Source organism: Pseudomonas sp. ADAK21 (assembly GCF_012935735.1).
Taxonomy (GTDB): Bacteria; Pseudomonadota; Gammaproteobacteria; order Pseudomonadales; family Pseudomonadaceae; genus Aquipseudomonas; species Aquipseudomonas proteolytica.
The window spans coordinates 4,127,886-4,242,223 of the sequence record NZ_CP052857.1 but is presented as its reverse complement, the minus strand read 5'-3'; the positions used below and the strand labels follow the sequence as shown (position 1 = coordinate 4,242,223).

Sequence of the window (114,338 nt, the reverse complement as noted above, 5' to 3'; positions counted from 1 at the left end):
TCCAGGCTGCTGAAGCTATAGGCACTGGCTTGGCGCAACACCGGCGCATCCATCAACTGATCCGGCGCGGGCCGGGCAACCGCGAGCGGGGCAATCAGCAGCAGCGCCAGGCTAATCCAGCGCCCCATCAAAAGGACGCCGTCAGGCTGGTGTACAAGGTGCGGCCGGACTGGTTATAGGTCGCGGCACCCGCCCCTTCGATATTGGCCACGCCCTGGGCATTGCCTTCGCGCCACAGGCGTTTGTCGAACAGGTTGTCGACGCCGGCTGTCAGGCTCAGGTTCTTGCTCAAAGCGTACGTGCCGCTGACGCCGGCAATGGCATAGGGCGATAATTGGTTGTTGCCCGAACCCGTCACGCGATCGCCGTGGTAATCGTATTTTTTCGGGGTTTGCTTGCCGTACCAGGCCACGCTCATTTGCAGGGACAGGGCATCGCTGGCCTGCCAGTCGAGCATCGAGTTCAAGGTGTACTTGGGTGCGACAGACAGCACATCGCCGGTCTGCTTGTTTTTCGATTGCAGCATGTAGGTGAAGTTGTTGGTCCAGTTCAACTGCTCGGTCAACGGCAGGGCCAGGGTGCCTTCCAGCCCTTCGACCAAGGCCTTGGGCACGTTTTCCCACTGGAAAATGCTTGCGTTGGCCGTGGTGCCGGTACCACCGCTGGCGTTGCCGACCGGGGTCAGGCCCGACTCGATTTTGTTTTTGTAGTCGTTACGGAAGTACGTCAGGCCGGCGACCACCCCCTCGTTGCGGTACTCGATCCCCAGTTCCTTGTTGACGCTGGTTTCGGCGTCCAGTTCGGCATTGCCTTGCAGGTAGCAACTGGTGGTCTGCCCGTAGCAACCCTGGCCATTGCTGTACAGCAAGTAGTTGGGGTTGAGCTGGTAGAGGTTGGGCGCCTTGTAGGAGCGGGCGATCCCGGCTTTCAGGGTCAGGGTGTCGGTGAGCACCTGGGACAGGTTCAGCGATGGGCTCCAGTTGTCGCCCACGACGTCGTGGTGGTCCATGCGCAGGCCGGGGGTCAGGCGCGTGCCGGGGCGCAGCTCAATGTTGTCTTCAACGAACACCGAGAAAATCCGCGCCGAGGACGAACTGCTGCGGTTGCTCCCGGCCAGCCCCGGCACGCTGCCGCCGGCGGTGGTGGTTTGCACGTTGGAGCTGGGGTCATCCAGTTGCTGCTCGACCCACTCGGTGCCCACGGTCAGTACCTGGTCCACCCCGGCATGCAAGGGCAGGCTGAGTTCGCCGTGGGCGGTCAGGTCGCGCAAGACGCTGGTATTGAAGTTGCTGCTGGAGAAGATCCCTTCGGTGCCGCCCGCCAAGCCCTCACTGATCCGGCTGTTGCGGGTCTTTTCGTATTGCAGGTAGGCCAGGCTGGTGCCCAGGTCCCAGTCGCCGCGATGGGTCACGGCGTAGGTCTCGCGGTACATCACGTTGGTCTCGTGGCCGAGCAGTTTTTTCACATTGGCGTTGCTGTTGGTGTTCTGGGTGTCACCGGTGTAGATGTTGCCCTGGCGGCTGAAGCCGGCTTCCAGGTCCAGGGTTTGCTCAGGCGTCATCTGCCAGCTCAACAGGCCGTTGACGTCCTTGTTGCGCACCCCTTCGCGCCCCGCCGGCAAGGTGCCGATCTGGTTACCGGTACGTTTGGATTCATGGCCGCTGTTGATGTCGGCGTCGTCGGCATTGGTTTTCGCCACGTTGCCGTATACCCGGTAGCTGAGGGTGTCGGTCAGCGGGCCGTTCAGGCCGAAGTTCATGCGCTGGGTCTCGCCTTCGGCGCTGTGCTGGGCGAAGTTGTGGTAGATGGTCGCCGAACCGTGGGTCTCGGTACCGGGTTGTTTGGTGATGATGTTCACCACGCCACCGGCGGCACCGTTGCCGTAACGGGCGGCAGCCGGGCCACGGATGACCTCGATGCGCTCGACCTGGTCGGCCGGCACCCAGTTGCTGTCGCCACGGCTGTCACGCTCGCCGCGCCAGCCATAGCGCACGGAGTTGCGGCTGCCCACCGGCTTGCCATCGACCAGGATCAGGGTGTTTTCCGGGCCCATGCCACGGATATCGATCTGCCGGTTGTTGCCGCGCTGGCCACTGCTGGAATTGCCTGTGAGGTTGACGCCGGGCATGGTGCGGATGATGTCCGACAGGTCATTGGCCGGTGGGCGCTTCTTGATGTCTTCGGCGGTGATGATCGACACACCGGGCGCCTGCTTGATCTCTTCCTGCGCCGTGCCCAGTACGGTCTGGGTTTGCAGTTCAAGACGCGCGGGCGTCTCGGGCTCGGCGGCAAAGCTGCTGGCGGGCAGCAGGCTGCACATACTCAGGGCTAGCAGGGACAGGGGCGGCAGACGGTGCATGGGAAGATCTCCGGAACGTCAAGCCCACCGATAGCGGTAGGCCAGCAAAGATCGCAGATGATAATCAGATGCAATTGCGAGTAAAGAACATTAACTTTCTAAACATTTGCCGCCGCCACCCGCAGGTGCATGCGCAAACCTTGCGTGCCATGGCTGGCCCACAACTGGCCGCCCTGCAGTTCGATAGCCCGCCGGGCAATGCTCAAGCCCAGGCCAAAGCCGGTACCGGGCGCACCGTCCAGGCGCAGGTAGGGTTCAAAAATCCGCTCCAGGTCGGCTTCGGCAACACCGGGGCCGTGGTCTTCGACGGTCAGCAGCCACGTATCGCCTTCACGCACGCCGCTCAAGCGGATCACACCGCCTGGGGGTGAATGGCGGATTGCATTGCGCAGGATGTTTTCCAGGGCCTGGGCGAAGCTGTTGAGGTGGACCCTGACTTCGCACGCACCGTCCACCTCGCACACCAGCGCCTGCAATGGCCAGTCGGTCTCGAAATGCGCGTCCTGCACCAGCGCTTCCCACACCGAGGCCACCCGCACATCCTCGGCCCCCAGGCGCGGCTTTTCGGTATCCAGCCAGGCCAGGTTGAGGGAGTCATCCACCAGGCGCCGCATCTCCTCGACTTCCCGCGTCAGCCGTTGCTCCAACTGTTGGCGCGCCAGGCCGCTTTCGCTGGCGATTTTCAAGCGGGCCAAGGGCGTGCGGATTTCATGGGACAAGGTGCGCAATAGCTGGCGCTGCTGCTGCAGGCTCTGGCGCAGGCGCTCGGCCATATGCTCGTAGGCGCGCGCCAACTCACCCAGTTCATCACCGCGCCGGGTCACGGAACTGCTGGCCAGTGGCGCCAGGTCACCGGCACTCAGGGCGTTCGCGCGCTCGCGCAACTCGTTCAACGGCACCACCAAGTGGCGATACAGCAGCAAGCCCAGGCCCAAGGCCAACACGACCGGTACCACACCGTGGGTAAACAGGTGCGTCCATGGCGTGAGCCCCGGTGGCAGCAGGCGCTCGGGCAGTTGCATCACCAAGCGGCCGCGCTCCGGGTGTTGCGGGAAGGCGATGCTGACATAGGGCAGTTCATCCTCCAGGCGCTTGCTCATGGGCCAACTGGGCTTGCGCATAAAGGTCAGGTGGCTGACCTCGGCCGCCGTCAGCGCTTGTGTGCCGAGGCTTTGCAGAAACGGGTCGAGCACGCCCACCCAAGTGTGCTCACGCTGTTGCAGGGCCTGGCGCCACCGTTCCACGGCCTTGGCGTCGCCGGTGGCCACCACCTCTTCGGCCTGGGCGGCATAGGCGGTCAGGGCCGCGCGGTCAGGCTCTTCAAGAAAGTATGTGCTGCGCTCCACCTGCAAGCCCCAGCCCCAGACCAACCAGACCAGCAGCAAGCAGAAACACACTTGCAACAGTGCCATTTTCCATAGCAGTGGATGCCGGCGCTGCATCAGCCCAAGCCTTCGCACAGCAGCACATAGCCCTGGTGACGCACCGCCTCGATGCGCACGCCCTGCAGGTTGATCGCCGCCAGCTTGCGCCGCACATTGCACACATGCACATCCAGGCCACGATCGAGCCGCGTATAGGCGCGGTGCAATACATGCTGGTACAGGAACGCTTTGGACAGGGGTTCGCCGGCATGCTCATGCAGCGTGCACAGCAAGCGGAATTCCGAACCCGTCAGCCCGGCTGGGCAGCCGTTGAACATTACATCCCGGGCGTCTATATCCAGATCCAGCAATGCTGGCCTGAAGGCCCGAGTGCCGCGATCAAGGGCCACCCGCCGCAGTAGGGCGTCGATCCGCACATCCAGCTCGGCGAGGCTGAAAGGCTTGGGCAGATAGTCGTCCGCGCCCTGGCTGAATCCGGTAATGCGATCCTGCTCGGCGCCCAGGGCCGACATCAGAATCACCGGCGTGCCCCGCTCGCTGCGCAAGCGCGCCAGCACCTTCAGACCGTTTTCGTTGGGCAGCATGATATCCAGCAGGATCAGTTCGACTGCCGGGTCCAGGGCCATGCTCAAGCCCTGATCACCGCAATGCGCACTGCTCATGGCAAATCCACGGCGGCTCAGGTGGGTACAAAGATGGGTGCACAGCTCGACGTCATCCTCGATGACCAGGATGCGCGCGGAAGAAGATGTCATAGGCAGTGGATGATAACTGTTCACAATTAGGCCAGTTTCTCACCCGGAGAAACATTGCGCAACGAATGGTGCGTGTTGTGCTGTTCGAGCGCCGATTATCAATATTTTGAAGAAACTGAATGCATCGAACCTGGGCTTTTTCAGTTAAACACCAGCAATCAAGCTATCTCCTCGTTAGATCACCTCACCGGATACAGGAGAAGCATCATGTCCAAAACCACCGTCAGCCAGTTCATGCAAACCCTCCATCAACGTCTCACTGAGTTATGGGATACCTGCGCCCGCGCAGGGGGCACACGCTCATGACCCGCTTGTTGTTGGGCGCTGCCATGCTGGCACTGCTGGCCGGTTGCACCACCGTCAAACAGCCTGAACTGGACGTCGCCGTGCAAAGTTCCGGGCAGATCTGGAATGCCGTGGCGCACTACAACGGTCGAACATTTCTCTCGGGGCCCCGCTGGACCGGGACCCAGGGGCCGCAACTGACTGCAATTGACCAGAACGGCCAGCACAGCGCCTACCCGAGTGCGGCCTGGAACAGCTGGGCGCCCGGGCAGGAGGCTGGCAACGTCTTCGTGAATATCAATGCCCTGCGCCTGGAAGGCGACAAACTGTGGGTAGTGGACACCGGCGCGCCCGAGTTCGGCGGCAACCCCGTCAGCCAAGGTGCGAAGCTGGTGTGTATCGACCTGCCTACCAACCAAGTGGTTCGAACCTACTTCTTCGGGCCGGATATCGCCATGGCTGGCAGCTACGTGGATGACGTCCGTTTCAGCGCGGGCATGGCCTTCCTTACCGATGCGGGAAACGCCGGGATTATTGTCGTGGATCTGCAAACCGGCGCTGCCCGCCGCGTACTGAACCAGCACGCCTCAGTCGTCGCCCGACCTGACCGGGACCTGATCCTCAGCAACCAAGTGGTCAAGGCCCCCAACGGCGCCCCCCTACGCGTCAACGCCGACCCGCTGGAAGTCAGCATCGATGGCGTCTGGCTGTATTACGGCCCGCTGCAAGGCCCGTGGTTCAAGGTGCGTATCCAAGACCTTGCCAACCAGGCCCTGAGCCCGCAACAACTGGCCGCACGGGTGGAATTCTTTGCCGATATCCCGGCAACCGGCGGGTCGGTCATGGATGCACAGGGCAACCTGTACTTTTCCGACCTGGCGCACGACGCCATTCGCGTACGCCGCACTGATGGGCAGATCGAAACCCTGATCCAGGACAAGCGCTTGCATTGGGTTGATGCGCCCTTCCTGGATAAGGACGGCACACTGTGGCTGCCCACACCCCAAATGGACCGGGTAGGGTTATTCAACAACGGCCAATCCCTGGTGCAGTGGCCGATGAGGGTTTATCACTTGTCGACCCATCGCTGATCAGCGTCCATGCGAATTGCTTAGCGCTTTCACATCCCTTTCACAGTCGGGCGCATAGGGTAGTCCCAGCTCCTAGTGAAAACCTTTAAGCCCGCACTCCCCATCGCGGGCTTTTCTTTGTCTGGAATTCGGCAGGCCGTGAGGCGGCGCGGCCCGTCAGCACGGGAGCCTGCCCAGCGAAATCGCCTCGGTGATCGCATTCCTGTGCAGCCACGGCGCGAGCTTCATGACCGGGGAAGTGCTGCATCATCGCGGGGTGAGTAACCCATCAGCCTGCAGCGGCGATCGCCAGGGCCAGTTGTGCGTCAGTCATCAGCGCAGGCTTGTAGGTCGAGCGGTAATACCTGCACGCCTGCTCGAACTGCGCACCACGGATCTGGCCATCGGAACCAATGAACGCCAGCGCGTCACTTTTGGATGATTTGAAAAGCTCTGGAATATAGGACGTGCCTGCGGTGGCTGCCGAGGTGATTACGAAGGGGGCTACCGAAGTGATCATGAGCGCCCCCTGGAACGGATTATTGTTCTCGGCGGCCACAGCCAGATTGCCAATCGACACCATGAGGGTGATTGCTAGAGGTTTACAGAAATCCACTGTTGATCGCTTCCTTGCCTTCAGATGCGCGCCACGATAACAGAGTTGGGGGGGTGTGCTGCTCCGCTCCTGTTATGCGCGCCGGCCATAAAGAACGAAGTTGGAGGGCGCTGTTTGGGGTCGCTTATCATCACCACTAGCTTCCCTCGGGCCATTGCGCCGATGGTATCCCGGACAGGTATTTGAGATGCCTCATCAAAGATAACGAGATCGAATGGCGTAAATTTTGGTTCTGTCATCGTGCAGGAGCTGAGTAGCCCCAGCCAGAGAATTGCTGAAATTCTAATACCGGCCGACTTTGGGGGCGGCATGAGCGGTCAGGCGTGAAGAACGGTGACGAGCGGCTCGTAGTGCTGAACAGCGTGGCCAGGTCGATCATCGAAAAGCAGCGCGGTATCAGCAAGGAATGGGGTTTCCCATACAACGGCACCGCGATGCACCGAATGAACGACTCGGCCTGGAAGAAGGCTCGGGTGAGAGCGGCGAAACTCTGGCAGAAGGAAAGCCTTCGCCCCGCTCACCCTGGGTATGCATCCATCAGGATCCATGACCTTAAACACACGTTCGGCCGGCGGCTACGCGCAGCAGGTGTAACCTAGGAAGATCGCAAGACCCTTCTGGGGCACAAGAACGGCAGCATCACCAGTCACTACTCAGGCGCTGAGCTTGGGCATCTGATCGAAGCTGCGAATATGGTATCAGCAACCGATTCTCGCGGACCGGTCCTGACAATTTTGAAGAGGAAGCAGGCGTGAGAAAACGACAAGTCACGCAAAAGTCACGCGCATGAAAAAGGCCAATGCTGTGAACATTGGCCTAAGTCATTGAAAAATATGGTCGGGACGGAGTGATTCGAACACTCGACCCCTAGCACCCCATGCTGGCGGGAGTCCTGAAAAGCCTTTAATAGCAGCATCTTACGTTAGCGCCCACTGCAATCGACGCCTAACGATGCCGAACGACGATTCACGAATCCCCGCAAAACTCCCTACAGGCTTTCTGGCAGAAAGTCCCTGCGCCCCGGCATCCTGCCGACCGAACAAAATCAAATCTCCCGGCACCACCACGACTGCGCATACAGCACACCATCAACTAGCTCAACTCCGCTCATCGTGAACGCATTGGTGGCCATCCCTGACATGAATGCATCCAGAAGCTCAGGCAGAGGATCGGCCTCAAGCGGCATTCCGACGTGAACCCGGGCAACGGTGCTTGTGCGGTTCATGGCCTCGCACATCTCGCTGTTGACCCTGAGGTCGCCACGGACTGGCACGGATCCCCGTATCTCTGGCCATGGCCGCGCTAATCCGCGTTCTCTCATAGGGCTGACAAGGAAGTGCATGGCTCTCTCGATACTGGTTATGGATACAGCATCGTAAAAGGTTTTTTCAGTATTTCAACGTCGCGCTGATGGGCGGCTAGCTGCCAATTCCACCAATTGGAAGTACACGCGCAAATCCCGGAGTCTTACCGACCGAATAGAATCCATATAAATGACTCCAAGACAGGCGCGCGTTCTGACTTGCTATCCTCGAGGTCGCCGATACCTACGGATTGTAGGTGCCTAAGCAAGCTCGAAATAGGACCATCAGGACAGAAAGATTCCCCTTAACGCTACTGATTTTTGTTGGTACTTCACCTTTTGGATATCGCCTGACGGTAGCCAGTTCAATGCATCGATAGCCGAGCTTAGGTGCCCTATAAGATAGATAAGCCAACAACTCATAGGTTGAAAAAACATCACGAAACGGAGCCACTCTCGGGTCCAGCAAAAGCTTGCGACTGTATGCACGGAATCCTTGGGTGGTGTCCGTCCATTTAAAGCCAGAAGAAAGGCTCAACATCGGAGCATGGATGAGCCGAATGGCGAGATCTCGTGAAATTGGTGTGTTCTCAGCAATGCCACCATCAACGAATCGTGAGGCCTGTACAAAATCTACGCCCTGTTTCAGTGCCTCAATAAAGCGTGGTATGGCTTCAGGATCATCCTTATCGTTACCATCGATTGTGACGACGCCTTCGTATCCTTGGTCGAGTACAAAGGCGTATGCGCATCGAAGCTGAGCGCTGAGCTTGCCTGGGCCGGTCTTGACCAGAAGCCCGCGAACCCCAACATTCTGCAGCGCATGCGACTCAAGCGAGCCGTCCGTGGTCCCGCCATCGACAATAATAATGTCCGCGAAATCTGCGATATTGAGCGCCGCCATGCGGGCTAGCAGGCTCTTAATTCTCTCACCCTCATTGATTACAGGGATTACCACGCACCAAGGGTGCTGACGGCCGAGCCAGAGCTTATTGTCAAAAGATGGCACTTGCCATGTCTTGCGCGCTTCAGGAGAAATACTAAAAGATGTCATCATGTTTACCATCAAGCGACGCGGGCAGTGATTAACCCTACGCCGACGACTACCAGTAAGATCCCTACCCCTGTTGTCCAGTGGAAGGGTTCGCGAAAAAAAACCACCGAAAACAAGGCGACTGTTGCCACCGCTCCGGCGGTCAGAACTGGGTGCGCCACGTTCAGAGGTAGACGCGCCAAAGCCGCGGCATAAAGTAGAAATGCAGCACCATAAAGTGCCAGCCCCAACCAGAACGGCCAGTTAATTAAAGCAGCCATAGGGTCGTTAAGAGAGGGGAATTTACGCGGCGGCATCATGGCCATCTTCACCAATACACTGGCGGATGCATTGGACAAAATTCCAAGAATTAGGATCAGCCACTTCATGCTCATGCGCCCGCTCCGACATCAGCCAGGAGGTAATGCTTTGTCGCTACAAGAAGGGCTCGTTCAATTGACGCTGCATGCGCCTCCTCCTTGGTCGCGGCCATCTCTATAGTTACGACATGAGACGGAAGGTACTTTGCCAGCGCTAACGCCATATACCCGTGGCCTGTACCGCCATCACCCAGCGGCAACAAATCTGGCTCGCTGGCATGGACATGCCCGATCAAGTCGGCATATTCATTCAGCACCACCATAGGATCTTCGCCATTAATCGTGAGCGCACCGGTATCTAGCTGCATTCGGATAGATGGATGAGCAATGTGCTTCACCACGATTGCAGTTTCAGCACTGGTAGTCATGAAATTAGAACCGTAGCAGCTTGGGTTTGGTTCGAGGCAGATGGTTACACCAGACGCCTGAGCGATATCCCCCAACTTCCTGAAAAAAGGAATCGCCACGCCTAAAGCCTCTTGGTCATCCAATCCGCTGCGATCACGATTTTTGGGGGAGCCAAAGACCACGCGTGTCGCACCCAGCCCAGCACCGATGCGGCATACCGCAGCTAAATGCGCTATTAGGGCTGACTGACTTTCGGCGGTTCCAAAAACATTTAAACCCGAGGTGCCAAACAGTAGGGCCTGCATCCCGGTGATTTCAATGCCACGTACCGACCACCAACCTTTTACAAGAGCAATTTCTTCATCGGTAGCCTTAGAAGGGTCCGGGAAATATTTGCCTGGCGCGATATCAATGGCATCCACAGAAAAACGCTGCAGAAGATTTGCGATCTCCTCGTCTTCTGAGGTGTCCCAGGAAATGTTGGAAATAGCTAATCTCATGTACTGGCTCCAGCATCAGCTTTGATCGTGAGCGGTTCAGATTGCGCGTAGGATCTGACGGCCAGGACAGTATCCCGACAGCTATATTGATAGCGGCCATTCGAGCCAAAAACCTGGGCGTGCTTGGTCTGCATATCGTAAGCAGCAGCAGAGCCTGCCAGTATATTATTGAAATTCCTGCCAAATCCAAGCTCTGAAATCTCTGAAACTTTAATAGGCTCGGCCGTAAAGTGAACAAGTTTTAAGCCGGCGGCCAGCGCGAGTTTTATGTCGAACCAAAGATTTACCATTGGATAAAACTGGAAGACCCCGCGACTATCAATGGCGTCAAGGTTATTCATGTTTAGGAAATCGAATATGACGTTCTTGCGCAGACCAGGACCTACTAGCCCAGGCAATCGAATAATCAAGTGATCCGCAAAGTTGGCCTCTACAAAGCGCTCCAGAAGACGCCGATGCAGCCCATATGCATGAAGTCCAGATTCGTCTACAGCAGTGTCTTCATCGACTGACTGCGCGTCCTTGAATACGTCAACAGTGCTAATGAGGACGAAGTTTCTACATTTTACCGTCTTAAGATGCTCAATCAAATCTTGTATTTTCTTCAGATCCGCTTCCGGATCTTGGTTAGCTATCCACTTTTGAGCAGGGGCACCGGCACATACAACGGTATCGAAAGTAAGATTATCAATCTCACCAATATTTGTAGAGCGAAAGCACGCCGAAAACTCATTCTGCTTAAGCAGCGTACTACCAACAAATCCAGTAAATCCAATAAGCGCCAAACTCATACATCACCCGTCAAATTATATAACTATTTAATAATAAGAATTTTGTTTGGGCTTCCGGCGACAACAGGATCTAGCATCCCACCAGACAAATAAACATTAATATACTTCTGCGAATATTCAACTCTATCTACAACTCTCGTCGAACCATCAGCAAACAATAGTCGCCCTCCTACATTGAGCGATGCCATATTTACCAATGTATTCTGAACAAAAAACGCACCAACGCGCCTATTCACACCATTAACCCAGTTATTATCTGTAATGCTGTACGGTTGAACTTCTCGAACCAGGCTAACATCTGAAACGTCTAGGTTCCTCTCCCAGATTCTCCGCCCAGAATTAAACTGTCCAACACGAATTCTTGCGACCTTATAGGTTGGCATGCCCACAACCGCCAGACAAAACTCTGAGCCACGATACGTCTCTTTATCAGTCCAGTTAAAGTCAGAATTATCGAACCCTAATCGCTTTCCGTTTGGCAAAAGATCCGAAGATCGTGATGGAACTATATGGAAAAAATAACGAGCACTCCTAGACACCTCGCAATCTTTAGAAACGAACACTGCGTTTTTCCCATTAAACCCAATCCGCAACCCATCATTATCCATTGGCAGAAAATAGGTTTCTTTAACATAGGAAATAGCTGCTTCTTTTGCTCTTGAGTCAAAATAATACCAAGCAGATAAAAACCCCACAAAAACAATAATCGATGAGAGGACTGCCCTCCTAAAATCTCTTATTGACCAAGTAAACAGTTCGGATATCAGAGAGCCGACATATGCAAATGCCAAAATCAAAAAAGGCAGATACCAAAGAACGCTATTCATATGCGTATGAACATATGAATGCCCCTTAGCCAAAATGTGCCAGGATATAGGGGCCAATATCGAAACCCAAAGACTAGCCAGTAACGCAAGACTTTTTCTTTGATCCGCACTCTTACTTATAAGTCTTTTATTTTTAATGCAGACTTGAAGAAGGGAAATAACAAGCAACAAAACAATAACACTGCCAAACGTAACATTAAGCCCAACACCAAACATACTACCAAAATCAAACGCAACAGCATTAAAGTATTTTGAAATTACTTCAAAGTACCCGCTTTCAAGTGAAGCTCTATAGGATTCCGGCACGCTCAATGGGTCGCCGTTTGTTCTTTTCAACACAATTAGCTTAAGGATTTCAAGGCCGCTTGAGATTGATCCTTGCTCGGCACCAAGCTTGATTATATATGTTATAAGCGCAGCAAAAAAAGCTCCTACACCGGCTACAGATATACTTATTAGCCTCCGGACAAAGTATGAAATACCGCATTGGTTTTTTATAGAGAAATAAACTAACGGTATAACAGAGGAAACAAGGACTGTTGATATGTACTCAAATCCAGCCAACGACTTTGCATAAACACTAAAAAAAATACATATAAATAATGCTCGACCTATATCACGGCCTTGCTCTTCTATCTTAAGAAGAACTCCTGAAACAACAAAAGGCAACAAAACCAAATAAAAAACCCAATACAAGTTGTCTCCAAAAACAACAAGCCATTGAGACACAGACAACACAACTACCGTAAATACCGACGAAAACAAACCAAATTCTAGACACACTATAATGGCAAATACCGAAATTACTGCGGCAACAGACATTGAGTTAAAAAGCCGCAAAGCATTAAGACGCGATGCTCCGCTTTCGACGCCTATAGCCCTTAGAGCCTTGTCAGCCCCAATGTAGAATATACCTTGAACGCCAGCGCTAGAGGTGTACGGGCGAAACTCCCCGACTGGCTCGCTCCCCCTTAAATAGTTTTCATAACTATTCGTTGGAAAAGTCCCGAGATACCCACCTTCAGAAAGAAAACCATATTTTTGTGTTTTATTAATAGCGCCTACAACTAGGGCCTCAGAATCCAACTGATGACTCAGAAAGAAGCGCTCTCCAGCCGCCCCGAAAAAATTATACTGGAAGCTTGCTGTAAGCATAAACATAGAAAAAATAAATAAAGCTAATAGCTTACCTTTCCCCGAAATAAATACCATCTAAAGCCTCCAGCACATCATAAATATTATCAATTTTCCCGCCCAAAACCGAAAAACATCCTGACAACTCGGGGTGACGCTCGAATAATATCGGCCTGCCATCATCGCTTTCGTTCTTAACCAGTACGGTTTTTACCTCGAATAACGAATCAATATGTTTGGCGTCAAAAACTGCTGGAATATACCGACCAACATCACGAACCATCCTATCAACCCGGCTCTCCTGATGGTAATTACTGAGCTTTTCGTATGGGTCAATACCGTGCTTGTCATTCCAGTGCATATGTGGCGTATAACGAACGTGGGACAGCGTGTGCAGTCCGCGCGCTGGAAATGGCATCATTGAAAAGAATGGGCCGTCCATCACGGTAATTCCCAATCCTGCAAGTGGTGCGGGCATCTGCATCAATGCCATTTCGGTAATTTCTTGCTTTAGTCCGGTACTCACACCAGGGAACTCACCCTTGAACTGGTTTAGTCCACTATAGGTGCAGTTGAACACATAGCGAGTTGAAATGAGCTCCTGTTGCCCCTGCATATTCTCAGCTAAGACCTGCAAGGGCCCCTGCACACCTTTTGAAATCGATGTGACCCGGGTTTCGTAGCGGACCTGCACCCCGCTTTCCTTAAGCTCGCGTACTGCCCAGCTTGCAAGCTGTGTTGTATCGAACGCATATTCCTCCACCAAGAAAACATCTTCGATCAAGCGCGGCTCAAACAAAGCTCGCAAGGCCGGACTCGCAGGCTTTATGGCAGCGCCAATTTCCCGACAAAACCGTTCGAACTGCTTGGCTGTGACCTTTGAGTTTCTTCGGGCAATAGCATAGATTTTGGTGAAGTCTTGCTTCACTGCCTGCGGCCAGTCTCTTGCAAACTTAGGCAGGTTCACCTGACTGCGATATGCGGTCGTGAAGCTGCGCGGATAGTGATATCCGTTGTGAACTCGCGCTTGGTTATTGTAGGAGGCGCGCAGCATCAGAGCCGGCTCACGCTCAATCAACAGTATTCGTTTAAGTCCGCGCTGTTTAGCCAGATACACGGCAATAGCCGCGCCGTAAAATCCGCCGCCAATAATTACGGCATCTTGGCTAGGCTGATCCGGACCAAAGCCATGCATCAGGATGCTGGCTCAATGGAAGATGATCTCGCCTTTACTTTATCTGACGCGACCTCCTCGATATTTAGCTTTTCAAGTCGGGTCATCCGGGCGCTGGTGAACTCTTGACCGACATGATAAAGCGGGCCCTCATTAGACAGGCTAGCCATATTCAGTATGTATTCACCCAAGACCAATAAAACAAGCGAGATCAGAAAGAACATGCCAGATTGCTGCAGTGAAACGCTGATCCATCCAGGCGCGACATCGGTTTTTAACAGCCCGACCGCCAGCACATAAACGCAGTACACCAGGTTTGCCATCGCGCCAAATAGGGAGAGCGAGGTCACTAGCCGCATCGGTGCTCGTGTGGTCGAGACCAGCAATCGCATGCCTCTATCAATACTCTCGCCTAATCGCTTGGGCCTTGAGGCCTGCGGCGCAGCGCTGTAATTCAGGTAAGCCCTGGCAAATCCACCTGTAGCGGGAAGATGGCGGTAGGTCATCGCCGGCTGAGGGTGCTGGAGAATAAAATTAATCACTCGCTTGCTCAGAAGTCGGTATTGAGGCGCTTCCTTGGCTAGGTGGACGCCATTGAACCGATTATACAGGCTGTGGAAAACGGCATTTGCCCCTCGATAGGCCAGGCTCTGGGCTGGTTTTTGGGCGTTCGTAGCAAACACGACGTCAGCACCACTTACCGCCTGATCGAGCATCTCAGGTACAAAGCGAATGTCATCTGCAAGCGGATCTATAACAGCAACGAAGTCACCTAGAGCGTTCTCCAGCCCGACCCAGGAGGCCGTATCTGCATCCACCTCTTTTGTCAGTGCATAAACCTGCAAGTTGGCCAGGCCAGCCTCTCCGGTTAGGCGTTTTAGCGCCGCAATGCTCTCGTCTTCTGAGGCGTTATCCACCACAATCAGCTCATAGTCGCTTACGATGGAAGCAATCACGGCCTCCGCATCGAGCAGGATTTTTTCAATACCTTCAGCCTGATTGCGCACTACAAATACGACAGACAAAAAACATGGGAAAAAGGCCATTTATACCCTCTCAAATGGGACGGCCTGGAAACTTAATCGCGCGCAAGCAGAACAAATCAGCGCTTGCTTCACAAGAAAGGAACCGACGTTAAAGGTTGATTGGCTCGCAGAAAAATGAACTCTAGACCGACAGCTAGAGGAAGAGCTACGTAAAAACAATCACAAAAACTCATCCATGAGGCCTGGCTAGGTACCAGAAAAGCGGATCCAAAAAAGCCAATTATGGCGCTATCAGAGCGCCAGTGCGCTTTCATCGGCTTGCAAAGTACTACATTCCTCTACATTGTAAAAGAGCAAGACCGGTTACGGAATTTTCGCTCCTGCTCTCTTCCCCAGCTAATCGCCAAGCCCATCATAAGCTCGCTCGCACGTCACTCCCCTTGCTCGGCTTTGATCAGCAGTTGAAGCCAGTTCTGCCGCTCTTTGGTCAGCGCGCTTGAGCACGTCGGCAAACACCATGACGGCTCGGGTAGCTGCCTGGCTTGCGGCGGCAGTGCAGGAATGACCGCCGACCTGACTGGCTGCGAATCGACCGGCAGTTGCGTCGGCTGCGTCCCGCAAGCTGCGATCATCGCGAGAAGCGGCAGCATCAGCATATGCTTGGTCAATGACTTTCTGGCCATCCTGGATCACCTTGTTGATTGTCTGTTGACGGGACTGCTCTTTGGCTCGCTCGATTGATTCGTTGAGGGCCGTCGCTGCGGCGTCATTGGCGTCTCGATCGCTCCACTTTGCCTGCCACTTGGCATCGGTGACCGACTGGCCGTGGCCGTATGCCATGAACAGGCCTATCAGGACGATAGCCACCGCTGCTATAAAAGGTAGGATTCGCAACCAGATCGGCTTCATGCAATGGCACCACCTGCAGACTTGTATCGCGCCGCCAAATCCTCGAGGCTATGTTCGCGCTGACCATACCCAGCCCCTGGCAGGCTCGCCCATATGTTGCGGCACTTAACAATCGCAACTTCGAAGCGTCCAGCATGCACATCAGGCAGCGCCCTGCACTCCTTGACGTGTTGCAGCGCCAGGCGGTCCTGGCTGATCGGGCCAAAGTCTGGAAGATTCAACAGGGCCCGATAGTGCGGCCAGTCCTTCAGCATCTGCTGATACCGGCCCGACGCATTCGACGTAAGGCCGCGGCTGTTGATAACCTTTGACTTCCGGCCATCCTCGAAGGGGTGCCTGACATAACTGCTGAACAGTTCAAGCCTGCAGTCGACACCGGTCACGATAACGTTGTAGCCGTCGTCAGATTTTGTAAGGTAATCACTGCCAAGCTCCGACCAGGCTAGAGCATCGAGAAAGGCGCATGCATTTTTACTACCCGCTTGGATCTCTGAAATTCGCGGCATTGGTAAATCTCCATAAGTGAAAACGCCGGCTTGATGGCCGGCGTTCCGTAAGGTGGTGTGTCACACGTGCCAAATTACAAGGTAGGTAAATGAGGGACATCCTGACCTTTAATTAGGCAGACACTAATCCAAATGACTTCCATGTTCCTGGGGATCCCGATACCACGCAGGTCCAGCCTATCGCGGCGCCACTGATAGGTGTTTTATTCCAAATAATTGATCCCTGAATGTAGGTGCCGGTAACTGGAATAGCGTTCCCCCAGGATACTCTCGGGGCAGGCCCTGTTGCATATGGCAAATCACCGTATATGGTCGAAGTAGCTAAAACATTAAGAGGGCCAGAAGCGGTATTAAGTCCGGGCGACAAAGCGCCAACATACACAGAGGCTTGAATATTAATACCCCAGCGCGCCTTGTTTGCCGGCGTGTAACCCTGCGCGCCCTGCGATGTCGATACGACCTTTAGAAAAGAACCACTTCCAGTAACCAGAACCCCATCGTAGGTGTTGTCGGCAAACTGACCAGCATCAGACACATGCACGTTTCCAAGAATAGCTCCGACAACTCCCTGCTGAATGCCGTGTCCACCGCACCCGTTAATGTCCACGTACCCATATGTAAGGCGCATCAGGCCGGAAGCGATGATCCCACTGTTATCCATAGTGGTGTTAATGGCGTCAGTCGCGTAATACGAGAAATGTTTTATGCTTACCACCCTTACTTGCGCAGGATTACCATGGCCGGCAGCGTTGATGTTAAGCCCGGTACCCCTTGCGCGTACCATCTGCACATCAATATCAAGCCCTGATGCAAAACCGGAAAACATCGTTACAGAGTCATCACATACCCCGGCAACAGAGACGTCGCGAACGTTGTAAGATGGCGGCATGTCTATCACAGCAGAATCAGTTCCAGTTTTACCCATGGAATGGAAGCGGCAAGTTGGTGAGAAAATAAACCCCCTATTCTCCCACCCCCCAGTGTTTACAATCTTTAGTGCGTGCTTACAGTTAGAAAAAATAGTTGAGTCGTACTCGATATTCGTGCCATTGGCCTGGGTCGCTGCTCGCAAGTACAGAAAGCCACAGTTTTGGACTTTCGCATCAATATCTTTTTGGGATGAGCCGACGAAGCTGATTCCGGTTTGGTCTGTGTCTTCTCCTTTTTCAGAAGATGATGAAAGGCCTTTAAATACCAGCCCAGAAAAAAAAGAGGTCGGCTTTGAAACAGAGATAATTGGTCCGGTTGAATTTATTCCGTTAATAACCGCTCCCCCTCCATAAGCTTGCCCACCACTCCCATCCAAGCCAATCAGGGCATGGCCAAAACGATCCATATTCACATTCCCAACATTGAATGCTAGAGGCGGAGCGACAACCGTGACGTTATTTGTTAGGGCCATCTGAAACGCTGTCGTATGGTCCATGGTCGGGGATCCAGACAGCACATCTGCAACCTCTGCCTCTGTCATGTAGTCAAGAACGTTGGCTTGAATATTGCGCTGGAGAACGCGCTCAACATTCGTACTTTGCGAAGTAGGAAAGCGCTTTAGCCCAACTACTGACGAATCAACCAAGTAAGGCGTGCCGTTGCCAAGATCCTGCCGCAAGACAGCCTCGGTGTTGACTAGACTAAAATTGTCCTGCTCAAGCGCCCAGTTACCGGTAGATGTATAGGGGATTGTCGTCTCTGCAGAGAGTCGGTACGCCATTCCATCACGGACCGTGTACTGACTGCGACTGGTGAAGGTGAGGCCTGGACCGTAATCACCAATCCAGATGAATGCCGAAGCCGCTAGAAATTGATCGAAAGAAGCCTGACGCCCTTCCTGGGCATTGTTGAAGTCGACCTCCATACCTTTCCAGGTCCGGCGCTGGAGGCCGAGGCGGTCAGGCACGAAAGGCTCCTGGCCATTCACGTATTTGTCCGCGATCCCGGCGTTATCGTATAGGTCGCACGGGTCGGTAGACGGGACAGGGTTCATCGTGTCGTATGGCATTCTTTTCTCCGGGCACAAAAAAAACCGCTCGATGGCGGGTTTGTGTGGGGTGTGATTATTTAATCGGGTGCTGTCGCGTCGTCGTACAGATAGACCCTGTCGTCATAGTTGAAGCCCTGGACGGATACGCTCTCGCTGCCCTTGGGCGTGGCTTTGCTGATCAGTACGCGGTGACACTCTCGGCTGACCGGCCCAAACAACAGGTGCGGGGGCTCCCTGTCCCAGCTGGTGTCTGGAACGAAATCAATCGTCGGAATGCTCAGGTAGTACTCGTTGATTCGGGTTGCCTTCCATGGCCCACTGAGCGTTCCATCTAGTCGGCGGATGCCAACGGAATGATCGGATACCGGGTCCCATATGAATGGTTCTGAGCTTTCAAGGATGTAACCTCCCGGACTTGCTTGAATGCCCAGCAGTAGCGCGCTCTGCCCCCTGCCTGGCGTGTCATCCGATACGCCGGCAAGCCCCATGTAGTCGCTGTTGTTGCCGTCTAGCTCCGTCTCAAAGGAGTAGGCCCACCGCCGGTAGCGCGTCTCACTTGCCCTGCGCATTCCAAGGCGATACGCCCTGTCCCGCTCACTGGTGCCCAGCGCTTCAACGGTTTCGACTTTTAGCCCTAGCTGCCCTGGGAGGCGGCACTTCACCGTTTCGGTCTGGCGAGTTACCCGATCCTTGTATTTGACGTCGACACCATCATGTTCAGCCCCCGGGTCTGGAGACTTAAAGCTGATCTTCAGCGGGCCTTTCATGTTCTGCGCTGAATAACCCTGCGTCCCGGCTGGGAAGTACTCCGCATCAAACCCCTCGCGCTTCTGGTCTCGAACAGGTCGAAGCCTTCCCCTGCTGATAGCAAACTCTGCAAATCCAGGGGCAAGCGCCGTATTGAGCGCCTCCTTCACTGTCATGAACGACTCGACGGAAAGGTTGAAGGTGTCGCCCCTGGACTTGCAGATTGAGTCGAAGGCCACCAGCTCGTCAGTATCAATGTCAGCATCCTGATAGCCGGGAGCCTTGGCTATGTAATTGAAGGCCGGGGCGATATCCCTCGTCACCCTGTTATCTGATGTCCAGGCGCCTCCAACCAAAATCGGCAATTTCCGCGTGGCCACGACAGAAACCTTGTTCTCGCTTTGGCTTGATATTTTCCCTCCTCCGGCCGCCGATATCGCAACCGTGGTCCAGTCCGGATAGCTCAAAGGGCTTGGCAGTAGCGTACGCGCGTCGTACCACTGGATATTGTCTTGTACGCTGGTGTCCGTTGACTTCGCGCCTATTCGACGCATCCTCCCCTCTGGCCGGTATGTACTTGGAAGGGTTATGTCGCGTGTAATCCCAATCTGGTCAAGGGTCGCGTAAACCACATGTTCCGCGAATGAAGTCCATGCGCCGCCGGTAGACATATCCCGATATTGAAACTCGTAAGTCACCCCGTAAGGGTACAATGCGCCCTTCTTGTTTACTCCAGCAAGACCGCTTGGAAACATAACGGTGATCGAGATCTTAGATGCCTTCTCTCCGGGTGGGCAGAGAGCAAAGGGGCCTGCCCAATCTCCCTCGAGGTTAGAATTATCTAGCCTAAGAATGGCTGAATTGCTCTCGATGAAGTCGAGAGTGATCCGCTCATCAGCGCACTTGTGATGTTTGTCGAGATGCTGCTGAACGCCCCAGAGAAGATTGATTGAGTCTGCCCTGCAATGTTCATGGCCTGCGTGCCAAAGTTCTGCATGGCCGCCGTCCACCCGTTGATAGGGTTGAGCATCGCCTGGTCCATCTGCGCCCAACCCGCTTGCACCGCCTCAATCTGGAGAGGAAGGTACTCGTTGGTCAGGTCGATCTGGGCCTGCAGGTCCTGGCGCTGTTTCTCAGTCGTGGCGTTCGCCAGTTCGGTTCGAAGCTCAAGGATTCGGTCGTTCGTTTGCTGCTCAAGCTGCACGCGTTGCTGAAGGCGCTGTGACTGCTGGTCGCCCATGCCGACGCCTGCAGCTTCCAGGCTGTACTGCGTGCGCTGGGTGCTGAGCTGCTTCTCAAGCTGCGCCCGGTATTGCTCGGCCTGGGTAAGACCTTGGGCGCCCTTGATAGCCGCGGCGTAGTTCGTCGAGGCCTGAGCCAGCGCCTTGACGACTCCCTAACTCGCACAGGCAATACAGCCAAGCAAAATGCTGCGGCTTTGCGTGGTGTTCCTGCTCAGTTCACGGACATCTTCACGTCTATTGCCGCTGGACAGCCAATCACCATGGTTGCCCTTCAGCAGGGCGGACAGCTAAAGGATATGTTTGGCGGCATTGCGCCCGCTGCTCGAGCCTTGGGCGGATATGTCGCCGGACTGGTTAACCCATTCACCTTGGCAGCCGCCGCTGCGGCAGCGCTCACGGTTGCCTATTACCAAGGCTCCGAGGAGTCGGAGCGCTTCGGCCGGATCCTCATCGAGAACGGAAACGCCGCCGGCACCAGCGCGAACCAACTTTCCGACCTGGCGAACCAAGTAGCCAGCACCGGCACCACTGTAGGTGCCGCCGCTGAAGTGCTTACCAAGCTGGCCGCCGCCGGTAACCCGCTGACCTCCATGTACGCCGAGATCACCCAGGCATCCCTGGCATGGTCGAAGCAGACAGGGCGCGACGTTACCGAGGTGGTGCAGTCGTTCAACGACATCGCAAAGAGCCCGGTCGAGGCAATCAAGAAGCTCGATGCTGAGCTGAACATCCTCACGGCCTCGCAATACGCGAACATCGTTTCCCTGCAAGAGCAGGGCGACACAATGGGCGCTGCAAAGCTGGCCGCTGGCATTTACGCCGAGGAAATCAGCACGCGTTCGGGTGAGATCGAGCGGAACCTTGGGTCGCTTGAGGGGGCGTGGAAGTCGGTCGCCTCGTTCGCCAAGGGCGCCTGGGACGCGATGCTTGATGTCGGGCGCGATAAATCGCTTGAGCAGCAGTTGGCCGATGTCGAGAACAAGATCGCTGAGGCTGGCAAGGGCATTAAGCAAGGCGGGCGCGCAGCGTTTGGCCTTGGCCTAAATATCCAGAACGCTATCCAGCCACGGCCGCTTCTCTGCGTCTCGCCACTTCCTGTGGCACAGGTTCAAGATCCGAACAATACGCTGTAACGCGATGTTGACAGTCCGGTTCGATACTCCTGGCTTTACCTTCCCTGTTTCGCTTGTCGTCGACTTCTGCCGGTCTCGCTTGAATGCGGCCAGGGTTCCGTCATCTATGTGGGTGATTGGTAGATCCCCAATGTACGGGTCCAACTGCTCAATGTGCGAGGCGGACAGACCGATTGATGCCTGATCCTTGAACTCAACCAGGAACCTGGTGGCCGCCTCACGCCAGGTTCTCACCTGCCGCACTCCGTAAACCTTTTCCTGCCTGAGCTTTTCCAGTCTATGAATCAGGTACTGCTCGGCTTCTTCCCTCTCGCTTGCTCCAGTGCTTTCTTGAAGTCGGCAACCTCTGACGACTTTGTCGATGTGCCAAATCCCGTTCCTCTCGTAGAGGCCCGACATTGTTTTTCGCGCCATTGTTTTTCTCCCAGGCGCCCACTGCGGGGCGGATTGTTGTCCTGATTGGTCTGTTTTTCAATTGCCATCCGCTCGATATAGGCGTCTGCCCACTGGTCAAGCTCATGCCTGTCGAAGGCAACGCCCTGTGCCGATGATCTCAATGCTGGAGGAGTCGAAGTCGAGCAGGAAGCCCTACCCGATGTCCTGGGCGGAGCAGTCGATGCTGTTCTCGGAGATTCCGGATCACCTGTTGAGGATGTCACTCTACAAGGTGAACACCGGGTGCAGGGAACAGGAAGTCTGCAAGCTTCAGTGGGATTGGGAGATTAGGGTTCCGGAATTGGGAGCGAGCGTATTCCTGATCCCTGCTGATTTTGGCGGGAGAAATGAAAAGTCAGGCGTGAAGAACGGCGACGAGAGACTAGTGGTGCTGAACAAGGTGGCGATGTCGGTCATTGATGGGCAGCGCGGCCTTAACTCAAAGTACGTCTTCCCCTATGGGCAGCCGGACGAGCGTGGTCCTACCCCGATGCATCGGATGAATGACACAGCATGGAAGAAGGCCAGGGTGAGAGCCGCGGCGAAATGGGAGCTGGAGCATAAGTCGCCGGCACACCCTGGGTTCAGGTCAATCCGGGTTCACGACCTCAAGCACACCTTTGGGAGAAGGCTACGTGCAGCAGGGGTGACACTTGAAGATCGGAAGGCGCTCTTGGGGCACAAGAATGGAAGCGTTACCAGCCACTATTCTACCGCAGAGCTTGAGCAGTTGATCACGGAGGCAAACAAAGTGTCAGCGACTGATTCGCGCGGACCGGCACTGACAATCTTGAGGAGGAAAACGGGATGAACCCCCGCAAAAGTCCCTACGCATGAAAAAGCCCAACTCGCTAAAGTTGGGCTAAGTCATTGAAAAATATGGTCGGGACGGAGTGATTCGAACACTCGACCCCTAGCACCCCATGCTAGTGCGCTACCGGACTGCGCTACGCCCCGACTAGGCGTGAAACTGGGTTCGCTTCGTAACGAAGCGATCAGGAATATACCGCAAGCATTTGAAATGTGGAAGTATTTTAAAGGCTTGTTTCACTTCTTCAAAACAACCAGCACATCTTCGAGTTCGGAGATCATCTGGCGGATCAGTTGCTTGTATTGGGTGGTGTCGTCTTTGGCTTCATCACCGGACATACGCTGGCGTGCGCCGCTGATGGTGAACCCCTGATCGTACAGCAACGCACGGATCTGTCGGATCATCAGCACATCCTGGCGCTGATAATACCGACGGTTCCCTGTGCGTTTGACGGGGTTGAGTTGAGGAAACTCCTGCTCCCAATAGCGCAGTACGTGCGGTTTTACCGCACATAGCTCGCTGACTTCACCGATGGTGAAGTAGCGTTTGCCTGGGATGACGGGTAGCTCGTCGTTATGACTTGGTTCCAGCATAAGCCTCAACTCGGGCCTTCAACTTCTGCCCTGGACGAAAGGTGACCACACGGCGAGCCGTGATCGGGATTTCTTCTCCCGTTTTTGGATTGCGGCCAGGCCGCTGGCGTTTGTCCCGCAGGTCAAAATTGCCGAAACCGGACAATTTGACCTGTTCGTTGTCTTCCAGAGCGTGCCTGATTTCTTCAAAAAACAGCTCGACCAATTCCTTGGCCTCGCGCTTGTTCAGACCCAACTCTTCGTACAGACGTTCCGCCATCTCAGCTTTCGTCAAAGCCCCCATACGTCACTTCCTTAACGTGGCGTTCAACCTTTGTTCGAGCGAGGTGAGGATATTTTGCGTCGTGGTATTCACCTCATCGTCATTAAGAGTGCGCGATGGATGCTGCCAGGTCAAGCCAACTGCAAGGCTTTTTCTATGCGGATCAATGCCTTTACCCTGATAGACGTCAAATAGCCTGAGGTCCGTCAGCCATTCGCCTGCATTTTCTCGGATTACTTCCAGCACAGCGCTGGCCGCTACATCACGATCTGCCACCAGGGCCAGGTCACGACGTACTTCCGGGAAACGCGACAGCTCGCTGAATTTAGGCATCTTGCCTGCAGCGACTTCAGCCAATACCAACTCGAAGACGAAGACCGGACGGTCGAGACCGAGGGTTTTCGACAGCTCAGGGTGGATAGCACCAACGAAACCAACCAGGCGGCCTTCGCGCTCGATACGCGCAGTCTGGCCCGGATGCAACGCTGGGTGGCTGCCGGGAACAAACGCGAAGGCATCCAGCGCACCAGCGAAGCCCAGCACCGCTTCCACGTCGGCCTTGACGTCAAAGAAGTCCACTGGGTCGCGACCCTGCGCCCAACCTTCCGGCAGTCGGCTGCCGCAGACTACACCGGCCAGCATTGGCTCTTGCTTCAGGCCATCCAATTGGCCGACAAAGCGCAGGCCGCTTTCAAACATACGTACGCGGTCCTGCTGGCGGTTCAGGTTGTGGGAAAGTGCTTTCACCAGGCCCGGCCACAGGGACGAGCGCATGGCCGCCATGTCGTTGGAGATCGGGTTGGCCAGCAACAATGGCTCGACACCCGGGTTGAACAGTTCGAATTGCTTGGGATCGATGAAGCTGTAGGTCACGGCTTCCTGATAACCACGGGCGACCAGCAGACGGCGTAGCTCTGGCAGATGCGCACGAGCTTCAGCCTTGGGTTGCGGGGCCAGCCGCGCTTGCGGATAACGAACCGGCAGGCGGTTGTAGCCGTATAGACGGGCCAGCTCTTCGATCAGGTCGACTTCAAGGCTGATATCGAAGCGATGGCTTGGCACTGCTACACGCCACTGCCCTGCCCCATCAGCGCTGATGCCCAGGCCAAGGCCGGTCAGCAGGCGGACGATTTCCGCGTCTTCAATCACCAGGCCGAGCATTTGCTCAACGCGCTGGGCGCGCAGCGTCACCGGTGCAATCGACGGCAAGTGCTGCTCGCTGACGGTCTCAGTGACCGGTCCGGCTTCACCACCAGTGATTTCCAGCAGCAGGCCAGTGGCGCGCTCCATGGCTTCACGGGCCAGTTGCCAGTCCACGCCACGCTCGTAGCGGTGCGAGGCATCGGTGTGCAGGCCGTAGGAACGAGCCTTGCCTGCCACGGCGATCTGGTCAAAGAAAGCGCTTTCCAGGAACACATCACGGGTCGTCGCGGATACGCCACTGTGCTCACCACCCATCACACCGGCAATGGCCAGGGCGCGTGAGTGATCAGCGATCACCAGGGTATCGCTGCGCAGGGTGACTTCCTGACCATCGAGCAAGACCAGCTTTTCGCCTTCCTCGGCCATACGCACACGAATCCCACCGTTGATTTCGGCAAGGTCGAAGGCGTGTAGCGGCTGACCCAACTCCAGCATCACGTAGTTGGTGATGTCGACGGCGGCATCGATGCTGCGTACATCGGCGCGACGCAGGCGCTCGACCATCCACAGGGGGGTCGGCTTGGACAGGTCGACATTGCGGATCACACGCCCCAGGTAGCGCGGGCACGCGGTTGGCGCCAGCACTTCGATCGAGCGCACTTCATCGTGCACCGCAGGCACAGCAGCAACCACTGGACGGGTGACCGGCGCGTTGTACAACGCGCCCACTTCACGGGCCAGGCCTGCCAGGGACAGGCAGTCGCCACGGTTCGGGGTCAGGTCGACTTCGATGCTGGCGTCTTCCAGGTCCAGGTAGACACGAATGTCCTGGCCTACTGGCGCATCGGTCGGCAGTTCCATCAAGCCATCATTGCCTTCGCCAACCTGCAACTCCGCCTGGGAGCACAGCATGCCGTTGGACTCGACACCACGCAGCTTGGCTTTCTTGATCTTGAAGTCACCGGGCAGTTCGGCACCGATCATCGCGAACGGAATCTTCAGGCCCGGGCGCACATTTGACGCTCCGCACACGACCTGGAAGGTTTGCGCGCCATTGCTGACCTGGCACACACGCAGCTTGTCGGCGTCCGGGTGCTGCTCGGTGCTCAGCACCTCGCCCACTACCACACCACTGAAAACACCGGCGGCCGGTGTAACGCTATCGACCTCAAGACCGGCCATCGACAGACGAGCAACCAGCTCATCGCGATTTACCTGCGGGCTTACCCAGCCACGCAGCCATTGTTCACTGAATTTCATCCTGCTCTCCTAAAGGTTCGTTACGACTAGCGAAATTGCGCGAGAAACCGCAAGTCGTTGTCGAAGAACAGGCGCAAGTCGTTCACGCCGTAACGCAGCATGGCCAGACGCTCGACGCCCATACCGAAGGCAAAGCCCGAGAATTCTTCCGGGTCGATCCCGGACATGCGCAGCACGTTGGGGTGAACCATGCCGCAGCCCATGACTTCCAGCCAGCCGGTCTGCTTGCAGACGCGGCAGCCTTTACCGCTGCACATCACGCACTCCATGTCGACTTCAGCGGAAGGCTCGGTGAACGGGAAGTACGACGGGCGGAAACGTACCGCCAGCTCTTTTTCGAAGAACACCCGCAGGAATTCTTCGATGGTGCCTTTGAGGTCGGCGAAATTGATATCGCGATCAACCAGCAGGCCTTCGACCTGGTGGAACATCGGCGAGTGGGTGATATCGGAGTCGCTACGGTACACACGGCCTGGGCAGACGATGCGGATCGGCGGCTGCTGCGATTCCATGGTGCGGACCTGTACCGGCGAGGTATGGGTGCGCAACAACATGTTCGCATTGAAATAGAAGGTGTCGTGCATCGACCGGGCCGGGTGATGGCCTGGGATGTTGAGCGCCTCGAAGTTGTGATAGTCGTCTTCGACCTCAGGGCCTTCGGCAATGCCGTAGCCGATGTGGGTAAAAAACTGCTCGATACGTTCCAGAGTCCGGGTAACCGGATGCAGACCGCCAGAGGTCTGGCCGCGGCCAGGCAGGGTCACGTCAATGGACTCGGCGGCGAGCTTGGCCGCAAGATCGGCCTCCTCGAACAACGCCTTGCGCGCATTGAGAACCTCTGTAACACGCTCCTTGGCAACGTTGATCAGCGCGCCGACTTGCGGGCGCTCTTCTGCCGGCAGATTGCCCAGGGTCTTCATCACCTGAGTCAATTCACCCTTTTTGCCAAGGTAGTGAACCCGGATTTGCTCCAGGGCATTGATATCTTCAGCGCTTTGCACAGCTTCAAGAGCTTGAGCAACCAGCGCGTCCAGGTTTTCCATGTACAGACTCCAGATACAAAATAGGGGAAGAGCTTGAAGGCTCTTCCCCTATTTATGACGTTTACCACCTTGAACTACGGAGTAGCCCAGGGTGACTGTCGGGGGTACTTAAGCCAAGGTGGCTTTAGCTTTCTCGACAATCGCAGCAAACACCGCTTTTTCGTTCACGGCCAGTTCAGCCAGAACCTTACGGTCGATTTCGATGGACGCTTTTTTCAGGCCAGCGATGAAACGGCTGTAGGACAGACCGTTAACACGAGCACCAGCGTTGATACGAGCGATCCACAGAGCGCGGAACTGACGTTTTTTCTGACGACGGTCACGGTAGGCGTATTGGCCTGCCTTGATTACCGCTTGCTTGGCAACACGGAATACGCGTGAACGCGCGCCGTAGTAGCCTTTAGCGAGTTTCAGAATTTTTTTGTGACGCTTACGGGCAATGACGCCACGCTTTACACGAGCCATGAGTTACTTCCTCTATTCTTGATCCAAAATTAACGAAGGCGCAGCATGCGCTCGACTTTTGCCACGTCAGACGGATGCAGCAAGCTGCTACCGCGCAGTTGACGCTTACGCTTGGTCGACATTTTGGTCAGGATGTGGCTCTTGAAAGCGTGCTTGTGCTTGATACCGTTAGCAGTTTTCAGAAACCGCTTAGCAGCACCACTTTTAGTCTTCATCTTTGGCATGTTCGGATACTCCGCATTCAGTTGATAAACATAATCAGAAGGCCTGCCGTGCCCTATTGATTACTTCTTCTTTTTCGGGGCGATGACCATGATCAGCTGGCGTCCTTCCATCTTAGGATGCTGTTCGACGGAACCGTACTCCAGCAGGTCAGCTTCAACCCGCTTGAGGAGTTCCATACCCAGCTCCTGGTGGGCCATCTCACGGCCGCGGAATCGCAAGGATACCTTGGCCCTGTCCCCATCACTCAGGAAACGTACCAGGTTGCGCAGTTTTACCTGGTAATCCCCTTCCTCCGTCCCTGGACGAAACTTGATTTCTTTAACCTGGATCTGCTTCTGGTTTTTCTTGGCTGCGGCAATCTGCTTCTTCTTTTCGAAGATCGATTTGCCGTAGTCCATCAGCTTGCAGACAGGCGGTACAGCATCGGCGGAAATTTCCACCAAATCGAGCTTGGCTTCTTCAGCCTTAAGAAGCGCGTCTTCAATTGACACAATCCCAAGCTGCTCACCCTCAGCCCCAATTAACCGAACCTCGCGTGCCGAGATATTCTCGTTGATCGGGGCTTTCGGTGCAGCTCGTTTATCTTGTCTCATTTCACGCTTAATAATAATTACTCCGAATCTGGGCGACCACGCCGGGAAACCGCTTGCGCGAGGAACTCAGCGAACTGGGCGACGGGCATCGAGCCCAGGTCAGCACCTTCACGAGTACGCACAGCGACAGTCTGCATCTCGACTTCCCGATCTCCGATAACCAAAAGATAGGGAACCTTGAGCAAAGTATGCTCGCGGATTTTAAAGCCGATCTTTTCATTTCTCAAGTCGGACTTGGCACGAAATCCGCTTTCGTTGAGTGTTTTTTCCACTTCAGCGGCAAAATCGGCCTGTTTATCAGTGATATTCATGATCACTGCCTGGGTCGGAGCCAGCCACGCAGGGAACGCGCCCTCGTAGTGCTCGATCAGGATCCCGACGAACCGCTCGAACGAGCCGAGGATCGCCCGGTGCAGCATAACCGGGTGTTTACGGCTGTTGTCTTCGGAGACGTATTCGGCTCCCAGACGGATCGGCAGGTTAAAATCGAGCTGCAAGGTACCACATTGCCAGACACGGCCAAGGCAATCTTTCAGCGAGAACTCGATCTTAGGCCCGTAGAAGGCGCCTTCGCCCGGCTGCAGATCGTACGCAAGGCCCGCACTGTCTAGCGCTGCGGCCAGTGCAGCTTCGGCGCGATCCCACAATTCGTCGGAGCCAACGCGTTTTTCCGGACGAGTGGACAGCTTCATTTCCACTTCGGTAAAGCCGAAATCGCGATAAACGTCCATGGTCAGCTTGATGAAAGCGGCGGATTCGGCCTGCATCTGCTCTTCGGTGCAGAAGATGTGGGCGTCATCCTGGGTGAAGCCGCGCACGCGCATGATGCCGTGCAGCGCACCCGATGGCTCGTTACGGTGGCAGGCACCGAACTCGGCCAGGCGCATCGGCAACTCACGGTAGCTCTTCAGGCCCTGGTTGAACACCTGTACGTGGCACGGGCAGTTCATCGGCTTGATGGCGTAGTCGCGGTTTTCCGACTGGGTGGTGAACATGTTGTCGGCATAGTTGGCCCAGTGCCCGGATTTCTCCCACAGGCTGCGATCGACGACCTGTGGAGTCTTGATCTCCAGGTAGCCGTTTTCGCGCTGAACCTTGCGCATGTACTGCTCAAGCACTTGGTACAGGGTCCAGCCGTTTGGGTGCCAGAACACCATGCCCGGCGCTTCTTCCTGGAGGTGAAACAGGTTCAGGCGCTTACCGATTTTGCGGTGGTCGCGTTTTTCGGCTTCTTCGATGCGCTGGATATAGGCGGCCAACTGCTTCTTGTCAGCCCAGGCGGTGCCGTAGATGCGCTGCAATTGCTCGTTCTTCGCGTCCCCGCGCCAGTAGGCACCGGACAGCTTGGTCAACTTGAACGACTTGAGGAAGCGCGTGTTCGGCACGTGCGGGCCACGGCACATGTCGACATATTCTTCGTGGTAATACAGGCCCATGGCCTGCTCGTCCGGCATGTCTTCCACCAGACGCAGCTTGTAGTCCTCGCCACGGGCGGTGAACACGTCGATCACTTCGGCGCGCGGCGTGACTTTCTTGATGACGTCGTAATCTTTCTCGATCAGTGCATGCATGCGCTGTTCGATGGCCGCCAGGTCGTCCGGAGTGAAAGGACGCTCGTAGGCGATGTCGTAATAGAAGCCTTCGTCGATGACCGGGCCGATCACCATCTTCGCGGTTGGATACAGCTGCTTGACCGCATGGCCAATCAAGTGCGCGCAAGAGTGGCGAATGATCTCCAGCCCCTCTTGATCCTTGGGCGTGATGATTTGCAGGCTGGCATCGGTGGTGATCAGGTCGCTGGCGTCAACCAGCTTGCCGTCGACCTTGCCGGCTACGGTGGCCTTGGCCAGGCCTGCACCGATGGATGCGGCGACCTCGGCTACGGAAACCGAATGATCGAATGAACGTTGACTGCCGTCGGGAAGAGTAATAGTTGGCATGGCGCCTCCTCTCCTAGTGGTGACCCCTACCAAAGGTCACGTGGGTTGGGATGAGCCAGTACAAGATCCAACACCAGGCCGCTCATTGCTGAACGCCTGCCTTACAGCGGCAGGAGCCTTTCGGCCAACCGATAATCGAACCAGAGTGACTGGAGTTAAACAAAAAGGAACCTGGCAAGAAAAAGCCAGGCGGTGGATGCTAGCACAGATGAACGGTCATGGCGCGCCCCTGCAGCCTGGTAGCGACAAACCCCAGACTTTTGCAGCCAAAAGTGAACTTGGGCTGTACGACAGGCCTCAAACACACTGAAAATCGCCGTCCGTCCTATCGACTCAAGGAGCATCTCACCATGCGCAGCACCTCGATCTTCGCCCTTGCCGCTTCCCTGGCCCTGTTCTCCATTGGCGCTCAAGCCGCCGCCCCCTCCAACTGGCCCGCTGGTGCCCGCGATAGCTTCGTACAGGACTGCAGCGCCGCCGCCAGCCAGAACGTTGATGCCAAAACCGCCAAAGCCCATTGCGAATGCGGCGCAGACAAAATCAACGCGGAATTGAGCACGGCGGAAATCAAGGAACTGATGACTAACCAGAACGCCAGCGCGGAGCTAAAAAACAAAGCAGTCGCGGCTATTTCGTCCTGCAAGGTCGTGAAGAAAAAGTAAGCGTGGCGAGAAATCAGCCCACCAAAATGGCCTGAAAACCCTCTGAAAACTGCTATTTCGCACAATTTACACAGCTTTTACGGCTTTTTTTACTAGCTGATATTTCGTGCTCAAGCCCCGTAAACCGGGGCTTACAGCCAGCCATGGCACTGAAGAAGACGCGATTGATTAGCAAACAGTGCCTTGGGGGGGCTCCCAAGCCGAACATTTCGACTATGATAGCCCAGTGTGCCCAGTTGGCCTGAGCAGCACAGCACTACTGAAAATATATGTTTCTTGGAGATACACCATGTCTAATCGCCAAACCGGCACCGTTAAATGGTTCAACGATGAAAAAGGCTTCGGCTTCATCACTCCTCAAGGTGGCGGTGACGACCTGTTCGTACACTTCAAAGCTATCGAAAGCGACGGTTTCAAAAGCCTGAAAGAAGGCCAAACCGTTTCCTTCGTGGCTGAGAAAGGCCAAAAGGGTATGCAAGCTGCACAGGTTCGCGCAGAGTAATCTCTACGCCAATCAAAAAAACCCCGTCCATGTGACGGGGTTTTTTATGGGTGATGCAAAAGCGTTTTTAGCCGCAATTGACGCGGGTGATCACCAGGTTGTCATCGGTATTGAGGTTCAGGCGATCGGAGCGGTATTCGAGGGTGATCATATCGTTGGGCTTGAGAATGCGTGCATTCTGCGCACCCGCACGGGTACGGGCCTGCTCCAGCAATTGCGGCGAAGCTTTCTGGCCGACCGCAAACTCTGCAGCCTTCGATTCGCAGCGTGTATGAACAGGCTCAGCCGCAGCCGTGTCTTTGGCCGGCTCAGAGGTACCCGCAGTGCTGCAGCCCGCCAGGACGGCTGCCGCCAACAAGGTACCGAATGATGCGAGCTTCCAAGGCATGAAGCCTCCTTTGATAAAAAATGGACAGAGATCGTGCGACCGTGATTTGGCCAATTGGTTTCAGAATTGTCACAATTGGCCGTAAGCGAGTCTGCCTGACTCAGCGCCACGGCCTGATGAATCAATCGTCACCAGATATGAACAAGTGTCAGTAGATGTCGATGTAGTCAAAGGGCGGGTTTGGCCAGTTCTGTTTCAGCGCGTTATAAATCTGCGTCACCCACACCTCATCACTGGCCGCCACCCTGCCCACGTAGCCCGACCCTGCAGCCCATGTTTCCAGGCGGAACAACAGCCCGTTGACCTCCATCCCTCCCACCACGCAGGAGGAGATATAGGCAATACCGGCCTTGGTCACACGCAATTGGGTGTGCTGGTCGTCGCTGGCACTGGCAATCATTTGGCGAACGGCTTCCAATGTAAGGCTCTTGGGGTTGGTCAAATCGATGTGCACGTGGCTTGTCCTGACAATTAAACAGGGCACCAGTGTCGCACAGCGCTCACCTCATGCCTAAGTAGCAGTGCCAAACGCGGCGCAAAATGGTTAACTCTGCGCGCCAGTCCAGCCTTTGCGAACCGCGAGAACCCGATGACCATCGTTACCATCAATGCCGATATCAAAGCCAAGTGGCCTCAAGGGCAAAGCTCCTACAGCCCAGGCAGCCCGGAAGAATTGGCAATCATCGGCATCGACCTGCTGGTCAAGGAACTGGGCACCCAGGCCGCACAGGCCTTTATCGGCCAGATATTCGAGAAATACCCGGCCGACCATATGGGGGTCGAAGACCCGCTACGCGAATAGCAACCAACCGGCAGGTGCCTTACTCAAGGCGCGCCAGGCGTTCGGTGAGCAGGTCGAAAAAGCCCTGGGCATCACCGTTTTCAACCCAGAACACATTCTTGTCGTGCTTGAGGCCGTCGTACCAGTCGACGATGGTCTGGCCAAACGTCGGGCCTTCGCGGCTATCGATCACCATATTGGCCTGACGTCCGGTGAACAGTTCGGGCTTGAGCAGGTAGCCGATCACGGTCGCGTCGTGCACCGGGCCGCCCGTCATACCGTAGTGCTCCATATCGCCCTTGACGTATTCATTGAGAATATCGCCTACCACCTTGCTGGCGTTGTTGTTCAGGTCGGCGATCTTCTTCAGGCGCGCCTCGCTGGTCAGTATCTTGTGGGTCACGTCCAGCGGCAGATAGGTCAGTTTGACGCCACTTTTAAGGACAATTTCAGCCGCCAGCGGATCGGCAAACAGATTGAATTCGGCCACCGGGGTAATGTTGCCGCCATTGAAGTGCGCGCCGCCCATGACCACCACTTCCTTGATGCCCTGGGTGATTTCCGGCGCCTGGGTCAGCGCCAGAGCCAGGTTGGTCTGCGGGCCGAGCATGGCGATGGTGATGCTATGGGGCTTGGCGGTGCTCAGGGTGCTGATCAAGTAGTCGACCGCATTGCCGTCGGCCAGGCCTTTTTTCGGCTCGTGCACGGTCACACCAGAAATGCCTTCCTTGCCGTGAATATTCTCGGCATAGATCGGCGTGCGCAGCAGCGGCTGCGGCGCGCCGGCATACACAGGGATCTCCTCGCGCCCTGCCCACTCACGGGCGAGTCGCGCATTGCGCGAGGTCTTGTCCAGGCGCACATTGCCGGCCACCGTGGTCAACGCACGAATGTTCAGCTCCTGTGGCGAGGCCATCGCAAACAGCAATGCCACTACATCGTCGGCGCCCGGATCGGTATCAATGATCAGGTCGATTTTTTCCGCCGCCTGGGCGCTTGCAGCAGTTAGCACGGACAAAAGCAGCACACTCCGAAACAGGTGTCGCAGGGTTGAGATTCTATGTTGCATGACGCACTCCTTGTCATTGTGGGAAATGCTAGAAAGTCACGCCAGACACCAGCGCGATATTACAGTAGGGCTGGCACTCGCCAGTACGCACCACCGCGCGCGCCTTGTGGCTGAGCTGCTTGAACGCTTCATGACTGAGCAGGCGGCGCTCACCCAGGTCGTGCGGGTCCAGCGCGTTGAGATCAGCCAGCGCCGGCGGCTGCTTGTGCAGGATTTCCTCAGCCAACACGTGGCTTTCAACCTGCATCTCCGTGAGCACAATGCGCAGGGTGCTGATGAAATCGGGAATGCCCTGGGTCAGCGCCAGATCGATCAACTCCACCCCCGGAGGCACCGGCAGGCCGGCATCGCCGATCACCAGGATGTCGCCATGGCCGAGGGAGGCAATCAACCGCGACAGGGCAATGTTGAGCAATGGAGTCTTTTTCATGGGCGAGCAAAGCCTTGAACGTCATGCAATGTGGGAATGGAGGGTTGCGCCCCGGCACGGGTGACCGACAGAGCCGCCGCGACCTGGCCAAAACGTATGGCCTCTGCCTCGTCCTGCCCGTTGGCCAGTGCTGCGGCAAAGCCGCCGACAAAGGTATCGCCCGCCGCAGTGGTATCCACCGCCTGGACCTTGGGCGCCGGCAGATGCTCGAAACCCTGGCCATCGGCGAACAGCGCGCCTTGCGAGCCCAGGGTCACAATCACCTTGCCCGCACCGGCATTTAGCAGATGCGTAGCCGCGACCTTGGCCGCGTCCAGCGAATCCACCGGCACACCGCTCAAGGCCGATGCTTCGCTTTCGTTGGGGATCAGGTAGTCGATCGCCGCGTACCAGTCTGCCGGCAACGGCCCGCTGGCGGGCGCGGGGTTGAGGATCACCGTCTTGCCCAGTGCGCGAGCGCGCTTGAGGGCATACCCCACAGTGTCCATGGGCACTTCGAGCTGGCAGACAATCACCTCGGCCGCCTGCAGCACAGCGTCGAACGCCAGCAGCGACGCGGGTGTCAGTTGGCCGTTGCTGCCAGCCACAATCACGATCGCATTCTGACTGCTGTCATCCACCACAATCAGCGCAACACCGCTGGAGCCCTCTACCTCGTTGACGGCCTGGCAGTCGATCCCCTCCACCAACAACGCGTCACGCAACTGGGCGCCATAGGCATCGCTGCCCACGCAGCCGATCATCGCAACCTCAGCCCCCAGACGCGCCGCAGCGACCGCCTGATTGGCGCCCTTACCACCTGGCACGGTGGCAAATGACTGGCCGACCAGGGTTTCACCGCCGCGAGGCAGCCGGCTGGCGCGGGTCACCAGGTCCATGTTCAGGCTGCCTACTACCACTACTTTTGCTGGCATACATCAATACTCATCAATTCGTTCAGCGGTTTGAGGCAAACACGCCAGCCAACGGCGCCGTTGACTCACGCAAGACAATGCTCGGCGTGACAATGCGTTGGTCAGCCGGCAATTGCGGTGTCGCAATCCGTCGCAATAACAACTCCGCCGCCATCTCCCCCAATTGCAGGATCGACTGGCCCACAGTAGTCAACGCGGGGTAGACATAGCGGCTCATTTGAATGTCATCAAAACCAATCACCGACAGCTCGGCGGGCACCCGCAGGTTGCGTTCGGCGGCCGCACGCAGCACACCGAAGCCGATCATATCGTTGCCGGCGAATATCGCGCTGGGCGGATTATCCGCCAGCAACTGCACCGCCGCCGCATAGCCACCGGTACTGGTGAAATCACTTTCCAATACGCGGCTGGCAGGAACCGCCACACCGGCCTCCTGCAACGCCCGCTGGTAGCCGGCCAGGCGCATCTGCGCGACACGCGTGTGCGCCGGTCCGCCGATACAGGCGATATCCCGGTGCCCCAGCTCCAGCAAATGCCGGGTCGCCAGGTACGCGCCCTGCTCATGATCGATGCGCACCAGATCCACATCGACGCCCTCCAGGCCCCGGTCGACAATGACCATGGGCGTGCGTACCGCCTTGAGGCCAGTCGCCAGGCCACTGTCATCGCCACCAACCGAGGTAACGATCAGGCCATCGACGCGCTTCTCCAGCAGCACCCGCAAATAGTTGCGCTGTTTATCGGCGTTATCATCGGAATTGCACAGGATCACGCAGTAGCCATTGCGCTCGCAGTAATCCTCGATGCCCCTGGCCAGCTCCGCGAAATACGGGTTCAGGCTGTTGGGCACCAACAGGCCGATGGTCGCGGTGGTCTTGGCCTTCAGCGAACGGGCGACTGCGCTGGGTACATAGTCCAGCTGCTTGATCGCTGCTTCGACCTTGAGCCGCACGGGCTCGCTGACCGGGCGCGTCCTGTTCACCACATGGGAAACCGTGGTGTAGGAAATGCCCGCAAGCGCCGCCACATCCTTGATGGTTGCCATGTCTCAACCCCGCCGGCTTGCGCGTTGGCTGCGGTAGGTGTCCAGCACCACGGCAATCACGATAACGGCGCCGGTAATGATGCGCTTGGTCGGCTCGGTCGCGCCGATCTGCGCCAGGCCGGCTGCCAATACAGAAATGATCAACACCCCAAAGAACGTGCTGATCACCGAACCACGCCCGCCCATCAGGCTGGTGCCACCGATCACCACTGCGGCAATCACCTGCAGCTCCAGGCCGGAGCCGGCATTCGGGTCGGCCGCTTCCAGGCGGGAAATCTGGAACAGTGCCGCCACACCGGCCAACAGCCCCATCAGGCTGAACACCAGGATCTTGTAGGGTTTTGGATTGATCCCCGCCAGACGCACAGCTTCTTCATTGGTGCCGATACCAATCAGGTAGCGACCGAACACTGTGCGCGTCAGCACCGCCTGGGCAACGATAATCACCAGCAAGGCAATGATGAATGATGGCGAGATACCAAATGCCACCGGGTTAGACAGCCAGGCGAAGGAGTCGCCGATATAGGCGGTGCGCGAGCCTGTCATCTGGTAGGCCGCGCCACGGGCCATTTCCAGCACGCCGAGGGACACGATGAACGACGGAATACGCCAGGCCACGGTGATGGAACCGGTGATGGTCCCGGCCAGGGCCGCACAGCCCATGCCGAGCAACGCCGCCGGGACTACGCTCCAGCCCCAGCCGAGGATCGCCACGCTGACCGCAGATGCTGCCAGGGCCAGCACCGAACCCACCGACAGGTCGATGCCGCCGATGATCAGGATGAACGTCATGCCGACCGCCAGCACCATCAGGTCGGGAATCTGGTTGGCGATGGTGCTGAAGGTGTCATAGGACCAAAAGTGGCTGCTCAGGGCCGAGAACAGCGCAATCATCGCCATCAAGGCACCTGCCAGGCCCAGGTAAGTGCCCAGGCCGTAGAAATTGCCGCCGGCTTTTGCGGTTGGAGTTGCTGTTTTCATGGGGTTGTCCTGGGCGCTGCTTCGTTGAGCAACGCATCACGTTTCTGATAGCCGGCAAACGCGGCGGCAAGCAATTCGTCCTGGGTCCAGCTGTCACGCGCGAAGGTTTCGATCAAGCGTCCGGCAGACAGCACGCCGATGCGGTCGCAGATCAGCATCAGCTCGCGCAAGTCGCTGGACACCACCACCAGCGCCTTGCCCTGACGGGTCAAGTCGCCAAGCAGCGCATAGATATCAAATTTGGCGCCGACGTCGATGCCACGGGTCGGCTCGTCGAACAGCATCACCGCGCAATCGCGCTCAAGCCAGCGGCCGATCACCACCTTTTGCTGATTGCCGCCCGACAGCTCGGACACCAATTGCGCGGGGCTGGAGCTGCGGATGCGCATGGCGTCGATCTGCCGCTTGGCCAGCGCCGCTTCATCACGCCCATTGACCAGGCCGGCGCTGGACACCTTGGCCATATTGCCCAGGGCCGTGTTGGCGCTGATGGACTGGCTGAGCAACAGGCCCTCGCCCTTGCGATCCTCGGTGATCAGCGCAATGCCGTGCCCTACCGCATCCACCGGCGAGCGAATGCTCACCACCCGGGCCGGCGAGCCGAGGGCCACCGTGCCACTGTCGGCCAGGTCGGCACCAAAGATCAGGCGCAGCAACTCCGTGCGACCGGCACCGATCAGTCCGGAGATGCCGTAGATCTCACCGGCGCGCACCTCAAAGGACACATCCCGGACCTTGTCCGAACGGGTCAGGCCCGTGACCGTCAAGGCAGGCGCGCCAATGGTGCGCGGGCCGAGGTCGATGTGCTCGCCCAACTCGCGACCGACCATCAGCGTGACCAGTTGCTCGCTGTTGTAGTTGGCCATTGGCTCGACACACACCAGTTGGCCGTCACGCAGCACCGCAATGCGCTGTGCCACGCGGGCCAGCTCTTCCAGGCGATGGGAAATGTAGATAATTGCCACGCCCCGAGCCTGCAGGCGGGTGATTTGCTCAAACAGCATCTCGACTTCACGGGCGGTAAGCATTGCCGTCGGTTCGTCGAGGATCAGCACATGGCAGTCGCCGATCAGGTTGCGGGCGATCTCGACCATCTGCTGATGACCGATGCCCAGGCTGCCAACCAGGGTGTCCGGGTCGATGGCATCCAGCCCCACGTGTGCCATGGCCTCGATCGCGGCCTTGCGCAGTTGCTTGCGGCTGATCCAGCCACCACGACTGGGCAGGTTATCGAGGAACAGGTTTTCGGCTACGGTCAGGGTCGGCAGCAGGTTGAGCTCCTGCATCACCATGCGGATCCCCTGCTTTTCCGCCTGGGTGCGGCTGGCCGGGGCATAGTCCTGGCCGTTGAACTGCATCTGCCCGGTGGTGGGTGTAACCAGGCCACCGATGATCTTCGACAGGGTGCTTTTGCCCGCGCCATTCTCACCGGTCAGTGCCAACACCTCGCCGCGATTGAGCGTCAGGGTGATGTCAGACAAGACAGGCTGGGCATAGGTCTTACCGATACCGCTGACCGAGAGGACAGTGGTCGGTGCGGAAGATGACATAGGAAAATCTCCAGGCGCCCGCTCGACGTGAACGGGCGCTGTAGTGCGCAGCCAGGGATTATTGCTTGAGGACGAGTTCTACCGGCGTTTCGATCACGCCATCCACGGACTCGACTTTTTCACCCTTGACCAGCTTCAGCGCGTTCTGGATACCAAACACTGCTTGCTGCGCAGCCGCCTGGTCGGCGGTGGCCAGGATGCGGCCGTCCTTGAGCATCGGTTTGATCGCGGCGATATTGTCGTAGCCAACCACCTGGACCTTGCCGGCCTTGCCTGCCGCACGTACCGCAGAAACGGCACCCAGGGCCATATTGTCATTACCGGCCAGCAGCGCCTTGAGGTCTGGGTGTTCGCTCAACATGGCAGCCGCGACCTTGTTGCCCTGGTCGATCTCCCAGTTACCGGACTGCACGGAGACAATCTTCATACCCGCCCCATCCATCGCATCCTTGAAGCCGGCGGTGCGTTGCTGGGCGTTGGTGGTGGTCGGCACACCTTCGATAATCCCGACCTTGTCACCGCTCGCCAGTTGCTTGGCCAGGTACTCGCCGACCAGGCGCGAACCCTTGCGGTTATCCGGGCCTACGAAGGGAACCTCGAGGTTTTTGCTTTTCAGCACTTCAGGGTCGAGGCGGTTATCGATGTTGACCACCTTGATCCCGGCATCGGAGGCTTTCTTCAGTACGTTGACCAGGGCCTTGGAGTCGGCGGGCGCGATGACGATTGCGTTGACTTTCGCGAGGATCATCTGGTTGACGATATCAATCTGGGCCGAGGTGTCGGTTTCGTTCTTGATCCCGTTGGTGATCATGTCGAAATCGGCGGCATGGGCTTTCTGATAGTCCTTGGCACCGTCTTGCATGGTGACGAAAAACTCATTGGCCAGGGACTTCATCACCAGGCCGACCTTGGGTTTGGCGGCGCTGTCATCAGCGAATGCAGAGGAAAGAGGCAGGGCAGCGGATGCAGCAGCCAGGACAGTGGCAGCAAGCAAACGTCCAGCGAATGGCAGCTTCATGGGTTCACTCCGATCTTATGATTATTTTGAGCAACGCCTGCAGCTTCACCTCACTCACGGAGTGCTCGTGAAACATCTCGCAAACGTTTGCGCTAAACAAACTATGCGAATAAGGCTGAATTTTGTCAACGAAAGAAACGGGCTTTTTCCGTGCACGCTCTACTTCCTGCCCTACAGCCCAACCCCCGCGTGCCTAAACATCCGGGCTAGGCGATCGTTCTCTAAAACGACAGACCTGCGGCCGCATTTCAGAAGCGTCTTGCTGATTTTTCCGGAATGATTTTCGGACAACCGAACGCCGAAGCCGCCAGCGTTCGGAAATTCGGACGCGAGCTGAAGCCAAAAAATCACACAACGTTAAAAAATTGTTTTAAATCAGCAGGTTAAAAACAATCCTCAAACAAAATCTCGCTGGTACAAATCCTGCTCTTAATCAGCACCTTGTGGTGCTCAGCGCAGCCCGGGGTGTTCTGGATGAACCTGCACATGCACTCATCAAAACTAGAGAGAAAAATAATGAAATCTGCACTCAAGAACTTTGTTCCGGGCGCCTTAGCCCTGCTGCTGCTCTTCCCGGTTGCCGCCCAGGCCAAGGAAGTTGAATCCAAGACCAAGCTGTCCAACGTGGTGGTACTGGCCACTGGCGGCACCATCGCCGGCGCTGGCGCCAGCGCGGCCAACAGCGCCACCTACCAGGCGGCCAAGGTCGGTATCGAACAATTGATCGCCGGCATTCCCGAGCTCAGCCAGATCGCCAACGTGCGTGGCGAGCAAGTGATGCAGATTGCTTCCGAGAGCATCACCAACGAAAACCTGCTGCAACTGGGTCGTCGTGTCGCCGAACTTGCCGACAGCAAGGACGTGGACGGCATCGTGATCACCCACGGCACCGACACCCTCGAAGAAACCGCCTACTTCCTCAACCTGGTGGAAAAGACCGACAAGCCAATCGTCGTCGTGGGCTCCATGCGCCCGGGCACTGCCATGTCCGCCGACGGTATGCTGAACCTGTACAACGCCGTGGCCGTAGCCGGCAGCAAGGACGCACGCGGTAAAGGCGTACTGGTGACCATGAACGACGAGATCCAGTCGGGTCGCGACGTGAGCAAGATGATCAACATCAAGACTGAGGCCTTCAAAAGCGCCTGGGGCCCACTGGGCATGGTTGTAGAGGGCAAGTCCTACTGGTTCCGCCAGCCAGCCAAGCGTCACACCATGGGCTCGGAGTTCGATATCAAGAACATCAAGAGCCTGCCGGATGTTGAAATTGCCTACGGCTATGGCAACGTCAGCGACACCGCCTACAAAGCCCTGGCCCAGGCTGGCGCCAAAGCCATCATCCATGCCGGCACCGGCAATGGCTCGGTACCGGCCAAGGTAGTGCCTGCCCTGCAGGAACTGCGTAAGGAAGGCGTACAGATCATTCGCTCTTCCCACGTCAATGCCGGCGGTTTCGTTCTGCGCAACGCCGAACAGCCTGACGACAAGTACGACTGGGTCGTGGCCCATGACCTGAACCCGCAGAAAGCCCGCATCCTGGCTATGGTCGCCCTGACCAAGACCCAGGACAGCAAGGAACTGCAGCGCATCTTCTGGGAATACTGAGTCCACTCGGTAACCGATACGCCGCTATCGCTGTAGGCGCAGGCTTACCAGCGATAGCGGTCTACCTGATGTTGCATCATTGACTGACATCCCCCTATCGCCGGTAAGCCGGCCCCTATAAAAAACATTCCTGCCTTTCATAAATTTGCCGCCACACAGACTTCTTGGATTTTAAGCAGTTGCGAATTTTCTCACAGTTAAATACTGTATGTTCGTACAGCTAACTAAGGACTCCTCCGTGGCCAAGCCCTCCGCTGCAACACCAACACCTCCCGACGCCTACCAACGCCTGGCGATCCGCGTGCAAAAAATCATCAACTCCACCAACGCCCAAAAAAACAAAGCCGCGTTGATTTTTCGCCTGCCCGAGGAACCAGAGGACGAATGGGCACGACTACTGGAGGAAATCGCAGAAAACGACAACGTCACCCTCGCCTATCGCGATGATGGTGGGGTGCAGATTTTCTGGGTCGTGCCGAAGGAAGATTGAGTCAATGAGTGTCCGTTTTATCGCCCTGTTATGTATTTTTTTTGCCACCGCCGCCCACGCCCAAGCCCCACGCACCTTCAGTGAAGCCAAGAAAATCGCCTGGAAACTCTACGCTCCGCAATCCACGGAGTTTTATTGCGGCTGCAAATACACGGGTAACCGGGTAGACCTGAAAGCCTGCGGCTACATCCCACGTAAAAACGCGAACCGGGCCGCGCGCATCGAGTGGGAGCATATTGTCCCCGCATGGCAGATCGGGCATCAACGCCAGTGCTGGCAAGACGGCGGACGCAAAAACTGCACGCGTACCGATACTGTCTTCAAGCGCGCGGAAGCCGACCTGCACAACCTGGTACCGAGCATCGGCGAGGTCAATGGCGATCGCAACAACTTCAGCTTTGGCTGGTTGCCAGTGCAGAGCGGGCAATACGGTTCATGCCTGACTCAAGTGGACTTCAAGGCCAAGAAGGTCATGCCCAGGCCATCTATCCGCGGCATGATTGCCCGGACTTACTTTTACATGAGTAAACAATACGGTCTGCGCCTGTCGAAACAGGACCGCCAGTTGTATGAAGCCTGGAACCGGACCTATCCCGTGCAGCCTTGGGAGCGCCAGCGCAATCAAACCGTGGCATGCGTGATGGGGCGCGGCAACGAGTTCGTCGGCCCGGTGAACCTCAAGGCCTGCGGATAAACGCGAGCGGGATCCGCCGATCCCGCCAACCCCCTTGTTACTGGCGGGCCTTGTGCTCGATCACCTGCGACTCAGCGTCGGTCTTCTTCTTTTTCACCAGCCTTTCCTGCAACTGGACCTGGCGAGCCTCGGCCTCGGCCTTGCTGGCGAATGGTCCCAACAGCACCAGGTCCTTGCCGTCTTCCTTGGCCAGATAGAAAGTAAAGCCGTTTTCCAGCAACCAGGCGGTCAGGTCGGTCAGCGCCTGCAGTTTGTTGTCGGGCGAGCGCACCAGGATATCCCACTGCACAGCGGCAACCGCAGGCGCCTGGGCTTTGGCGGCTTCAGCTTTGTCTCGGGGGGTGTCGAGATTGGGCCCTTCACCGCATCCGGCCAACGCCAATACCACAATTGCCATCGCTACTTTACGCACTGCCCTGCCCCTTTAATGATCAAAGAGGCAACTTTATCATTCGCTGCCTATTCTGGCCGTCATAAACGTTGGCTTAAACATTGCGAAGGATGTTTCCCAGACCTGTATGATGGCGCCATGGGAATTAATGCCGCCTCCATGCGTCCTAAAAGAGGCAGCCACAGGGAAGCGCTTCACAGTAAGCTACACGCAACCGACATCCGCCCTGTTAGAACATGCGTCCTTCAAAGCAATCAAGGAGAAGTCCATGCTGATACTCACCCGCAAAGTCGGTGAAAGCATAAATATCGGTGATGACATTACGATCACCATTCTGGGCGTTAGCGGCCAGCAAGTAAGAATCGGCATCAATGCTCCCAAAGATGTTGCCGTGCATCGCGAAGAGATTTACCAGCGCATCCAGGCAGGCCTGACTGCACCGGACAAACGCGAAACACCTTGAAGCCCTCCCAGTAGCCAGCCCGCTCGTCCCCTGTAACGGCTGGCGAAAGCCTCTTGGCCTGTCTACGGTATTCCGTGATCAGCGCAGCATTCGCGCCAGGCCCAGCCACTTGCCATCCCCTCCCCCGGCTCACCCGCGGAACTTGCGGGCCGTTTAACAGACAAACCCCTCCAGGAACGTTACAAAACCTTACAGTGCCCTCGGAGCGCGTTAATGAGGCGATCCCGCAAAGAGCCCTATACCCGTAAATCCTGGATAATCGCCCTGGTGATTGCCCTGGCTTTCGTAGCGATCGGGTATGGCCTCAGGTTTTATATGGAAGGCACTACCACCGTCCAGGATGCCAATTCATGGCCTGACCTGGCGTTGTTTCTCGGTGGCTATCTGTTCTGCTTCTGCCTCAAGCCCATCCAGGCTGCGATCCAGCGAAAACTCAGTCGTCGAGGATTTCGCCAGGCCCGGCAGAAAACCCCCTCTTGAAACAGCGATTGGATCCCATGCTTAAATCAGGAGGAACTATCCACTTCGGTAGCACCCATACCCATACATCCCATAAAAAACGTTATCGATATGGACATAGAACATAACGCCAAGAACCTATTGTTCTTGATCGCACAACTCTCGGCAGATCATCCAAAGTCTTCCGCGCAATTGCACGGCAAGCCCGATGACGTCCTCGCGGGCCTGCGTCAACTTCATCTGCTGCACCTGATCACGGGCACCATTACCCACGGGAGCATCAAAGATCCATTGGGCTACCAGTGGGCTAGCGCTGAAAACATCCTGCTGACCAAGCGTGGCGAGGCGTTCAAGCCGGTGTAGAAGGCCGCAAGCGCAGTGAACCGGCGGCGTCGCACTGGACATGTACGCGGTCATAACTCGCAATCGTCGGATGATCCGTCACCATTGGCTCCCCATGCGCCGAGGTCACCACTAGGACGTCCGCACCCGCCGCCTCACCGGCGCGGATCCCCACCGGGGCATCCTCGAACACCAGGCATTCACCTATCGGCACCCCCAGACGCTGGGCGCCCAACAGGTAACAGGCCGGATCCGGCTTGCCGCTGTCCACATCCTCAGCCGTAATCATGACAGCCGGCGGCACCAGGCCTGCCGCGTGCATACGGCGCAGGGCAAGGGCCTTGGGCGCAGACGTGACCACGGCCCAGCGGTGGGCAGGCAAACTCTGCAAAAATGCCACAGCGCCTGGGATTGCCAGCACGCCCTCCACATCCTCGATCTCTGCCTCGGTAATCCCTCGCGCCTCAGCCTGCGCGTCCACCCCCGGCAACGCCTGGCGGTTGATCGTATCAATGGCCCGAACACCGTGGATGGTCCCCAGAAACGCCTCGACATCCAGCCCGTGGCGTCGCGCCCAGGCAGCCCAGACCCGCTCTGCGGCAGCCATGGAGTTGAGTAGGGTACCGTCCATATCAAACAGAAATGCACGGTACGGACGATCAAATACAGCCGATTCTTTGACGGACACTGCCGGGCTCCCTCTTATGCTCGCTGCCCATTATCGGGCCCTGATGCAATCTACGGATCGGCCCAGGCCTTGTAAACGAAGGATGACGCCAGGCCGTCAGCAAACCTGACCGCCGCTCTCCGGGATATCTTGCGGCGTATTCCACGCGGCCAGAACCGCGACCCTAAGCCCTTCGACTGTAGCCCCCAGTGCCATTGAGGGCTGAGGCCCGGCCCCCTGCCCTGGCAGAAAAGGAACATGGATAAACCCACTGCGCACGCCAGACCCCGCCAAGGCATGCTGCAAGCTGTAGAACACTTGGTTACACACAAAGGTGCCCGCCGTGTGCGAGACCGAAGCGGCGATGCCAGCGTCGCGCACCGCCTTGACCATGGCCTTGACCGGCAAGGTACTGAAATAGGCCGCAGGCCCTTCAGGGATCACCGCCGTATCGACAGGCTGAGCCCCAAGGTTGTCCGGGATCCGCGCATCGTTGAGGTTGATCGCCACTCGCTCGATAGAAATATCACTGCGCCCTGGCCCCAGGCCGGTGGCAATTACCAGTTGCGGTTGATGCTCGGCCAGCAACTGGTTCAAACAGATAACGGCAGTGGCAAAGGCACAGGGCAATTGGCGGGCGATGATGGTGACGCCTTCCTGCAATTGCACCCCGTCCAGTTGACGCACAGCTTCCCAGGACGGGTTGATCAGGTCTTGATCGAACGGCTCAAACCCCGTCAGTAGCACAGTCCCCATCACCACCTCACATCAACACATAAAGAAGGACGATGTTGACCAGCAACATCATCAACGCCGTGGGCATCTGCGCCTTGATCACCGCGTTTTTGTCAGGCAATTCCAGCAGCGCCGCGGGCACAATATTGAAGTTCGCCGCCATCGGCGTCATCAACGTACCGCAGTACCCGGAAAACATGCCAATGGCCGCCATTACCGCCGGGTTGCCACCATAAATCCCCACCAGTACCGGCACACCAACACCGCCGGTCATCACCGGGAAGGCGGCAAAACCGTTGCCCATGATCACCGTGAACAGTGCCATGCCCAACACATAGACCATCACCGCCACCAGCTTGTAATCCAGGTTGATATAGGTGGTGGTGACGTGAGCCACGGCCGTCCCTACGCCAGCCTCGTTAAACAACAAGCCGAGCATCGCCAGCATCTGCGGCAAGACCATGGCCCAGCCCAGGGCTTCGGTCAGGCGTCGCGACTCTCGCAAGGCCTGCACCGGCGTGTCGCGGGTCAGCCAGCAGGCCAGGCCCAGGGCGATCAGGCAACCGAGGCCGAGGGATACGAACGTGGTGTTTTTCGGGTCCAGCAGTGGCACGCCGCCAATCTCGACGTTCTTGAGCAGCACAGAGCCGATTACGGTGGTCAACGGAATGGCCAGGGCCGGAATAAACAGTTTATGACCCAGCCGGCCGGCACTGGCACGGGAGGCTTTGTCATGCAGCTCGACATGGGCACCACGCCCCACCCCGCCGAGCCCGGCGATCAACGCCATCAGCACCACGCCGACGCCCACGACCACCGACGGCAAGTGCTCGCCCACCAGGAACGGAATGGCGAACAGCAGCCAGAACAAAGCACTTGACCAGCGTTTGGGGTGGGTGCGGTCAGCCAGGATCATGCCCGCGGTAATCAGCAACAAAACCCCGGCGAGCCAATACAGATATTGGATGGAAATGATCATTGCGCGGCCTCCGGCTGAACGCTGGCGGGCGCGGTGGTTGTCAGTTCGCGGGTCAATCTTCGGTCAAAGCGGTGCAAACGTATCGCGTGCACAATGAACGCACAAATCGCCGTGGGGATGCCCCAGACCGCAATATGCAGCGGTTCGACATCAATGCCAGAGCCCAGCAGGAAGGTGTGCATCAAGGCAATCGCACCAAAGGCCACGAAGATGTCTTCACCAAAAAACAGCCCCACGTTGTCCGTGGCGGCGCACATCGCCAGGACCTTGTGGCGCACCTTGTCCGGCAGCTTGCCAAAGCGTTTCTCGGCCGCGCCTTCCGCCATGGGCGCCAGCAAAGGGCGCACCATTTGCGGATGCCCGCCAAGACTGGTCAGGCCCATGGCCGCTGTGGATTCGCGAACAAACAGATAAATGATCAACAGACGCCCGACGGTGGCGCGCTCGAAGCGCGCAATCCAGTTCTGCGCGTGCAGGCGCAGGCCATGGCGCTCCAGCAAGCCGATGACGGCCAGGGGCAGCAACAGGATCAGCTGCAAGGCGCGGGTCTGCAGGAAGCCATCGCCCATGGTGGCGAGGATTTTTTCCAAGGGGAAGTGCGCGGCAAATCCGGTGGCAATCGCCGCCGCCGTCACCACCAGCAACGGATTGAAGCGCAACACGAAGCCGACCACGATGACGAGCACGCCAATCAGCGGCCAAAGGTTCACAACAGTTTGCATGGCGTTGAGTCCTTGATTGCGTGCTGCGACGCCTGCCTCGCTGATAAGCAATGGCGGGGAGCCCGACGCGGATTTTTATTATTGACCGGGTAGGTCGAGGGTCATTGGCGGGCATCTTTGCTGCTTGGAGCGGAGGGTGTCCAACAAGAAAAATTGTTGCTGCAAACCAATAAAGTTTGTGAGGGGATGGCAGGCAATTACAGGCATGCCACGATTTGCGTGGTTCAAATCGTGGCATACCCTGCCGGGTGAACCTGCGTGATCAGGGCTGCCAAGCTCTGGACGCAGCTGCGGCCTTGAATTTGGCGCTGTTTTGCAGTGTGGCTGGTGGCTCGGAATCACCAAAAATAGCTTTAAGCCAGTGCCCATCGGTAGGGTTGGGGAAGAGAACAAACTTGCGACCGAACTCTTGCTTGTCTTCAGTCATCAGCGCCATGCGCTGCTGCACATCGGACACGTAGTACTTGCGCTTGAAGTCATTGAGGTTGTCGCCCAACATCACGACCACTTCATAGTCCTTGGCAATTTCCAGCTGCCTGGGCTCTTTATTGGATGTGTCGCGGTAAACCGTTAGGTGCTTTTCATCCGCAAAGGGAAGCTTGCTATTGCGCAGGTTTGCCAAGGCGTATTCATAGGTTTTGTCGCCCTGATCACGGCTCGTGACGTAAAAAACATCTACCCCTTTTGATTGCGCATAATTCAAAAACTCCACTGCGCCGGGCGTGGCCACCGGGCCGTTTTCAGCCACCCATTTATCCCAGGCGGCATCATCGAAGAACTCTTTGCCCGAATTGATCATGTAGCCCCAGTAGCTGTTGCTGCTCAAGACGGTGTCGTCGATGTCGCTGATAATCGCCAACGGCCGATCGCCGGCTTTGTGCGCTTGCAGGGCACTGTCCAGGCGCATCTTGGCAATATTGAAACCTTGATAGTAAAGCGCCTCGAACTCGGCAGCCGTCTGCCTCCAGGCGACGGCTGAAGTCAGATCATTGGAAACAACACTTGTGACTTGCCCTGACCATACCGGCGCACACTGAAGCATCAATAACGAGAAGAGAATGGGAGCGGCGAAGATCTTGTTGTTTTTCTCTACTTTCATTTTCAAACCCATAATTAAGGTCCAGACAGCCTCAGAAGGCACTGCAAGGGTGTTGTTCTATAACACCCTGCAGGTCGGCTCAATATGAGTGTCGCGATCGTGGATCAATCAGGCGCAACTCCCGCATTTACCAGCGGTGTGTAACTTGCGGTCAACACCGTGCCTGGCGCCGGCATGTGGCTGGTATTGTTGACTGTGGAGCAGGCAGTACTGCGATTGAACAGGTTCTGAATGCCCATGCTGACCTGATCATTTTCACTGAGTTGGTATTGGCTGATCATATCGACGGTGGTGTAGCTGTCGACCTTGCGTCGTCCAAAGCTGGCAACGCCAACTAGGCGATAATCAGCGCCATCGAAATAGGTGGCCTGCACGCGGTTGCTCCAGGCTTCGCTCGGCTCGAGCTCAAGGTAGGCGGTCAGTTTGAGCGGTGGGATGCGGTAGCCAGTCACGACCTTCAGGCTGCTCCCGGCCCTTCATCCAGGTAAAGCTGCCGCCGGCGCCCCAGCGCTCATTGAGCTTATGTTGCAACTGCGCAAAGCCACCGAGGCTGCGCGTTGTCAGGTCGGGGTTGAAGTAGCGCCCCACAACAGTTCTGTATTGCCTTGATTCCCCAGCGGCGTGCGAAGCGTGACCCCGCTGCCGAACACTTCACTGTTCCTTATCGTGAGCGTGGGGATTCCATATACTGCCGAGAAATATGGCGCCGGGACCAATCAAGCACCCCCAATAACCATTTAGGCCTGGATAGAGAAGCGGCCCGAATGCCGCAGTGGCAAGAAAAGTGACCCCAGCCCATAACCGCTTACGCGGGGTGAACCACTCGCGGAACGCTTCAAGCTTTTTACCGGCCATTGCCACCTCCTTGTTTGATAAGCAGCAAAGCATATCACCCACTTAAACGAATCACGCCAGCCGGCGAGGCAGGCGCACGCTGGGAGGTAAGCCATGAGCGCTTTCGCAGTGTTTGGTATGAACTTCGCGGTCGCCAACGCAGAGGCCGGCAAGAGAGCAACAAAAAAGGGCCCACCTTTCGGTGAGCCCTTCTAGACCGCCCAGCAGAGCGGATTTTGTTTGGTAGGCGCGATTGGACTCGAACCAACGACCCCCACCATGTCAAGGTGGTGCTCTAACCAACTGAGCTACGTGCCTGCTGTGAGGCGGCATTCTACGGAATTCCCGAGGGGTGTCAACACCTTTTTTGAAGCTAAGCCTATGAATATGCGAATTTTTTATTTTTCATTAGCCGCGCGGCTTTTTCCGGGTGGCTGGCAGGGTATTTTCAACTGAGGTAGGATCGGCGCACTCGTAAAAAATATAAAACAGAGGTTCCAGTATGGCGAACACCCCCTACCCCCAGTCGTATTACGCAGCGTCCGCCAATGCGGTTCCTCCCCGGCCAGCGCTGCAAGGTGAAGTCGAAACCGATGTGTGCGTGATCGGCGCCGGCTATACCGGGTTGTCGAGCGCGCTGTTCCTGCTGGAGAACGGCTTTCGTGTGACGGTACTGGAAGCCGCCAAGGTAGGTTTCGGTGCATCTGGGCGCAACGGTGGCCAGATCGTCAACAGCTATAGCCGTGATATCGATGTGATCGAACGCAGCGTCGGCCCCCAACAGGCACAGCTATTGGGACAAATGGCATTTGAGGGCGGCAGGATCATTCGTGAGCGGGTAGCCAAATACCAGATTCAGTGCGACTTGAAGGACGGCGGGGTCTTCGCTGCACTCAATAGCAAGCACATGGGCCACCTGGAATCGCAGAAGCGTTTGTGGGAGCGCTACGGCCATACGCAGTTGGAGTTGCTCGACGAGCGGCGCATCCGCGAGGTAGTGGCCTGTGACAACTACGTGGGCGGCCTGCTGGACATGAGTGGCGGGCATATCCATCCGCTGAACCTGGCATTGGGTGAAGCGGCGGCAGTGGAGTCCCTGGGCGGCACTATCTACGAACAGTCCGCCGCCGTGCGTATCGAGCGTGGCGCCAACCCTGTGGTCCACACGGCGCAAGGCAAGGTAAAGGCTAAATTCATCATCGTCGCCGGCAACGCGTACCTGGGCAACCTCGTGCCCGAACTGGCAGCCAAGTCGATGCCATGCGGCACACAAGTGATCACCACCGCACCTCTGGGGGATGAACTGGCTAAATCCCTGCTACCCCAGGACTTCTGCGTCGAAGACTGCAACTACTTGCTCGACTACTATCGACTGACCAGCGACAAGCGCCTGATCTTCGGCGGTGGCGTGGTGTATGGCGCGCGGGATCCGGCAAATATCGAAGCAATCATCCGACCGAAGATGCTCAAGGCCTTCCCGCAATTGAAGGATGTAAAAATCGACTACGCCTGGACCGGCAACTTCCTGCTGACCTTGTCTCGCCTGCCCCAGGTTGGCCGCATCGGCGATAACATCTACTACTCCCAGGGCTGTAGCGGGCATGGCGTGACGTATACGCACCTGGCGGGCAAGGTACTGGCCGAAGCCCTCAGAGGCCAAGCGGAGCGTTTTGACGCGTTTGCCGACCTGCCGCACTACCCGTTCCCGGGCGGCCAACTGCTGCGCACTCCATTTGCAGCGATGGGCGCGTGGTATTACGGGCTGCGGGACAAGCTGGGCTTCTGATCGACACCCTGCAGGAACCGGCTTGCCGGCGATAGCGATCTTGACGACGCTATCGCTGGCAAGCCCTCCCCTACAGGTCGCATCATCAAATCGCAGACACAAAAAACCCCGGTCTTTCGACCAGGGTCTTTGCTATCGATCCAATCAAGCATGAAGCTTGCTTTGGCGCTCTCGGGGTGTTCAGTGGACCCCGGAACAGATATGGCGCAGCGGACGGGACTCGAACCCGCGACCCCCGGCGTGACAGGCCGGTATTCTAACCGACTGAACTACCGCTGCGTATCGCTCAGACTGCTGAAGTGTCACCTTCAACCGCCTTCAAACATCTGACTGAGCAGCCTTGACTGTTCAATCTCAAACCCGACATATCGGACCTGGAAAATATGGCGCAGCGGACGGGACTCGAACCCGCGACCCCCGGCGTGACAGGCCGGTATTCTAACCGACTGAACTACCGCTGCGCGTCGGTGCAACTTTTAACGTTGCGTCTTGCCCGAAGGCAAAACTCTCAAGAAGTGGTGGGTGATGACGGGATCGAACCGCCGACCCTCTGCTTGTAAGGCAGATGCTCTCCCAGCTGAGCTAATCACCCTTTGCTTCGTTGAGGCCGCGAAATTTACGCAGATAGCGGACCTAAGTCAATAGCCTGCTTGAAGTTTTTCTGAAAAAGACAAAATCACGTCAAGACAGCTACCCGCCCTACTCGCTGTAAATCATCTTCTTGCTCATGCCGCCATCCACCACGAACTCTTGCCCCGTCACAAACCCAGCGCTGCGCGACAGCAGCCACGCCACCATGGCGGCCACATCCTCAACCGTCCCAACCCGGCCCGCAGGATGCTGCGCATGATCGGCGTCACTCAACGGCTCTGCGCGGCGCGCGGCGGGATCACGGGCATCGATCCAGCCAGGGCTGACAGCATTGACCCGAACCTCCGGCCCCAGGCTGATGGCCAGCGCATGGGTCAGGGCCAGCAGGCCACCCTTGCTCGCCGCATAGGCCTCGGTGTCCGGCTCCGACTGCCTGGCCCGGGTAGAAGCCAGATTGACGATAGAACCGCCGTGGGCACGCAGATACGGTGCACAGTGCTTGGCCAGCAGCATCGGCCCACTGAGGTTCACCGCCAGCACCCGATTCCAGTAAGCCAGGTCCAGGCTATCCAACGTGATATTGCGCGGGTCAGCCACTGCGGCATTGCACACCAGGGCATCCAGGCGCCCGAACTGGCCCAGCACTTCAGCAACCCCAAGGGCCACCTGCTGCTCATCAGCCACGTCCATGGTGATAAACCAGGCGTTATCGCCCAGCACCTTGGACACTTTGGCGCCCCGCTCGCGATCAAGATCGGCCAACACCACTTGCCAGCCTTCGCTGATCAGCCAGGCAGCGATCCCCAGGCCGATACCCCGTGCAGCGCCCGTTACCAACGCAACCCGGCCATTACTGGCGCCAGCCGCCTCCTGGGACCACTCGATCACAAGGCAGCCAGCCCGCGGGCCAGATCGGCCTGCAAGTCAGCCACGTCTTCCAGCCCCACGGCAACCCGGATCAGGCTGTCGCGGATACCGGCCGCTTCACGCTCCTGCGGGGCCAGGCGCCCATGGGAGGTGGTGCTTGGATGGGTAATGGTGGTTTTGCTGTCACCCAGGTTGGCGGTGATGGAAATCAGGCGCGTGGCGTCGATAAAGCGCCATGCGCCGTCTTTACCGCCCTTGACCTCAAAACTGACCACCGCCCCAAACCCGCGCTGCTGACGCTGGGCCAACTCATGTTGCGGGTGGCTCTTCAAGCCGGCGTAGTGGACTTTTTCGATGCCGTCCTGCTGTTCCAGCCACTCGGCCAGGGCCTGGGCGTTGGCGCAATGGGCTTTCATCCGCAGGCTGAGGGTTTCCAGGCCCTTGAGGAAAATCCAGGCGTTGAACGGGCTCAGGGTCGGGCCTGCGGTGCGCAAGAAACCCACTACTTCTTTCATCTGCTCGCCACGACCGGCCACTACACCGCCCATGCAACGGCCCTGGCCATCGATGAACTTGGTAGCCGAATGCACCACGATATCTGCGCCCAGCTTCAGCGGTTGCTGCAGGGCGGGCGTGCAGAAGCAGTTATCCACTACCAGCATCGCACCTTTGGCGTGCGCTACTTCGGCGAGGGCGGTGATGTCTACGAGCTCTGCCAGCGGATTGGACGGTGACTCGACGAACAGCAATTTGGTATTGGCCTTGATTGCCCCATCCCAACCTGAAAGGTCTGCCAGCGGCACGTAGTCGACTTCAATGCCGAAACGCTTGAAGTACTTCTCGAACAGGCTGATGGTCGAACCAAACACGCTACGCGATACCAATACATGGTCACCGGCGCTGCACAGGCTCATGACCACCGCGAGGATGGCCGCCATGCCCGTTGCCGTAGCGACGGCCTGCTCTGCACCTTCCAGGGCCGCGATACGCTCTTCGAAGGCACGTACGGTCGGGTTGGTATAACGGGAATAGACGTTACCCGGCACTTCGCCAGCAAAGCGCGCCGCCGCGTCCGCCGCGGTGCGGAACACGTAGCTGGAGGTGAAGAACATCGGGTCACCGTGCTCACCTTCCGGCGTGCGGTGCTGGCCGGCGCGCACAGCCAGGGTGTCGAAAGCCACGCCATCGAGGTCGCTGTCCAACCGACCGGCATCCCATTCCTGACTCATGCTGCCACTCCTTCACTCAATTCTTTATTTAAGATACAAAACCGGCCCCTCAGGGCCGGTAGTCAATCAGTTGTTGTACAGATCGATGATCGCGCTGACCGCCTGGGTCTTGATCTTCGAGGAGTCGTTGCGCGCCTGCTCGATCTTGTTCAGGTAAGCCTCATCGACATCACCGGTCACGTACTTGCCATCGAAGACCGCGCAATCGAACTGCTCGATCTTGATCTTGCCGCCGCCAACCGCCTCGATCAAGTCAGGAAGATCCTGATAGATCAGCCAATCAGCGCCAATCAGATCAGCCACATCCTGGGTCGAACGATTGTGCGCAATCAGTTCGTGGGCGCTCGGCATGTCGATACCGTACACGTTCGGGTAACGCACGGCAGGCGCAGCGGAACAGAAGTACACGTTCTTCGCCCCGGCTTCACGGGCCATCTGGATGATCTGCTTGCAGGTGGTGCCACGCACGATGGAGTCATCCACCAACATCACGTTCTTGCCGCGGAACTCCAGCTCGATGGCGTTGAGCTTCTGGCGTACCGACTTCTTGCGAGCCGCCTGGCCCGGCATGATGAAGGTGCGGCCGATGTAGCGGTTCTTGACGAAACCTTCGCGGAACTTGACGCCCAGGCGGGTGGCCAATTCCAGCGCAGCGGTGCGGCTGGTGTCCGGGATCGGGATCACCACGTCGATGTCGTGCTCTGGACGCTCGCGCAGGATCTTCTCGGCGAGCTTCTCGCCCATGCGCAGGCGCGCCTTGTACACCGAGACGCCATCGATGATCGAATCCGGGCGCGCCAGGTACACGTGCTCGAAAATGCACGGCGTGAGCTTGGGGTTGATCGCGCACTGGCGGGTGTGCAGCTTGCCATCTTCAGTGATGTACACCGCTTCGCCCGGGGCCAGGTCGCGCACCAGGGTAAAGCCCAGTACATCCAGGGATACGCTTTCGGAGGCGATCATGTACTCGACGCCTTCGTCGGTGTGACGCTGGCCGAACACGATAGGACGGATGCCATGCGGGTCGCGGAAACCAACGATCCCGTAACCGGTGATCATTGCCACGACCGCGTAGCCACCCACGCAACGGTTATGCACGTCGGTCACAGCGGCGAACACGTCTTCTTCGGTTGGCTGCAACTTGCCGCGCTGGGCCAGTTCGTGGGCAAACACGTTGAGCAGCACTTCCGAATCGGAACTGGTGTTGACGTGGCGCAGGTCAGATTCGTAAATCTCCTTGGCCAACTGTTCAACATTGGTCAGGTTACCGTTGTGCGCCAAGGTAATGCCGTAGGGCGAGTTGACGTAAAACGGTTGAGCTTCGGCCGAAGTCGAGCTACCGGCAGTCGGATAACGCACATGGCCAATACCCATATGCCCGACCAGGCGCTGCATGTGACGCTGATGGAACACGTCACGTACCAGGCCATTGTCCTTGCGCAGGAATAACCGGCCGTCGTGGCTGGTCACAATACCGGCAGCGTCCTGGCCGCGGTGCTGGAGGACGGTTAGCGCGTCATACAGCGCCTGATTGACGTTCGACTTACCGACGATACCGACGATGCCACACATGCGACGCAACCCCTACTTAATGAATCTTGACTGAACACTACTTACTGCGGCGCGTTGCCCGGCAAGAGGTGCTCCTTGAACGGAATATCAGCGGGTACGCTGATACCGCTGGCCAGCCACTGACTACTCCACCCCAATATGAGGTTCTTGGACCAGTCTGCAACCAATAGAAATTTTGGCACGAGACTCGACTCCTGCCACCAAGCATCCTGCTGTACCGGGCCCAGGCTCAACAGCCCGACCGCAACGACCACCAGCAACGCGCCACGCGCGGCACCGAAGGCCATGCCGAGAAATCGATCGGTCCCGGAGAGGCCGGTGACACGTATCAATTCGCCGATAAGATAATTGACCATTGCTCCCACCAGCAGCGTGGCGATGAACATGATGGCGCAGCCCGCGATGACACGAGCCGAAGGTGTTTCGATGTAGCCGGCCAAGTAAACGGCCAGGGATCCGCCGAACATCCAGGCGACGACTCCTGCAACGATCCAGGTCAGCAGCGATAATGCTTCTTTGACGAAGCCGCGGCTTAGACTGATCAATGCGGAGATGGCGATGATGGCTACGATCGCCCAATCAACCCAGGTAAATGGCACAGTGCAGCCTACAGACGGATAAGGCGGCGCATTTTAGCAGAGCGCTGGGCTATCGGTAAGCGGTGATTGGCGGTCCATTGCAAATCAATGGGTTGTGGCAAGCTGCGGCCATCTCAGACGGGCATAAACCAATGTGGGAGCGGGCTTGCCCGCGATAGCGGCGTGTCAGTCAACTTTAATATCGACTGATGTACCGTCATCGCGGGCAAGCCCGCTCCCACACAAGCCCGCACACACATTTGGAGCCAGAATCAGCCGCGTTCTGGCTGGAAGCGCACCACAAAACCCTTCAGATTCTGCTGACGCCCCAGCAAGTCACGCAGGCGGTCAGCCTCGGCACGCTCAATCAGCGGCCCGACAAACACCCGGTTCTTGCCATCGGCAGTACGGATATAAGCGTTATAGCCCTGGCTGCGCAGGGTTTTCTGCAAGGCTTCGGCACTTTCGCGGTTGGACAGGCTGGCAAGCTGCACCGACCAACTGATCGGCAGGCCATTGGGATCGATACGGCTTTGACCGACATCCGGCTTGCCTGGCGCAGCAGGCTGCGGCGCGACAGGTTTTGGCGCTGGAGCAGGCGCCGCTGGCTTGGCGGCCACGACTGGCGCTGGCTTGACTACGGGAACGCTGGGCTGAATTGGCGCCGTGGGTGCCTGCTGCTGGGCAATTTCTGCATCCGTCGGCACTGGCTCTTCCTCGGGCAGCGCCTGCGGCTCAGGCACCACCACCGGCTCGACCTGAACCTGCGGCATTACCGGGGCCTGGGGCGCAGCCGGCGCTTCAACCGTGACCTGGCGCTGCTCGTCCTGACGGGAAAACAGCATCGGCAGGAATATCACCGCCAATGCCACCAGCACCAGGGCTCCGACCATTCGCTGCTTGTATGCGCTATCCAGTAATGCCATGTGCAGCTTCCTCCGTGGAGCGCCGGGCCAACCACTCAAGCGCCTCGGCAACACAATAAAATGATCCGAACAACAGAATCTCGTCCTCGGCCGTTGCTACCGCGCATTGAGTCTCCAATGCAGCGGTCACGCTTGCATGGGACGTCACCGTCGCACCAAGGTTCTGCAGCAACACCTGTACATCATCGGCCGAACGGCTGCGAGGTGTGTCCAGCGGCGCAACCGCCCATGCCTGCACACTGCTCAGCAAGGGTGCAACCACACCTTCCAGGTCTTTGTCCGACAGCAAGCCGAACACCGCCAGGCGTCGACCCTTCGGCACATGGCTGGCCAAACGGCGCGCCAAGTACTGCGCAGCATGCGGGTTATGACCAACGTCCAGCAACAGGTCAAGGCGCTTGCCTTGCCACTCGAACGCGCGGCGATCCAGGCGCCCGACCACTCGTGTACGTTGCAAGGTATCGGCAATCTGCCCGGCATTCCATGGCAGATCCAGCAACAGGTAGGCTTGCAGGGCGAGTGCGGCGTTTTCCATGGGCAGGTTCAGCAGCGGCAGGCCGTGCAACTCGACGCCCAGACCCCGCGCATCGATACCGCGCCACGACCAATGATCGTCTGCCACGTCCAGGGAAAAATCCCGGCCCCGCAGGAAGAAGGGGCAATCCAGCTCGCGCACCTTGTCCAGCAAGGTATGCGGCGGATCCAGGTCACCACACAGTGCCGGCTTGCCTGGGCGCAGGATCCCGGCCTTTTCATAGGCCACCGATTCGCGGGTATCACCCAGGTAATCGGTATGGTCCACGCCAATGCTTGTGATCAACGCCAGGTCGGCGTCCACCACATTGACAGTATCCAGGCGACCACCCAGGCCCACTTCCAGCACAACGGCATCCAGTTGTTCGCGCTCGAACAACCAGAACGCAGCCAGGGTGCCCATCTCGAAATAGGTCAGGGAGGTATCGCCGCGCCCGGCATCCAGCGCCGCAAAGGCTTCGCACAATTGCTCGTCGGTGGCTTCAACACCGTTGAGTTGCACGCGCTCGTTGTAACGCAGCAAGTGCGGCGAGCTATAGACACCCACCTTCAAGCCCTGGGCCTGCAGCAACGCAGCGACAAAGGCACAGGTAGAGCCCTTGCCGTTGGTGCCCGTGACCGTAATCACTCGCGGCGCGGGCCGACCCAACCCGAGGCGGGCCGCTACCTGTTGCGAGCGCTCCAGGCCCATGTCGATGGCTGACGGATGCAACTGCTCAAGGTAGGCGAGCCACTCGCCCAGGGTTCGTTGGGTCATAGGTTTGCAGGCACCGGCGGAACGACGATAGGTTCGACTTTAGGCGCGACGTATTCTGGTGTCGGCAAGCCCATCATCTGTGCCAGCAGGTTACCCAGGCGTGGACGCAGTTCGGAGCGGGCGATGATCATGTCAATCGCCCCGTGCTCCAGCAGGAACTCGCTGCGCTGGAAGCCTTCCGGCAGCTTTTCGCGCACGGTCTGCTCGATCACACGTGGGCCGGCAAAGCCGATCAGTGCCTTGGGCTCGCCAACGATTACGTCGCCGAGCATCGCCAGGCTGGCGGAAACGCCGCCATAGACCGGGTCGGTCAGCACGGAGATGAACGGGATGCCTTCCTCGCGCAGACGCGCCAGTACCGCAGAGGTCTTGGCCATTTGCATCAGCGAGATCAACGCTTCCTGCATCCGCGCACCACCCGAGGCGGCGAAGCAGATCATTGGGCAACGGTTTTCCAGGGCGTAGTTGGCGGCACGTACAAAGCGCTCACCGACAATGGCGCCCATCGAACCACCCATGAAGGAGAATTCAAACGCCGACACCACCACCGGCATGCCCAGCAGCTTGCCGCTGATCGAGATCAGCGCGTCTTTTTCACCGGTCTGCTTCTGCGCAGCGGTCAGGCGGTCCTTGTACTTCTTGCCGTCGCGGAACTTGAGGCGGTCCACCGGCTCCAGGTCAGCGCCCAGCTCGGCACGGCCATCGGCGTCGAGGAAGATGTCGATACGGGCGCGGGCGCCGATACGCATGTGGTGGTTGCACTTGGGGCAAACGTCCAGGGTCTTTTCCAGCTCTGGGCGGTACAACACCGCGTCGCAGGATGGGCACTTGTGCCACAGACCTTCAGGGACCGAGCTTTTCTTCACCTCGGAACGCATGATCGAGGGGATCAGTTTGTCTACTAACCAGTTGCTCATGCTTTCTTTCTCCAGTACCGGTGGCTTGAACACAGCCCCGCGTATGCCCTTGAGCTAAATTCATTGATGTGGCGATAACAGCTGCAGGACGGGGTCAGACGTTCGACCAGCCATTTCCTGCACCTGCCCTCAGCCTTCCAGACAACCCGCCAACGCGTGGCTGCCACTTCATTGGCGCCGCCCGAGGGCAACGCCGGCCTGTTTCACACAGTGGTAGTTACTGACGGCGGCAGACTGCCAGCCGTCACATCGCGCCACTGCTGCTGCGCACTGCCTGCATGAATGCGCGAATCTTGGCAGAATCCTTGATGCCCTTGCCCTGCTCCACCCCGCCGCTGACGTCCACCGCATACGGGCGAACCTGGGCGATGGCCTGCGCCACGTTTTCGGCACACAGGCCGCCGGCCAGGATGATCGGCTTGCTCAAGCCCTGGGGAATCAGCGACCAGTCAAAGGCCTCGCCCGTACCACCAGGAATGCCCTCGACATAGGCATCGAGCAAAATCCCGCTGGCCCCGGCGTAGGCGGCGCAACTGGCGGCGATATCGTCCCCGGCCTTGACCCTCAAGGCCTTGATATAAGGGCGATGGTAGCCGGCGCACTCATCCGGGGTTTCGTCGCCATGGAACTGCAGCAGATCCAGGGGGACGGCATCCAGGGTTTCGTTGAGCTCACAGGCGCTGGCGTTGACGAACAGCCCCACGGTGGTCACGAACGGCGGCAAGCCGGCAATGATCGCCCGTGCCTGCTGCACCGTCACCGCACGCGGGCTCTTGGCATAAAACACAAAACCAATGGCGTCAGCCCCCGCCTCGACTGCCGCCAGCGCGTCTTCCATGCGGGTAATCCCGCAAATCTTGCTGCGAACGCCTGACATATCGTCGGAACCTCAGGGGGCTGTCCAGGAAAGTCCCGGATGGTAACAAATGCTTTTCCAGGCGTCAGCCGTCAAGTTCAGTGAAACCTGTGAGGAAGTGTGGCCCGATGAAACGCTGCGGCAACTCGAACTCATCGCGGTATTCCACATCCACCAGATACAGGCCGAACGGGTGCGCCGTCACCCCGCCGGTACGACGCACTCGACTCTCCAGCACTTCCTTGGCCCATTCCACCGGGCGCTCGCCGGTGCCAATGGTCATCAGTACACCGGCGATATTGCGCACCATATGGTGCAGGAACGCACCGGCACGGATATCCAGGACAATCATCTTGCCGTGGCGCGTGACGCGCAGGTGGTGGACTTCCTTGATCGGCGACTTGGCCTGGCACTGGCCAGCCCGGAACGCGCTGAAATCATGGATTCCCACCAGGTGCTGGGCCGCCTCAGCCATACGCTCGGCGTCCAGCGGGCGGTGGTTCCAGGTAATTTCTTCGTTCAAGTGTGCCGGACGGATCTGATCGTTATAGATCACGTAGCGGTAGCGCCGGGCAATCGCCTTGAACCGCGCATGGAAGTGCGCCGGCATGACCTTGGCCCAACTGACGCTAACATCGTGGGGCAGATTGATATTGGCGCCCATCACCCAGGCTTTCATCGAACGCTCGGCCTGGGTGTCAAAATGGACCACTTGCCCGCAGGCATGCACGCCGGCGTCGGTACGCCCGGCGCACATCAATGAAACCGGCGAGTCGGCGACCTTCGACAGGGCCTTCTCCAGGGTTTCCTGTACGGTCGGCACGCCCGAGGCCTGGCGCTGCCAGCCGCGATAGCGCGAGCCTTTGTATTCAACGCCCAGGGCGATTCTGAAAAAGCCAGCGGCCGCCATTTCGGCGGCCGCGTTATCTATATTTGCCAAGAGCTGAGGGCCTGATGAGTTGCGCAAAGGCAGCCATTATATATGGCTTGAGGATTTTTGTAGGAGCGAGCTTGCTCGCGAAGATCGTCAACGATAACGCGCCCATCCTGGAAGAACGCGGTGCCCTTGAGTTTTTCGCGAGCAAGCTCGCTCCTACAGGAGTTGCGTAACGGCTTTAGGCCAGGTTGCTGAGCATTTCCTTGGCTTCATCCCGTTGCTTTTCATCGCCTTCGGTAAGGACTTCGGCCAGGATGTCACGCGCACCGCCCTCATCCCCCATGTCGATATAAGCCTGGGCCAGGTCCAGCTTGGTGGCGACTTCGTCGGTGCCCGACAGGAAGTCGAACTCCGGCTCATCGTCGCCCTTGGCGGCGTCTTCGGCAGTGAAGCTCGGCTCGATCGACGGGCTTTCCAGGCTCTGGGACAGACGCTCCAGTTCGGCGTTGACATCGTCAAGCTCCGAAGCGAATGCGTCCGGCTTGGCTGACGCCGCGGGTTCGTCCGCCAGGGACAGATCAAAGTCTTCCGGCAGGTCAAAATCTTCCAGCGCGGCCGGCGTCAGGGTGGGCGGCTCTACCGGCGGCAGGTCCTTCATCTGCTCTTCCAGACCGGAGAGGAAGTCGTCATCGGACGCAGAGGCTGGCGCATCCAATTGCAAGTCAAGGTCAAAATCCGATAGATCGTCCTCGCTGGCCTTGGCTTCATTCTGCTGCTGCAATACCGACTCGAAGCTCAGATCATCGATCTCGGGCTCTGGCGCAACCACGGCCGGCGAAGCGGCTTCCAGGTCATCCAGGCTCAGGTCGAAGTCGGTGTCGAACCCATCGGCCTCAGGCGTGGCGGCGGGCGCCGGTTCTTCCTGGAGCAGATCCTTGACGTACTGCGCATCCAGCGCAGCGGCGGCGACGGCAGCACTGACACCCGCTGCCAGCACGGCCATGGCCGGGTAGCGGTTTTTCAACAGTTCGACCTGGGCGTGATTTTCGCCATTGGCGACCAGTTGGCGCTCCTGGGTTACGAAGCCATCTTTGTCGCCCTGCTGACCATAGACTTCCAGGAGCTTGAGACGCAGATCGCTGCGCTTGGGCTCCAGCTTGATCGCTTCTTCCAGCACGGCGGCCGCCTGGTTCAGGTGACCACGATCCAGGTGGGACTGAGCCAGCGCCAAAGCGTCGGAGGAGCCGGGTTCGATGATCGGCTTGCTCGGCGGCGCCATGCTGGTCACCGGTGCAGGCACAGGCGCCACGGCAACCGGCGCTGGAGCTGGAGCTGGAGCTGGAGCTGGAGCTGGAGCTGGAGCCAGCTTGACGTTTGCCGCAGGGACTTCAAGGCCTTCGAAACTGTCCGACGGCATGTCCTGGTCAAGGCTCGAGGAGAACTCCGGTTCCTCGGCCAGCGCCCGCGCCATGCGCAGGTGTTTTTCCTCTTCCAGGCGCGCATTGCGATGACGCGCCCATAGCAGCAGGAGCAGCAATACCAGCAGGCCAGCGGCACCGCCAATCACCCCGAGAACGATGGGATTGGTCAGCAGGTCATTGAACTTGCCTTCGGTGCTGGCCACGGGCGCGGGCTCAGCCGGGCTTTCCACAGGCGCAACCACGGGCGCTTCGGCGGCTGGCGCCGGGGTAGCAGGTGCTGGTGCAACGGGCGCCGCCGCCAACTCCGCAGGCATGGCCGCCGGCTGCGCCGGTGCGCCACCCTCGGCCTGCAACTTGGCCAATTGGTTGTTCTTCAGTTCAATCAGCCGCTGCAACTTGTCCAACTGACTTTGCAGGTCAGTCATGCGGCTTTTCAGTTCTTCATTTTCGCGGCGGGTCGAATCCAGGCTTTCCTGGGTCACCGCCAGCTTGTTGTTCAAAGCCTTGCTATCCCCTGCGGCGCCTTTGACTCCAGCCTTGGCGGCCTCGGCCGAGACCAGGCTGAGGTTGTCCTTGGCAGCCGTTTGCGACGGCGCGGCACCGGCCTGGGTGCGCTTGGTGGCGTCCAGTTGCTGACGCCCCGCTGCCTGATTAGTGGCACCGCGACGCCCCTGACGCCAGGCCGCGTTCTGCGCAGTCACTTCGGCAATCGCCTGAGGTTGCGGCAGGCTGGTGCTTTGTACCGGGTCCGGCAGGCGCAGTACCTGGCCGGTTTTCATGCGGTTGATATTGCCGTCGACAAAAGCCCCAGGGTTCAGCGCCTGGATCGCCAGCATCGTCTGCTGGATCGAGCCGCCATTGCGATTTTTAGCGGCGATTTCCCACAGGGTGTCGCGGGAAGTCGTAGTGTGTTCAGCCGCCTTGCTGACGCTGCTGGCCGCAGGCGGGGCAAGGCGCGGTGCCGGGGCAATGGCCTCCGGGGCCTTTTGCTCGAACTTGGCCGGGTCCAGCAAGACGCTGTAGTCGCGCATCAATCGGCCATTGGGCCATTGCACCTGCAACAGGAAGCGCACATAGGAGTCGGGCAAGGGCTTGCTGGAGGTAACGCGCACCACGCTGCGACCGCTGGGGTTGAGCACCGGGGTAAAGCTCAGTTCATCAAGGAACGCCTGGCGATCCACGCCCGCATCCACAAAGGCCTGGGAAGACGCGAGGCTGGGTACGATGTCGGAGGCGCTCAGCCCGCCTACATCGAGCAGCTCGATCTCCACCGACAACGGCTGGTTCAACTTCGACTTGAGTGTCATCTCCCCAAGTTGCAGCGCTTGCGCCATACCGGAGGACAGCGCCGAGGCGGCCGCTATTGCTAACACCAGTTTGCGAACTTGAACCATAGCCTCATCCTTTGTTTGAACACTCCTCGGCCCGCGAGAAGGTTGGGTACCGCTGCCATTCGGCATGGCGAGCCGATAGGTCACCGACGCGCAACTTTTCGTGCATGGGGCCAAGCATAGCGCTTAGCTAGAATCAATCTACAAATTGCCGCCAAGTATCTTTTACGCAAGGTCTTTTATCAACAACTGCGCCAGTTGCACCGCGTTAAGCGCAGCACCTTTGCGTACGTTATCTGACGTCAGCCACAAGTTTAGTTCCGCTGGGTCGTCAATGCCCGCTCGCACCCGGCCCACGTAGACCACATCCTGACCGACCGCATCCCCAACAGCGGTAGGGTAATCGCCCTCTTCCACCAGTTCGATGCCCGGCGCCGACTCCAGCACGCGATTGACTGCGCCAAGGTCCACAGGGCCCGCCAGTTGCAGGGACACGCTCAGGCTATCGCCAAAAAACACCGGAGCTTGAACGCAGGTTGCGGAAATCTTCAGCAACGGTAAATCAAGCAAGACGCGCAGTTCGTGGACCAGGCGTTTTTCCAGGGCCGTGTGGCCCTGGGCGTCCGGCGTACCGACCTGGGCCAGCAGGTTGAAGGCCATTTGCCGATCGAAGAACTTTGGCTCCAGGGGGCGCACATTCAACAATTCGGCGGTTTGCCGGGCCAGCTCACTCACGGCTTCACGGCCCTGGGCAGACACGGCCAGGCTGGCGGTGACACTGACGCGCTGGATGCCCAGCAAGCCTCGCAAAGGCGCCAGGACCACCGCCAGATGAGTGGCGCACGGGCTCGGGCTGCCGACCTGGAAGGGCTTTCTCAGACCGTCCAGGACGTGGGCGTTGGCTTCCGGCACCACCTGAGGTGCCTGCTCGGCCGGCAAGGCCCCAGACAAGTCGATCAGCGAGCACCCCGCCGCAGTGGCGCGCGGGGCAAAACTCAAGGTGACCGCCGGGCCAGCCGCGAAAAAGGCCAGTTGCACCTTGCTGAAATCAAACTCGTCGACTTCCCGCACCCGCACGTTCTTGCCGCGAAATGGCACCGAAGCGCCGGCCGACTCACTGCTGGCCAGCAGGTGCAGGGTGCCGACCGGGAAATCCAGCTCTTCGAGGATCTGTACCAGGGTTTCGCCAACGGTGCCGGTGGCGCCGATCACGGCGATATCAAAGGTCTGGGTCATGGAGGCTGCCTCGGGCATTGCGGGGGGAGCGGCACTTTACCGGGTGGTGGGGGGTGAGGCAATTAACCCAGGCTTTGTGGTGTGATGGGGGCCGCTATCGCGGGCAAGCCCGCTCCTACATTTTGATTTGTGAACACATTCAATTGTAGGAGCGGGCTTGCCCGCGATGACGGCCCCAGGCGCAATAAAAAACCCGCGCCTGTCACCAGGGCACGGGTTTGTTCAACACCAAAAAGCGATCAACGCTCCAGCAGGATCCGCAACATCCGGCGCAACGGCTCGGCCGCGCCCCACAGCAGTTGGTCACCCACGGTGAAGGCGCCCAGGTACTGGGTGCCCATGTTCAGCTTGCGCAGACGCCCCACCGGAACATTCAGGGTGCCAGTGACCTTGGTCGGGCTCAGCTCCTGCATGCTGATATCGCGGTTGTTCGGCACCAGCTTGACCCATGGGTTGTGCTGGCTGATCAGCCCTTCGATATCGGCAATCGGTACGTCTTTGTTCAGCTTGATGGTCAGCGCCTGGCTGTGGCAGCGCATGGCGCCGATGCGCACGCAGATACCGTCCACCGGGATCGGGTTCTTGAAGCGCCCCAGGATCTTGTTGGTCTCGGCCTGGGCCTTCCACTCTTCACGGCTCTGGCCGTTCGGCAGTTCTTTGTCGATCCACGGGATCAGGCTACCGGCCAATGGCACGCCGAAGTTCTCGGTCGGATAGGCGTCGCTGCGCATGGCCTCGGCCACACGACGGTCGATGTCGAGGATCGCGCTGGCCGGGTCGGTCAGTTGATCGGCGACGGCCGCGTGGGTCGCGCCCATCTGCTTGATCAGCTCACGCATGTTCTGCGCACCGGCACCGGAGGCCGCCTGATAGGTCATGGCGCTCATCCACTCCACCAGCCCGGCTTCGAACAGGCCACCCAGGCCCATCAGCATCAGGCTGACGGTGCAGTTGCCGCCGACATAGTTCTTGGTGCCGGCGTCGAGCTGCTGGTCGATGACCTTGCGGTTGACCGGGTCAAGGATGATCACGGCGTCGTCTTGCATGCGCAGGCTCGAGGCGGCGTCGATCCAGTAACCCTGCCAGCCGGCTTCACGCAGCTTGGGGAAGACTTCGCTGGTGTAGTCGCCGCCCTGGCAGGTCAGAATGACGTCGAGGGTCTTGAGCTCTTCAATGTTGTAGGCGTCCTTGAGCGGGGCGATATCCTTGCCCACGGACGGCCCTTGGCCACCGACATTCGAAGTGGTGAAAAACACCGGCTCAATAAGATCGAAATCCTGCTCTTCCAGCATCCGCTGCATGAGCACGGAACCGACCATACCGCGCCAACCGATCAGACCTACACGTTTCATCGCAACTACACCTTGTTAAAAAGTGGGCCGCCTTGCAGCAACAACTGCAAGCGGGCCCGAGAGATTACAGATTCCGCAGCGCGGCGACTACTGCGTCGCCCATTTCCTGCGTCCCGACCTTGGTGCAACCCTGCGACCAGATGTCGCCGGTACGCAGGCCCTGGTCCAGCACCAGGCTCACCGCCTTCTCGATCGCGTCCGCCGCTTCGCTCAGGTTGAAGCTGTAACGCAGCATCATCGAGACCGACAGGATGGTCGCCAGCGGGTTGGCAATGCCCTGGCCCGCGATATCCGGCGCCGAACCGTGGCACGGCTCGTACATGCCCTTGTTGTGGGTGTCCAGGGACGCCGACGGCAGCATGCCGATGGAACCGGTGAGCATCGAGGCCTGGTCGGACAGGATGTCGCCGAACAGGTTGTCGGTGACGATCACGTCGAACTGCTTGGGTGCACGCACCAGTTGCATCGCGGCGTTATCGACGTACATGTGGCTCAACTCGACGTCCGGGTAGTCCTTGGCCACTTCTTCGACGATCTCGCGCCACAGCTGGCTGGAGGCCAGGACATTGGCCTTGTCTACCGAGCAGACCTTCTTGCCACGTACGCGGGCCATGTCGAAACCGACACGGGCGATACGGCGGATTTCGCTCTCGCTGTACGGCAGGGTGTCATAGGCCTGGCGCTCGCCATTTTCCAGCTCGCGCACACCCCGTGGCGAGCCGAAATAGATACCGCCGGTCAGCTCGCGCACGATCAGGATATCCAGGCCCGCCACCACTTCCGGCTTGAGGCTCGACGCGTCGGCCAGTTGCGGATAGAGGATCGCCGGGCGCAGGTTGCCGAACAGGCCCAGTTGCGCGCGGATTTTCAGCAGGCCGCGCTCCGGGCGGATATCACGTTCGATCTTGTCCCATTTCGGCCCACCCACGGCGCCGAGCAGCACGGCGTCGGCAGCACGGGCACGGTCCAGGGTCTCGTCGGCCAGGGGCACGCCATGCTTGTCGATGGCCGCGCCGCCGATCACGTCGTGGCTCAATTCAAAGCCCAGGCTGTACTTGCTGTTGGCCAATTCCAGGACCTTGACCGCTTCGGCCATGATTTCCGGACCAATGCCGTCGCCAGGGAGAATCAGAATCTGCTTGCTCATGCGTTCCTCATTTCATCAAGCGACCCGCCCTCGGGCAGGTCGGGAAAATTATTAGCGTTCGGCCCAGACCACCAGCACGTCGGTGCTGAAGGTGCCATCGGCTTGAATCTCAAAATAATCGCGCACTTCCTGGCCCATCGCCTTTTGCAGTGCCAGGATCGCTGCGCGCAATACCTCTGGCGTGCGCATGCGCTCGACCCACGAGGTGTATTCCAGGCGCAGGCGCTGGCGACTGCTATTGCGTACATGCAAGCCGGCTTCGCTGAGCTGGCGCATCCACTCGCCAGCGGAGTAGTCGCGCACATGGCTGGTGTCGCGCAGCACTTCGACGGTTTGCAGGTAAGTGTCCAACAGCGGGCTGCCCGGTGACAAGACGTCGACAAATGCCGCCACGCCGCCCGGCTTGAGCACCCGGCGCACTTCGCGCAGCGCCAGGCCCAGGTCGCTCCAGTGATGGGCCGAGTAGCGGCTGAACACGAAGTCGAACTCGCCATCGGCAAACGGCAGGCGCTCGGCGGCCCCGTGCAGGGTGCGGATATTGTCCAGCCCACGGTCGGCGGCAGCGGCGGCGACCACGTCGAGCATTTGCTGCGACAGGTCGTAGGCCACCACTTCCTTGACCAGCGGTGCTACGTGGAAACTCACGTGACCGGCGCCACAACCCAGGTCCAGCAGGCGTGCCGCGCCCTGCCCGGCCAGTTCGGCCTGCAGCAGTGCGAATTCGGTGCCTTGGGCGTGCACGGCACTGCTCAGGTAGGCCGAGGCCTGTTCACCGAATTGTTTTTGCACGACTTGGGTGTGGGCGGTGCTGGTCATGGAAGTTTCCTTGGGTTTTGTGGTGTTGGTACGGGCGCTATCGCCGGCAAGCCAGCTCCCACATTTGACCGTGTTCACAGATCAAAATGTGGGAGCGGGCTTGCCCGCGATGGGGCCCGCACGGTTTACCGCAAATCAGGCATCACGAAACAACCAAGGCTGGCTGGCCCGGTGCTTGGCTTCAAACGCCGCAATGGCATCGCCGTCCTGCAAGGTCAGGCCGATATCGTCCAGGCCGTTGATCAGGCAGTGCTTACGGAACGCATCCACTTCAAAGTGGTACACCTTGCCGTCCGGACGGGTCACGGTTTGCGCCGCGAGGTCGACGGTCAATTGGTAGCCGACATTGGCTTCCACTTGCTGGAACAACTCGTCCACTTCGGCATCGCTCAAGATGATCGGCAACAAACCGTTCTTGAAGCTGTTGTTGAAGAAGATATCGGCGTAGCTCGGCGCGATGATGCTGCGAAAGCCATATTCTTCCAGGGCCCAAGGCGCGTGTTCACGGCTGGATCCGCAACCGAAGTTCTCCCGGGCCAGCAACACACTGGCGCCCTGGTAACGCTCGGCATTGAGCACGAAGTCTTTGTTCAGCGGGCGCTTGGAGTTGTCCTGGTAGGCGTAGCCCACGTCCAGGTAGCGCCACTCGTCGAACAGGTTCGGGCCGAAACCGGTGCGCTTGATCGACTTCAAGAACTGCTTGGGGATGATCTGGTCGGTGTCCACGTTGGCACGGTCCAACGGTGCGACAAGACCTGTGTGTTGGGTAAAAGCTCTCATCGGGTATTCCTCAGATCAATTCGCGAACGTCGATGAAACGACCGTTGACGGCAGCCGCAGCGGCCATGGCCGGGCTCACCAGGTGGGTGCGGCCACCGGCGCCCTGACGCCCTTCGAAGTTACGGTTGGAGGTGGACGCGCAATGCTCGCCGGACTCCAAACGGTCCGGGTTCATCGCCAGGCACATGGAGCAACCCGGCTCGCGCCATTCAAAACCGGCTTCGAGGAAGATCTTGTCCAGGCCTTCGGCTTCGGCCTGGGCCTTCACCAGGCCCGAACCTGGCACCACAATGGCTTGCTTGATGGTCGCGGCCACTTTGCGGCCCTTGGCGATCACCGCCGCGGCGCGCAGGTCTTCGATCCGCGAGTTGGTGCAGGAACCGATAAACACCCGGTCCAACTGGATGTCGGTGATCGCCTGGTTGGCTTTCAAGCCCATGTACTTCAAGGCCCGCTCGATGGAACCGCGCTTGACCAGGTCGGCTTCCTTGGCCGGGTCCGGCACGTTCTGGTCGACGGCCAGGACCATTTCCGGCGAAGTGCCCCAGCTGACTTGTGGCTTGATCTGGGCGGCGTCGAGTTCGACCACGGTGTCGAACACCGCATCTTTGTCAGAAACCAGGTCTTTCCAGGCCTCCACGGCGGCATCCCAATCGGCGCCTTGCGGAGCGAATGGACGGCCCTTGACGTACTCCACGGTTTTTTCATCCGCCGCCACCATGCCCACACGGGCACCGGCTTCGATGGACATGTTGCAGATGGTCATGCGGCCTTCGATGGACAAATCACGAATCGCGCTACCGGCGAACTCGATGGCATGGCCGTTACCGCCAGCGGTGCCAATTTTACCGATCACGGCCAACACGATGTCCTTGGCGGTGACGCCAAAGGGCAAGGTGCCTTCGACCAGCACCAGCATGTTCTTCATTTTCTTGGCGACCAGGCACTGGGTGGCGAACACATGTTCCACCTCGGAGGTGCCGATACCGTGGGCCAGGGCGCCGAACGCACCATGGGTGGAGGTATGGGAGTCGCCGCAGACCACGGTCATGCCCGGCAAGGTTGCGCCCTGCTCCGGGCCGATAACGTGGACGATGCCCTGGCGCACGTCATTCATCTTGAATTCGGTGATGCCGTACTCGTCGCAATAGTCGTCGAGGGTCTGGACCTGCAAGCGCGAGACCTGGTCGGCAATGGCTTCGATGCCGCCCTTGCGCTCCGGGGTGGTCGGCACGTTGTGGTCCGGGGTCGCGATGATCGAGTCGACGCGCCAAGGCTTGCGCCCGGCCAGTCGCAGGCCTTCGAACGCTTGGGGCGAGGTCACTTCATGGATGATGTGACGGTCGATGTAGATCAGCGATGACCCATCATCGCGCCGTTTCACTTCATGGGAATCCCAGAGTTTGTCGTAAAGCGTTTTGCCGGCCATCAGTCGGTCCTCATCAGCGTCTTTCTATGCCCTGGGCGTTGAACGATTCAATAACCCTTTGGCTTGTGAGGCTGATGCTATGGCGTTACATTAAATAACTCAAATTCATATTTTTCATGCTTTGGATAACTCACTGGAATACCACCATGGATCTGGCCAACCTCAATGCCTTTATTGCTATCGCCGAAACCGGCAGCTTCTCCGGCGCCGGGGAGCGCCTGCACCTGACGCAACCGGCAATCAGCAAGCGTATCGCCGGCCTTGAGCAGCAACTGAAGGTGCGCCTGTTTGATCGACTGGGCCGTGAAGTGGGCCTGACAGAAGCCGGGCGCGCCCTGCTGCCCCGCGCCTATCAGATCCTTAATGTGCTGGATGACACCCGTCGCGCCCTGACCAACCTGACCGGCGAAGTCAGCGGGCGCCTGACTCTGGCCACCAGCCATCACATCGGCCTGCACCGCCTGCCGCCGGTATTGCGCACGTTTACCCGGGAATACCCGAACGTGGCCCTGGATATTCAGTTCCTGGATTCGGAAGTCGCCTACGAGGAAATCCTCCATGGCCGCGCCGAAGTCGCCGTCATCACCCTGGCGCCGGAGCCCCACAGCCTGGTGCGGGCCACCCCGGTATGGGATGACCCCCTGGATTTCGTGGTGGCGCCCGAACACAGCCTGGCCAATAACGGCACTATCAGCCTTGCCGACATTGCCCGCCATCCGGCGGTTTTCCCTGGCGGCAATACCTTTACCCACCATATCGTGCACCGGCTGTTCGAGGCCCAGGGCCTGACGCCGAACATCGCCATGAGCACCAACTACCTGGAAACCATCAAGATGATGGTTTCGATCGGCCTGGCCTGGAGCGTGTTGCCGCGCACTATGCTTGATGATCAAGTGGCCAGCATCGCTTTACCGGGCATACAGCTCAGTCGCCAGCTAGGCTATATCGTGCACACCGAAAGGACGTTGTCGAACGCTGCGCGGGCTTTCATGAGCCTATTGGATGCACAGGTTGATCCGGCGGAGATGCCGGCATGAGGCCGTGCGGCCTGTAGACCCTGCTCCCGCGCCGAATGCCCATCGAGCCAAGGCCCCTTGATAATGCCCAACCCTGTCGATCCCGTGCCGCCGCTGCCTCGCATTCACGCCCTGGACCCCCAGCAGGCGGAACAAAGCTGGGAGAACGCCCCGCAGCTGCTGGCGGCGCTCAATGCCGCACGGCTCGGCGCCTGGAGCTGGGATATCGACAGCGGGCGAATCAGCTGGTCGCGCGGCACCCAGGCGCTGTTTGGTTTTGACCCCCGCCAGCCATTGCCCAAGGACCTGGATTACCTCGACTTGCTGGCCGCCGAGGACCGCGGCCGCGTGATCCGGGCCTTTCACGCCGTCCTGGCGGGCGCGCCCTTCGAGCAAGCCATGCACCACCGCATCCAGTGGCCGGACGGTAGCCTGCACTGGCTGGAAATCAACGGCAGCCTGCTGCCGGACGCGTCCGGGCGGCGGCGCATGATCGGGGTGATTCGCGAAACCACCCAGCAACGCGAGCGCGAACATGCCCTGGGCCACTCGGAAAAACGCTTCGCCACCCTGTTTCATCTGTGCCCGAACATGGTCCTGCTGACTCGCCAGGAAGACGGCCTGATCAGTGAGGCCAACCAGTATTTTGAAAGCCTGTTCGGCTGGCCGGTGGCCGATGCCATTGGCCGCACCACTCTGGACCTGGGGCTGTGGGTGCATCCTGAGCAACGCGCCTTGCTGGTCAAGGCGACCCAGCGCAAGGGCGAACCCATCACCATGGAAGTGCAGTTTCGCGCCAGCAATGGGCAAATCCATGACGGCACCCTCAGTGCCCAAAAGGTCGAACTCGACGGCCAGGCCTACCTGATCAGCACGTTCCTCGACACCACCGAGCGCAAGAACGCCGAACAGGCCCTCAAGGACAGCCAGGAACGCCTGGACCTGGCCCTGGATTCGGCCCAACTGGGCACCTGGGACTGGCATATCCCCAGCGGCATGCTCTACGGCTCAGCCCGGGCGGCGCAGTTGCACGGCCTGGAGCCGCATCCGTTCCATGAGTCCTTCGATGCGTTTTTTGAAGGTATGCCCGATGAGGAGCGCGCCAGCATGCGCGACGCCTATCGCACCCTGCGTGAAGGCCCGGCAGGCAATTACCAACTGACCTACCGCGTGCAACTGGAGGACGGCAGTTCGCGCTACCTGGAAAGCCGCGCCCGCCTTTACCGTGACGCCCAGGGCGCGCCCCTGCGCATGGCCGGCACGCTGCTGGATATCACCGACCAGGTGGAACGCGAGCAGCGCCTGAGCGCCTCTGAAGAGAAGTTCGCCAGCCTGTTCCTCGCCAGCCCCGACCCGATCTGCGTTACCCGCCTGTCGAGCGGCGAATTCATCGAAATCAATCCCAGCTTCTGCCAGACCTTTGGCTGGACCGCCGCCGAAGTCATCAATCACACCGCCGAGCAGATCGGCTTGTGGGATGAGCCGACCCAACGCCTGCAGCGCATCGAGCAGGTGATCCGCGAGCAAGCGCTGAACAACGTGGCGATCATCGTCCACCACAAGAATGGCCAGCGTCTGACCTGCATGATTTCCAGCCGGCTGATCACGGTCGGCAACCAGCCCTGCGTGGTCACCACCCTGCGCGATATCACCCAGCAACAGCGCTCGGAAGCGGCGCTCAAGGCCAGCGAGGAAAAATTCGCCAAGGCCTTTCACTCAAGCCCCGACGCGGTGTCCATTACCGAGCGTGACACCGGGCGCTACGTGGAGGTCAACGACGGCTTCTGTCGCCTGACCGGCTACCGCGCCGAGGAAGCCATTGGCCTGACCCTGTACCAGATCGGCATCTGGGCCGATGAGAACCAACGCTCGGCATTGCTCGCCGAACTGCAGATCAAGGGCCGCATCCACCACCTGGACATGCTCTGGCACAACAAGCGCGGCGAGTTGCTGGCAGTGGAAGTGTCGGTCGAGCCCATTACCCTCAATGAAACGCCATGCCTGCTGCTGACCGCACGGGATGTGAGCCTGCTGAAAAGCGCGCAGGCGCAGATCCGCCACCTGGCCTATCACGACCCGCTGACCAACCTGCCCAACCGCGCCTTGCTGATGGACCGCCTGAGCCAGCAGATTGCCCTGCTCAAGCGGCATAACCTGCGAGGCGCGCTGCTGTTTCTGGACCTGGATCATTTCAAGCACATCAACGATTCCCTCGGGCATCCGGTGGGCGATACCGTGCTGAAAATCGTCACCGCGCGCCTGGAAGCCAGCGTGCGCATGGAGGACACCGTGGCGCGCCTGGGTGGCGATGAGTTTGTCGTGCTGCTCAGCGGCCTGGAAGGTTCGCGAATGGAGGTCAGCAAGCAGGTGCAGCTGCTGTCCGACACCCTGCGCGAGCTGCTGTCGGAACCGATGTTCCTCGACGGCCAGCGCTTACAGGTCACCCCCAGTATTGGTGTTGCGCTGATTCCCGATCACGGCTCGACCCCGGCCGACCTGCTCAAGCGCGCGGATATTGCCCTGTACCGGGCCAAGGACTCCGGGCGCAACACCACGCAGATGTTCCATAACAGCATGCAACGCACCGCCAGCGAGCGCTTGCGCATGGAGACCGACCTGCGCCTGGCGCTGTCGCGGGGCGAGTTCAGCGTGCATTACCAACCCCAGGTCGATGCCCGGGGCAATCGCATTGTCGGCGCCGAAGCCCTGGTGCGCTGGCAGCATCCGCAACTGGGCGCACAATCACCGACAGAGTTCATCAAGGTCCTGGAGGACAGCGGTCTGATCCTCGAGGTGGGCACCTGGATCCTCGATGAAGCGTGCGCCACCTTTGCCAGGCTGATTGCCGAAGGCCTGATTGAGCCCAAAGGTTTCAGCCTGTGCGTGAACATCAGCCCCCGGCAGTTTCGCCAGAACGACTTTGTCGAACGGGTGGAACGCAGCCTCAAGCAGCACCAACTGCCATTTAGCCTGCTGAAGCTGGAAATCACCGAAGGCATCGTGATCCAGAACCTGGACGACACCATCGGCAAAATGCGCCGCCTGAAAAAACTCGGGGTCAGCTTTGCCATGGACGACTTCGGTACCGGGTATTCGTCATTGACCTATCTCAAGCGCCTGCCGGTCGATGCCTTGAAAATCGATCAGTCATTTGTGCGCGATGCCACCCACGACCCCAACGATGCAGAGATCATCCGCGCGATCGTAGCCATGGCGCGCAGCCTCAACCTGGAAGTGATTGCCGAAGGCGTGGAAACCTGCGAGCAACTGGCGTTCCTGCAAGGCTTGGGGTGCCATCTGTATCAGGGCTATTTGCATAGCCGGCCACTGCCGGTGGACGCGTTCACGCAACTTTTGAGGGGCGCTGCCGGAGGCTGAAAACAATCCGCCAGATGAACCGCCAGGCCCAGCACGGGGCATCAGACCAATTTCAACGCTCGCACGAAGTAGCCCTTCCAGTTGGAGGGCGCCAGACTGCGCTTTTCTCCATACATGTCGAACATCCCATCAACGACCGTCACTGAATGGTGGGTGTCCGCCAGCGTTCCAATGGCCCCGTCAGCCAGTTCTTGCACCGTGCTTTCCCGGATGTAGGCATACAGCCCCAGCCTGCGCAGCGCCGATCCGGGATACTCACCGTCGTTCAAGGTATCCATGGCGACCTCATAGCTCTGGTTTCCCCGGCCGTCGTTGTTCTCCAATTGCGCACGCTTGGCACTTACGGCGTACAAAAAATTGGCATCGTCCAAAAGGGATTGATTGCTGCCCTGCAAACCGGAGTGCACCTTGGCCTTGTTCAATTCGTCGTGGGTCAAGTTCAGTTTGTAGCCATCGCGCATGACCACTTCGTATCCGTCAGCGGTGGCAGAGATTTTTTTATAGATGCCTTGCGGATTCTGGCCAAACTTCATCATGGCGGCCTTGATCGCTGACACGGTGACACAGTTACCTTCTACGCCCTGGTAAAAACCACTCCAGATATTAGCGGGGCGGACACCCACTGGCACTCTGGAAAGAGGTGGGGCCTTTTCATCAACTATTTCGGGCGATACATCAGGCGTTTTTTTATCATTGAACAACATGAACCCATAACTTTTATCTACCTTGCGCTGCTCCGAATAAAGATGTTGGGTGTTGTCCATCACAAAAGCCGAGCCGAAGTTATGGGTCTCCACGACACCCAAAGCGCCACGCGCCGCCATATAGGTTGCAGGCACAAACTGGGCAAAACCCATCAGGCCCATACCACGCAAGAAGTTCTGGGTAGTTTCACCTTCTAGACTCTTGAGCAGGACGTCTTCGAAACGCTCATGATTGCCGATCAGCTGCTTGCGCTTGATAAATGCCGCGAGCACTAAGTTGGCGTCCGAAACCGCCATGCCATCGTTCCCGGCAAACCGTGATGCCTGCGCGGTCATCCTTAGTTCCTCGGCAGACACATGAACCCTGAACTCATCTTTCATCGTGATCTCATAACCGTCGCCCACCGCCTTGACCTTTTCAAACATATCATGTGGGCTTTGACCGAAGGTCATCATCATCAATTTAATGACTGCTGCATGGGTACTATTATCAAAACACTCACCAAAGTTACGTCGGGTGGCGGAAAATGCATTCAAAATATCGCGGGGTTTGTTCCCCCCGGCCGCCGACAATGTGACTGTCGATAAACGCCGGACAGATTCATGAGCCACACTCAAACCATCAAACAACACCCGACCGAACATACCGATACTCATAGGAGTTTCCTACCCAAAAATATTATTAAAGACACGACAAACAACACACAGCCGATAAGTGACGAATTCAAACTTAAAAATACAATGACGAATAAAAACCTGCGCAGGATAAAAACAACCACTTTTATTCTTAAATCAACATCTAGTGTAAAAACCGCTATTTACCTACCAACCCCCCCATCAGTCGACTAACGCGACTGCGTGCCCCTGGCTGGGTGCCCTTCCTTTACGGCCCCACAACTCTTCCTTGCCACCAATCACCGCAACCGAATGCCCGGTGCGGTTGACCATGCCGACTTGCCCCCTGGCCAACACACTTACCGCCACACGCTTCATGTGCTTCTTCAAGCCCAACCGCAGAAAACCCTCTCCCGCCCCCCTCTCATCCTCACCATCATTCAGGCTGCGGATTGCCGCGCTAAAACTTCTAGCCGCTCGGCCATCGTTGTTTTCCATCTGGGCGCGCTTGGCGCTGACGGCAAACAGGAACTGAGCATCCTTGAGCATTCCCTTGTCTTTTCCAACAAACCGCGCGCCCTGCGCCGCTTGCTTCAACTCCTCATGAGTCAGCGTCAAGCGAAAGCCATCTCTCATCGCAACGTGATAACCGCGCTCGGTTTTGATGACTTTTTTGTAAATATCAGTAGGGCTCTGTCCGAATTTATGCATCGCCGCCTTGATTGCCGATACCGTTACGCAGTTACCATCCGGGCCCTGACGAAAACCGCTCCAGATATCATCGGCCTTGGCCCCGTTGCGCTTTTCCGAAAGGCCCTCAATCCTGGCCGGGTGTGAGTCGGGCGCAGGCACTGCCGGTGTAGGCTTGTCAGGAATCACATCGGTTTGGACGCGTTTCTCCTTATCCCGTCCTGACAACAACGCTGATAGCTGACTCAGCAAATTCATGAACATTGAAACAAGACTTTTTAATTCCGCTTCCTTAGTTGCAACGTCACCCCTGAAATCCGTGAAACTGTTAGATAGGTCAACGACGCCCGCGGTCTGCCTAAGACGCTGTGGCTGTAGAGAGTTAAAGTTTCCCTCTACCCTACCCGAACAACCACATGGCACGTTTGTAGCACTGTTAATAGTTAAGTTAGACATTAGCCTTCCTGCCACAAAGTGCCCCTCCGGCCTAAACTTTGCCGAAGAGGTCACTGATTGAAATCAAGAACTTTATTGGGTGTTTACTGATGTAGCGGGCGCATTAGAACCGGCGAGACAAACCCCGCGCCCAGCTTCTTTCACCCGGGCGGCAATCAGGGCCGGGCGACGTCAGGTCTGGCTCAGGCTTGGGGTCGTGCGACGGCATCACTGGGGTTGGCCGGGGACGAACAGCAGGCGGCACCTGCGCGTCGGTTTCCGGTACTGCCAAATCAGGCACCCGATCAGGTTTTACCTGGCGGTCGGTCAAGGACACTGTTGGCCTGTGCACCCAGTCGGGCCGGGCTTGCGGGTCGATCGTCGGGAGCGGCCTCGGATGCGGCCGCACACGAGTGTCGACCTTTGGCACAGCAGGATGAGAGTCCTCCGGGCAGTGGCAATTGTTCACATTGAGATCGACGTTTACCCGCACAACCGTGTCAGACGATGCCTTGGAATCGGTACCAGGAACCCTCGGTGTAATTGTGATATTGGGTAGCACAACGGGGTGCTTGCCCACATCCGAATTCACTTTCGTATCTGGCATCACGGGCTTGCCATCGGTCTGCGCCTTCTTCTCCTGTGATTTTTCAGCCTCGAGCTGCACCTTGGCGTCATTGCCGAGTATCAGGGGCTTGCTGTCGATCTGTGCCTTCTTCTCCGGTTGTTTGCCAGCGTCAACCTGCACTTTGCCGTCCGGGCCTGTAGTTACCGTTTTATCCCCCGGTGTGGGTTCGGGTAAGGGCTTTTTGCCAGACAACAGATCGCGCATCGCCTTGAAAACAAGCTCAAACATATCGAACAGTTTTGCAAGAGAATCAACACTCACAACAATGTTGTCGCGTCCGACGCCTGTCGCCCGGTTATATTCCGGCAACACATTCAACTTATTACCCAGCAACTTGCTCGCATCGTTCCCCCCAGGTGGAGTGGGTACCGGTGTCGGCAAATCAAACTGGCGATTAGCGACATTCGCGCCTGGAGGATTGTTTATAGATAGATAAGACATGCGTCATTCCTCTTCTCAAGACAGCACAGGGCGCTCAGGCCCCCATAACGAACAGTGTTTACTTATGACTTGAAACGGCAGCCACCGATTCGAAGTCCCTAGTTTCGTGGAGTAAAAAACGTTCGAGTTCCAGAAATCGCGGAAAACATAAGGACATCAAAAGACAATTTCGGACTTTTACCTATAGACTTCTGCAAAGGCCTGCCTTACAAGGCCGTCCTTTGAAAAAAACAGGTCATACTCGCTAATAAACTGTGCCATGGAAAAAGAACGTCACGATTGTTTGAACTGTCTTTGCATCGCCCATGATATTTCCCGCGCGTTTAATACTGCTGCCACGCCAAGCAAAATCAAAAAACAAAAAACCGCTGCAACACTCACAGTTGACTAGAACTACAACAAAGTTACACACACCTACTCTCAAAATGCTCAAAATATACAATCAAACCAAACATGAATTTAACTGACAGCATCTGAATTACTTGCCCGCCCAACAGAGCCTTAAACAAAAAAAGGGCGCCAGAGGCGCCCTTTTCAGAGGAGGTGAAAAACTTAAATACATGGACTCAATGTTGCAAAGCTGGCTTCTGCGCGCCGTTGATGGGAATGCGCTTGGCCTTGGCTTCTTCCGGCACCACCCGCAACAGATCGATACTCAACAAGCCGTTGCTCAGGTCCGCCGCCTTGATTTCAATGTGGTCCGCCAAGCGGAACGACAGTTTGAAGGCGCGCTGGGCAATACCTTGGTGCAGATAGGTAACGCTCTCAGCCTTGGTGTCGCGCTTGCCGCCACTGACGGTCAATACGCCTTTCTCCACCTGCAGCTCCAGATCGTCTTCCTGGAAGCCGGCAGCCGCGATGACAATGCGGTACTCGTCTTCACCATGCTTCTCGACGTTGTAGGGTGGGTAGCTGCTGCCCGGCTCATTGCGCAGTGCGGTCTCGAACAGATCGTTGAAACGATCAAAACCGACGGAGGAGCGGAACAGCGGCGCCAGGGAAAATGCAGTACTCATGGTCAAATCTCCTGAAATATCAGCAAGGTTCTTTATCTCCACGACCCGAATTCGGCATCGTGTAATCCCTAGATAAGGACCGCCAATTACATTTCAAGAGTAGTTGTAGGAAAAATTTCAGGCCACTTGCGGATGGGGCATTCCGAGTAGACGGCTAACCTGCTGAAGATCGGTTTCCCTGCGCAACGCGGTAAACAACTCCACGGCTTGCGGGTAATTTCGCGTCAGCATGGCCAGCCACTGCTTCAGTCGGCCCGGCGCCTGGCGTTCCGTCAATTGCGCCACGGACTGCCTCCAGAACTCCTGGAGCATGGGCTGCATGTCCTCCCAGGTCATCTCCACCACGTCCTGACCAGCGCGCGCGGCGGCGATTTGCCGGGCCAGGTCGGGACGCGCTACCAGGCCGCGACCGAGCATGATGTCTTCGACCCCACTGATCTCACGGCAGCGCCGCCAATCCTCGACACACCAGATATCACCATTGGCAAATACCGGCACCTTGACCACGTCCTGCACCCGCGGGATCCACTCCCAGTGTGCAGGCGGCTTGTAGCCATCGGCCTTGGTCCGCGCATGCACCACAATATGCGCGGCGCCGCCTTCAGCCAGGGCCGTGGCGCACACCAGCGCGCCGTCCGGGCTGTCAAAGCCCAGGCGCATCTTGGCGGTCACTGGGATATGCGCAGGCACGGCACGGCGCACGTGTTCGACGATCTGGTTGAGCAGCTCCGGCTCCTTGAGCAGCACCGCGCCACCCCGGGACTTGTTGACAGTCTTGGCCGGGCAGCCGAAGTTCAGGTCGATAACCTCAGAGCCCAACTCACAGGCCAGTGCGGCGTTTTCCGCCAGGCACACCGGGTCGGAACCGAGCAACTGCACGCGCAACGGCACACCCGCAGCGGTCTTGGCACCGTGCAGCAGTTCAGGGGCAAGCTTGTGGAAATAGGCCGGGGTCAGCAGGCGGTCGTTGACCCGAATAAATTCGGTCACGCACCAATCGATACCACCCACCTGGGTCAGCACGTCCCGCAGGATGTTGTCGACCAACCCCTCCATGGGCGCCAAAGCAATTTGCATGGAAAACACTCAACGAAAAACGTGGCGCAGTTTACTGGGTTTCCCACAGCAACCGTTAACCCTACCGCCCCCTGTAGGAGCGAGCTTGCTCGCGAAAAACGCCCAGACGACACGGTAAAACTGATCGACCGCGTTATCGTTGACGTTCTTCGCGAGCAAGCTCGCTCCTACATGGACAATGCCGTAAGCGCTACGCCATAGCCCTCGATAAACTCCGCCGGCATGCGCTTGGGCTTGCCGCTGGAGAGCTCGATGCAGACAAAGGTGGTTTGCGCACGCAACAAGGTGGTGCCATCGCTGGGGCGCATCAGTTGGAAGCGTCGGGTCATTTTCAGGCGCTGGTCCCAATCGACGATCCAGGTTGCCAGCTGCAGCTCATCGCCTTCGTAGCCGGCCGCCAGGTAATCGATTTCGTGGCGCACCACCGCCATGGCCCGGTCCAGGCGCCGGTACTCGGTGAGGTCCAGGCCCAGGCGCTGGGAATGGCGCCAGGCGCAACGCTCCAGCCAAGACACGTAGACGGCATTGTTGGCATGCCCCAGGCCGTCGATGTCCTCAGGGGCCACCTGCAGATCGATGATAAACGGCTTTGCCAAGTCCCAGCCCATGCCCTGCTCCCGGTCGATTAATGTCGGCGGGGAGCAGTGTAACCTATCGCCTGGCTCAAGCGGTTTGCCGGGCCGGCTCACGGCAGCCGGCGAGCAGCGCCAGCACACCTTCGACCACCCTTGGGTCGGCCAGGACTTTTTGATGGCCGCCCTGCTCCAGGCGTAAAAGGCGGCTGTCGAACCAGGCCTCGTGGATCATCTGCGAAGCTTTGACCGGGACGAAGGTATCGTCCTCGGCATGCACGATCAGCCCGGGGATATTCATTTGATAGTGGGCCACATCCAGGTGCTTGAGCGGAATGCCCAGGGAGTACTCGACCTCCTGGATAAACGCCGCACGCGCCCGCGCCGGCATGCCGACTACTCCAGCAAAGCCGCGCAATACATCGAGCAAGCGTGAAGGGGCAGCAATGCTCACCAGCGCATTGGTGCGCAGGCCCAACTGGATGGCCAGCATCGCACTGGCGCCCCCCATGGAATGGCCAACCACCGCGTGCAAGGGCGGCAATTCAGCGGCAGCCTCCAGCATCGCCCGGGCAAACAGCACCACATGGGCTTCGCGGCCCGGCGAACGACCATGGGCCGGGCCGTCGAGGGCAATCACCGAGTAACCCGCGCCCACCAGTGCGTCGATCAGGCTGGCGAATTGGGTCGGGCGCCCTTCCCAGCCATGCATCATCAGCACCGCTGGGCCCTGGCCCCAGCGCAGGGCCGACAGGCCAAAGCGCAAGGTGACGCGCTCGGCCTGGGCCAGCAATGGCAACTCCCAATCACGCGGCGGCAAGTCTCGTGGCGTCATGAAGGCACGCCGCATCTGGTTGGCGATGGTTTGCGGCGCCAGCCTGCCCACGGTGCCGTTGACTCGGCGAATCCAGCTCAAGGTGCTCATCCACTCACTCCCCAGGCTTGCAAGCCTTGTTCAGCGCACAGCCGACTTGGAGGCGCGTAATACACGATCCGATAATTCGCCCGGCCCCAGAGCCCTGGCCAATGCCAGGCCACCAATCATCAAGGCCATGTCGGCCAGGGCCTTGTCGGTGTCTTCCGGGCTGGCGGCCAGCTGTGCGGCCATCAACTCGACGTGCTGGTTCAATACATCGCGAAACTCATCCGGCAGCCGGCTCATCTCGCCGACCGTGGCCGGGATCGGGCAGGCCTGGGCGGTAGAATCGCGGTGTTTGCGCGAGAGGTAGAACGCGGCTACCAGGGCTCGGCGCTCTTCGCCTGTCAGGCTGGGGTCCATATCGTCGATAGATGCCCGACGCCGCGCCAAGAGCTGCTCGAACGCCTCCAGCATCAGAGCGTCCTTGCTTTCAAAGTGGGCGTAGAAGCCACCCACGGTCAGCCCCGCGGCGCCCATGACTTCACCCACACTCGGTTCGGCCGGGCCACGCTGGACCAGCGCGGAACTGGCGGCTTGCAGAATACGTTCACGGGTTTGCGCTTTTTTATCGCTCATGACGGCCTCCGAATATTACGGTTAAAATATTATCCGCATAATACTTTTTAGCAAGCGGTGAATTCGACCGCTGGTCAGAAGAGTTTTTTTGAAGAGGGAGGGAGAAAACCCAAACGCCAGACAAACAAAAGGGTCATTCAATAATTGAATGACCCTTAAAAATCCCGCAGAGCGGGTAATCGTGGCGTCCCCTAGGGGACTCGAACCCCTGTTACCGCCGTGAAAGGGCGGTGTCCTAGGCCACTAGACGAAGGGGACACAAACCTTCTATACAACTGATCAGTGCTGAGAACTGATCGATTCAAGGACGGTGTGGCCAGACCTTGAACCTGTAAATTGGTGGAGCTAAACGGGATCGAACCGTTGACCTCTTGCATGCCATGCAAGCGCTCTCCCAGCTGAGCTATAGCCCCGGATTTTTCGTCTCGCGACGCAGCAGACCTTGCGAACTGCTTGTTGAAACTGGCGTCCCCTAGGGGACTCGAACCCCTGTTACCGCCGTGAAAGGGCGGTGTCCTAGGCCACTAGACGAAGGGGACAAAACCTTCTGTACAACTGATCAGAGCTGAGTTCTGATCGATTCAAGGACGGTGTGGCCAGACCTTGAACCTGTAAATTGGTGGAGCTAAACGGGATCGAACCGTTGACCTCTTGCATGCCATGCAAGCGCTCTCCCAGCTGAGCTATAGCCCCTCATCGGTGAGGACGGGGCGAATCTTAATGGCGCTTTGAAAGGCTGTCAAATTTATTTTCAACAATTTCCAAAGTTTTTTGCCGGGATAACAATCACTTACCATCAAAACCCCGCAAAGCCGGGGTTTTGACCTCACCAACACCTGACTAGGCGATCGCGCCCAGCAGCTTTTCCCATTCCTTGTTTTCTTTCTTCGACACACCACCAAGCAAATCAAGGGCTTGGCGCAGACGGAAACGGGTCAGGTCCGGACCAAGGATTTCCATCGCATCAAGCACCGACACCGAACTGGCTTGCCCGGTAATCGCGGCAAACATCAGGGGCATCGCGTCGCGCAGCTTCAATTCCAGGGATTCGACCACGGCCTGGATAGTCGCGGTGATCGCATCCTTCTCCCACTGGCGCAGGCTTTCGAGCTTCCACAGGATCAACTGCATCAACTGGCGGACCTGGTCCCCCGAGAGTTTCTTGGACTCGAACAGCTTGGCATCCGGGTTCACGCCACCGGCAAAGAAGAAGCTGGCCAGAGGGGCGACCTGGCTGAACGTCTCCACCCTGCCCTGCACCAGCGGCGCGATCTTCATCATGTACTCGGGGTTCAACGCCCACTGCTGCACACGGCTGGCGAACTCTTCTACCGGCAGGTCACGCAACCATTGGCCGTTGAGCCACGACAGCTTCTCGATATCGAAGATCGGCCCGCCCAGCGACACGCGGGACAGGTCGAAGTTATCGACCATTTCCTGCAACGAGAACTTCTCGCGCTCGTCCGGCATCGACCAGCCCATGCGGCCCAAGTAGTTGAGCATCGCTTCAGGCATAAAGCCCATGCGCTCGTAGAACGTCACCGAAGTCGGGTTCTTGCGCTTGGACAGCTTGCTCTTGTCCGGGTTACGCAGCAGCGGCATGTAGCACAACTGCGGTTGTTCCCAGCCGAAGTATTCGTAGAGCAGGATCAGTTTCGGTGCCGACGGCAGCCACTCTTCGCCACGCAGCACGTGGGTGATGCCCATCAGGTGGTCATCGACCACGTTGGCCAGGAAGTACGTCGGCAGGCCGTCGGTCTTCATCAGCACTTGCATGTCCATGCGGTCCCACGGGATCTCCACGTCACCACGCAGCATGTCCGGTACCACGCAAACGCCTTCGCTCGGCACCTTCATGCGGATCACATGAGGCTCGCCAGCGGCCAGACGCGCGGCCACCTCTTCCTTGGACAGCAGCAGCGCGCGGCCGTCGTAGCGCGGGGTTTCGCCACGGGCCTGTTGCTCGGCGCGCATCTGGTCCAGCTCTTCAGCGGTACAGAAGCACGGGAAAGCGTGGCCCATGTCGACCAGTTGCTGGGTGTACTTCTTGTAAATGTCGCTGCGTTCGCTCTGGCGATAAGGGCCGTGTGGGCCGCCCACATCCGGGCCTTCTGCCCAGGTAATGCCCAACCAGCGCAGGGCATCGAAAATCTGCTGTTCCGACTCACGGGTCGAACGCACTTGGTCCGTGTCTTCGATCCGCAGGATGAATTCACCGCCATGCTGCTTGGCAAAGCAGTAGTTGAACAAGGCGATGTAGGCAGTGCCGACGTGGGGATCCCCAGTAGGCGATGGCGCGATGCGCGTGCGGACGGTGGTCATGGCGGGTCTCGAATGGGCAATAAAGCTGAAAATAAAACAAGGGGCGAATGGTAACAGCCCCAAGCCCCCCGGCTCCAGCGTGGGCCGATCAACAAAGGGCATATAAGCCAAGGTTGGGGCTGGAACCTCGACATAGCTATTTGCCAGATCGTTAGCTGGCTATATTCCATTACCTTTTGTAACTGACACTGCGCCGCCATGCCTGCCCAACTCAAACGCCGCCTGTTTATCTTCCTGTTTATCGTCGCCTTGATCGCCGCGGGCTTCTTTGCCCATTGGTTCTTCAAGGGGCGCTTTTATGAAAGCACCGACAACGCCTACGTGCAGGGCGAAATCACCCGGGTCTCCAGCCAGCTCGGCGCGCGCATCGCCGAGGTCAAGGTGGGCGACAACGAGCACGTGGAAAAAGGCCAGTTGCTGGTCATTCTGGAACAGGACGACTTCCTGCTGGCCATCGACCGCGCCAACGCGACCCTCGCCACCCGCGAGGCCGAACGCCTGCAGGCCACGAGCAAACTGACCCAGCAGGCCAGCCTGATCGCCGCCGCCGATGCCCAGGTATCGTCCAGCCAGGCGACCCTGGGCCGCGCGCAGATCGACTTGTCCCGCGCGCAAACCCTGCGCAAACCCGGCTATGTCTCGGAAGAACGCGTCACTACCCTGTCTGCCGACAACCACATCGCCCGCTCCCAGGTCGCCAAGGCCCAGGCCGACCTGCAAGGCCAGCGCCAACAGGTCAGCGCCCTGAACGCCGATCTCAAGCGCCTCGACGCGCAGATCGCCAATGCCCGCGCCGACCTGGCCCAAGCCGAGCTGAACCTGACCCGCAGCGAAATCCACGCCCCCATCAGCGGCCTGGTCGGCCAGCGCGCCGCGCGCAACGGCCAATATGTGCAGACCGGCGCGTATCTGCTGTCCATCGTTCCAGACCAAGACATCTGGATCCAGGCCAACTTCAAGGAAACCCAGATCGGCCATATGGCCCCTGGGCAAAAAGCCGAACTGATCTTCGATGCCTATGGCGACACCCCTATCGAAGCCCGCGTCGACAGTTTGTTCGCGGCTTCCGGCGCGCAGTTCAGCCTATTGCCGCCAGACAATGCCACCGGCAACTTCACCAAAGTCGTACAACGGATCCCGGTAAAACTTACGTTTGCCGCCGACAACCCGTTGCAGGGCAAGATCCGCCCCGGCATGTCGGTAACCGTCAAAGTGCAGATCCAAGACCCTGACCATGGCCGGTGATCAACTGCTGCGCCCGGTCGGCGAACCGACCCGGCGCGACTGGATCGCGGTGATGAGCGTGATGCTCGGCGCCTTTATGGCGGTGCTCGACATCCAGATCACCAACTCCTCGCTCAAGGATATCCAGGGCGCGCTGTCGGCCACCCTGGAAGAAGGCTCGTGGATTTCCACCTCCTACCTTGTCGCCGAAATCATCATGATCCCCCTCACCGCCTGGCTGGTGCAGTTGCTGTCGGCACGGCGCCTGGCGGTGTGGGTCTCGGTGGGTTTCCTGATCGCCTCGCTGATGTGCTCCATGGCCTGGAGCCTGGAAAGCATGATTGTATTCCGTGCCCTGCAAGGCTTTACCGGCGGCGCGCTGATCCCCCTGGCCTTCACCCTGACCCTGATCAAACTGCCCGAACACCATCGCGCCAAGGGCATGGCGATGTTCGCCATGACCGCCACCTTTGCGCCGTCCATCGGCCCGACCATCGGCGGCTGGCTCACGGAAAACTGGGGCTGGGAATACATCTTCTATATCAACGTACCGCCAGGGCTGTTGATGATCGCCGGCCTGCTCTACGGCCTGGAGAAAAAGGCCGCGCACTGGGAGCTACTCAAAAGCACCGACTACATGGGCATCCTGACCCTGGCCGTGGGCCTCGGTTGTTTGCAGGTGTTTCTTGAAGAGGGGCATCGCAAGGACTGGCTGGAGTCGAGCCTGATCGTCAGCCTGGGCAGCATCGCGCTGTTGAGCTTGATCACTTTCGTCATCGTGCAACTGTCCAAGCCCAACCCGCTGATCAACCTGGGTATCCTGGCCAACCGCAACTTCGGCCTGTCGAGTATTTCCAGCCTGGGCATGGGCGTGGGGCTGTATGGCTCGATCTACCTGCTGCCGCTGTACCTGGCGCAGATCCAGAACTACAACGCCCTGCAAATCGGCGAAGTGATCATGTGGATGGGCGTGCCACAGCTGTTCCTGATCCCGCTGGTGCCGAAATTGATGAAATACGTGTCACCGAAATGGCTTTGCGCGGTGGGATTCGGCCTGTTTGGCTTCGCGAGTTTTTCCTCGGGCGTGCTCAATCCAGACTTTGCCGGCAGCCAGTTCAACCAGATCCAGATCATCCGTGCCCTTGGCCAGCCGCTGATCATGGTCACCATTTCGTTGATCGCCACGGCGTACATCCTGCCTCAGGACGCGGGCTCGGCGTCGAGCCTGTTCAACATCCTGCGCAACCTGGGCGGGGCCATCGGCATTGCGCTGCTGGCAACCCTGCTGGATGCACGGACCAAGACCTACTTTGATTACTTGCGCGAGGCGATTGTCCCGACCAACCCGCAAGTGGCCGAGCGCATGGCGACGCTGACGCAGACGTTTGGCAATGAAACGGCGGCGCTGGCCAAGCTCAGTGAAATCGCCCACCAACAGGCACAGATCATGGCCTATAACGATGCGTTTCACTTTGTCGGGTTGGCGTTGGCGGTGAGTATGCTGGCGATCTTTTTGACCAAGGCGTTGCCGGCGGGGCTCAAGGCGGGGGAAGCCCATTAGACCGAGGCGCCGCTATCGCAGGCAAGCCAGCCCCCACATTTGAATGTATTCACACATCCCAATGTGGGAGCTGGCTTGCCTGCGATGAGGCCCCAACAGTCAGCGCAAATCAGACCGCCAGCAACCGCTCACGCAACTTGCCAATCTCGTCACGCATCTGCGCCGCCGCTTCAAACTCCAGGTCCCGCGCCAACTGGTACATTTTCTCTTCCAACTGGCGGATCCGCTTGGTGATTTCACTCGGCGAACGCAGTTCGTTTTCGTACTTGGCGCTTTCTTCGGCGGCCTTGGCCATGCCTTTGCGCTTCTTGCTGCGCGAACCGGGCACGGTGGCGCCTTCCATGATGTCGGCCACGTCCTTGAACACACCTTTAGGGGTGATGCCATTGGCCAGGTTGAAGGCAATCTGCTTTTCGCGACGGCGCTCGGTCTCACCAATGGCGCGCTCCATGGAGCCGGTGATGCGGTCGGCATACAGGATGGCGCGGCCATTGAGGTTACGCGCGGCACGGCCGATGGTCTGGATCAGCGAGCGCTCGGAGCGCAGGAAACCTTCCTTGTCGGCATCGAGAATCGCCACCAGCGACACCTCGGGCATATCCAGGCCTTCACGCAGCAGGTTGATCCCCACTAGCACATCGAAGGTACCCAAACGCAGGTCGCGGATGATCTCTACACGTTCCACGGTATCGATGTCCGAGTGCAGGTAACGCACACGCACACCGTGGTCGGCCAGGTAATCGGTAAGGTCTTCGGACATGCGCTTGGTCAGCGTGGTGACCAGAACCCGCTCTTCCAGGGCCACGCGCTTGGTGATTTCCGACAGCAGGTCATCGACCTGGGTCAGGGCCGGGCGGATTTCGATTTGCGGGTCGACCAGGCCGGTGGGGCGCACCAGTTGCTCGATCACCCGCCCAGCATGCTCGGCCTCGTAGTTGCCCGGCGTGGCAGAAACAAAGATGGTCTGCGGGCTGATGCTTTCCCATTCGTCAAAGCGCATCGGCCGGTTATCCAGTGCCGAAGGCAGGCGGAAGCCGTACTCCACCAGGGTTTCCTTGCGCGAGCGGTCGCCTTTATACATGGCGCCGACTTGCGGCACGCTGACGTGGGATTCGTCGATCACCAGCAACGCATCTGCCGGCAGGTAGTCGTAGAGGGTCGGCGGCGGCGCGCCGGACTCACGACCCGACAGGTAGCGCGAGTAGTTTTCGATGCCGTTGCAGTAACCCAGCTCCAGGATCATCTCCAGGTCAAAACGCGTGCGTTGCTCCAACCGCTGGGCTTCCACCAGTTTATTGTTGGCGCGCAGGTATTCGAGGCGCTCGGCAAGCTCGGCCTTGATCCCTTCCATGGCATCCAAAAGGGTTTCACGCGGGGTCACGTAGTGGCTTTTTGGATAGAAGGTGAAGCGCGGCAGTTTGCGGATCACTTCGCCGGTCAACGGGTCGAAGGCCGACAGGCTCTCGACTTCATCATCGAACAACTCGATACGGATCGCTTCGAGGTCCGATTCGGCCGGGTAAATATCGATCACATCACCCCGCACCCGGAAGGTCGCGCGGGCGAAGTCCATGTCATTGCGGGTGTACTGCAAATCCGCCAGGCGCCGCAGCAAGGCGCGCTGGTCGAGTTTGTCGCCGCGATCGACGTGCAGCACCATCTTCAGATAGGTTTCCGGGCTGCCCAGGCCGTAGATGCACGACACCGTGGTGACGATGATCGCATCCTTGCGCTCCAGCAGGGCCTTGGTCGCCGACAGTCGCATCTGCTCGATATGGTCGTTGATCGACGCATCCTTCTCGATAAAGGTATCGGAAGACGGCACATAGGCTTCGGGCTGGTAGTAGTCGTAATAGGAAACGAAGTACTCCACCGCGTTGTTTGGGAAGAACGCCTTGAACTCACCGTACAGCTGCGCGGCCAGGGTCTTGTTCGGCGCCAGCACCAGGGTCGGGCGGTTGATCTGTGCAATCACGTTGGCGATGCTGAAGGTCTTGCCCGAACCGGTCACCCCGAGCAGCGTCTGGTGCGCCAGGCCGGCCTCGATGCCTTCGACCATCAGGCGAATAGCTTCGGGCTGGTCGCCAGCAGGTTCAAAGCGGGTGACTAGTTGGAAATCCGACATAACGTACCTCTTGAAGTCACCCCAGACTGTAAACCCGTCGGGGACGAAAAAGACCACAGCCCGCAAAACTTCAGAGCAGGCAGTAGGAAAAAACCATGATAGCTGTAGAAGTGGAGGCGAATGTGACGGGTTTCAAGGCAAGCGCCCTACATGCCTGAGGCCATCAATGTTGCAATAAGACTAACGGTCGATAAATAAACCGAAAAACTTGGCTGAAAAGCCGTTTCGGCTGTCGCCGCGAGCGGTGTTGGCCTCTATACTAGCTCCCCGTTTGTGCACCGCTCTAGTGCATTCGGCTGGAGCGCGACACGTCCCTCCATTCCCCCATAGAGCTGCCGCAAAAATGAGCCTGTTCTCCGCTGTCGAAATGGCACCACGCGATCCTATCCTGGGCCTCAACGAAGCATTCAACGCCGATACCCGTACTACCAAGGTCAACCTTGGCGTAGGCGTTTACTGCAACGAGGAGGGGAAGATTCCACTCCTGCGTGCCGTTGCCGAAGCGGAAGCCATTCGCGTGGCGCAACACGCCGCCCGTGGCTACTTGCCGATCGATGGCATTGCCGCCTACGACCTGGCCGTGCAAAAGCTGCTGTTCGGCGAGCAATCACCGCTGTTGAGCGCTGGCCGTGTGATCACCGCCCAAGCCGTTGGCGGCACCGGCGCACTGAAAATCGGCGCCGACTTCCTCAAGCAACTGCTGCCCAACGCCGTCGTCGCCATCAGCGACCCAAGCTGGGAAAACCACCAGGCGCTGTTTGAAAAAGCCGGCTTCCCGGTGCAGACCTACCGCTACTACGACGCTGCCACCCACGACGTAAACCGTGCCGGCCTGCTGGAAGACCTCAACGCCCTGCCCGCCCAGTCCATCGTCGTGCTGCACGCCTGCTGCCACAACCCGACCGGCGTCGACCTGAGCCCGGCCGACTGGAAAGACGTACTGGAAGTGGTCAAGGCCAAGAACCTGGTGCCATTCCTCGACATGGCCTACCAGGGCTTTGGCGACGGTATCGACGAAGACGCCGCGGCGGTGCGCTTGTTCGCCGAGTCCGGCCTGACTTTCTTTGTGTCCAGCTCGTTCTCCAAATCGTTCTCGCTGTACGGCGAGCGCGTGGGTGCACTGTCTATCGTCAGCGAATCAAAAGAAGAAAGCGCGCGCATCCTGTCCCAGGTCAAGCGCGTGATCCGCACCAACTACTCCAACCCGCCGACCCACGGCGCGGCGATCGTAGCGGCGGTGCTCAACAACCCGCAACTGCGCGCCCAGTGGGAAGCCGAACTGGCCGAAATGCGCCTGCGCATCCGTGGCATGCGCGAGCAGATGGTCAGCGAACTGGCCAAGGCTGCTCCGGGCCACGACTTCAGCTTCGTCGGTCGCCAGCGCGGGATGTTCTCCTACTCGGGCCTGACCGTAGAGCAAGTCACCCGCCTGCGCAGCGAATTCGGCATCTACGCCCTCGACACCGGCCGCATCTGCGTGGCCGCGTTGAACCAGGCGAACATCGATGCCGTGACCAAGGCGATTGTGCAGGTGCTGTAAGCCTGATCGTGAGGTACAAAGGGGAAGCCAGCGGCTTCCCCTTTTTTGTGCCTTGCCCCTTTAGGAGCGAGCTTGCTCCTACAAAAAGCTCAGCGCTGGCAAAGCAAGCCCCTTAGACTGAAGCACGACTGCCCTTTGCGATGAGACTTTCTATGAGAAACGACGACCTGGACCTGCGTGCCGACCGCGACGAACTGGACCACTTCACCCCTCGCACGCCTCAAGCCAAGCGGCAAAAAAGCCTGGTCCTGCAAGTCGCCCTGGGCGTCTTCATCGGCGGCCTGGCCTTGTGGCTCGTGCAATTGGGCGCCACAGCGCTGATGGCCAAATTGGCGATGGGCACCCTGCAGTTCGGTGGCTGACCCCCCCACCCTGTGGCGAGCGGGCTTGCCCCGCGCTGGGCTGCGCAGCAGCCCCACTACTTATTCAGGCAAAAACACCGCGCTAGGGGTTTAGGGCCGCTTCGCAGCCCAGCGCGGGGCTAGCCCGCTCGCCACAATGGGTCCGCTCTTGGAGCAGTTGCACAAAACTGTCCAGGCTCTGTGACACCGTGCCCCGACGCCAGATCAACCAAGTGTTCAGCAGGCGGAACTCGTCCGCCAATGGCCACACGCTCACCGTGGTAAACCCCGGCATGCTCTCCAGCATGCTGCGTGGCATCAGCGCCAGACCCGCGCCGGCGCTGACGCAGGCGAGCATGCCGTGGTACGACTCCATCTCGAAAATCTTCCCCGGCACCGCGCCATCCTGGGAAAACCAGCGCTCAAAGTGGTGCCGATATGAGCAGTTGGAACGGAAGGTGTAGATGCTCTCCCCGTTCACATCCTGCCCACGGGTGATCGGCCCATGATGCAACGGCGCAATCACCACCATCTCTTCTTCAAACACCGCCACCCCCTCCAGGGTCGGATGCAGCACCGGGCCATCGACAAACGCGGCCGCCAGTCGGCCCGATAGCACGCCTTCGATCATCGTCCCCGAGGGCCCGGTGCTCAGGTCCAGTTCGACCTTGGCGTGTTTCTGGTTATAGGCTGCGAGCAACGCCGGGATACGCACGGCGGCGGTGCTCTCCAGCGAACCCAGGGCAAATGGCCCCTGGGGTTCCTCCCCCGCCACAGTGGCGCGGGCCTCTTGCACCAGATCGAGAATGCGCCGCGCGTAGCCCAAAAAATTCCAGCCGGCAGGCGACAGGCGCAGTCGACTTTTCTCACGGATAAACAGCTCGACTCCCAGGTCCTGCTCCAGTTGCTTGATGCGCGTGGTCAGGTTCGACGGCACACGGTGAATCAACTGCGCGGCGGCACTGATGCTGCCTTGCTCGGCTACGGCCTTGAAAATCTCCAGTTGCACCAGATCCAATTCATTCTCCAATCGTGAACGTATTGCTTAATATTATTCAGTTCCCGGAAAAGATACAGCCCCGTACGCTGGGCACCTTCCCTAATGCTGCGCAGGACGGTGCCATGAACGCTATTTCTCACCAGACCCATGCCTTGTCGATCAACCCCGCCAATGGCCAAACCGTGGGCAGCTACCCCTACGAGTCCGCCGCGCAACTGGACGCCGCCCTCACCCGCGCCAGCACCGCCTTTGCCAATGGTCGCAACACGCCCGTGGCGCAACGCGCCCAATTGCTGCTGGCCCTGGCCGGCGCCCTGCGCGAGCAAGCCGAGCAGATGGCGCAAATGATCACCCTGGAAATGGGCAAGCCCATCGCCCAGGCCCGTGGCGAAATCGAGAAATGCGCCTTGCTGGCCGAGTGGTACGCCGCCCATGGCCCCGCCATGCTTGCGCCGGAGCAGACGCTGGTGGACAACGGCAGCGCCCAGATAGAGTACCGCCCGCTGGGCCCGATCCTCGCCGTGATGCCGTGGAACTTCCCGGTCTGGCAGGTACTGCGCGGCGCGGTGCCGACCATGCTCAGCGGCAATACCTACGTGCTCAAGCATGCGCCCAACGTGATGGGCAGCGCCTACCTGATGAAACAAGCCTTCCATAAAGCCGGTTTCGCCGAGGGGTTGTTCGAAGTGATCAACGTCACCCCGGACGGCGTATCCAAGGCCATCGCCGACCCACGCATCGCCGCCGTGACCCTTACCGGCAGCGTGCGCGCCGGTATCGCCATTGGCTCCCAGGCCGGCGCCGCGCTGAAAAAGTGCGTGTTGGAACTGGGCGGCTCCGACCCGTTCATCGTCCTCGACGACGCCGACCTCGACGCCGCCGTGCAAGCCGCGGTGATCGGCCGCTTCCAGAACTCCGGCCAGGTCTGCGCCGCCGCCAAGCGCCTGATCATCGAGCAAGGCGTGGTCGAAGCCTTCACCGCCAAGTTCCTCGAAGCCAGCCGCCAACTGGTGATGGGCGACCCGACATCGAGCGACACCTACATCGGCCCCATGGCCCGTTTCGACCTGCGTGACGAACTGCACGGCCAGGTCCAGGCCACCCTGGAAGAAGGCGCCACCCTGTTGCTCGGCGGCCATCCCGTCGAAGGAACGGGTAACTACTACGCCCCCACCGTACTGGCCAATGTCACCGACCAAATGACCTCGTTCAAACAGGAACTGTTTGGCCCCGTCGCCTCGATCATCACCGCCCGCGACGCCGACCACGCGGTCGCCCTGGCCAACGACAGCGAGTTCGGCCTGACCGCGAGCATCTTCAGCAGGGATCCGGCCAAAGCGCAGAAAATCGCCAACCAGTTGGAAACCGGCGGCATCTTTATCAACGCGTACAGCGTGTCCGATCCTCGAGTGGCGTTTGGCGGGGTGAAAAAGAGTGGGTTTGGCCGCGAACTGTCACATTTTGGCGTGCGGGAATTCTGCAATGCGCAGACGGTATGGGTAGATCGGCGGTAGGCCGATCGTCAAGATTCCTCATTGTCAGCTTGCGGGTTCAGGATATGATCAGGCCGGTATTTGAACCGGATTGCACTGACCTATGCCCGTGGACCTGCAAGCGCTCTATCCCAAACTGATCCATCTGATGCTGGATACGGTTTTCGTGGTCGACAGGGACAGCCAGATTGCATTTGTCAGTGACGCCTGCGAGGCGCTGCTCGGCTACCGTGCCGACGAGCTGACCGGGACTGTGATCACCGACTATATGCACCCTGAAGACCTGGCGGCCACCCGAGCCTCGATTATCCGGGTGATGAACGGCCAGCCCCATGTCGACTTCCGCAACCGCTATATCCGCAAGGATGGCAGTGTCGTTCATATTCTGTGGGCGGCATTCTGGTCCGAGGACGTCGGCGCGCGGATAGGCGTGGCACGGGATATAACGGCCCTCACCCAGGCCGAGGAGGAACTGCGCTTCCTCGCCCATCACGACCCGCTGACCGCCCTGACCAACCGCTCGCTGTTCAATGATCGGCTGGACTCGGCCTTGCGCAATGCACGCCGACAGAACAGCACCCTGGCCTTGCTGTTCCTGGATATCAATGACTTCAAGGGCATCAACGATGTACACGGGCACGCCGCGGGCGACCGCGTGCTGTGCACCATTGCGCGGCGCCTGGAAAGCTGCGTGCGTGAGACCGACACGGTGGCGCGAATGGGTGGCGATGAGTTCACCGTGTTGTTGACCGACCTTCATTCAGAAGACGCCGTGGCCGAGAAAGTGCAGCAGATTCTCGCCATCATGGCCGCCCCCCTTGGCCCTGAATTTGGCCCGGTGAAGATGCCATCATGCAGTATCGGCGTGGCGCGCTACCCGGCTGATGGGGAAGATGCCGACACCCTGCTCAGCTATGCCGATGGCGATATGTACCGGGTGAAAAAACTCCACCGCGCAGCAGGCTGAAGCCAAGCCGCCCCGCCCTGCCAGGTCTCAGGACCGGCGTACATGCTTAACGATCCGACGCCTGGATCCTGGCGGTTATCCACGCGTGACCCTGCGCAAGCACGCGCTCGGCCAACGCCACCGGAAAATGAATAAAGCCATGTGCCGACTCCGGCAAGAGATACGCCTGCACCTGCGCCGCCGCCCCCCAGCGCTCGGCGATGTCCAGGGTGTCATCCTTGAGCGGGTCCAACTCGCCGACAAACATCAACGCAGCCGGCAAGCCGGTAAAGTCGCCATACAGCGGCGACAACGGCGGCTGCCGACGCGCCTCATCGCTCAAGCCCGGGGTCAGCAGGCGCAGTGCGTCGACCATCCCCGGACCATCGAGTAACAGCGTCTGCGGCCCGGCTGCGTGTACGCTCGGCGTGCCGGCCAAATCGTAGACGCCGTAATACAACAGCGTCCCGCTGACCCGCGCGAGCAGTTGCGGCCACTGCTTCAACGCCAGCAACGTCGCCGCGGCCAGGTGGGCACCGGCCGATTCGCCCACAACAATCACCGGCAGGCCGGCAAACTCGTGCTCAGTGAGCAACCAGCGCGCGGCGCTCAGGCAGTCGTCCATCAGCCCTTCAATCGGCGTGTCCACGGCGAGCCGATAATCCACCGACACCACCGCCACCTCGCACGCCCGCACCATGCCCAGGTTCAACTCATCATCCATCTGCGCATTGCCAATTACCCAGCCGCCGCCGTGGATATCCAGGACCACGCCTTTGATTCTGCCGCTGGGCCGCAGAATGCGCACGGGCACTTGAACGCCATCCACACCCACCAACCGAGCCTCAGCCGCGGGCCCCTTCCTGATGTGTTGACTGACGCGCAATAACGCCTGGATTAATCGAGGGGTGACCCGATTGCGGATTTTAAAGCGCGGCAGCCAGGCAAGCTTTTTATTGAAGCGGCGCATTTGTGCCAGTTCAGGCGCACTGGCGGGCCAAGGCTCGTAGGCCATCAACGGTTACTGCGCAGGATCGAGAAATTCAACGCCGCGGCCACACACAGCCACGCCAGGTACGGGAACAGGATCAATCCAGTGATCAGGTCCAGGCGCACCGCCAACACCACCATGGTTGCCACGGTGAGCCAAAGCAGGGTGATAACCACCATCGCGGCGAAGATCCGATGCGCGCCGAAAAACACCGGGGTCCACAGCGTGTTCAATGCAATCTGCGCCGCCCACAAGGCCAGTACCGTTTGACTGCCAGGGATCAGGCTCAAGCGATAGCCGGCCCAGGCCAGCAGCAGGTAGATCAGTGTCCAGGCCACCGGGAACAACCAGTTGGGCGGGGTAAAACGCGGCTTGACCAGGGATTCATACCAGGCACCAGGCTTGAACATGATGCCGGTGCTGGCGGCGGTGGCGCAGGCGAGCAGGAAGATAAAGAAGGTCATTGGCGGTCCCTATGTAGATGGCGCTCGCAAGTGATGCCGAGCCTTTACCAATGACTCAAACCCGCCACCAAAAATTCAATGAACTGTAGAAACTCGTCCACCGTGCGCTCCCGGTTCCCGCTCGTAGGAGCTGACTTGCCAGCGATAACGCAGGACATCAGGTGTTCTGCGTCGCTCTCCGGTTTTTCGCTGGCAAGCCAGCTCCTACAAAAAGCGTCTGCCCACACAGGCGAGTGCGGGGGCTACGCATGCCCTGTATTGGCTAGCCCTTCAGTTCGCTGGCCCGATGACTCGCGGCGTCGTCATATGCCACATACAACGACTCGGCGATCTGGCTCTTGATGGCTTTGCTGGCCTCCAGCCCCAACACAAAGCCTTCGGCCTTGCCGCCAGCGCGGTTAAGGTCGTCGAGGGTGCTGGCGCCGGTAATCGCGTCCAACAACTTGCTAGCGTGCGGGCCTACGCCCTTGGGCAGGCTGATCTGGTCGATGCTCATTGCGCCGCCTTCGATGAGGTTGAGGATGGGCTGTTACGGGTAAACGAGGTCATTGGCGATACCTTGAGGGCTTGGGGCCGATAGCGCGTTTGGCCACTGTCGGGGTGGCATGGTAGACCGGTATGGGGATGAGGGGGCAGCTTTTGGCCGTTTTCAGTCGGTTGTCACCGGCAGAAATCGGCCAGAAGCAGCCGTTTGGAATAGACTGCTTCCGATCAATTTGGACTTAGTACGCCAATTTGCGCTGCTAGGTCCGCAGCCAATAGTAGAGGTCGTACTTCGACTTCATGTGTTGAGGATGCTGGTTGTCGGAGTCGGGATCTGGAATGGCGACTCGGCGAGTCCAGAGTGGGAACCACTCACCATCCCGCATATCGCTATCGCTAACCATTCGCACATTCTTCAACATGGTTCGCTCGCAGGCACCGAACTGGACGAAATTGACCTGCGCCTCGATCAAGCTACATCTATTCGGTCCATCCACCTGGTGAGGGTAATAGAGTTGGAACACGTCATCCTCCCAGAAGCAAATTGGGCAAATGTCGTATGACCCTGGGTGTTGCTCGAAGACTGCATATCCGCAGCATGGGCAGGTAAACATCAGTTTTCACTTATGGGTGGCAGTCTATTCTTGGTCGATTTTAGCCAAATGCTGAACGGTGGCAATGGGTCGGTGGCTGCCCTTCATGACAGGCCGCAACCAGCCAAAAGCAGACATTCGCATGTGGTCCGCTCCTGGGCTGAGACAACGGCATGACGCTTCAACGAAAACAGGATGGTTCAGTGCGCGGATTTTAGTTCGTACATAGTGGCCGGAGGGAAGATCATAATTGTCCATCAACTCTCGATGCAGCCGGTAGCCATCGCAGCAGATCCACATCATTCATGGGCCGGGCGAACAGGTAGCCCTGTCCTTGAGTGCATCCCATCGCGAGCAACGTCTCGCGCTGTTCCTCAGTCTCGATGCCCTCCACTACCACGGACATCCCCAGGGTCTCCCCCAATGCCAGGGTGCTGCTGACGATTGCCCGACAGCGCGGTTCGTGTAGCAAGGTGCGTATAAACTCACCGTCGAGTTTGATCTCGTTGAACGGCAGCTGGCACAACCGCTGCAACGACGAGAAGCCGGCGCCGAAGTCGTCGATGGACAATTTGCAGCCCATCATGCGCAGGCGTACCAGGGTTTCCAGGCTGGTGGCCGGGGCTTCCAGCAAGCCGCTTTCGGTGAGTTCGAAGGTCAGGCTGGCGGGCACTGCTTCGTGCAGGGACAGAATGCCTTTGATCACCGCGGTCAGGTTGCTGTTGGTCAGTTGGCTGGTGTGCAGGTTGAACGACAGGTCGAGCTTCAGGCCGGTGTTTTTTGCCAGTCGCTGCAGGCTCAGGGCTTGGTTCATCTGCATGAACAGCAGCGTATCGAGCAAGCCGCAGCGTTCCAGCACGGGCATGAACACCGCCGGTGACAGGATGCCGCGCAACGGGTGCACCCAGCGGGTCAGCACCTCCACGCCGCAGACGTCATCGGTATTCATGTCGACCTTGGGCTGGTACCAGGCTTGCAATTGCTGTTCGTTGAGGGCCCAACGCACTTCTTCATCGCTGGCCAGGCGTACCGGCGCAGCGTCGGGCGGCGCGACACCAGGGCCACTGGAGCGCTTTTTTAGCACGTTCTCCAGGGTGTGCGCCTGCAACGGCTTTCCGACATCCCCGAGCATTTCCAGGCCCAGCAACGAAACAATCTGCTGCACCGTGCGGCGTACATCGGCCGACAGGGAGCTGCTGATAATCACTGAGCCGACCAGTCCGGAACTTCCCACCTGCTGAAGAAACTCCAGGCCATCCATGCCTTCCATGCACAAGTCGCACAGGGCAATGTCCACTGCGCCCACTTGATCCAACACAGCCAGGGCGTGTAAGCCGTCCACTGCCTCGAAGACCTCGCGGCAACCCAACTGGCGCAACATGCTCACGGCGACCGCACGTTGAAAAGGATGATCCTCGAGAACCAGCACGCGTATGGGAAAACTCGTCATTGAAGTCGGCTCATCTGAAAGGAATAAGGTCGCCCGGGTGTGACGCCGGGCGGGTTGCAGCGAGTTAGCGCACGGGCAGCTTGATGATCTGCTCGGTGGTCATCACGTCGCCGAAGGTGTCTTCGACTTCGGCCAGTGCCGATTGATGCAAGGCGTCCTTGTCGACGCTCTGGCCATTGAGGCGGGTGATCGCACGGGTGGCGGACGCATCGGACGCCACGATTACGTTGAAGCCCAGTGGCGCTGCATCACGGGCTGCACCGGCGACACAGGCGTGGGTCATCAGACCGCTGATGATCAGCGTATTGATCCCGGCCTTGCTCAGCTGTGCGGCCAGGTCAGTGCTGGCGAACACGCTGACGGTGTTCTTTTGCACGACGTGATCCTGAGGACGCGGCTGCATATCCTTGTGGAATTTCACGGTCTCGCCATCAATGGCAAATACCGCAGCGCCAGCCGGCGACACGTGTTGCACGTGGTAGACCGGAATCTTGTGGTTATCGGCATACTTGATCAGCTCACGGGCTTTCGCCAGTGCGCTGGCGCCGTCCGGGATCGGCATGCGCCCGGTGAAGTATTCGTTCTGGAAGTCGATCACGATCAGCGCGGTCTTGGCGGCCGGCAATTGTGTGATTTGCTCGGCACCGGACATGGCGCGGATGGTCGGGTGATCGTTGGCGATTGCTGCACCGCTGGCAACCATGGTGGACAGTACGCATGCAGCCATGAAGCGACGGGTAAAACGTTGCATGGGGTCGTTCCTATTTGTAGGTAATGGTGAAATTGGCAGTGGCGTTGGCGATGCCAGGCTGCGGCCCGGTGGAGTCGCCTGCGGTCTGGATGTAACGCGCACCAAACTGCAAAGTGGTATTGCCATCCTGGACCGGCATGATCGGTACGTCGACGCCCAGTGGCAGCGGGGTTCCATCCTGCTTCAGCACTTGCACGGCGACGCCTGTAGCGGTGGCTTCGCTGTTCAGGCCGAGCACACCTTGGCTGGCGTCGACAATCGTCGAGCCCTTGGCGCCGTCCAGACGGATGTTCGCGTTGTTGCCGCGGAAATAGTTCCAGGTAGGATTCCCGGCATAGGTCCCGGCCACGCAGTTGTTGAGCGCGATGTTGAACCCTTCGGTGGGCGTGACGGTGCCCGGGCCGTTGAAGACGCGCTTCTCCCAGTTTTTCATGGGCACGTCGATGATATTGCCCACGGCTGCGGGCATGCTGCAGCCGGCAACGGTCACCGTTCCGGTCAGGCGACCATCAATCCAGTTGAACAGGGTGCCGTTGTTGTTGATATCGACGGTGTACACCTGCAAGTTGCCGAAATCGTTGATTCCCGCCGGGATAGGTCCGGTTTTGATCAGGATCAGGCTATTGTTGGTGTTCGCGCTAAACCCACCGGTATTGCAGCCGTTGAATGCGAGCGGAAAGTACCAGCTACCGGAGGTCAAACACAGATAGCTGGGGCGTGTCTCGTTGACGACCCCTACCCCGATGCCAGGAACGTTAGTCGCGTAGAGCTGGCTGCCTTGAGCCGAGCCAATGGCTGCGGTGACCGTAGGTGCCTTGGCAGTCAGCATGGTGGACTGGATTGAAAACGGGGTAGTCGTTGTACAGTTGATGATAGGAAACCGGGTGTACTTGACCAAGCCAATGGTCGATCCCACCGGGGCGTCCTGAGGGATGAACAGGTCGCCCACCGCATGAATGCTCTGGGTCGCATCGGTGGAAGTACAGTCAGCTGCAGCCATCTGCGAAATAGCCACTGGCAGCACTGCCAGCGCACTCAGCATCAAGCGTTTCTTCCAGACATGACGAGTGGGCAAAACCAAGGCTGGGGCCGAGGACGCAACACTAAAAGTTTTCATGGACGAGATTCTCTGCAAATAGCATCCATCAGCCGGTAACCGTCGGTGGCTGGCGTGCTGTTGATATCCAAATTGATTTCACATTGCTGGGCAGCCTTGCCGCCCCATTTCATCGTGTAGGTCGTGCCCTTGCTGGCCGACAGCAGCACTTGCCCGGCCTGGCCGACCACGCCGACGCTGGCGCCCTGGTCGTCCTGCACGGTGGTGCCGAAAGGTAAAAGCGAGCCGTCCTGCAGCCGTACGTTGAGCAGTATTTTTTCCGAACGGCTGGCGGCGAATACCGCCTTGACCACCGCACCGCGACGCGGCACCACGTTGGTCACGCCTTCGGCGATATCGACGTTGGTTTCCAGCTCGCTGGTGTCCACGGCCACGCGGTTCTTGCGATACGGCGTGACGTACGGCACCAGGGCGTAACCCTTGTCGTTGGTCAGGGTGCCCGGGGCATTCAGCAGGCCGACCTTCGGCGTGTCCTTGACCTCCACCAGCGCCACGGTCTCGCCCAGGGTCTGGCCGAACTCGACGCCATCGCCATGGGCCAGCACCGAGCCCGCCGCGCTGACCGACGTCTGCCGGTAGCCCGAGCCGACGCTCACACCAGCGCCCAACTGGGCAAACGGTGCGCGGTAGCCGAGCAGCGCCGAACCGTTGTTGCCGGTGTTTTCCACGCGGTTGGCGTTGACGTTGTAGTTCAGGTTGCCATCGCGGCCGCTGAGGCCGGCCCGTTGATCCAGGCTGCCGTCGTTGTTGCGGGTAACGCTGAACGTGCCGGTACTGCGGGTTTGTCCCAGGGGCATGGACACGGTAAACACCACCTGGTTGTTCTCGCCGAAGTTGTCAGTGAGGGTCTTGCTGGCGTACACACCATAAGTCACGCCCTTGTACTGGGTGTTGAAACCCAGCTGCATCTGCTTGTCTTCCCGGGAGGAGCCCCAGTAGTTCTGCTTGCTCAGGTTCAAGTACAGCGAGCCGTAGTTGTCCAGGGCCTGGTTGACGCTGGCCTCGACCTTGCTGCGCTTGGAGAACTGGCTGTAGTCGTTGGGTTGCTGCAAATCCACGGCTTCGCTGAAGTCGCGATAGCCTTCGGTGGAATAGCGGTAACCGGCGAAGCGCACCGAGGTACCGCTTTCAAATGCCTTGCCGTAGCGCAGGCCGATGCTCTGGCCTTTTTTGCTTTCGCCTTTGGTTGTGACGGCCTTGGGCACGTCAGTCTGGGCCTGGGTGACGTCGATCGACACGGCGCCGATGCTGCCCAGGCTCTTGCCCACGCCCACCACACCGGCACGGTAAAAATCTGCCCCCAAAAAGCCACCGTACAGCGTCAGGTCGAACGGCAAGCCATAGGCCAGCGACGCCTGGGTAAACATCGGCCGCTCGCCACCGTTGGCCGAGTTGTACTCGCCCACCGTCGCACTGTAGCGCCAGGTATTTTCCCGCAGCATGTTGGCCAGGGTCGCGTATGGCTGGGTGAAGCGGCGTTCGCGGCCATCGGCTTCGGTGATGATCACTTCCAGGTCGCCGCTGCCCGAGGCGGCGTTGAGGTCGTTGATCTCAAAGGCGCCCGGCGCCACGTAGGTGGTGTACAGCGAGTAGCCGTTCTGGCGTACTTCGACCTTGGCCTGGGTTTCGGCGATGCCGCGGATCACTGGGGCGTAGCCCTGCATCGAGTCCGGCAACATGCCCATGTCCGACGCCAGTTGCACGCCGCGAAACGGCACGCTGTCGAACACGTCACCGGGAGTGAAGCTCTCGCCCATCGTCAGCGTGGCCTTCAGTGGCGTGATGTCCCTCTGCGCATAGGTATTGCTGCGCTGCCACTGGCGGCCACCTTCATCGTCCTGGCGAAACGATGAGCTGGAGCGAAAACGCCAGTCGCCGAGGTTAAAACCACCCGTTGCATACAGGTTGTATTGGTTGCCGGTGCCGCGGGCGTCGCTGTTGGTTTGCGCGGCGGAAAACTGGTAGTTGAGCATCGCGGCATTGATGCCACGGTCCCATTCCGAGGGCGCCACGTAGCCGGCCGCATCCCGGGTCAGGGCGATCTGCGGCACGCTGATATCCAGGGCCAGATAGTTGGCGTTGAAGGTCACCGAGGCGCCTTCAATCAGCGCCGCCAGGTCAATGCACGCGGGCAGCGTTTCGCCGGGCACTTTAAATGCATCCAGCTTCACACCCAGCTCCCTGAGAAAGGCTTCGGACAGGCATACACGCACATCGCTGCCCTGCTCATCCTTGATGAAGGTCATGTCACGGCGGTCGAAAAAGCTCTGGTTCAAGCGAATCAGTACCGGGTAAGTCCCGGGGCCAATGCTGCCGCTGTTCGCCACCGCATCCAGGTCGAGGTTGGGACCGGCACCGGTGCCGCCAAACGAATGCATGAAACTGGCATCGAACTTGGCGGGCTCACCGGCCAGGGCCAGCTCACCGGCACAGGCGGCCGCCACGGCGACCCACAAGGGCAAACGACTAAAGCTGAAGGAGTTATCGATTCGCATGGCAATACCCGGCCGCCGCGCCACAGCCGTGGCACGCGCAAACATCTACAGAAAGAAAAGGAATCAGCGGTTCAGTGGCACGGTCTGCGGCTCGCTGTAGCCGCCGTAGTCGTTGATGGCCGAGAACACCACCTCACCCGTGGTGCCTTTGAAACCCGGCAGCGGATAACGCTGGCTGCTCATCGGCGCGACCATCGTTGGCTCGTTGACCTCGACGCTCTGCCCTGCGGACTTTGCGGTCACACCAATAAACGAGATGTGGAACGGCGACGGATTGCTGACCACCAGCACTGCCTTACCCTGTTCCTGCGTAAGGCTCCAGGTCAGTTTCGACGGTGCTTGCATCGCATTGCCCTTGAGTCCGGCTGGGCGATAGAACAATTTGACGCGGGTGCGCATGGCGATCTTCAGCGTATTGGCATTGCCTTCGCTGGCGACCGGAATTTCCTGGGCGTTGAAATAGAACACCGATTCACGGTCGGTCGGCAGGTTGCCGGCGACTTTCTGGATACGCACCATTTGCTCTTTGCGCGGGTCCAGGCGGAACAGCGGTGGTGTGGACACAAAGGGCGTGGCGGTGGTCATGTCATCGGCTTCGGTGTTGACCCAGGTCTGCACCATGTACGGCTGCGCCGTGGTGTTGCTGACGGTGATCGCTGCGTCACGCTTGTTGCCGTCAAACACGATCCGCGTGCCGCCGAGCATCACGCCGGCCTGGCTGGCCGTGCTGAGCAGTGCCGCACTGAGCAACAGTGCCAAGGCCGATGCTTTCTTGAAGGGGGAAACGTTCATTTCGATCATCCTCTTGCCGTGAGCGAGGGGATGGCCGCTGCGCGCATCAACGCTGCAGCGGCGCATCAACAGGGCTTACTGGTACTCGACGGTGAACGCAGCCTTGGCGTTGGCCGGGCCGGAAGTCGCAGTGCCGGTGGCGATGTAGTTGGCGGTGAAGCGCAACGGTTGGGTCAGGTCCAGGTACGGAGCCGATTCCAGGCCCAGTTGCACGTCCTTATCGGTGGCGTCCTTGATCTGTACCGCAACGTTGGTGGCGTGACCGGCGTCCGGGCTGATGCCGATCCACTGGCCGCTGGCACCGGCAGTGCCGCTCAGGGACAGGAACTTGACCACGGCGCTCTTGCCGGTAACGCTGCAACCAGGAGCAGTGGTGTCGATGGTCAGGGTGAACGCGCCGCCACCGGCAATAGCACCGACGGTCGCCAGGGAGGTGGCAGGCACATCGCCCAGGCCCACATCGCCGGCACCGGCCGAACCGTTCAGGTCAGTCACGACCACTGGGCAGGTGTTGTCGGTCACGCTGCCGACGAAGTTGATTTCACCGTCAGCGGCCATGGCAGCTTGGGAAGCAGCAGCGAGGACGACAGCGGCAAACAGACCTTTGAGCGCAAACTTGTTCATAACGTAATCCAGATATTGAGGAAAGTCTGAAGCCCGGTTGGGCTTCAATCAGGTTGCAGGGCCCGGTCCGCTTGGTCGGTGGGGCCGTTCAACGAGGCTCAGTATCGGTGTTGGGGGGAGTGGACTACGTACGAACGGTGCCGCGTTCTTGTAGGAAATTTCCTACCGATAGCTCAGGCCAGATAGCGCTCCAATCGCTCGCCGAGGTGTTCCATCTGTTGATGCAGCGCATCCACCGCCTCGGTCAATTGCGCAGAGTCCAGCCCGTTGCAGGCGGTCTCTAGGTCTTCACAGCAGCGAATCAGCCCCTGGGCCTTGATGATTCGTGCGCCGCCCTTGACCCGGTGAGCCAGGTCGGCAAGGCCTTGCAAGTCGTGTCGAGTAAACAACTGCATCAGGCGCGCCATGTCCTGTTCATTGCTGGCGGCCAGGTCGCCCAACAGGCTTTTGATCGAAGCAATGTTGCCGCCGGCCAGATGCTCAACGCTGGTCAGGTCGATATCGTCATCTGTGGAACATCCGGGGGGAGCACTCCCCTGCTCCGTCGCCAGGCCGGCCAAGCGTGCGCTCAAGTCCTTGAGGCTGATGGGCTTGAACAGGCAGTCATCCATGCCGGCGGCCAGGCACCGGCCCTTCTCTTCCGGCTGTGCATTGGCGGTAAACCCCAGAATCAGACTCGGCGGTACGCCGCGGGCAGTTTCTTCGGCCCGGATAGCCCTCGCCAATTCGTAGCCGTTCATCAGCGGCATATTGCAGTCGGTGATCACCACATCGAACTGCCCGTTACGCCAGGCCCGCAGTCCGTGGGCACCATCTTCGGCGTCCTCGACCCGGTGCCCCAGGTAATTGAGTTGCTGGGTGAGCAACTGGCGGTTGGCCGGGTAGTCATCAATAACCAGAATGCTCAAAGCGGGGCTCGTTACTGCCGGCTCATCCTCGACCGGGGTAACGTCGGCCAACGGCTCAAGCGTGGTCAGGTCAAGCCTGACGTCGATGCGAGTGCCTTCACCCAATGCGCTGTCGAGGGTCAGGTGCCCTCCCATCATTTCGCAGAGAGTGCGGCTGATGACTAAGCCCAGGCCCGAGCCGCTGCGCGCCGACTGGTCATTGTTGCTGGCTTGCGTAAAGGGGCTGAACAGGCGCTTCTGGTCCTCTTCGCCTATGCCGATACCGGAGTCCTCCACCCGTAACCTCAACGCCAACTGTTCCTTGCCTGCCTGGGCTCGAACACTCAAGCGCACGTGGCCCTGGGCGGTGAACTTGATGGCGTTGCTCAGCAGGTTGGACACGATCTGCTTGAAGCGCAGCGGATCGATCAGCACATCGCAATTGACGCCGGCCTCCAGGTCCAGCTGCAGTTGCAGCTGTTTCTGCCGCGCCAGGCCTTCAAAAATGCGCACCACCGATTCCAGCAACTCCCGCAGGTTGGCGCGCTCTGGGTTCAGGGACAAACGCCCGGACTCGATTCGGGCGATGTCAAGAATGTCGCCGATCAGGTCCAGCAAACCACGCGCCGCGCCTGAAGCGACATCAATCGCAAAGCGATCCATCACGCCCTGGTCGGCCTTTTTTGTCGCCAGTTCGAGCATGCCGATCACCGCGTTCATCGGCGTACGGATTTCATGGCTCATGGTCGCAAGGAAGGTCGTCTTGGCGCGGTTGGCGGCGTGGACGTCCTCCAGCAGACGCTGGCGCTCGCTGATGTCGATCCAGCCAGCGATCATGCCGCTGACTTCGCCCGTGCTGCTGCGGTACGGCAGCATCCAGTGGTAGATGGTCAGTACTCGGCCATCGGGCATGATCAAGCTGCGATCCTGCAACTGCGCCTCGCCGCTTTCCATCACCTGCAGGTAGTCACGGTGATACGCCGCGGCCTCATCCGGATCGCCCAGTACACCGTCCAATACGGTCTTGCCGATCACCTGCTCGCGCTCGACGTTGAACACTTCCAGGTAACCGCTGTTACAGATCAGCAGCTTGCCCTGGCGGTCGCGCACATAGATCGGGTGCGGTGTGCCGTTGATCAATACCCGCATGAACTCAACCTGGTCGCTCAACGCCTGCTCGGCCTGCTTGCGCTTGCGCATCAGCATCCGCAGGTAGGCGATCCAGCCCAGGGCAATCAACAGCAACACGGCGGCAATCACGAAACCCTGAATGATTGCGCTGCGGTTGCGCAGCCAATAGCTGTCGCCCACCACCACCTCGCTGCGCCAGCGATTAGTCAGTTCGTCCATTTCCTCGGGGGCGATGCTGAGCAGCGCTTTGTCCAGGATAGAGAACAGTTCCAGCGAGCCGCGGGCCGTAGCAAAGGCCATGCGCGAGTTGGTAACGCCCACGGTGCTGGTGATACGCAAGCGATCGCGGTATTGCCGTGAAATCATATAGCGTGCGGTGATCAGCGAGTTGACCGCTGCATCAGCCTCGCCATTGGCGACTTTCTCCATCGCGTCATGGGCGCTGTCGGCATCCACCAGGCGGATGCCCGGGTATTGCTCGGTTAGCATGTCGCGGCTTGAGTCGCCGCTGATGACCGCCAGTCGCTTGCCATGCATATCGTCCAGGGTACTGGGGCTGCCGGCCGTGGTACGACTGACCAGTACAAACGGCGTGGCCAGGTACGGGCGGGTAAAGCGCAGGACCGCTTCGCGCTGTTCGCTTGGGGTAATGGTGATCAGCAGGTCAGCCTCGTTGCTGGTGAGGGAGTCGATCATCTCGCGCACCGAACTCACCCGCTGGATATCAAACTTCAAGCCGGTGCGCAGGGCCACCTTGGCCAGGACGTCGGCGCTGATACCACGAAATTCGCCGTCGGCGCCGTAGAACGACATTGGCAGGAAGCCTTCATCAATCGCCACCCGCAACCGTGGGTTCTTGTCCAACCACCGCTGCTCACTGACGCTGAAATGCAACGGATGCTGACCAGGCATGCTTGCTCCGCCTGCGCTCCAGCGGCGCAGGATGGTCTGGCGCTCGGTAACCGGGACCGCCGCCAGTGCCGCATTGATTATCCGCAGCAGGCGCGTGTTATCACGCTTTACCGAAAACGAAAAGTTGCTGACTTCCAGGCGAGAGAAGTCCGCCAGTTGCACGTTGTTCAGGTAGTTGCGGTTGATCAGATAATTGGCGCTGATCGCGTCCCCCAGGTACACATCGGCTTGGCCGAACGCCACGGCGCCTATGGCGCTGAGGGTGGACGGGTACAGCTGCAAGGTGGCCTTGGGATAAAAGTCTTCCACGGTTTTGGGTGGCAGGTAGTGGTAAAGCATTGCCACGCGCTTGCCGGCCAGTTCGGGGTCGAGGCTCTGGCTGTCGCCGACCCGGCTGACCAGGGTCGGCTGGTCCTCTGCATAGGCGTCAGACAGCTGAAGCTCCGGGTCCGCCGCCTCAAAACCGTTGGAACTGCCCAGCATATCGACGTCGCCAGACTTGAGCGCCGCCAGCACCTCATTGCGCGAGGCATACCGCTGCACGCGCACGTTGACGTGCAGCAGCTGCGCCATTAACTGCGCGTAGTCGGCTGTGAAACCTTCGTAATCGTGGCGGTTACTGGTGATGCTGAACGGCGAGTAGTCCGGCGCCGAAGACCCCAACACCAGCGTGCCCTTGCTCCGTAGCCAGCCCCAGTCGGCCTCGTCCAGGCCCACGCTGTAGTCGCTGACGTCGGAGCGACCGTGCAGCTTGAGCATTTGCGGCGCCGCCAGGGCATGGCCCAGGGAACCGAGCAACAGGAGGCCCAGCAAGCCGTGTCGAAGAAAAATGTTCATTCAGATGAGGTTATTACGCTTGGCAAAATCGGCCAGGTACACCACCGATTTGACGTTGAGCTTTTCGATCAGGCGAGTCTTGTATGTGCTTACTGTCTTGTTGCTGATCAGCATGGCGTCGCCGATTTCCTTGTTGGTCAGCCCTTGGGACAGCTGTTGCAAAATCGTCAGTTCACGGTCAGAGAGATTCTGGATCAACTCGTGGTCCGTGGCCTCGAGATCACTGCGCCGTACCGAGCTGTGTGCCAGGTTGGGAAAGAAAGTGTAGCCGTCCATCACCGCCTTGATCGCCTTGGTCACTTCCTCCATGTCATTGGTCTTGGAAATAAACCCTGCCGCACCGGCTTTCATGCAGCGCATTGAATAGAACAGCGCCGACTGCGAGGTGAACACCAGGATTTTACTCGGCAGGCGCAGGGACGCGATTCGGTTAAGCACCTCAAGGCCGTCGAGCTTGGGCATGCCGATGTCGAGAATGATCAGGTCGGGCACATGCTCGCGTGCCAATTGCACGGCATCTGCGCCGTTATCCGCTTCGGCCACGACTTCGAACTGAAACTGGCTGAGCAGCATCTTGACGGACGAGCGAATGAAGGGATGGTCATCCACAACCAAAGCGGTATACATGTAACCTCCTGTAAGGCGCGCCGGAAGGCTTCGGCCGACGCAAAACGATGGATAAACGACCAGCCGACGCGTCGCTCAAGTTACACGAACACGACTGAATTGTAGGAAAATTCTGAGGTTTTGCCGCCTAACCCGCCGGCGAAGTTACCGGCTGTACGTCCTCACGCGCCAGCCAATGCAGGAGGTCGTGGCCGGTCATTGGCCGGGCCAGGAAAAACCCCTGGCCCACTTCACAACCGAGGCTGATCAGAGCATCACGAATATGCCGGCTGCTGACGCCTTCAATCACCAGGCTCATGTCCAGCGAACGGGCCAGGGCCAGAGTGCTGCCGACCATGGCTTGGCTACGCGGCTCATTCAAGGTGCGGATAAGGTCGCCATCGAGCTTGATCTGGTTGAACGGCAATTGGCACAGCAACTTGAGTGACGAGAAACCCACGCCGAAATCATCGATCGACAAGCCGCAGCCCATCAAGCGCAGGCGCAGCAGGTTTTCCTGGGTGGGAGATTGCAAGTCCAGCAAGCCGTTTTCAGCCAGCTCGAACACCAACACCGAAGCGCACAGGCCGTAGCGTTGCAGTGCGCCCTGGATATGCTCGATCAGACCATGGCGGGCCAGTTGCGAAGCATGCAGGTTAAACGACATTTCCAGCTCGGAGCCCTGCCGATGCAGCACGGCGAGCAATTTCAGGCCTTGTTCGAGCAACTGCTTGAACATTTCATCGATCAGGTCATAGGCCAGCACCGCTGCGAGGAAATCCTTGGGCAACAATAAACCACGGGCAGGGTGTTCCCAGCGCGCCAAAGCCTCCACGCCAGCGAGACTGCCATCGTTCATCATCCGCTTGGGCTGGAACCAACCGCGGAACTCGCCCAGGGCCAGGCCCAGGCGTATCTCTTGTTCGCTGGGCAGCGGTACCCCCGCCGGAGGCTTGAGTGGTGCCGGCGGTACCGACCGATAGCGCTTAAGCAAGCGATCCAGCGCTTGTGGCTGCAACGGGGTACTCAGGATGCCAAGTAGTTGTACACCCGAAAAAAAATCCATGTGGCTCAAGGCCCGACATAGCTCCGGACGCATCTCATTGGACAATCCGACGGCCTGCACCAGACCGATTTGGCTGGCATAACGCAGGAACTCCACTTGCTCAGAGCTCTTGCTCCCCAGGTTGCACAGCACAATATCCACGCCGCCGGTGCGCTGCATAAGGATCATCGCCTGTTCGCTGGTGCTGGCTTGCAACACCTCCCTTACTCCGAGCCGACGTAACATATTGACCAGAGCGCTGCGCCGGGGACTGTGGTTTTCCATTACCAGAACACGTGGTGAGACCATCTTCATCAACCGCTTTGCAGACTCGAAGATGGCTATAGTGGCGGGCCAAGCTAACCCTACTCGAAGGAAATAGCCGTTCCGACTGTAGGAAATTTCTCACTGCAATTAATAGCTGATTACAGATGACATTACGCTTTGAGACTTTGTCTGAACGGTATCTCTGTCGGGACACGCACACTCTTCTGCGAAGAAAGAAACTCGGCTCAATGCCCTTTGGTCACTCAACCCGCGAGCAATAAGGCAGTGCTGTCGCGGAGCGTTAAACGGCATAGCGCTGGTGCATTCGAAGCTTGTAACGTAGTCCGTGATCGAACGTGCGCTTATGGCCGTTAGCACGCCATCATGAAAGGCAGCTTAGGGTCGATTGCTGCCGGTCAAGCGCAAGGTCAACGGCTTTATCGGTGATGGATTGGAAGTACTAAACCAAAGAGCCTTTAAAACAAAGGCCTACGGCTAACCCAGCTTTAGCTCGTACCACTTATGTACCATCGGACTCCTTTCGATCCATACCTCCGCCCTGACTAGCCGCCTTAGGCATCAGGCAGATAACGACCCAAAGCAGCCCCCGCGACGCATAGCGCCCCATTCGCGTGTGGCTGCTACTCGGCCAGGAGCTGCGTGATTTATACTGAATTCAGTAAACCCTCATCGTTAGGCTTTCAGAATGTATAAGCGTGCCGCAATCACTATACTGGCCTTTCTCATAGCACTCCCTTCAGCCTACTGGTTGCTTGGTGAAGCAGTTGTGATGTTTGAAATGGCTAGCACGGGAGCCAAATCAAGAGCTGAGTTAGCAGATGACTTTGGTCTTGGCTTACTGGTGCTCTTCGTTGTCATGCCAGGAGCCGTAATTGGTGCATTTATCACCGCGGCATTAGTGTGGCGGATAATGAGACCCAGAAGGGTGGGCTAAGTGATTAACACATCATCCCTGCCGGCTCGTTAACGCTAACGCTGAATTTCACTGGCAGCGTCCGCTTCTGGCCGACTGTAGCCGGTCGAGAAAGACCGAAACCAACCAATAACGGACATTTAAAGCAGGGCGCAATAAATCTGTCCCGTCCCGTCTGTGCCTTGGCTTTCCCTCGGTCCCGTTCCCTCAGATAGCGGCCCACCTAAACTCAGATTTTCAACAGCGTATCCGTGATTATTCCTGAAAAGGTCGTCTCCACCGGCCCGGTGAGAAAGACTGGTCCCACGCCATCCCATTGAACCGTTACAGCTCCCCCGTCACATTCGACCTCAACGCAATTGTCTAAAAAGCCACGACGAATTCCATTGACCGCGGCGCCACAACAGCAGGAACCTGACCCCAGCGCAATGCCCCCTCCGCGCTCCCAAATACGCAACCGGATGTGCTCTGGGTCAATGATCTGGACGAAATGCACGTTCGTCCTGAGGGGAAACAAAGGGTTGGTTTCAATTACTGGCCCAATCGTCGCTATCTCAACGGCTGACAGGTCATCCACAAAATAGGTGCAGTGCGGATTTCCCATGCTACAAGCTGCTGGGTCACCGGCAAGTGGCAACACCGAAGTATCCATTTCAAGAGCCAGAGGAATATCCGACCAGTTGAAAAGCGGCTTTCCCATATTGACGGAAATGGCGCCGGTTGAAGTGCGTTCACAAGTCAGCAGGCCACGGTTGGTTCGCAGGGCTACCGACGTAATATCGGATTCGCGCATCAATATATCCGCCGCCCCCCGCGTTGCGCTGCCGTAAGCGTCCAGCGATGAGCCATCCGCATTCCAGAACATCAAGCGCGCATCTGCATCATCGCAATCGAGCATCACCGCGATTTGATTGAAGCCGATTCCTCGATTGCGATCCCCCAATAGCCCAGCCAAATTGCTTGCGATTGGATTGGGGGAAGTTCGCGAGTCTACGACAACGAAATCATCGCCATTGGCGTGCATTTTATGAAAACCCAGCGGCATAAATAGACCTGGCAGCGAGACATGATGCATTGAGGTTTTAGAGCGATCTATCCCTGGAGGAACACCCGCTCGAACATTCCAGCCGTAGACTCGAGAGCCCGTGGGTAGTCGCAGTCATGTTGCGGCAAGCATCAGATCCAGATTCTGCACCGCCGCTCCAGCGGCTCCCTTCCCCAGATTGTCAAACACTGCAGCCAACACAACCTGCCCCGTTTCATCATTTGCACACACCACCAATCGCAAACTATCAGTCCCGTTGAGCGCCTGAGGATCAAGGTGCGTCAACCCTTTGGCCTCCTGCATCGACATCACCTGTACATGGTCTGCATCGATGTAGTGCTGCGTAAGGCACGCATGCAGCCGCACCGCATCCACGCCCGGCGCCAACAACCGAAGTTGCAACGGTATGGTCAGCACGATCCCCTGCCGAAAAGCCCCATAGGCCGGCACAAACATCGGCCGTTCCATCAGACCGCTTTGCTGCTCAATCTCCGGAATATGTTTGTGTGCCAGCCCCAGGCCATAAACCTGAAACGCCGGCGCCTGCGATGCGCCCTCTCCCTCATGCTCTTGCACTCCGGCGCGCCCTTTTCCGGAATAGCCCGATACCGCATGAATGTTCGTCGGGAAGTCCCTGGGCAGTAACCCGGCCTGCAGCAATGGGCGCAGCAGCCCTATCGCCCCCGTGGGATAGCAACCGGGATTGCTGACCCGCCGCGCCGTGGCGATGCGTTGGGCCTGCTGCGCGTCCATCTCGGCAAAACCATAGGTCCAGTCTGGATGAGTGCGGTGCGCCGAACTCGCATCGATCACCCGAACGGCGGGGTTTTCGATGCTCGCTACAGCGTCGCGGGCGGCTTCGTCGGGCAAGCAGAGAATCGCGATGTCGCAGGCGTTGATGATTTCGGCACGACGTTGCGGATCCTTGCGGTGTTCGGGGCTGAGGCTGATGAGCCGCAGATCGGTCCTGCCTCTTAAACGTTGGTGGATTTGCAACCCGGTGGTGCCTTGGTCGCCGTCGATGAATACAAGGGGGCTTGCCATGGAATGCTCTCGTACATAGGAAATCAGGAGCTCCAATCTTCAATCCGGGGCTAAGATAGGAAAAGTTGAATTTCCAAACGATGAAATTCAGTTTTTCTGAACAAGGAATGATTCATGCGCGAAATCAGCCTGGACCGTCTGCGCACGTTGGTGGCCATTGCCGACCTGGGTTCGTTTGCCGAGGCGGCCCGTGTGCTACACCTCGCGCCACCCACGGTTAGTTTGCATATCGCCGACCTGGAGTCGCGGGTTGGCGGCAAGCTGTTGTCGCGCACGCGTGGGCGCATTCAGCCGTCGGCGATTGGAGAAACGCTGGTGGAACGCGCGCGGCGCCTGTTGGCGGATGCAGAGCAAGCGCTTGAGGACGTGCAGCGTCAGGTGCAGGGCTTGGCCGGACGTGTGCGACTGGGTGCCTCCACCGGAGCGATCGCACAGCTGATGCCGCAAGCGTTGGAGACATTGAGCCAACGCCATCCCGCTATCGATGTGCAGGTCGCGGTGCTCACGTCGCAGGAAACATTGAAGAAGCTTGCCGAGGGCTCTTTGGAGATCGGTCTGGTCGCGCTGCCACAGACCCCGGTGAAGGGATTGCGGATCGAGCCCTGGCGGCGGGACCCGGTCATGGCTTTCTTGCCGGCACGCTGGGATTGCCCGGATGTGGTGAACCCTGGTTGGCTGGCCGCTCAGCCATTGATTCTGAATGACAACACCACTCGGCTTTCGCGCTTGACCTCGGAGTGGTTCGCCAGTGATGGACGACAGCCCACGCCGCGCATTCAACTGAACTACAACGATGCGATCAAAAGCCTGGTAGCGGCCGGTTATGGCGCGACGCTGTTGCCCCATGAAGCCTCAACGCCATTGCCCGATACCAGGATCGTCATGCGGCCATTACAGCCCTTGTTGTGGCGTGAACTCGGTATTGCCCACCGTGGTGGGGACGTCGAGCGGCCGACGCAACATGTGCTGGATGTGTTGTGGGGGTTGAGCGCGGGCTAGAGCAATGTTGTCGCTCTCGAACATTGCAGCCCTGAGATGTCCACGAAAGCCCGGTCGATTCACGCTGGGGCAGAAGCGGACACTTCGGATGTCCTCTCCAGGCGCTGCTGCCCGTCAAAGGCGGTGGGTTTTAATCTGGAGTCCTTCATCCTCTTCCGGCGCCCGAAAGTAGCTCGTGATCAGATCGAACTGCG

General features: G+C 58.7%; 105 protein-coding genes, 9 tRNA genes and 4 pseudogenes (2 of these 118 cut by a window edge). 23 read left to right on the top strand and 95 right to left on the bottom strand.

Annotated features, from left to right (window positions below):
* From HKK57_RS19320 to HKK57_RS19305, 4 genes are all read right to left on the bottom strand, one after another.
* Positions 1–128, bottom strand: the start of a protein-coding gene (locus HKK57_RS19320) for an alpha/beta hydrolase (protein WP_169390580.1). It extends 760 nt beyond the left edge of the window; 128 of the gene's 888 nt are visible here — the first part of the coding sequence; it begins with the start codon at positions 126–128; its stop codon lies beyond the left edge, outside the window.
* Entirely contained in the window at positions 128–2,359 is a 2,232-nt protein-coding gene (locus HKK57_RS19315) for a TonB-dependent siderophore receptor (protein ID WP_169390579.1), read from the bottom strand. Before HKK57_RS19315 ends, HKK57_RS19320 begins: the two co-directional genes overlap by 1 nt.
* A gap of 98 nt (positions 2,360–2,457) precedes the next feature.
* Positions 2,458–3,801, bottom strand: coding sequence for a HAMP domain-containing sensor histidine kinase (locus HKK57_RS19310; RefSeq protein ID WP_169390578.1), 1,344 nt, complete (start codon positions 3,799–3,801; stop codon positions 2,458–2,460).
* The gene (locus tag HKK57_RS19305; protein ID WP_070995065.1) at positions 3,801–4,499 is read right to left on the bottom strand and encodes a response regulator transcription factor; all 699 of its coding nucleotides are present in this window, start codon (positions 4,497–4,499) and stop codon (positions 3,801–3,803) included. Before HKK57_RS19305 ends, HKK57_RS19310 begins: the two co-directional genes overlap by 1 nt.
* A gap of 302 nt (positions 4,500–4,801) precedes the next feature.
* Between HKK57_RS19305 and HKK57_RS19300 the strand changes: the two genes are divergently transcribed.
* Positions 4,802–5,875, top strand: a complete 1,074-nt coding sequence (locus HKK57_RS19300) for a major royal jelly family protein (RefSeq protein WP_237150374.1) — start codon at positions 4,802–4,804, stop codon at positions 5,873–5,875.
* Between the two features lie 268 nt (positions 5,876–6,143).
* Here the strand turns inward: HKK57_RS19300 and HKK57_RS19295 are convergent, their stop codons facing one another.
* Positions 6,144–6,470 (bottom strand): DUF2388 domain-containing protein, encoded by a 327-nt coding sequence (locus HKK57_RS19295; RefSeq protein ID WP_029294305.1) that lies wholly within the window; start codon positions 6,468–6,470, stop codon positions 6,144–6,146.
* Positions 6,471–6,749: 279 nt separating this feature from the next.
* Between HKK57_RS19295 and HKK57_RS19290 the strand changes: the two are divergent.
* A pseudogene (locus HKK57_RS19290) lies at positions 6,750–7,225 on the top strand (tyrosine-type recombinase/integrase); the annotation flags it as partial.
* Between the two features lie 290 nt (positions 7,226–7,515).
* On the opposite strand, the gene HKK57_RS27055 reads toward HKK57_RS19290, so the two are convergent.
* The 13 genes from HKK57_RS27055 to HKK57_RS19225 all read right to left on the bottom strand — a co-directional run bounded on the left by HKK57_RS27055 (position 7,516) and on the right by HKK57_RS19225 (position 20,329).
* Positions 7,516–7,695, bottom strand: coding sequence for a hypothetical protein (locus tag HKK57_RS27055; protein WP_237150375.1), 180 nt, complete (start codon positions 7,693–7,695; stop codon positions 7,516–7,518).
* Between the two features lie 322 nt (positions 7,696–8,017).
* Positions 8,018–8,839 (bottom strand): glycosyltransferase family 2 protein, encoded by an 822-nt coding sequence (locus HKK57_RS19280; protein WP_442962257.1) that lies wholly within the window; start codon positions 8,837–8,839, stop codon positions 8,018–8,020.
* Positions 8,839–9,195 carry an SMR family transporter gene (locus HKK57_RS19275; RefSeq protein WP_169391212.1) on the bottom strand — a complete coding sequence of 119 codons (357 nt, stop codon included), beginning with the start codon at positions 9,193–9,195 and terminating at the stop codon, positions 8,839–8,841. The genes HKK57_RS19280 and HKK57_RS19275 overlap by 1 nt, the downstream gene beginning before the upstream one ends.
* 2 nt (positions 9,196–9,197) lie before the next feature.
* Positions 9,198–10,034, bottom strand: a complete 837-nt coding sequence (locus tag HKK57_RS19270) for a sugar phosphate isomerase/epimerase family protein (protein ID WP_169390575.1) — start codon at positions 10,032–10,034, stop codon at positions 9,198–9,200.
* Entirely contained in the window at positions 10,031–10,825 is a 795-nt protein-coding gene (locus HKK57_RS19265; RefSeq protein ID WP_169390574.1) for an NAD-dependent epimerase/dehydratase family protein, read from the bottom strand. The genes HKK57_RS19270 and HKK57_RS19265 overlap by 4 nt, the downstream gene beginning before the upstream one ends.
* Before the next feature lie 23 nt (positions 10,826–10,848).
* Positions 10,849–12,864: a hypothetical protein gene (locus HKK57_RS19260; RefSeq protein ID WP_169390573.1), complete on the bottom strand. Its 2,016-nt coding sequence runs from the start codon at positions 12,862–12,864 to the stop codon at positions 10,849–10,851.
* Positions 12,839–13,981 (bottom strand): NAD(P)/FAD-dependent oxidoreductase, encoded by a 1,143-nt coding sequence (locus HKK57_RS19255; RefSeq protein ID WP_169390572.1) that lies wholly within the window; start codon positions 13,979–13,981, stop codon positions 12,839–12,841. The genes HKK57_RS19260 and HKK57_RS19255 overlap by 26 nt, the downstream gene beginning before the upstream one ends.
* Complete coding sequence (locus HKK57_RS19250; protein WP_169390571.1) at positions 13,981–15,006, bottom strand: glycosyltransferase; 1,026 nt, start codon at positions 15,004–15,006, stop codon at positions 13,981–13,983. Before HKK57_RS19250 ends, HKK57_RS19255 begins: the two co-directional genes overlap by 1 nt.
* A 336-nt stretch (positions 15,007–15,342) precedes the next feature.
* A complete protein-coding gene (locus HKK57_RS19245) occupies positions 15,343–15,855 on the bottom strand; it encodes a DUF2514 family protein (RefSeq protein ID WP_169390570.1) in 513 nt (170 codons plus the stop codon).
* Positions 15,852–16,361 (bottom strand): glycoside hydrolase family 24 protein, encoded by a 510-nt coding sequence (locus tag HKK57_RS19240; RefSeq protein WP_169390569.1) that lies wholly within the window; start codon positions 16,359–16,361, stop codon positions 15,852–15,854. The genes HKK57_RS19245 and HKK57_RS19240 overlap by 4 nt, the downstream gene beginning before the upstream one ends.
* A gap of 112 nt (positions 16,362–16,473) precedes the next feature.
* On the bottom strand, positions 16,474–18,258 hold the full coding sequence (locus tag HKK57_RS19235; RefSeq protein ID WP_169390568.1) for a hypothetical protein: 1,785 nt from the start codon (positions 18,256–18,258) through the stop codon (positions 16,474–16,476).
* A 161-nt stretch (positions 18,259–18,419) separates the two neighbouring features.
* Positions 18,420–19,943: a host specificity factor TipJ family phage tail protein gene (locus HKK57_RS19230; protein ID WP_272902767.1), complete on the bottom strand. Its 1,524-nt coding sequence runs from the start codon at positions 19,941–19,943 to the stop codon at positions 18,420–18,422.
* Entirely contained in the window at positions 19,931–20,329 is a 399-nt protein-coding gene (locus tag HKK57_RS19225) for a phage tail tape measure C-terminal domain-containing protein (RefSeq protein WP_237150378.1), read from the bottom strand. Before HKK57_RS19225 ends, HKK57_RS19230 begins: the two co-directional genes overlap by 13 nt.
* A 72-nt stretch (positions 20,330–20,401) precedes the next feature.
* Between HKK57_RS19225 and HKK57_RS19220 the strand changes: the two genes are divergently transcribed.
* Positions 20,402–21,466, top strand: coding sequence for a phage tail length tape measure family protein (locus HKK57_RS19220; protein WP_336604590.1), 1,065 nt, complete (start codon positions 20,402–20,404; stop codon positions 21,464–21,466).
* On the opposite strand, the pseudogene HKK57_RS27050 reads toward HKK57_RS19220, so the two are convergent.
* Positions 21,386–21,880, bottom strand: a pseudogene (locus HKK57_RS27050) (tyrosine-type recombinase/integrase); the annotation flags it as partial. The gene HKK57_RS19220 and the pseudogene HKK57_RS27050 sit on opposite strands and share 81 nt — an antisense overlap.
* A gap of 127 nt (positions 21,881–22,007) precedes the next feature.
* Here HKK57_RS27050 and HKK57_RS19210 point away from each other — a divergent pair.
* A pseudogene (locus tag HKK57_RS19210) lies at positions 22,008–22,712 on the top strand (tyrosine-type recombinase/integrase); the annotation flags it as partial.
* Positions 22,713–22,781: 69 nt separating this feature from the next.
* Here the strand turns inward: HKK57_RS19210 and HKK57_RS19205 are convergent.
* From HKK57_RS19205 to thrS, 9 genes are all read right to left on the bottom strand, one after another.
* Positions 22,782–22,858, bottom strand: a tRNA-Pro gene (locus tag HKK57_RS19205).
* Between the two features lie 90 nt (positions 22,859–22,948).
* The gene (locus HKK57_RS19200; protein ID WP_003174972.1) at positions 22,949–23,305 is read right to left on the bottom strand and encodes a MerR family transcriptional regulator; all 357 of its coding nucleotides are present in this window, start codon (positions 23,303–23,305) and stop codon (positions 22,949–22,951) included.
* Positions 23,286–23,588 (bottom strand): integration host factor subunit alpha, encoded by a 303-nt coding sequence (gene ihfA, locus HKK57_RS19195; RefSeq protein WP_002553164.1) that lies wholly within the window; start codon positions 23,586–23,588, stop codon positions 23,286–23,288. The genes HKK57_RS19200 and ihfA overlap by 20 nt, the downstream gene beginning before the upstream one ends.
* A gap of 3 nt (positions 23,589–23,591) precedes the next feature.
* On the bottom strand, positions 23,592–25,970 hold the full coding sequence (pheT, locus tag HKK57_RS19190) for a phenylalanine--tRNA ligase subunit beta (RefSeq protein ID WP_169390566.1): 2,379 nt from the start codon (positions 25,968–25,970) through the stop codon (positions 23,592–23,594).
* A 26-nt stretch (positions 25,971–25,996) separates the two neighbouring features.
* Positions 25,997–27,013 carry a phenylalanine--tRNA ligase subunit alpha gene (pheS, locus tag HKK57_RS19185; RefSeq protein WP_003203624.1) on the bottom strand — a complete coding sequence of 339 codons (1,017 nt, stop codon included), beginning with the start codon at positions 27,011–27,013 and terminating at the stop codon, positions 25,997–25,999.
* 108 nt (positions 27,014–27,121) lie between these two features.
* Complete coding sequence (rplT, locus tag HKK57_RS19180) at positions 27,122–27,478, bottom strand: 50S ribosomal protein L20 (RefSeq protein WP_003174975.1); 357 nt, start codon at positions 27,476–27,478, stop codon at positions 27,122–27,124.
* Positions 27,479–27,507: 29 nt separating this feature from the next.
* Positions 27,508–27,702, bottom strand: coding sequence for a 50S ribosomal protein L35 (rpmI, locus tag HKK57_RS19175; RefSeq protein WP_002553160.1), 195 nt, complete (start codon positions 27,700–27,702; stop codon positions 27,508–27,510).
* Positions 27,703–27,762: 60 nt separating this feature from the next.
* Positions 27,763–28,314: a translation initiation factor IF-3 gene (infC, locus tag HKK57_RS19170; RefSeq protein ID WP_169851780.1), complete on the bottom strand. Its 552-nt coding sequence runs from the start codon at positions 28,312–28,314 to the stop codon at positions 27,763–27,765.
* Positions 28,314–30,236 carry a threonine--tRNA ligase gene (gene thrS, locus HKK57_RS19165; RefSeq protein WP_029294245.1) on the bottom strand — a complete coding sequence of 641 codons (1,923 nt, stop codon included), beginning with the start codon at positions 30,234–30,236 and terminating at the stop codon, positions 28,314–28,316. Before thrS ends, infC begins: the two co-directional genes overlap by 1 nt.
* A 350-nt stretch (positions 30,237–30,586) precedes the next feature.
* Here thrS and HKK57_RS19160 point away from each other — a divergent pair, with 350 nt between their 5' ends.
* Together HKK57_RS19160 and HKK57_RS19155 are read left to right on the top strand one after the other, a co-directional pair.
* The gene (locus tag HKK57_RS19160; RefSeq protein WP_029294244.1) at positions 30,587–30,898 is read left to right on the top strand and encodes a hypothetical protein; all 312 of its coding nucleotides are present in this window, start codon (positions 30,587–30,589) and stop codon (positions 30,896–30,898) included.
* A gap of 289 nt (positions 30,899–31,187) precedes the next feature.
* Positions 31,188–31,400, top strand: a complete 213-nt coding sequence (locus HKK57_RS19155) for a cold-shock protein (protein ID WP_007905882.1) — start codon at positions 31,188–31,190, stop codon at positions 31,398–31,400.
* A 67-nt stretch (positions 31,401–31,467) separates the two neighbouring features.
* On the opposite strand, the gene HKK57_RS19150 is transcribed toward HKK57_RS19155, so the two are convergent.
* A complete protein-coding gene (locus HKK57_RS19150; protein ID WP_029294237.1) occupies positions 31,468–31,788 on the bottom strand; it encodes an I78 family peptidase inhibitor in 321 nt (106 codons plus the stop codon).
* 148 nt (positions 31,789–31,936) lie between these two features.
* A complete protein-coding gene (locus HKK57_RS19145; protein ID WP_029294235.1) occupies positions 31,937–32,242 on the bottom strand; it encodes a hypothetical protein in 306 nt (101 codons plus the stop codon).
* A 135-nt stretch (positions 32,243–32,377) separates the two neighbouring features.
* Between HKK57_RS19145 and HKK57_RS19140 the strand changes: the two genes are divergently transcribed.
* Entirely contained in the window at positions 32,378–32,590 is a 213-nt protein-coding gene (locus HKK57_RS19140; RefSeq protein WP_029294233.1) for a hypothetical protein, read from the top strand.
* A 19-nt stretch (positions 32,591–32,609) separates the two neighbouring features.
* Here HKK57_RS19140 and HKK57_RS19135 read toward each other — a convergent pair whose 3' ends face one another.
* The 7 genes from HKK57_RS19135 to HKK57_RS19105 are packed head-to-tail and all read right to left on the bottom strand — an operon-like array spanning position 32,610 to position 39,576.
* Positions 32,610–33,638, bottom strand: coding sequence for a nucleoside hydrolase (locus tag HKK57_RS19135; RefSeq protein WP_169390565.1), 1,029 nt, complete (start codon positions 33,636–33,638; stop codon positions 32,610–32,612).
* Positions 33,639–33,666: 28 nt separating this feature from the next.
* Complete coding sequence (gene rbsD / locus HKK57_RS19130; protein ID WP_029294231.1) at positions 33,667–34,068, bottom strand: D-ribose pyranase; 402 nt, start codon at positions 34,066–34,068, stop codon at positions 33,667–33,669.
* A complete protein-coding gene (rbsK, locus tag HKK57_RS19125; RefSeq protein ID WP_169390564.1) occupies positions 34,065–34,982 on the bottom strand; it encodes a ribokinase in 918 nt (305 codons plus the stop codon). The genes rbsD and rbsK overlap by 4 nt, the downstream gene beginning before the upstream one ends.
* A 22-nt stretch (positions 34,983–35,004) precedes the next feature.
* Positions 35,005–36,027, bottom strand: coding sequence for a LacI family DNA-binding transcriptional regulator (locus HKK57_RS19120; RefSeq protein ID WP_070995070.1), 1,023 nt, complete (start codon positions 36,025–36,027; stop codon positions 35,005–35,007).
* A gap of 3 nt (positions 36,028–36,030) precedes the next feature.
* Positions 36,031–37,008, bottom strand: coding sequence for an ABC transporter permease (locus HKK57_RS19115; protein WP_070995071.1), 978 nt, complete (start codon positions 37,006–37,008; stop codon positions 36,031–36,033).
* A complete protein-coding gene (locus HKK57_RS19110) occupies positions 37,005–38,558 on the bottom strand; it encodes a sugar ABC transporter ATP-binding protein (protein WP_104910597.1) in 1,554 nt (517 codons plus the stop codon). The genes HKK57_RS19115 and HKK57_RS19110 overlap by 4 nt, the downstream gene beginning before the upstream one ends.
* 58 nt (positions 38,559–38,616) lie before the next feature.
* Positions 38,617–39,576, bottom strand: a complete 960-nt coding sequence (locus tag HKK57_RS19105; RefSeq protein ID WP_169390563.1) for a sugar ABC transporter substrate-binding protein — start codon at positions 39,574–39,576, stop codon at positions 38,617–38,619.
* Between the two features lie 516 nt (positions 39,577–40,092).
* Here HKK57_RS19105 and HKK57_RS19100 point away from each other — a divergent pair.
* The 3 genes from HKK57_RS19100 to HKK57_RS19090 all read left to right on the top strand — a co-directional run bounded on the left by HKK57_RS19100 (position 40,093) and on the right by HKK57_RS19090 (position 42,365).
* On the top strand, positions 40,093–41,181 hold the full coding sequence (locus HKK57_RS19100) for an asparaginase (RefSeq protein WP_029294218.1): 1,089 nt from the start codon (positions 40,093–40,095) through the stop codon (positions 41,179–41,181).
* Positions 41,182–41,419: 238 nt separating this feature from the next.
* On the top strand, positions 41,420–41,671 hold the full coding sequence (locus HKK57_RS19095; protein WP_029294216.1) for a DUF1654 domain-containing protein: 252 nt from the start codon (positions 41,420–41,422) through the stop codon (positions 41,669–41,671).
* 4 nt (positions 41,672–41,675) lie between these two features.
* Positions 41,676–42,365 carry an endonuclease gene (locus HKK57_RS19090; RefSeq protein WP_070995073.1) on the top strand — a complete coding sequence of 230 codons (690 nt, stop codon included), beginning with the start codon at positions 41,676–41,678 and terminating at the stop codon, positions 42,363–42,365.
* A 37-nt stretch (positions 42,366–42,402) separates the two neighbouring features.
* Here the strand turns inward: HKK57_RS19090 and HKK57_RS19085 are convergent, their stop codons facing one another.
* A complete protein-coding gene (locus tag HKK57_RS19085; protein ID WP_169390562.1) occupies positions 42,403–42,777 on the bottom strand; it encodes an SPOR domain-containing protein in 375 nt (124 codons plus the stop codon).
* A gap of 247 nt (positions 42,778–43,024) precedes the next feature.
* Between HKK57_RS19085 and csrA the strand changes: the two genes are divergently transcribed.
* From csrA to HKK57_RS19070, 3 genes are all read left to right on the top strand, one after another.
* A complete protein-coding gene (gene csrA, locus HKK57_RS19080; protein WP_007920550.1) occupies positions 43,025–43,219 on the top strand; it encodes a carbon storage regulator CsrA in 195 nt (64 codons plus the stop codon).
* A 213-nt stretch (positions 43,220–43,432) separates the two neighbouring features.
* A complete protein-coding gene (locus tag HKK57_RS19075; RefSeq protein ID WP_169390561.1) occupies positions 43,433–43,699 on the top strand; it encodes a hypothetical protein in 267 nt (88 codons plus the stop codon).
* Positions 43,700–43,789: 90 nt separating this feature from the next.
* The gene (locus HKK57_RS19070) at positions 43,790–44,041 is read left to right on the top strand and encodes a hypothetical protein (protein ID WP_029294201.1); all 252 of its coding nucleotides are present in this window, start codon (positions 43,790–43,792) and stop codon (positions 44,039–44,041) included.
* On the opposite strand, the gene HKK57_RS19065 is transcribed toward HKK57_RS19070, so the two are convergent.
* From HKK57_RS19065 to HKK57_RS19035, 7 genes and pseudogenes are all read right to left on the bottom strand, one after another.
* The gene (locus HKK57_RS19065; RefSeq protein ID WP_169390560.1) at positions 44,028–44,708 is read right to left on the bottom strand and encodes an HAD family hydrolase; all 681 of its coding nucleotides are present in this window, start codon (positions 44,706–44,708) and stop codon (positions 44,028–44,030) included. The genes HKK57_RS19070 and HKK57_RS19065 overlap by 14 nt on opposite strands.
* Before the next feature lie 96 nt (positions 44,709–44,804).
* On the bottom strand, positions 44,805–45,443 hold the full coding sequence (pcp, locus tag HKK57_RS19060) for a pyroglutamyl-peptidase I (RefSeq protein WP_029294197.1): 639 nt from the start codon (positions 45,441–45,443) through the stop codon (positions 44,805–44,807).
* Between the two features lie 7 nt (positions 45,444–45,450).
* Positions 45,451–46,401 (bottom strand): DUF979 domain-containing protein, encoded by a 951-nt coding sequence (locus HKK57_RS19055; RefSeq protein ID WP_092231387.1) that lies wholly within the window; start codon positions 46,399–46,401, stop codon positions 45,451–45,453.
* Positions 46,398–47,123 carry a DUF969 domain-containing protein gene (locus tag HKK57_RS19050; RefSeq protein ID WP_169390559.1) on the bottom strand — a complete coding sequence of 242 codons (726 nt, stop codon included), beginning with the start codon at positions 47,121–47,123 and terminating at the stop codon, positions 46,398–46,400. The genes HKK57_RS19055 and HKK57_RS19050 overlap by 4 nt, the downstream gene beginning before the upstream one ends.
* A gap of 262 nt (positions 47,124–47,385) precedes the next feature.
* Positions 47,386–48,222 carry a 5'-nucleotidase, lipoprotein e(P4) family gene (locus HKK57_RS19045; RefSeq protein WP_169391209.1) on the bottom strand — a complete coding sequence of 279 codons (837 nt, stop codon included), beginning with the start codon at positions 48,220–48,222 and terminating at the stop codon, positions 47,386–47,388.
* 104 nt (positions 48,223–48,326) lie between these two features.
* Positions 48,327–48,738 (bottom strand): annotated as a pseudogene (locus tag HKK57_RS19040) (TonB-dependent receptor domain-containing protein); the annotation flags it as partial.
* 559 nt (positions 48,739–49,297) lie between these two features.
* Positions 49,298–49,374: transfer RNA gene (locus HKK57_RS19035), tRNA-Val, on the bottom strand.
* 184 nt (positions 49,375–49,558) lie between these two features.
* Between HKK57_RS19035 and HKK57_RS19030 the strand changes: the two genes are divergently transcribed.
* Complete coding sequence (locus HKK57_RS19030) at positions 49,559–50,842, top strand: NAD(P)/FAD-dependent oxidoreductase (RefSeq protein ID WP_154906905.1); 1,284 nt, start codon at positions 49,559–49,561, stop codon at positions 50,840–50,842.
* A 202-nt stretch (positions 50,843–51,044) separates the two neighbouring features.
* On the opposite strand, the gene HKK57_RS19025 is transcribed toward HKK57_RS19030, so the two are convergent.
* The 19 genes from HKK57_RS19025 to leuC form a co-directional block, all read right to left on the bottom strand.
* A tRNA-Asp gene (locus tag HKK57_RS19025) sits at positions 51,045–51,121 on the bottom strand.
* Positions 51,122–51,226: 105 nt separating this feature from the next.
* Positions 51,227–51,303: transfer RNA gene (locus tag HKK57_RS19020), tRNA-Asp, on the bottom strand.
* Between the two features lie 55 nt (positions 51,304–51,358).
* Positions 51,359–51,434: transfer RNA gene (locus HKK57_RS19015), tRNA-Val, on the bottom strand.
* 107 nt (positions 51,435–51,541) lie between these two features.
* Complete coding sequence (locus HKK57_RS19010) at positions 51,542–52,321, bottom strand: SDR family oxidoreductase (RefSeq protein WP_070995078.1); 780 nt, start codon at positions 52,319–52,321, stop codon at positions 51,542–51,544.
* On the bottom strand, positions 52,318–53,529 hold the full coding sequence (locus tag HKK57_RS19005) for an O-succinylhomoserine sulfhydrylase (RefSeq protein WP_169390558.1): 1,212 nt from the start codon (positions 53,527–53,529) through the stop codon (positions 52,318–52,320). Before HKK57_RS19005 ends, HKK57_RS19010 begins: the two co-directional genes overlap by 4 nt.
* Positions 53,530–53,595: 66 nt before the next feature.
* On the bottom strand, positions 53,596–55,101 hold the full coding sequence (purF, locus tag HKK57_RS19000) for an amidophosphoribosyltransferase (protein ID WP_029294156.1): 1,506 nt from the start codon (positions 55,099–55,101) through the stop codon (positions 53,596–53,598).
* 41 nt (positions 55,102–55,142) lie between these two features.
* Positions 55,143–55,700, bottom strand: coding sequence for a CvpA family protein (locus HKK57_RS18995; protein ID WP_070995080.1), 558 nt, complete (start codon positions 55,698–55,700; stop codon positions 55,143–55,145).
* A gap of 251 nt (positions 55,701–55,951) precedes the next feature.
* On the bottom strand, positions 55,952–56,605 hold the full coding sequence (locus HKK57_RS18990) for an SPOR domain-containing protein (protein WP_092231407.1): 654 nt from the start codon (positions 56,603–56,605) through the stop codon (positions 55,952–55,954).
* Entirely contained in the window at positions 56,589–57,896 is a 1,308-nt protein-coding gene (gene folC, locus HKK57_RS18985; RefSeq protein WP_169390557.1) for a bifunctional tetrahydrofolate synthase/dihydrofolate synthase, read from the bottom strand. The genes HKK57_RS18990 and folC overlap by 17 nt, the downstream gene beginning before the upstream one ends.
* Complete coding sequence (gene accD / locus HKK57_RS18980; RefSeq protein ID WP_070995083.1) at positions 57,893–58,813, bottom strand: acetyl-CoA carboxylase, carboxyltransferase subunit beta; 921 nt, start codon at positions 58,811–58,813, stop codon at positions 57,893–57,895. Before accD ends, folC begins: the two co-directional genes overlap by 4 nt.
* A 244-nt stretch (positions 58,814–59,057) precedes the next feature.
* On the bottom strand, positions 59,058–59,690 hold the full coding sequence (locus HKK57_RS18975) for a phosphoribosylanthranilate isomerase (protein ID WP_029294144.1): 633 nt from the start codon (positions 59,688–59,690) through the stop codon (positions 59,058–59,060).
* A 64-nt stretch (positions 59,691–59,754) separates the two neighbouring features.
* Complete coding sequence (gene truA / locus HKK57_RS18970; RefSeq protein WP_029294142.1) at positions 59,755–60,579, bottom strand: tRNA pseudouridine(38-40) synthase TruA; 825 nt, start codon at positions 60,577–60,579, stop codon at positions 59,755–59,757.
* A gap of 205 nt (positions 60,580–60,784) precedes the next feature.
* A complete protein-coding gene (locus tag HKK57_RS18965) occupies positions 60,785–63,361 on the bottom strand; it encodes a FimV family protein (protein WP_169390556.1) in 2,577 nt (858 codons plus the stop codon).
* A gap of 162 nt (positions 63,362–63,523) precedes the next feature.
* Positions 63,524–64,534 (bottom strand): aspartate-semialdehyde dehydrogenase, encoded by a 1,011-nt coding sequence (locus HKK57_RS18960; RefSeq protein WP_092231414.1) that lies wholly within the window; start codon positions 64,532–64,534, stop codon positions 63,524–63,526.
* A 239-nt stretch (positions 64,535–64,773) separates the two neighbouring features.
* On the bottom strand, positions 64,774–65,886 hold the full coding sequence (gene asd / locus HKK57_RS18955) for an aspartate-semialdehyde dehydrogenase (RefSeq protein ID WP_169390555.1): 1,113 nt from the start codon (positions 65,884–65,886) through the stop codon (positions 64,774–64,776).
* A 64-nt stretch (positions 65,887–65,950) separates the two neighbouring features.
* Entirely contained in the window at positions 65,951–67,033 is a 1,083-nt protein-coding gene (leuB, locus tag HKK57_RS18950) for a 3-isopropylmalate dehydrogenase (RefSeq protein ID WP_029294134.1), read from the bottom strand.
* A gap of 51 nt (positions 67,034–67,084) precedes the next feature.
* Positions 67,085–67,849: a class I SAM-dependent methyltransferase gene (locus tag HKK57_RS18945; RefSeq protein ID WP_092231417.1), complete on the bottom strand. Its 765-nt coding sequence runs from the start codon at positions 67,847–67,849 to the stop codon at positions 67,085–67,087.
* 135 nt (positions 67,850–67,984) lie between these two features.
* Positions 67,985–68,629, bottom strand: coding sequence for a 3-isopropylmalate dehydratase small subunit (gene leuD, locus HKK57_RS18940; RefSeq protein WP_003192559.1), 645 nt, complete (start codon positions 68,627–68,629; stop codon positions 67,985–67,987).
* Positions 68,630–68,639: 10 nt separating this feature from the next.
* Positions 68,640–70,058, bottom strand: coding sequence for a 3-isopropylmalate dehydratase large subunit (leuC, locus tag HKK57_RS18935; protein WP_029294130.1), 1,419 nt, complete (start codon positions 70,056–70,058; stop codon positions 68,640–68,642).
* 146 nt (positions 70,059–70,204) lie between these two features.
* Between leuC and HKK57_RS18930 the strand changes: the two genes are divergently transcribed.
* A complete protein-coding gene (locus tag HKK57_RS18930) occupies positions 70,205–71,095 on the top strand; it encodes a LysR family transcriptional regulator (RefSeq protein WP_070995087.1) in 891 nt (296 codons plus the stop codon).
* 63 nt (positions 71,096–71,158) lie between these two features.
* A complete protein-coding gene (locus HKK57_RS18925; RefSeq protein ID WP_029294126.1) occupies positions 71,159–74,452 on the top strand; it encodes a bifunctional diguanylate cyclase/phosphodiesterase in 3,294 nt (1,097 codons plus the stop codon).
* A gap of 41 nt (positions 74,453–74,493) precedes the next feature.
* Here HKK57_RS18925 and HKK57_RS18920 read toward each other — a convergent pair whose 3' ends face one another.
* The 13 genes from HKK57_RS18920 to gltX form a co-directional block, all read right to left on the bottom strand.
* Positions 74,494–75,813: a hypothetical protein gene (locus HKK57_RS18920; RefSeq protein WP_169390554.1), complete on the bottom strand. Its 1,320-nt coding sequence runs from the start codon at positions 75,811–75,813 to the stop codon at positions 74,494–74,496.
* 180 nt (positions 75,814–75,993) lie between these two features.
* The gene (locus HKK57_RS18915) at positions 75,994–76,725 is read right to left on the bottom strand and encodes a hypothetical protein (protein WP_169390553.1); all 732 of its coding nucleotides are present in this window, start codon (positions 76,723–76,725) and stop codon (positions 75,994–75,996) included.
* Between the two features lie 295 nt (positions 76,726–77,020).
* Entirely contained in the window at positions 77,021–77,965 is a 945-nt protein-coding gene (locus HKK57_RS18910) for a hypothetical protein (RefSeq protein ID WP_169390552.1), read from the bottom strand.
* Between the two features lie 566 nt (positions 77,966–78,531).
* Positions 78,532–78,981: an Hsp20 family protein gene (locus HKK57_RS18905; protein ID WP_029294118.1), complete on the bottom strand. Its 450-nt coding sequence runs from the start codon at positions 78,979–78,981 to the stop codon at positions 78,532–78,534.
* Between the two features lie 117 nt (positions 78,982–79,098).
* Entirely contained in the window at positions 79,099–80,058 is a 960-nt protein-coding gene (locus tag HKK57_RS18900) for a tRNA dihydrouridine synthase (protein ID WP_029294116.1), read from the bottom strand.
* 167 nt (positions 80,059–80,225) lie between these two features.
* A complete protein-coding gene (locus HKK57_RS18895) occupies positions 80,226–80,666 on the bottom strand; it encodes an acyl-CoA thioesterase (protein WP_029294114.1) in 441 nt (146 codons plus the stop codon).
* Positions 80,667–80,721: 55 nt separating this feature from the next.
* Positions 80,722–81,555, bottom strand: a complete 834-nt coding sequence (locus HKK57_RS18890) for an alpha/beta hydrolase (RefSeq protein ID WP_029294112.1) — start codon at positions 81,553–81,555, stop codon at positions 80,722–80,724.
* A 30-nt stretch (positions 81,556–81,585) separates the two neighbouring features.
* Positions 81,586–82,125 carry a TetR/AcrR family transcriptional regulator gene (locus tag HKK57_RS18885; RefSeq protein WP_029294110.1) on the bottom strand — a complete coding sequence of 180 codons (540 nt, stop codon included), beginning with the start codon at positions 82,123–82,125 and terminating at the stop codon, positions 81,586–81,588.
* A 182-nt stretch (positions 82,126–82,307) separates the two neighbouring features.
* A tRNA-Glu gene (locus HKK57_RS18880) sits at positions 82,308–82,383 on the bottom strand.
* A gap of 79 nt (positions 82,384–82,462) precedes the next feature.
* Positions 82,463–82,538, bottom strand: a tRNA-Ala gene (locus HKK57_RS18875).
* Between the two features lie 50 nt (positions 82,539–82,588).
* Positions 82,589–82,664, bottom strand: a tRNA-Glu gene (locus HKK57_RS18870).
* Between the two features lie 78 nt (positions 82,665–82,742).
* Positions 82,743–82,818: transfer RNA gene (locus HKK57_RS18865), tRNA-Ala, on the bottom strand.
* Positions 82,819–82,965: 147 nt separating this feature from the next.
* A complete protein-coding gene (gltX, locus tag HKK57_RS18860) occupies positions 82,966–84,447 on the bottom strand; it encodes a glutamate--tRNA ligase (RefSeq protein WP_029294107.1) in 1,482 nt (493 codons plus the stop codon).
* Between the two features lie 198 nt (positions 84,448–84,645).
* Here gltX and HKK57_RS18855 point away from each other — a divergent pair, with 198 nt between their 5' ends.
* Entirely contained in the window at positions 84,646–85,692 is a 1,047-nt protein-coding gene (locus HKK57_RS18855; RefSeq protein WP_169390551.1) for an HlyD family secretion protein, read from the top strand.
* Between the two features lie 49 nt (positions 85,693–85,741).
* The gene (locus HKK57_RS18850; protein ID WP_169851778.1) at positions 85,742–87,232 is read left to right on the top strand and encodes an MDR family MFS transporter; all 1,491 of its coding nucleotides are present in this window, start codon (positions 85,742–85,744) and stop codon (positions 87,230–87,232) included.
* A 109-nt stretch (positions 87,233–87,341) separates the two neighbouring features.
* Here HKK57_RS18850 and uvrB read toward each other — a convergent pair whose 3' ends face one another.
* A complete protein-coding gene (gene uvrB / locus HKK57_RS18845; protein WP_029294101.1) occupies positions 87,342–89,357 on the bottom strand; it encodes an excinuclease ABC subunit UvrB in 2,016 nt (671 codons plus the stop codon).
* A gap of 343 nt (positions 89,358–89,700) precedes the next feature.
* Here uvrB and HKK57_RS18840 point away from each other — a divergent pair, with 343 nt between their 5' ends.
* Together HKK57_RS18840 and HKK57_RS18835 are read left to right on the top strand one after the other, a co-directional pair.
* Entirely contained in the window at positions 89,701–90,897 is a 1,197-nt protein-coding gene (locus tag HKK57_RS18840) for an amino acid aminotransferase (RefSeq protein WP_029294100.1), read from the top strand.
* Between the two features lie 152 nt (positions 90,898–91,049).
* On the top strand, positions 91,050–91,259 hold the full coding sequence (locus HKK57_RS18835) for a hypothetical protein (RefSeq protein ID WP_169390550.1): 210 nt from the start codon (positions 91,050–91,052) through the stop codon (positions 91,257–91,259).
* Between the two features lie 82 nt (positions 91,260–91,341).
* Here the strand turns inward: HKK57_RS18835 and ptrR are convergent, their stop codons facing one another.
* Positions 91,342–92,256 (bottom strand): putrescine utilization regulator PtrR, encoded by a 915-nt coding sequence (ptrR, locus tag HKK57_RS18830; RefSeq protein ID WP_092231440.1) that lies wholly within the window; start codon positions 92,254–92,256, stop codon positions 91,342–91,344.
* A 104-nt stretch (positions 92,257–92,360) separates the two neighbouring features.
* On the opposite strand from ptrR, the gene HKK57_RS18825 reads away from it, so the two are divergent.
* Together HKK57_RS18825 and HKK57_RS18820 are read left to right on the top strand one after the other, a co-directional pair.
* Positions 92,361–93,752 (top strand): aldehyde dehydrogenase family protein, encoded by a 1,392-nt coding sequence (locus HKK57_RS18825; RefSeq protein ID WP_169390549.1) that lies wholly within the window; start codon positions 92,361–92,363, stop codon positions 93,750–93,752.
* 82 nt (positions 93,753–93,834) lie between these two features.
* Positions 93,835–94,698 carry a sensor domain-containing diguanylate cyclase gene (locus HKK57_RS18820; protein WP_104910618.1) on the top strand — a complete coding sequence of 288 codons (864 nt, stop codon included), beginning with the start codon at positions 93,835–93,837 and terminating at the stop codon, positions 94,696–94,698.
* 46 nt (positions 94,699–94,744) lie between these two features.
* Here HKK57_RS18820 and HKK57_RS18815 read toward each other — a convergent pair whose 3' ends face one another.
* The 15 genes from HKK57_RS18815 to argC form a co-directional block, all read right to left on the bottom strand.
* On the bottom strand, positions 94,745–95,692 hold the full coding sequence (locus tag HKK57_RS18815; protein ID WP_169390548.1) for an alpha/beta hydrolase fold domain-containing protein: 948 nt from the start codon (positions 95,690–95,692) through the stop codon (positions 94,745–94,747).
* Positions 95,692–96,132, bottom strand: a complete 441-nt coding sequence (gene tspO, locus HKK57_RS18810) for a tryptophan-rich sensory protein TspO (protein WP_029294087.1) — start codon at positions 96,130–96,132, stop codon at positions 95,692–95,694. Before tspO ends, HKK57_RS18815 begins: the two co-directional genes overlap by 1 nt.
* Positions 96,133–96,394: 262 nt before the next feature.
* Entirely contained in the window at positions 96,395–96,628 is a 234-nt protein-coding gene (locus tag HKK57_RS18805) for a hypothetical protein (protein WP_029294085.1), read from the bottom strand.
* A 247-nt stretch (positions 96,629–96,875) separates the two neighbouring features.
* A complete protein-coding gene (locus HKK57_RS18800) occupies positions 96,876–97,229 on the bottom strand; it encodes a CPCC family cysteine-rich protein (RefSeq protein ID WP_081041752.1) in 354 nt (117 codons plus the stop codon).
* 223 nt (positions 97,230–97,452) lie between these two features.
* A complete protein-coding gene (locus HKK57_RS18795; protein ID WP_169390547.1) occupies positions 97,453–98,658 on the bottom strand; it encodes an EAL domain-containing response regulator in 1,206 nt (401 codons plus the stop codon).
* A 64-nt stretch (positions 98,659–98,722) separates the two neighbouring features.
* Positions 98,723–99,409, bottom strand: coding sequence for a cysteine hydrolase family protein (locus HKK57_RS18790; RefSeq protein WP_169390546.1), 687 nt, complete (start codon positions 99,407–99,409; stop codon positions 98,723–98,725).
* Positions 99,410–99,419: 10 nt separating this feature from the next.
* Positions 99,420–100,526, bottom strand: a complete 1,107-nt coding sequence (locus HKK57_RS18785; RefSeq protein ID WP_081041751.1) for a fimbrial protein — start codon at positions 100,524–100,526, stop codon at positions 99,420–99,422.
* Complete coding sequence (locus tag HKK57_RS18780) at positions 100,523–103,021, bottom strand: fimbria/pilus outer membrane usher protein (protein ID WP_169390545.1); 2,499 nt, start codon at positions 103,019–103,021, stop codon at positions 100,523–100,525. Before HKK57_RS18780 ends, HKK57_RS18785 begins: the two co-directional genes overlap by 4 nt.
* Before the next feature lie 63 nt (positions 103,022–103,084).
* Entirely contained in the window at positions 103,085–103,813 is a 729-nt protein-coding gene (locus HKK57_RS18775; RefSeq protein ID WP_029294073.1) for a fimbrial biogenesis chaperone, read from the bottom strand.
* 75 nt (positions 103,814–103,888) lie between these two features.
* Positions 103,889–104,437 carry a fimbrial protein gene (locus HKK57_RS18770; RefSeq protein WP_029294072.1) on the bottom strand — a complete coding sequence of 183 codons (549 nt, stop codon included), beginning with the start codon at positions 104,435–104,437 and terminating at the stop codon, positions 103,889–103,891.
* A gap of 173 nt (positions 104,438–104,610) precedes the next feature.
* Entirely contained in the window at positions 104,611–108,204 is a 3,594-nt protein-coding gene (locus tag HKK57_RS18765) for a transporter substrate-binding domain-containing protein (RefSeq protein WP_169390544.1), read from the bottom strand.
* Positions 108,205–108,831 carry a response regulator transcription factor gene (locus HKK57_RS18760; protein WP_169390543.1) on the bottom strand — a complete coding sequence of 209 codons (627 nt, stop codon included), beginning with the start codon at positions 108,829–108,831 and terminating at the stop codon, positions 108,205–108,207.
* 127 nt (positions 108,832–108,958) lie between these two features.
* Positions 108,959–110,074, bottom strand: coding sequence for an EAL domain-containing response regulator (locus HKK57_RS18755; RefSeq protein WP_237150379.1), 1,116 nt, complete (start codon positions 110,072–110,074; stop codon positions 108,959–108,961).
* A gap of 1,211 nt (positions 110,075–111,285) precedes the next feature.
* Entirely contained in the window at positions 111,286–112,101 is an 816-nt protein-coding gene (gene dapF, locus HKK57_RS18750; protein WP_169390542.1) for a diaminopimelate epimerase, read from the bottom strand.
* 114 nt (positions 112,102–112,215) lie between these two features.
* The gene (gene argC, locus HKK57_RS18745) at positions 112,216–113,145 is read right to left on the bottom strand and encodes an N-acetyl-gamma-glutamyl-phosphate reductase (protein WP_169390541.1); all 930 of its coding nucleotides are present in this window, start codon (positions 113,143–113,145) and stop codon (positions 112,216–112,218) included.
* A 114-nt stretch (positions 113,146–113,259) separates the two neighbouring features.
* Between argC and HKK57_RS18740 the strand changes: the two genes are divergently transcribed.
* A complete protein-coding gene (locus tag HKK57_RS18740) occupies positions 113,260–114,144 on the top strand; it encodes a LysR family transcriptional regulator (protein ID WP_104910626.1) in 885 nt (294 codons plus the stop codon).
* 114 nt (positions 114,145–114,258) lie between these two features.
* Here the strand turns inward: HKK57_RS18740 and HKK57_RS18735 are convergent, their stop codons facing one another.
* Positions 114,259–114,338: the end of an AAA family ATPase gene (locus HKK57_RS18735; RefSeq protein WP_169390540.1), read on the bottom strand. It continues 406 nt past the right edge of the window; only the last 80 of its 486 coding nucleotides appear in the window; its start codon lies beyond the right edge, outside the window; the stop codon is at positions 114,259–114,261.

Excerpts from the sequence above, each read along its gene's own strand:
- rbsD (WP_029294231.1), bottom strand. The coding sequence starts at position 34,068 with ATGAAAAAGACTCCATTGCTCAACATTGCCCTGTCGCGGTTGATTGCC.
- HKK57_RS19160 (WP_029294244.1), top strand. The coding sequence starts at position 30,587 with ATGCGCAGCACCTCGATCTTCGCCCTTGCCGCTTCCCTGGCCCTGTTC.
- leuD (WP_003192559.1), bottom strand. The coding sequence starts at position 68,629 with ATGAGAGCTTTTACCCAACACACAGGTCTTGTCGCACCGTTGGACCGT.
- HKK57_RS19070 (WP_029294201.1), top strand. The coding sequence starts at position 43,790 with ATGGACATAGAACATAACGCCAAGAACCTATTGTTCTTGATCGCACAA.
- HKK57_RS19155 (WP_007905882.1), top strand. The coding sequence starts at position 31,188 with ATGTCTAATCGCCAAACCGGCACCGTTAAATGGTTCAACGATGAAAAA.
- HKK57_RS19315 (WP_169390579.1), bottom strand. The coding sequence starts at position 2,359 with ATGCACCGTCTGCCGCCCCTGTCCCTGCTAGCCCTGAGTATGTGCAGC.
- gltX (WP_029294107.1), bottom strand. The coding sequence starts at position 84,447 with ATGACCACCGTCCGCACGCGCATCGCGCCATCGCCTACTGGGGATCCC.
- dapF (WP_169390542.1), bottom strand. The coding sequence starts at position 112,101 with ATGCCGCTGGGTTTTCATAAAATGCACGCCAATGGCGATGATTTCGTT.
- HKK57_RS18760 (WP_169390543.1), bottom strand. The coding sequence starts at position 108,831 with ATGTATACCGCTTTGGTTGTGGATGACCATCCCTTCATTCGCTCGTCC.
- HKK57_RS18975 (WP_029294144.1), bottom strand. The coding sequence starts at position 59,690 with ATGTCAGGCGTTCGCAGCAAGATTTGCGGGATTACCCGCATGGAAGAC.
- pcp (WP_029294197.1), bottom strand. The coding sequence starts at position 45,443 with ATGGGGACTGTGCTACTGACGGGGTTTGAGCCGTTCGATCAAGACCTG.
- HKK57_RS19270 (WP_169390575.1), bottom strand. The coding sequence starts at position 10,034 with ATGAGATTAGCTATTTCCAACATTTCCTGGGACACCTCAGAAGACGAG.
- HKK57_RS18835 (WP_169390550.1), top strand. The coding sequence starts at position 91,050 with ATGAGAAACGACGACCTGGACCTGCGTGCCGACCGCGACGAACTGGAC.
- tspO (WP_029294087.1), bottom strand. The coding sequence starts at position 96,132 with ATGACCTTCTTTATCTTCCTGCTCGCCTGCGCCACCGCCGCCAGCACC.
- HKK57_RS18905 (WP_029294118.1), bottom strand. The coding sequence starts at position 78,981 with ATGAGTACTGCATTTTCCCTGGCGCCGCTGTTCCGCTCCTCCGTCGGT.
- uvrB (WP_029294101.1), bottom strand. The coding sequence starts at position 89,357 with ATGTCGGATTTCCAACTAGTCACCCGCTTTGAACCTGCTGGCGACCAG.
- HKK57_RS19100 (WP_029294218.1), top strand. The coding sequence starts at position 40,093 with ATGAAATCTGCACTCAAGAACTTTGTTCCGGGCGCCTTAGCCCTGCTG.
- HKK57_RS19275 (WP_169391212.1), bottom strand. The coding sequence starts at position 9,195 with ATGAAGTGGCTGATCCTAATTCTTGGAATTTTGTCCAATGCATCCGCC.
- HKK57_RS19110 (WP_104910597.1), bottom strand. The coding sequence starts at position 38,558 with ATGTCATCTTCCGCACCGACCACTGTCCTCTCGGTCAGCGGTATCGGT.
- rpmI (WP_002553160.1), bottom strand. The coding sequence starts at position 27,702 with ATGCCAAAGATGAAGACTAAAAGTGGTGCTGCTAAGCGGTTTCTGAAA.
- HKK57_RS18930 (WP_070995087.1), top strand. The coding sequence starts at position 70,205 with ATGGATCTGGCCAACCTCAATGCCTTTATTGCTATCGCCGAAACCGGC.
- HKK57_RS19005 (WP_169390558.1), bottom strand. The coding sequence starts at position 53,529 with ATGAGTCAGGAATGGGATGCCGGTCGGTTGGACAGCGACCTCGATGGC.
- HKK57_RS19305 (WP_070995065.1), bottom strand. The coding sequence starts at position 4,499 with ATGACATCTTCTTCCGCGCGCATCCTGGTCATCGAGGATGACGTCGAG.
- HKK57_RS18775 (WP_029294073.1), bottom strand. The coding sequence starts at position 103,813 with ATGAACGTTTCCCCCTTCAAGAAAGCATCGGCCTTGGCACTGTTGCTC.
- HKK57_RS18920 (WP_169390554.1), bottom strand. The coding sequence starts at position 75,813 with ATGAGTATCGGTATGTTCGGTCGGGTGTTGTTTGATGGTTTGAGTGTG.
- HKK57_RS19140 (WP_029294233.1), top strand. The coding sequence starts at position 32,378 with ATGACCATCGTTACCATCAATGCCGATATCAAAGCCAAGTGGCCTCAA.
- HKK57_RS18895 (WP_029294114.1), bottom strand. The coding sequence starts at position 80,666 with ATGGGCTGGGACTTGGCAAAGCCGTTTATCATCGATCTGCAGGTGGCC.
- HKK57_RS18805 (WP_029294085.1), bottom strand. The coding sequence starts at position 96,628 with ATGAGCATCGACCAGATCAGCCTGCCCAAGGGCGTAGGCCCGCACGCT.
- accD (WP_070995083.1), bottom strand. The coding sequence starts at position 58,813 with ATGAGCAACTGGTTAGTAGACAAACTGATCCCCTCGATCATGCGTTCC.
- HKK57_RS18945 (WP_092231417.1), bottom strand. The coding sequence starts at position 67,849 with ATGACCAGCACCGCCCACACCCAAGTCGTGCAAAAACAATTCGGTGAA.
- HKK57_RS18965 (WP_169390556.1), bottom strand. The coding sequence starts at position 63,361 with ATGGTTCAAGTTCGCAAACTGGTGTTAGCAATAGCGGCCGCCTCGGCG.
- HKK57_RS19225 (WP_237150378.1), bottom strand. The coding sequence starts at position 20,329 with ATGGGCGACCAGCAGTCACAGCGCCTTCAGCAACGCGTGCAGCTTGAG.
- HKK57_RS19260 (WP_169390573.1), bottom strand. The coding sequence starts at position 12,864 with ATGGTATTTATTTCGGGGAAAGGTAAGCTATTAGCTTTATTTATTTTT.
- HKK57_RS18820 (WP_104910618.1), top strand. The coding sequence starts at position 93,835 with ATGCCCGTGGACCTGCAAGCGCTCTATCCCAAACTGATCCATCTGATG.
- HKK57_RS18990 (WP_092231407.1), bottom strand. The coding sequence starts at position 56,605 with ATGGCATTACTGGATAGCGCATACAAGCAGCGAATGGTCGGAGCCCTG.
- HKK57_RS27055 (WP_237150375.1), bottom strand. The coding sequence starts at position 7,695 with ATGAACCGCACAAGCACCGTTGCCCGGGTTCACGTCGGAATGCCGCTT.
- csrA (WP_007920550.1), top strand. The coding sequence starts at position 43,025 with ATGCTGATACTCACCCGCAAAGTCGGTGAAAGCATAAATATCGGTGAT.
- pheS (WP_003203624.1), bottom strand. The coding sequence starts at position 27,013 with ATGGAAAACCTGGACGCGCTGGTTGCTCAAGCTCTTGAAGCTGTGCAA.
- thrS (WP_029294245.1), bottom strand. The coding sequence starts at position 30,236 with ATGCCAACTATTACTCTTCCCGACGGCAGTCAACGTTCATTCGATCAT.
- HKK57_RS18790 (WP_169390546.1), bottom strand. The coding sequence starts at position 99,409 with ATGCAACGTTTTACCCGTCGCTTCATGGCTGCATGCGTACTGTCCACC.
- HKK57_RS18855 (WP_169390551.1), top strand. The coding sequence starts at position 84,646 with ATGCCTGCCCAACTCAAACGCCGCCTGTTTATCTTCCTGTTTATCGTC.
- HKK57_RS19300 (WP_237150374.1), top strand. The coding sequence starts at position 4,802 with ATGACCCGCTTGTTGTTGGGCGCTGCCATGCTGGCACTGCTGGCCGGT.
- HKK57_RS19280 (WP_442962257.1), bottom strand. The coding sequence starts at position 8,839 with ATGGTAAACATGATGACATCTTTTAGTATTTCTCCTGAAGCGCGCAAG.
- HKK57_RS19135 (WP_169390565.1), bottom strand. The coding sequence starts at position 33,638 with ATGCAACATAGAATCTCAACCCTGCGACACCTGTTTCGGAGTGTGCTG.
- HKK57_RS19310 (WP_169390578.1), bottom strand. The coding sequence starts at position 3,801 with ATGCAGCGCCGGCATCCACTGCTATGGAAAATGGCACTGTTGCAAGTG.
- HKK57_RS19115 (WP_070995071.1), bottom strand. The coding sequence starts at position 37,008 with ATGAAAACAGCAACTCCAACCGCAAAAGCCGGCGGCAATTTCTACGGC.
- HKK57_RS18925 (WP_029294126.1), top strand. The coding sequence starts at position 71,159 with ATGCCCAACCCTGTCGATCCCGTGCCGCCGCTGCCTCGCATTCACGCC.
- HKK57_RS18960 (WP_092231414.1), bottom strand. The coding sequence starts at position 64,534 with ATGACCCAGACCTTTGATATCGCCGTGATCGGCGCCACCGGCACCGTT.
- HKK57_RS18780 (WP_169390545.1), bottom strand. The coding sequence starts at position 103,021 with ATGCGAATCGATAACTCCTTCAGCTTTAGTCGTTTGCCCTTGTGGGTC.
- HKK57_RS18825 (WP_169390549.1), top strand. The coding sequence starts at position 92,361 with ATGAACGCTATTTCTCACCAGACCCATGCCTTGTCGATCAACCCCGCC.
- pheT (WP_169390566.1), bottom strand. The coding sequence starts at position 25,970 with ATGAAATTCAGTGAACAATGGCTGCGTGGCTGGGTAAGCCCGCAGGTA.
- HKK57_RS18815 (WP_169390548.1), bottom strand. The coding sequence starts at position 95,692 with ATGGCCTACGAGCCTTGGCCCGCCAGTGCGCCTGAACTGGCACAAATG.
- HKK57_RS19150 (WP_029294237.1), bottom strand. The coding sequence starts at position 31,788 with ATGCCTTGGAAGCTCGCATCATTCGGTACCTTGTTGGCGGCAGCCGTC.
- HKK57_RS19120 (WP_070995070.1), bottom strand. The coding sequence starts at position 36,027 with ATGGCAACCATCAAGGATGTGGCGGCGCTTGCGGGCATTTCCTACACC.
- HKK57_RS19045 (WP_169391209.1), bottom strand. The coding sequence starts at position 48,222 with ATGAAAGTAGAGAAAAACAACAAGATCTTCGCCGCTCCCATTCTCTTC.
- HKK57_RS19105 (WP_169390563.1), bottom strand. The coding sequence starts at position 39,576 with ATGAAGCTGCCATTCGCTGGACGTTTGCTTGCTGCCACTGTCCTGGCT.
- leuC (WP_029294130.1), bottom strand. The coding sequence starts at position 70,058 with ATGGCCGGCAAAACGCTTTACGACAAACTCTGGGATTCCCATGAAGTG.
- rplT (WP_003174975.1), bottom strand. The coding sequence starts at position 27,478 with ATGGCTCGTGTAAAGCGTGGCGTCATTGCCCGTAAGCGTCACAAAAAA.
- HKK57_RS19200 (WP_003174972.1), bottom strand. The coding sequence starts at position 23,305 with ATGCTGGAACCAAGTCATAACGACGAGCTACCCGTCATCCCAGGCAAA.
- HKK57_RS18740 (WP_104910626.1), top strand. The coding sequence starts at position 113,260 with ATGCGCGAAATCAGCCTGGACCGTCTGCGCACGTTGGTGGCCATTGCC.
- HKK57_RS19030 (WP_154906905.1), top strand. The coding sequence starts at position 49,559 with ATGGCGAACACCCCCTACCCCCAGTCGTATTACGCAGCGTCCGCCAAT.
- HKK57_RS18765 (WP_169390544.1), bottom strand. The coding sequence starts at position 108,204 with ATGAACATTTTTCTTCGACACGGCTTGCTGGGCCTCCTGTTGCTCGGT.
- HKK57_RS19265 (WP_169390574.1), bottom strand. The coding sequence starts at position 10,825 with ATGAGTTTGGCGCTTATTGGATTTACTGGATTTGTTGGTAGTACGCTG.
- argC (WP_169390541.1), bottom strand. The coding sequence starts at position 113,145 with ATGGCAAGCCCCCTTGTATTCATCGACGGCGACCAAGGCACCACCGGG.
- HKK57_RS19075 (WP_169390561.1), top strand. The coding sequence starts at position 43,433 with ATGAGGCGATCCCGCAAAGAGCCCTATACCCGTAAATCCTGGATAATC.
- folC (WP_169390557.1), bottom strand. The coding sequence starts at position 57,896 with ATGACCCAACGAACCCTGGGCGAGTGGCTCGCCTACCTTGAGCAGTTG.
- HKK57_RS18900 (WP_029294116.1), bottom strand. The coding sequence starts at position 80,058 with ATGCAAATTGCTTTGGCGCCCATGGAGGGGTTGGTCGACAACATCCTG.
- HKK57_RS18785 (WP_081041751.1), bottom strand. The coding sequence starts at position 100,526 with ATGAAAACTTTTAGTGTTGCGTCCTCGGCCCCAGCCTTGGTTTTGCCC.
- HKK57_RS18915 (WP_169390553.1), bottom strand. The coding sequence starts at position 76,725 with ATGTTCATGAATTTGCTGAGTCAGCTATCAGCGTTGTTGTCAGGACGG.
- HKK57_RS19055 (WP_092231387.1), bottom strand. The coding sequence starts at position 46,401 with ATGATCATTTCCATCCAATATCTGTATTGGCTCGCCGGGGTTTTGTTG.
- purF (WP_029294156.1), bottom strand. The coding sequence starts at position 55,101 with ATGTGTGGCATCGTCGGTATCGTCGGTAAGTCGAACGTCAATCAGGCG.
- HKK57_RS19050 (WP_169390559.1), bottom strand. The coding sequence starts at position 47,123 with ATGCAAACTGTTGTGAACCTTTGGCCGCTGATTGGCGTGCTCGTCATC.
- HKK57_RS18840 (WP_029294100.1), top strand. The coding sequence starts at position 89,701 with ATGAGCCTGTTCTCCGCTGTCGAAATGGCACCACGCGATCCTATCCTG.
- HKK57_RS19245 (WP_169390570.1), bottom strand. The coding sequence starts at position 15,855 with ATGAAGCCGATCTGGTTGCGAATCCTACCTTTTATAGCAGCGGTGGCT.
- asd (WP_169390555.1), bottom strand. The coding sequence starts at position 65,886 with ATGAAACGTGTAGGTCTGATCGGTTGGCGCGGTATGGTCGGTTCCGTG.
- HKK57_RS18910 (WP_169390552.1), bottom strand. The coding sequence starts at position 77,965 with ATGTCTTATCTATCTATAAACAATCCTCCAGGCGCGAATGTCGCTAAT.
- HKK57_RS18885 (WP_029294110.1), bottom strand. The coding sequence starts at position 82,125 with ATGAGCGATAAAAAAGCGCAAACCCGTGAACGTATTCTGCAAGCCGCC.
- HKK57_RS18770 (WP_029294072.1), bottom strand. The coding sequence starts at position 104,437 with ATGAACAAGTTTGCGCTCAAAGGTCTGTTTGCCGCTGTCGTCCTCGCT.
- HKK57_RS19250 (WP_169390571.1), bottom strand. The coding sequence starts at position 15,006 with ATGGCCTTTTTCCCATGTTTTTTGTCTGTCGTATTTGTAGTGCGCAAT.
- HKK57_RS19240 (WP_169390569.1), bottom strand. The coding sequence starts at position 16,361 with ATGCCGCGAATTTCAGAGATCCAAGCGGGTAGTAAAAATGCATGCGCC.
- HKK57_RS18795 (WP_169390547.1), bottom strand. The coding sequence starts at position 98,658 with ATGACGAGTTTTCCCATACGCGTGCTGGTTCTCGAGGATCATCCTTTT.
- rbsK (WP_169390564.1), bottom strand. The coding sequence starts at position 34,982 with ATGCCAGCAAAAGTAGTGGTAGTAGGCAGCCTGAACATGGACCTGGTG.
- HKK57_RS18800 (WP_081041752.1), bottom strand. The coding sequence starts at position 97,229 with ATGTTTACCTGCCCATGCTGCGGATATGCAGTCTTCGAGCAACACCCA.
- HKK57_RS19090 (WP_070995073.1), top strand. The coding sequence starts at position 41,676 with ATGAGTGTCCGTTTTATCGCCCTGTTATGTATTTTTTTTGCCACCGCC.
- leuB (WP_029294134.1), bottom strand. The coding sequence starts at position 67,033 with ATGAGCAAGCAGATTCTGATTCTCCCTGGCGACGGCATTGGTCCGGAA.
- ihfA (WP_002553164.1), bottom strand. The coding sequence starts at position 23,588 with ATGGGGGCTTTGACGAAAGCTGAGATGGCGGAACGTCTGTACGAAGAG.
- HKK57_RS19255 (WP_169390572.1), bottom strand. The coding sequence starts at position 13,981 with ATGCATGGCTTTGGTCCGGATCAGCCTAGCCAAGATGCCGTAATTATT.
- truA (WP_029294142.1), bottom strand. The coding sequence starts at position 60,579 with ATGGCGGCCGCTGGCTTTTTCAGAATCGCCCTGGGCGTTGAATACAAA.
- HKK57_RS18890 (WP_029294112.1), bottom strand. The coding sequence starts at position 81,555 with ATGAGCACCTTGAGCTGGATTCGCCGAGTCAACGGCACCGTGGGCAGG.